The sequence below is a fragment of the Saliniradius amylolyticus genome (genome assembly GCF_003143555.1).
Classification (GTDB): domain Bacteria; phylum Pseudomonadota; class Gammaproteobacteria; order Enterobacterales; family Alteromonadaceae; genus Saliniradius; species Saliniradius amylolyticus.
The window spans coordinates 284736-395174 of sequence record NZ_CP029347.1 but is presented as its reverse complement, the minus strand read 5'-3'; the positions used below and the strand labels follow the sequence as shown (position 1 = coordinate 395174).

The window sequence follows — 110439 nt, the reverse complement described above, 5'->3', positions numbered from 1 at the left end:
TCCAATGTACCATTGGTTTCCATATCGATGATCAGCTTGTCCAAGTCGGTGCGCTGCTCAACACGAGCAGAGTCAACGGAGTAAGCGATACGCTCTACAGGGCTGAATGAGGCATCTAACAACAAGCGGCCAATCGGACGCTCGTCATCTTCAGAGGAACGACGGGTTGATGCAGGAACGTAACCGCGTCCCATTTCCACCTTGATGCGCATCTCGATAGAGGCATCACCTGTCAGAGTACAGATGTGGTGGTCAGGGTTAGCAATGGTTACGTCACCGTCATGCTGAATATCGCCAGCAACAACAGGGCCTGCACCGGACTTAACCAGTGTTAGGGTCGCTTCCTCTTTGCCTTCCAGACTTACTGCTAAGCCTTTCAGGTTCAACAGGATTTCAATAACGTCTTCCTGCACGCCTTCTTTGGCGGTGTACTCGTGCAGTACGCCGTCAATTTCTACTTCTGTGACAGCACAACCTGGCATAGAAGACAGCAGAATACGACGCAGTGCGTTACCGAGTGTGTGTCCAAAACCACGCTCCATGGGCTCAAGAGTCACCTTGGCACGGGTGTTGGATACGTTTTCTATCTCGACTAACCTTGGTTTAAGGAATTCAGTTACAGAACCCGACATTGTTTCCTCTCTTTGACCTTTAACTTTACTTACTGTAAAGCTCGACGATCAGCTGTTCGTTAATTTCGGCAGACAGATCGCTACGCTCAGGAAGACGCTTGAACGTGCCTTCCATCTTCTTGCTGTCAACCTCTATCCAAGTTGGCTTCTCACGCTGGTCAGCCAGTTCCAGTGCCGCACTGATGCGAGCCTGGTTCTTAGCTTTCTCACGTACAGACACAACGTCTTCAGCAGATACGCTAAAAGAAGGAATGTTCACAACGCGACCGTTTACCAGAATGGCCTTGTGGCTTACCAACTGACGCGCTTCAGCACGAGTGCTGGCGAAGCCCATACGATAAACCACGTTGTCCAGACGTTGTTCCAACAGTTGCAACAGGTTTTCACCGGTGTTGCCTTTCAGACGAGCTGCTTCTTTGTAGTAGTTACGGAATTGCTTTTCCAGTACGCCATAAGAGCGACGTACTTTTTGCTTTTCACGTAGCTGCACACCGTAATCAGACAAACGGCCACGACGGGCGCCGTGCTGACCAGGCGCATTATCGATTTTACATTTCGAATCGATAGCTCGAACGCCGCTTTTCAGGAACAGATCCGTTCCTTCGCGACGGCTAAGTTTGAGTTTAGGACCCAAATATCTTGCCATGTTCTTTCTCCAACTGTCCTTGAACGGCGCTTATACGCGACGTTTCTTGGGTGGACGACAACCGTTGTGAGGAATAGGGGTCACATCGGTAATATTAGTGATACGGTAACCTGTTGCATTCAGGGCACGGATCGCAGATTCACGACCTGGACCGGGACCTTTAACGAACACTTCCAGATTCTTCAGACCGTATTCCTGAGCCGCTGTACCAGCGCGCTCGGCTGCTACCTGAGCAGCGAAAGGGGTCGACTTACGAGAACCACGGAAGCCGGAGCCACCCGCAGTTGCCCATGCCAAAGCGTTACCCTGACGATCTGAAATGGTCACAATTGTATTGTTGAAAGACGCATGGATATGAGCCATACCGTCTGCAACCTGGCGTTTTACGCGTTTACGTGTACTGCGTGTTGGTGCTTTTGCCATAATAACCCCCGCTTACTTCTTAATCGGTTTACGAGGACCCTTACGGGTACGCGCATTTGTTTTCGTGCGCTGACCACGAACAGGTACACTGCGACGGTGGCGAATACCACGGTTACAGCCTAGGTCCATCAGACGTTTAATACTCATTGATACTTCGCGGCGTAGATCACCTTCAACGGTGAATTTACCTACTTGCTCACGCAGCTTATCAACTTGGTTCTCATCAAGATCTTTAATCTTGGTTGTCTCTGCAACACCAGCAGCGGCACAAATGCTCTTTGCACGCGTTGAGCCGATACCGAAAATGCTCGTCAGAGCAATGACGGCGTGCTTGTGTTCAGGGATGTTAATGCCAGCGATACGGGCCACTAACAGCACTCCTCTAAGTTAGAATTGTCGTCGACCTAAAAAGCCCGTTAGGATACTTAGGCGACGTCAAAATTGCAAATTTAGCTCAAAAACTGAGCCGCTTTCTTAACCCTGCCGTTGCTTATGCTTAGCTTCGGTACAGATCACACGCACAACACCGTTGCGCTTGATGATCTTACAGTTACGGCAGATCTTCTTTACAGATGCACGAACTTTCATTTCGTCACTCCGTTTCTGACCAACTTACCGGCCGTAGCCTTTCAGGTTGGCTTTTTTGAGAACAGAATCATATTGATGGGACATCAAATGAGTCTGCACCTGTGCCATAAAGTCCATGATAACCACTACGATAATCAGCAGTGATGTGCCGCCAAAGTAGAACTGAACGTTCCAGGCGATCATCATGAATTCGGGCACCAAACAAATAAAGGTAATGTAAAGCGCACCAGCCAGTGTCAGACGAGTCATCACTTTATCGATGTATCGCGACGTTTGCTCACCGGGACGAATACCGGGAACAAAAGCACCAGACTTCTTCAGGTTATCTGCCGTCTCGCGAGGGTTAAACACCAACGCGGTGTAGAAGAAACAGAAGAAGATAATGGTTGCTGCGTACAACATCACATAGAGTGGCTGGCCAGGGGACAACATCAGTGACACATCCTGCAACCAGGACATGGACTCATTTTGGCCGAACCAGCTTGCCAGTGTTCCGGGAAACAGAATGATGCTGGATGCGAAGATCGGTGGAATAACACCTGCCATATTAACCTTAAGCGGTAGATGGGTGCTTTGCGCGGCAAACACCTTACGGCCCTGCTGACGCTTAGCATAGTTGACCACGATTCGACGTTGGCCACGTTCCACAAATACCACAAAGTAGGTCACGGCGATGACAATGACACCGATCAACAACAAGAACAGCAGATTCAGGTCGCCCTGTCTGGCTTGTTCGAATGTCTGACCTAATGCCGTCGGCAGACCGGCGACAATACCCGCAAAAATCAGGATCGAGATACCGTTACCGATACCTCGTTCCGTAATCTGCTCACCTAACCACATCAAAAACATGGTGCCGGTGACCAGACTCACCACGGCCGTAAAGTAAAAGCCGAAACCAGGATTGATCACCAAACCTTGCATCAGATTAGGCAGATTGGTGGCAATACCAATCGATTGGAAGGTCGCCAATACCAGTGTCCCGTAACGGGTGTACTCACTGATTTTACGACGTCCTGCCTCGCCCTCTTTCTTCAGCTCCGCCATGGCCGGATGAACTACGGTCATCAACTGCATGATAATGGAGGCTGTGATGTAAGGCATGATACCTAAGGCAAGCACCGACGCCCGCTCAAGCGCACCACCGGAGAACATGTTAAACATTTCTACGATGGTGCCTTTTTGCTGTTCGAACAACTCGGCCAGCACGGCAGGGTCAATACCTGGAATAGGTACGAAAGAGCCGAGCCTGAATACGATAATCGCACCCAAGACAAACAGCAGTCTTGACTTCAGCTCAGACAGACCGCCTTTTGCGCCTGATTCCAGTCCTGGTTTAGCCATTTAGCTTATTCCTCTACTTTACCGCCAGCGGCTTCGATTGCTTCACGAGCGCCTTTGGTTACCTTTAAGCCACTTACGGTCACTGCACGAGCCGCTTCACCGCTTTTGATCACTTTCACGAACTCGACGTGCTTACGCACGATGCCAGCCGCTTTCAACGTTTCCAGTGATGCAACATCACCGTCCACTTTAGTGATCTCAGTCAGGGTTACCTGATCGGTAACGAAAGACTTACGCGAGGTGAAGCCGAACTTAGGCAGACGACGCTGGATAGGCATTTGGCCACCCTCGAAACCAGGCTTCACAGTGCCGCCAGAACGAGATTTTTGACCTTTGTGGCCACGGCCACCGGTTTTGCCTAAGCCAGAGCCGATACCACGACCGACACGCTTAGCTGTATTTTTGGCTCCTGGTGCAGGAGCAATAGTATTCAAACGCATGATTACTCCTCCACGATCTCAACCATGTAGTTTACTTTATTGATCATGCCGCGAACTGCTGGAGTATCTTCCAATTCACGAACATGACCAATGCGACGCAAGCCCAAGCCAGTCAAAGTGGCTTTGTGCTTGGGCAAACGAGCGATAGCGCTCTTGGTTTGCTTTACTTTGATCGTTTTAGCCATGTTCAATTACCCCAAAATCTCTTCGACGGACAGACCACGCTTCGCGGCAACATCCTGAGGCGCCTTCATATCCTGAAGAGCCTTGATAGTCGCACGAACCACGTTCATCGGGTTGGTGGAGCCGTAACATTTTGACAGTACGTCATGCACGCCAGCCACTTCCAGTACCGCACGCATCGCACCACCGGCGATGATACCCGTACCTTCAGAAGCAGGTTGCATATAAACTTTGGAACCAGAATGACGCCCTTTTACGGCGTGCTGCAGCGTGGTGCCTTTCAGGGTTACAGAAACCTGATTACGACGTGCACGCTCCATTGCTTTCTGGATAGCGGCAGGAACTTCCCGCGCTTTACCATAGCCAAAGCCAACGCGACCATTGCCATCACCCACTACAGTCAGTGCGGTGAAGCTAAAGATGCGACCACCTTTAACGACTTTTGATACACGATTTACGGCAATCAGCTTTTCTAACAGTTCACCGTTTTGAACTTCTACTTTAGCCATAACTCACTCCTAGAACTGAAGACCTGCTTCGCGAGCAGCATCAGCCAATGCCTTCACTCGACCGTGATATTTGAAACCGCTACGGTCAAAAGACACGTCTTTAATGCCTTTCTCGATAGCGCGCTCAGCAATCGCTTTACCTACAGCAGTTGCTGCTTCGACGTTACCCGTCGTTTTCAGCGATTTACGCAGGTCGGCTTCCACCGTTGAAGCAGCCGCCAGCACTTCTGAACCCGTAGGGGCGATCAGCTGTGCATAAATATGGCGGGGTGTACGGTGAACGACCAGACGATGCGCTGCCAATTCTCTGATTTTCATGCGACCGCGGGTAGCGCGGCGCAAACGAGATGCTTTCTTATCCATCGTATCACCCACCTACTTTTTCTTAGCTTCTTTACGACGCACAACTTCATCGGCGTAACGCACACCTTTACCTTTGTAAGGCTCTGGTGGACGGAAACCACGAATGTTAGCTGCGACCTGACCTACCAAATGCTTAGAAGCGCCTTTTACAACCACTTCAGTTTGGCTAGGAGTTTCAACGGTAATACCTTCAGGCATTTCGTAAACTACCGGGTGAGAGAAGCCCAGCGTCAGGTTCAGCTTTTTACCTTGCGCTTGCGCACGGTAACCAACACCATTCAGCTCCAGCTTTTTCTCGAATCCGTTAGCCACGCCGTGAACCATGTTGTTCACAATGGCGCGAGCCGTACCCGCCTGGGCCCAAGACTCAGGGCTTTCTTTGCGAGGTGAGGCTTTGAATTCACCTTCTTCCTGAACCAGTTCAACTTGATCGTTGAAAGTCTCGCTCAGCGTACCGTTCTTACCTTTAACTGTGACTTCTTGTCCCGCGATAGTGATTTCTACACCGTCCAGGATCTTCACAGGGGCTTTTGCGACACGTGACATCTTAATACCTCCGTTACGCTACATAGCCGATGATCTCACCGCCCATGCCGGCTTTACGCGCAGCGCGGTCAGTCATCACACCCTTGGATGTAGAAACAATCGCGACACCCAAACCGCCCAATACTTTTGGCAGCTCATCTTTTTTCTTATAGATGCGCAGACCAGGACGGCTCACACGTTCAATTGTTTCGATTACTTTTTTGCCCTCGAAGTACTTCAACGTCACTTCCAGAGTTGGCTTAACGTCGCCGGACACCTGGTAATCAGCGATGTAACCTTCATCTTTCAGCACTTTGGCTACTGCGGTACGCAGCTTAGAAGAAGGCATCGACACTGACACCATGCTGGCCAGCTGACCGTTACGGATGCGGGTAAACATATCCGCGATAGGATCTTGCATGCTCATATCTGCTACTCCTTACCAGCTGGCTTTTTTCAGGCCAGGGACTTCACCACGCATGGCTGCTTCACGCAGCTTGATCCGGCTCAGGCCGAACTTGCGCAGGTAACCATGGGGACGACCAGTTACACGACAACGGTTACGCTGGCGTGAACGAGACGAGTCACGGGGTAACTTTTGCAGTTGCATTACAGCATCCCAGCGCTCTTCGTCAGAAGAGTTTACACTGCTGATAATCGCTTTCAGATTGGCACGTTTCTCAGCGTACTTAGCGACCAGTTTGGCGCGTTTCGCTTCGCGTGCTTTCATTGATTGTTTTGCCATAACCCTACACCTTATTTTCTGAACGGGAAGTTAAAAGCAGCCAGCAGAGCGCGACCTTCCTCATTCGTCTCAGCGCTGGTAGTGATAGTAATATCCATACCACGCACTGCGTCGACTTTATCGAAGTCGATTTCAGGGAAGATAATTTGCTCACGAACACCCATGCTATAGTTTCCACGGCCGTCGAAAGATTTCGCACTGAGACCACGGAAGTCACGGATACGCGGGATAGCGATTGAAATCAAACGCTCCAGGAACTCCCACATACGCTCGCCACGTAGGGTTACTTTACAGCCAATCGGATAGCCTTCACGGATTTTAAAACCCGCTACAGACTTACGTGCAACGGTAACTACCGGCTTTTGACCAGCAATTGCCTGCATATCAGCAGTGGCGTTTTCCAACACCTTTTTATCCGCTACAGCCTCACCCAGACCCATGTTCAGGGTGATTTTCTCAATCCGAGGGACTTGCATGACGCTTTTGTAACCGAACTGCTTCGCAAGTTCTGCCACTACTGTTTCTTTATAGAAATCATGCAGTTTCGCCATCGTTCTCTCCAATTATTAAACTAAGTCACCGCTCGACTTTAAGAAGCGAACCTTCTTACCGTCTTCAACGCGGAAACCAACGCGATCCGCTTTACCCGTTTGAGGGTTAACGATCGCAACATTAGATACGTGAATGGATGCTTCTTTCTCGATGATGCCACCCGCTTCCCCCATGTGAGGGTTCGGCTTCTGGTGTTTTTTCACCACATTCACACCTTCGACGATCAGACGGTCAGTTTCAGTCAGCACCTTCAGGACTTTGCCTGTTTTGCCTTTGTCTTTACCGGCCAATACGATAACTTCATCATCACGACGAATTTTTCTAGCCATTATCGTGACTCCTTATAGTACCTCAGGGGCCAGTGAGATGATCTTCATGAATTTATCTCCACGAAGCTCACGGGTTACCGGTCCAAAGATACGCGTACCAATAGGTTGATTGTTGTTGTTCAACAATACTGCTGCGTTGTTATCAAAACGGATCAAAGAACCGTCAGGACGACGAACGCCTTTCCTAGTACGCACCACCACTGCATTCAGTACGTCACCTTTTTTAACCTTACCGCGAGGAATTGCTTCCTTAACGGTAATTTTGATGATGTCACCGATATGTGCATAACGGCGATGCGAGCCACCTAGAACCTTAATACACTGAACCCTGCGAGCGCCCGAGTTATCGGCCACATCCAGGTTAGTTTGCATTTGGATCATCTTAGTGCTCCGCTGTTGTTTCGGCCTGAAATCAGACCTTTAGCTGCTTTAATAGTCTTACCCCTATAAAAAGGGCGCGAAATCATAACAGAAAATAACCCGCAGGCATAGAAAAGAAGTAAAAAAAGATTCGTGGTCACCAGAAAGGTGCCAAAGAGGAAAAAATGAGGCCGCTTTTCGATAGCGATACCTTGGCACTATAACGCCAGAGGCGAATTTGAGCAACTCAAATTACGCCCCGGCGTGATGATTTTTTATTCAGCAAAAGCGCTTAGGCACCAACTGTCCGTTGCCGTACCACCTCGAACAGGCACACGCCGGTTGCCACCGACACATTCAGGCTGGATACGGAGCCTGCCATAGGTAGCTTAATCAGCTCATCGCAGTGTTCGCGAGTTAAGCGACGCATGCCTTTTCCTTCTGCCCCCATCACCAGCGCCATTGGACCGGTTAATTTGGCCTGATAAATATCTTGCTCTGCCTCGCCGGCAGTACCTACTACCCAGACGCCGGCTTGCTGAATGTCTTTCAGCGTGCGCGCCAGATTGGTCACCTGCACCAAAGGCACCACTTCGGCGGCACCACAAGCCACTTTGCGCACCGTGGCAGTCAGCTTGGCAGATTTGTCTTTCGGCACCACCACGGCATGAACCCCGGCCGCATCTGCGGTGCGCAAACAGGCTCCGAGGTTGTGAGGATCCGTTACTCCATCCAGTACCAGCAGAAACGGCTGGTCAGCATCCTGAATAATCTGCTGCAAGTCATGCTCATCGTACTGACGACCCGGTTTGGCCCTGGCGACCACGCCTTGATGCTGCTCGCCACCGACCTTATCGTCCAGTACCCGTCGCTGACAGAACTGACAGGCAATGCCAAAGCGCCGGGCCTGATTGACAATGTTGGTTAAGCGTTTGTCATCGCGGCCTTTTAATACAAAAAGCTCGATGAGTCGCTCCGGCTCGCGCTCCAGTACCGACTCCAACGCATGAATACCGTATAGCCATTCCTGCGCCATTACTTCTTGGCCCTCTTCTCCGCGTCCTTCTTACGGTTTCGGGCACGTTTGGCTTTTTTATCGGAGATCTTACCGATTTTAACCTTCTTGCCGCCTTTACCGCGTCCTACTGGCGCATCCAGCACAAAGTCAATCTTCTTATCGTCCAGATTCACTCCGGCAACCTTAACCCGAATCGAATCCCCCAGACGATACTTGATCCCAGAAGCCTCACCCACCAAATATTGCTTCACTTCATCATAGTGGTAATAGTCATTATCCAAGGCGGTGATATGCACCAGCCCATCAATATGAAAATCGCTCAGGCGCACGAAGAAACCAAAATTGGTCACCGAGGCAATCACGCCATCGAAGCTGTCTCCGACATGGTCTTGCATAAACTCACACTTCAACCAATCGGCTACATCCCGGGTTGCATCATCGGCTCGCCGCTCTGTCATCGAACACTGCTCGCCCAGTTGCAGGGTTTCTTCCACCGAGTAAGCCTTACCGCCGGTATGACTCTTACGCTTGGCTTTCTTGTCGTTAATGGCCTTAATCGCCCTGTGTACCACCAAATCCGGGTAACGACGTATCGGCGAGGTGAAGTGCGCATAGGCATCCAGCGCCAGACCAAAGTGACCGATGTTCTCTCGATCATAGACCGCCTGTTTCATAGAGCGCAGCAACATGGTCTGAATCAACTCTTGATCCGGACGGTGAGCAATCTTATCCACGATGGTGCTGAAATCCGACGGTGATGGATCATCGGTAATACCGTGAGGGATTCCCACCTCGGCAAGATAGCTAAGGAAAGCCACCAGACGTTCACTGTCGGGCTTGTCATGCACCCGGTAAAGGCCTTCGGCCTCGTGTTTTTCGAGATATTTAGCAGCACACACATTGGCCAGGATCATGCATTCTTCGATCATCTTATGGGCGTCGTTGCGCTCCACCGGTACGATATGATCGATCTTGCGTTCGGCGTTAAAGATAAACTTGTTTTCCTGAGTCTCAAATTCGATGGCACCACGACGCAGGCGTGCCTTGCGCAATGTGCGATACAGACCGTGTAAATCTTTTAAATGAGGGACCAAATGTTCATAGCGCTGATGCAATTCAGGATCGCCCTGAATAATGTCCCACACCTTAGTGTAAGTCAGTCGGGCCTTAGAGTTCATCACCGCTTCATAGAAGGTAAAGTCTTCCAGTTTACCCTGCTTGCTTATCTGCATCTCGCAGACCATACACAACCGATCAACCTGAGGGTTTAGCGAGCAAAGCCCGTTGGACAATACCTCGGGTAACATAGGGACAACCTGCTCGGGGAAATACACCGAGTTACCACGGTTGATGGCCTCACTGTCGAGCGGAGATTCGGGGTGCACATAATAGCTGACATCGGCAATCGCCACCCATAAGTGCCAGCCGCCCTCATCACGCGGCTCACAGAATACCGCATCGTCAAAGTCACGAGCGTCTTCGCCGTCGATGGTCACCAACGGCATTTCTCGCAGGTCCACCCTGTTTTTCTTCGCCTCTTCGGGCACCTGTTCAGTCAGGTCCTTTATGGCTTTATTGACTGAACCTGGCCATTGGTGAGGAATATCGAAGTTACGCAGTGCCGTTTGGATCTCCATGCCGGGAGCCATATGCTCGCCCAGCACTTCGGTAATTTTGCCCTGGGCGCTCATGCGCCGCAGTGGCCGCTTAGTGATCTCCACCACCACAATATTGCCCTGGCGCGCGCCTTGGATGTGCTCTGGCGGGATAATCACTTCCTGACAAATGCGGCTATCGTCTGGCACCACCAGGCCCACGCCGTTTTCGAAGAAGTACCGCCCCACCACAGGGTCCGGGCGGGTCTCGACCACCTGAACTATCTGAGCTTCGGTTTTACTACTTTTCTTGCGACTGGTGACTTCTTGCGCCAACACCTTATCGCCGTGCAATAAGCTGCGCATCTGAGGAGCAGGAATGAACATATCCGGCTTGCCGTCATCCCGTTTCAAGAAACCAAAACCATCACGATGGCCGATCACTCGTCCGGCGATCAGGTCCATGCGGTCCACTAAGGCGTATTTTTTATTACGATTGAAGAGTACCTGCCCTTCCCGCTCCATTGCGCGAAGGCGGCGCTGGATGCCGATCTTACTGTCTTCGTCGTCGGCTCCAGTTAGTTCACACAACTCCAACATGGACAGCGGTTTTCCCGCATCCTTAAGCAGTTGTAATAAGTATTCCCGGCTGGCCACCGGGTTGTCGTATTTTTGTTGTTCCCGTTTACGATAGGGATCGTTATGCATAGATGGCATATTTCCTTTAAATAGTAGCTGGCAGTATAACGGACTCGGCCCAATGACCACTAATCATTTGTCCAGATTCCTCTAGGTAAACATGCTTTCGTTGTAAGTTCAAAAAGTAATAACGCCCTCTGAAGTGCACATATAGAGCCACTAAATCATTGTTTTAAAATCACTTTCTATCTTATCGGCCAGTTACCTCTGGGTGCGATGAATGACGTTTTAACGCCAAGATGTAAATAAGCATTTCTCAACAGCTCATCAGAAACACTTACTGACATTTAGCGCCCAACTTCCTCCCATTAATGAGTTACTTAATAAGAACCGGCCAACGTTCGCCGGTACTAACCAACACAGAGGAAACCACTTATGAAAAACGTTTTAATGCTGACCGCTGGCTTGGCGCTTGCTAGCTCCGCTTTTATTACCCAGGCATCGGAGTCGGACAACGACTACATTTCCCCTTCGCTGGAGGCCAAACTGGTCAAAATCTGCGAAGCCGTGATGTCTGATAAACGCCTGAGATTGCACCTGAGCTTAAAAGCAAACCGACTGAGCGTCAGGGACATAAATCGAGGGCTAAAATGTAATGGTGAATCTCCCTATAACTTCGCGATGACCCATGAGGCCTACACCAACGCAGATTTTCTGAACCGAGGCCGGGTAGAGATCCGGGACATTGCCTATCAGCCCGTTTCTGTCACTGTGGCCGATTAGTCTGCACAAAGACCACAACGAAAGCGTCGGCCAAGGGCCGACGTTTTTATTTAACCGTCCAGTGATCGCTTCGCCTTTCTTACCGCTTTGGGGTGCATTAGCTTTTCTAAGCCGTCCAGACACTCGGCAATTTTCTCATGCTGTTGTTTATCCGCTGTGATGGCGTTATAGAGCCAATGGTAGGCATCTTCAAAATCGTAGGGGCTGCCATAGCCTTCGATAAATAACTCGGCCAGTTGGATCTGCGCCTCTAAGTGGCCCAACGAGGCAGCCTCGCGAAGGTAGATCACCGCTCGCTCTTTGTCCTGCTGAACCAGCTTACCTTGGGCATGATAGCGGCCGAGCTGCTCAAGACCGGCGGGCAACCCCTGCTGCGCGGCCTGTTCCATGTAGTGGATGCCGGACTCTGGATCGCGCTCCACACAGACACCCCAAGCCAGCATATCTCCCCATAAAAACTGATACGCTGGTACCTTCAGGGTTATGGCGCGCGCCTCAATATCCTGCACCAACTGACAATCATCCATCACTACCCGGTCCAGGTGCTCGTTGTCGTTGATCAACCTGATTAATTCATCCTGACTATAGATTTGCACCGCCTTCAGGTCTTCCTGGGCCTGAACCGAGGACGTCATAAGGAGACCGAGAAAGAGTTTTAACCACCAACGCATTGCGCACTCCAATTGAAAGCTTGACTATATATCGGCGAACGGGCTCATAGCTGAAGTCTAGCTTTTAATACGTCGTATCGCTTCTTCTAAATGACTGAGCGGACAGCCAAAGTTAATACGCACAAAGTCCTTATCACCGAAGTCGGCACCGGGCGAGGGGCCCACACCTTTATCTTCAAACCAGCCTTGAGGGTTTTCCACTCCCAGACCCGAGGCATCTATCCAGGCCAGGAATGTGGCCTGTGGGGCCAGCAGCTTCAAACCATCGATCTGATTGATTTGTTTCATCAGGTAGTCACGGTTGCGGCGTAAATAGGTCAGTTCATCCTGGTACCAGTGATCGCATCGCGTAAAGGCCGCTTCCGTGGCAATTAATCCCATCACATTGGCCCAGGGAACTATGCCTTGAGCGGCACGGTTAAAGGCGGCACGCAGTTTAGCATCGGGAATAATGGCAAATGAGGTACCAAGGCCGGCAATATTAAAGGTCTTGCTGGCCGCCATAAGCGTTACCGAACGCTCTGACAGGGCATCCAGCTTACCGGCCGGAATATGTGTTGCCTGCTCGTCCAAAACCAGATCGCAGTGCACTTCATCGGAGCAAAGCACCACATTGTTGCGTTCACAAATACTGGCGACTTGCTTGAGCTCGGACTCGGTCAGCACCGTTCCTACCGGGTTCATTGGGTTACACAGGATCAGCAGTTTGGCCTTGGGATCGGCGGCTTCCTTTTCCAGCTGCTCTAGATCGATCATCCACCGACCATCTTGCTCGACCGTGTTCACTTCCACCCGCTGCATTTGGTTAAACCCTGGCGCCGCCAACAAGGGCGGATAGTTAGGAGTCTGAACCAGAACCTTATCACCCGGCTCAGCATAGGCCTGACAAGCGACATTAAAAGCCGGGCACACACCAGGGTTCCAGACAATCCAATCCGGCTCAACCTGCCAGCCATGCTGTTTCTTCAGCCAACGTATAACGGCCTCTTTGCCGGGCTCATATTGGTTCGGCAAGGTATAACCGAGAAGACCATGGTCGACTCGCTCCCTCAGAGCCTGAAGTATCGGCTCCGCGCAACGAAACTCGGTATCCGCCACCCACATAGGCAACACATCCTGACCGCGATATTTTTCCCATTTAAAAGAATAATGGCGCGTGCGGTCGATTTCCTGGTCAAAGTGTTCTGTCATGGCGTACCTTTTTCGATTCAATGCCGATTAAAGGCCACACTATAGAGCGCTTTTCAGCCCGCGCACAACCTTGATCTGGAACAACTTATGACACAGCCGAATTTGACCAGCATCAAAGTCATTTTCCTGTTGTGAGTCAAACTATCACTATCCCAAAAAAGGAGAGTGACGATGAAAGAACGAGATAATGTTGGTGTATTAGACAGCGCTATTCGCTCCATGGTGGCTTGCGTCCTGTTAGCACTGGCCGTTGAGCAAATTTTTCCGACCGCGGTAAATCTGATTTTCGTCGCCGTTGGTGCCGCACTTTGGGTCAGTGTGTCGGTGGGTGTTTGCCCGCTGTACAAACTACTCGGGGTGGATACTTACCATAAGGTGGCGCATTAATTCTCTACCCCCTTAACAACAAAAAAAGCCGCAAAGCTCAGACTGGCCGTCAAGCCGCCCATAACAACCAGGGGCGTTCTTACATTACAGCGTCTGATACTGCGGCTTTTGTATTGCTCTATTGTAATTCAGTCAATTACAGTGCGTAGAGAAACAGCACGCAAAGCACCAGCCCGGTGACACCGAAAAAACCATATTCGACTTTGTTCTTCATCGCCGCCTGTCCCGACTCAGAGGGGCCTACACCCGCCATGATGATACTGGCCAAACCCAATGCAAACGCAACCAGCGCCACACCAAAGACGATAGCGTCAATCCAATTGCCCATAATTCACCTTAACCCACGTTCAACAAATCCAGAGCCGTATTATGCCCTAAACAAAATTAAAATCAGAGTGCGGTAGATCAAAAACCCAGCCTATTTACGGTGCATAACGCCACTGAAACTCAATTATGAAATTACTCCTCCGTAGGGCTCAAATTTGTTGTCATTTTGTGGCACTCTAGGATGAGTTAACCAACCACTTTAAGCTTATGAGCCAACAAGACGACAAGAAAGAACCTCAAATACGCTTAGACCAGGATGATCTGGACGTATTTCGCCGCCGTCCCAGCGGCTCACCACCGCCATCGGGCAATCTCGACAGCGATCAACCGTCCCCTTCCGGTGGCAGCTCAAAAGTTGCTATCATCAGCTTAATTTTGGTGCTCATCAGTCTCGGCTTTTCTGGCTGGCTGTATTCGATTAACCAGCAACAGCAACAGGCCTTGACGCAGACCCAGCAGCGACTGGACGAGTTACAGCAGCAGATCTCCGCCACCGACGAAGAGTTTGGTCAATCCGCCTATGCCATCCGTGATGAGCTTAAGCAGGTAAAAGACAAAACCGACACCTTATGGACAGAGATGGACAAACTCTGGGCCTCAGCATGGCGGCGCAACCAGTCGGAGATCAAAGAGCTTAATAGCAAGCTGATGCAGAGCTTGGCTAAGCTGGAAAAAGCCGACGATGGCATGCAGGCTAGCCTCAGCCAGTTAGACAAAGGCCAAAAACAGGTACAGCAACAGCTTAATCAACTTGCTTCACTGAAAACCAGCGTCAACGACAATGGTATATTGCTGGCTGCACTGCAGGACAGAGTCGGTGCTCAGCAAAACACGCTTAAACAGTTACAGTCCCGTTTCGAGCAGATGCAACAGGCCGGCTCCAACCAGGCACAGGAAATCACCGAACTACGTCAGCAACTGGCCGAGGCCAGTGCTCAAAACGCCCGCTTACGTCAACGCATTACCGATATGCAGAAAGCTCAGCAACCGGTCACTGTTGGCGAAAACTCCTGATTATCCGTACCAATAGTTGGTGAAATAAACCAACTATTGGTATTCCCCTTTCTGGTCAAGCACAAGAAGCTTTATTAACCTATTGTTTAATAAAGAAAATCAACCTTGGCCTGAAGCTTGCTCATTATGGGCAACATAATGACAAAAGGAAATTACTATGCGTTTAATGGCACTGACTTTCATCGCCCTAATGAGCAGCTCGGCATTGGCCCACGACTCGGACTGTGATCTTACCCTGAACGGGGATGTCACTCTTAAGCAAGGCACCCTGACCGCTTCCCTCAACAACAATCAAAGTTTGAAATTAGATGGACAACAAGCCTGGCTGGATGGCCAAGCCCTTGATCTTAATGATGACCAACAAGCCTTATTAAATCAGTATCACAGTGAGTCTCTGACGTTGGCCCCCAAGGTCGCGGACATCGCTTTGGACGCTCTCGATTTAGCGAATGACGGCGTTACCCTGGCGTTTGGCGAGTTGTTCGGTCCCGATGACGATCTGGTCATGGATCTGACCCAACAAATCGGTCAGCTACGCTCCGACGTTCACCAACAGTTTTATGCTGAAGATGGCAGTATCCGTTTTGAGTCAAAGAACTTCGATGAAAAATATCTAAACCGGGAATTCGAACAAAAGCTGGAAAACACTATTGAAGATGCGGTGTCACGCTCGGTTGGCAAGATGATGATGAAGATCGGCCAGCAGATGATCAGCGGTGAAAGTTCGCCTGAAGAGTTCGAGCATCAAATGGAAAACTTCGGTGAGCGCCTCGAAGTGCAAATGGAGCAAAAAGCCGGCTTGGTAGAACAACGAGCCAGTCAGCTGTGCAGTGACTTTCGGGCTCTGGATGATCTGGAACGCCGAATTCAAAATCAGATCCCTGAGCTAAACGGACTGGATCTCATTGAACTTCGCGGTAAACGTCTTAAGTAAGCAACATGAAAAATACTTACGCACTCATCGGCTGTGGCTGGCTGGGCCTGCCACTGGCCGAATCCTGGCTTCGGCAAGGCCACCATGTAATAGGGACAACCCGCAGTCAGGACAAGGCAGACCAACTGGCGACCCTGGGTATTCAGCCTCAGTTATTTGCCCTAGGCGAGCGCCTGCCACCTGTCGTCGCCAAAGCCGATGCAGTGGTGCTCAATATCCCACCGGGTCGCAAAAACCTTAAACCCGAGTCCTTTCGGCAAAACATAGAAGCGCTGCTTGCTCAGGTAAGCTCACAAACCAAGCTGCTGTTTATCAGCACCAGTTCGGTGTTTGGTCAGCATCAGAGCGAGGTAGACGAAGCCAGCGCCACCGAGCCGGATACCCCATCCGGTGAGTTGCATTGTCAGCTGGAAGCTCACCTACACTCTCATTTTGGCACAAGGGCCAGCGTGTTGAGGCTGGCGGGCCTTATCGGTGGTGACAGGCACCCCGTTAAAATGCTGGCAGGCCGCAAGCTCGATAACGGTCAACGCCCGGTAAACCTGATTCACCGCGACGATGTAATTAACGCCATAAACGCTATCGTTCGTCTTAATCATTGGGGGTACACATTGCATCTGGCGGCCAACGACCACCCTAGCCGCGACACATTTTATACCTGGGCGGCCAAACAGGCAGGGCTGGCTCTCCCCTCTTTTACCAGAGATGAGGGACCGGCTAAAATCATCCATAGTCAGCAAACACAAAAAAGGCTGGGGTTGACCCTTGCCTACCCCAGCCCTTTCGATATGCCGGTTCCGGTGTCTGATTAGCCGATTAACGCGACACCGAAGTACTTAATTGCCACCGTATTAATGAACACCGCAGCCAGGATAACCGGAATAAACGTGCCCAGAGAGAAGTCCACATAACGCTCCAGCCAGGTGCCTTTGTAACCCGGATCGCCCTCATGCAACTCCTGGTTAAAGTTGCGCTTTTTCCAGCGGTAGGTCACTAGCAAGCAGATCAGCAGGCCGTTGAGCGGCAGTATCGTCTCGTAAAACACATCCACAATCACATCGAAAAACGACTTACTCACCCCGGCGTACTCGGTAAATTCGGTAAACCAGGGCAACATGCCAAACGACGTAGCCGACAAAATTGCCAGAATACCGATCAATACTCCTAACGTCAGCAATGCCTTGCGGCGGCTCATGTTGCGCTCATCCATCAGCGCTGCCGTGGGCACTTCGATAATAGACACCAAAGAGGTTATGGCAGCAAAGAGTACCAGCAGGAAGAATACTGCAGCCACCGCGCTGGCACCGGTATATCCGATGGAGCTTTGCAAGGCCACAAAAATCTTGGGCAGGAAGGTAAAGATCATGCCCACTGATGAGTCGCTCAGCTCGCTGACATTCACATCAGGATTAAAAGAGAACACCGCTGGTAACAACATTAAACCAGCCACAAACGCCACGCAGGTATCCGCCAGCGCCACCAGCTTAGCCGAGCCGGGCACCGAGTTACGTTTACTCAGATAAGATCCGTAGGTCAGCAGAATACCCATGCCCAGCGACAGCGAGAAAAACGCCTGCGACAAGGCACCGCTGACCACGGAGGCATTCAGCTTGGAAAAGTCTGGCACCAGATAGTACTCCACTCCAGCCATGGCATTATCCAGAGTCAGTACGAACACCATTAACCCCACCAGCATAAAAAACAGCCCCGGCATAAGGATTTTCGAGGCCCGCTCGATACCGTTTTTAACCCCACCTTGTAGGATCAAAAACACAATGGCCGCTACCGCGATCATGTAGTAGAAAATTTCGTTGCTATTGATAAAGGCGCCGAAGGCACCAGGCTCAGCCAGAGAGGCCAGATCGCCGCTGAGCACATGAACCAGATAACCGAACAGCCACACGGTGATCACGGTATAAAAAACGCCGATCATAAACGGCGTGATAACGGCTAGTGCTCCGGCCAATCGCCAGTGGGTTTCACCTTCGGAGATAGTGTTGTAGGTCCCAAGTGGATCCTTACCAGCCCGACGCCCGGCAGACATCTCCGCCATCATCACTGGCAGGCAGACAAAAAACACAAAGATGGCGTAGGTCAACAAGAAAGCCCCGCCTCCATTTTTGGTGGCAGCCACCGGAAAGCCCACCATGTTGCCGATGCCCACGGCAGAGCCTGCCGCTGCCAGGATAAAACCAAGTCGGGAGCCAAACTGCTCGCGCTGTTCAGTCATGTCACACCTGTTATTGTTATTTTGATCAGAGCGATGTTAACAGGGCGATCACAAAATGTCTTTTACCAACACCGTAAAATCCATGGCATTCAACCTTTACCATTCTCTGGCCTTGCCCTGCCAGTCCAGCCAGGAGCCGGCGCGAGCTTGGCACTTATCCAATGCTCCTGACTAGTGGCTTCGCCGTTATCTTATATTTGAGTGTCCTGGAAACCACCATGGCCAGCGCGCAGTTTAACGTGCCGACCATGTGATCCAGTCAATGGGATGCCACTTTCCAAGACCCAGAAATTGGCTCACGGTCAGTTCGGCTTCCCAATTTGATCGGTTATCGTTTCCGTAGCTCGGTAACAGTTTCCCCCTCCACGCCCCAATTGTCGGTCGACACCTCGTCAATAACCACATGGGTAGTGGCAGGGTTCTTGTTCAACACATCGGCCAGCAGTCGGGTCGTTTCCTGAATCAACCGGCGTTTCTGTTCGGTGGTGACGTTCTCGTCGGTGACTTTAATGTTTACATAAGGCATTCATGAGTCCTCTTTTTTGGTGATTGGTTAGCCTCGGGCTTCAATTAGGTCGTGGCTGGCGCGTACATCTTGTTGACGATCTTCCAGACACCGTCCTCCTCAAGAAAACCCAGGTAGTCGGTAAAGTTGCCATGAGGGAGCGGGCATGCCACTTTCACCATCGCCTGGCTTCCGGCCAGTTCCACCGAGAGGATCTTGTATTCCTCAGGGTGTCCGATGTGCGCCGGTACAGGGCGTGTTGCGACATCGGCCAGCCATTCATCGAGTGTGCGCCTAAGCCCTGGAGCCTTGAGTACACAATCCTGATGAAACAGCGCTGCCAGACGGTCGGCCTTTCCTGTGTGGAGACCAAGGAAATACTCGTTCACCATGACCTCCAGTTGTTGCTGTACGGTATCCATTTATGCCTCGCTCCGTGCGTTGTAGTCCTGCTCACGCTGGATGGCACGTTGTATGCTTTCTCGCTCCAACACGGCATTTATCATTTCCCGGGTGTGTGGGCCCAGCACGATGTCCACGGGGAAGAACTCGCTCCAGCGTGAATACACCGCCAGAAGAATGTCGGCGGGCGATATTTCATGCCCCCCTAAGTAAGGTGTGTGCTCCAATTTCGCTTCTACCACCTGCCACAGTTTGTTGATGGCCACCGCTGCTGCGTCGAAGACCTGTTGCCTCGCCTTCGGTTCTGTCACATTCGCCTGCGCAAAAAACAGCTTCCCGTATGCGGGATGCATCGTAGCATTGGCAAACATCATGTTTTCGATCGCCTGATGTCGGCCCTCGCCTCTGTCTGGAATCAGACGATTCTTATGCTTGTTGAGCAGATACAGGATGATCGCCACGCCTTCGTTTAACACCTTGTCGCCATCCTTCAGAACGGGGACAGTCCCGGCGGGGTTGAGTGTCTCAAAGCGGTCGATTTCCAGCTTATGGACCAGATTAACGTCCTGGCCCAGCTCGTTGATAATGGCCTGCGTAGCCAATGAACAAGCGCCAGGAATGAAATAAAGGGTATACATACTAAAACCTCGTTTAATGGGTGATGCGTGATTGCAGAGAAAGTTTGGCTCTTTCTTTTCGATCAATAAATGACAATAATGCTCATACACTTTCAACATATTGGAAACAATGAGCTCGATATGGACAAATTGCGGGCAATGCGAATGTTCGTTCGCGTGGTGGATGCCGGTAGCTTTACCAGCGTGGCCAACGAAATGAATGTGACAACGTCGCTGATCAGCAAGGAGATCGGACGACTGGAAGAAGAGCTAGGGGTGAGACTGCTGCACCGTTCGACCCGGGGTCAGCAACTGACCTCTATCGGCGAGGGCTACCTGAAGCGGTGCCGCGAGTTGCTGGTTCAGATGGACGACGCAGATGCGTACGTGCAGCACATGCAGGAAAATCCGCGTGGAAAATTACGCATCAGTGTACCCATGGCGTTGGGCATTACCGATCTGTCCCAGCTGTTCTCCGCTTATATGAAGAAGTACCCGGACGTAGAATTGGATATTCAACTTGGGGACGAAAGTCTGGATCTGATCGAGCATGGATTCGATCTGGGGTTTAGAGCGTCCAGCCAGATACTCGATTCCAATTATGTGGGCAAACCGCTGGTTCGTTTTACGTACAAGGTCTGTGCGTCAGCGGATTACCTTGAAAACCACCCTCCCATCCGGTGTACCAGTGACCTAACCGCGCATAACTGCTTTGTTTACAGCTACTTTAAGTCGGGAAATTTCTGGCCACTGCAGCAGGGTGTAAGTGTGAGTGGTTCCCTCAGGGTGAACAGCACATTGTTCATGAAACAGGTAATAGAAGATGGGCTGGGGATCGGCTTTCTCCCCAGTTTTGTGGCCGGAGAGGGCATTGAGCAGGGTAAGTTAGTGGAAGTGTTACCCGAGGTGAGTCGCCCGGACCTGACACTCTATGCACTGTACCCCAACCGCCGTTTCACGCAGCCGAAGTTGCTTAATTGCATTGAATTTCTTCAGTCCTGGTTTCTGTCTCGGAGCTTGTAGTAAACCCGCACTGGCTCCGCTAAGTATACTAGCAAGGCATTACCACTCGATCGGCTTGCCCTGCCAGTCCAGATAAAACGGGCCTTGTTCTGCATCCAGTCCTTTCGCTATCTCCAGTAATTGCCGAGCCGTAAACTCGGGGGTGAAGAGCTTTTCTTGGGGAACACCAGCCTGAAAGGGCTCAGACAAGTTGGTATTCACTGTTCCCGGATGGTAGGCCAGCAGCGCCGTCCCTTTAGCGCGGCGACGGTATTCAATCTGGGCACTTTTTACCAGCATATTCAGGGCGGCTTTGGACGCCCGATAGCCATACCAACCACCCAGCCGATTGTCACCAATACTGCCCACCCGGGCGCTCAGAGCCGCCATCACTGCGCTGTCTTTGAAGGGAAACAGTCCCACTAAGTGACTGACCCACAACATGGGCGTAATAGCATTCACATTAAAATAATGGTTGAGTACCCCAGCCTTGATCTCCTCCAGCTTCTTTTCCGGAAAAACGTACTCGTCATGAAGAACGCCAACACAGCAGACTGCCAGCGTCAGTTCTGCCCCCTGGGATTTCAACTGAGCACAGTAAGCCTTTATCTGCTCTTCATCGCTGGTGTCGAAGATGCTGCTGATCACTCGTTCATCGCTCATCGCTACATCCCGGCGACTGACTGTGAAAATACGCTCGTATGATTCTGCCTTGAGCAGTCTGGCTACCAGTGCCTGCCCAATGCCTCCGCTTGCGCCAATCACTAACGCGGAACTCATTGGCGCACCTTACAACGACGACACCGAGACTGCCCGGTTAAAACAAACGAGATTAAATATCGGTGGCGGGCGAACACCGCATAAGCCCAGTCTGCCACGATACGCACCACTGGCCATCTCAGCGGAGCAATAAGCCAGCCATGCCCGACCGCCTGCCAGGCTCGGTAAGTTACATCGAGTCCCGTCAATATCTCTCCTTGCTCTGTGATGGCATGCAGACGCTCATTGGCAGCCTGATAGTCTATCTGAGGGTAACGCTGCTCAAAGTCGGGCTGCTGAATATCCACAAACCTCAGCTTTTCGTCTGTATCGAGTTGGCTGAGCTTACTCATTTCTTTCTGACACAATGGACAGAGACCATCGTAAAACAAGGTTAACAACATAGATAAACACCTGGTGCATGGGTTATGACATCTACGTCTAATCAAGAAGATCGGATTGCTTGCATCCGAACCGAACAGACACCACATTACAGTCAGAACCCTTTAAAGAGACATACCATGAGTCAACAACCTGAAACCATTACCCTTGGCGGCGGCTGCTTCTGGTGCATTGAGTCGGCGTTCAGTTCAGTTCAGGGAGTGATGAGTGCCTATTGTGGTTATGCCGGTGGCCATGTGGACAACCCAAGCTATGAGCAGGTCTGCGGCAAAGACACCGGTCACGCAGAAGTGGTACAAATCAAGTTCGATCCAGAGCAGATAAAATTCCGCGAGATACTGGAGATCTTTTTTGCGCTGCACGACCCAACCCAGCTTAACCGCCAGGGCAATGATGTTGGCCCCCAGTATCGCAGCGCCATTTTCTATCATACCCAGGCACAAAAGCAGCAGGCCGAAAACTTTATCCGTGAGATGACCGAGCAGGAGATCTGGCCGTCACCTATTGTGACCGAAATCACCGAAGTGAATAATTACTATCAGGCTGAGGACTACCATCAGGATTATTTTGCCAATAATCCACAGAATATGTATTGCAACATGGTGGTCGGTCCCAAACTGGCTAAGTTTAAGCAAACCTTTGCCAGCAAGTTAAAATCATAACGTTATTGCGGCACGCCCCATCCAAACACGACAAAGCCCGTTAACAGAGAGTTTAACGGGCTTGCGCTATCGAGCTGAACGCAGCTTTAATACATCAGACTATACATCTTACGCCGATACTGGCTGGCCAGAGGATCACCATCCGGTAACGCATTGATGGTATCCATCATCAGCTTCCTGGCCTCGCCAAAGTTCATATCCTTTTGCAGTACCTGCAGTAAAAATTCCAGCGCCTCTTCGGCACGATTGGCCTGCTGTAGTTGTACCGCCAACTGCACTTTCACCTCAAGGTCGTCGGGATTTTGCTGCAACTTTTCTTGCAGGGCTTTGATCTCGGGCGTCTCCGAGGCCTGCTCGGCCAGTTCGATGCGCCCCTTCAGACTGTGGTAGGCCGCGTCCTGATCGGCCAGTTTAATGGTCTCTAACAACTGTTTCGCCTGGGGAATATGACCCAGATTGATATAGGCCTCGATCAATACCAGCTTAATATCGGCTCTTTCGGGTGCCAGATCATGGGCTTCCTTAGCCAGCTTAAAGGCCGTCTCGTTGTCCTTCTCCGCCAGTGCTGCCCTGGCCTGCTCCAGTTTCTCTTCTTCAGCCTTGGGCAGGTGCTTATCCAGCACGGCGCGGATTTCACCCTCCGATTGTGCACCGGCGAAGCCGTCGATGGGCTGACCATCTTTAACCAAAATTACTGTTGGCAGGCTGCGCACTCCAAATTGCATAGCGATTTGTTGTTGCTCGTCGGCGTTAACCTTAGCCAATATGACCTTGTCACCATACTCGGTGGCCAGTTTTTCCATCACCGGCATCAGAGTCTTACAGGCCTCACACCAGTCGGCCCAGAAATCCACGATCACCAGCTTGGATTGTGACTGCTCCAGCAAGACCTGCTGGAAGTTTTCAATGGTTAAGTCAACGATATTGTCCATAGTGCGCTCAATATTGGTTTGTGATGCTCAAATACAGCAAATGGGGCCATGGTAAGAAATTACAAGGCAGGGAATCAAAGGAAACTGGCCTGCTCTTTGCTTTCCCTTGCCATGTTGCGGTGACATTCAAATATTTGGCACCGAATAAGCATTACAAGGAGGACGCCATGCATTCCATCAACGGCCAAAGTCACAGCCTGCTGGATTACTTAAATGACCCAGGCAAAGCTAAGCAGCAATTACAAAGCTTGGGAGTCAACCAGCAGCAGAGTCAGGACATCGGCGAGGACCTGACCGCTCTGACCCAATCACTGTCGAGCGATGACCTTGCCAGCCTGGCCGAACAGATCCAAACCGGCGAAACCAGCGTCAGCCTGAACCGCCTACAGAACATGGTGGGCTTTTACTCTCAAAGCATCAATACCGAGCTTGAGCATCAGATTTCCCGTTTTGGGCTGGAGCAACACTCGGTGTTGATTGAGCAACGGCAGGGCCAGTGGCAGGTAACAGCCGATGAAGCAGCGCCGCTTCAGCAGTTGGAGCGTCTGCAGAGTTATCTGAATAAGGATGAACGACTGGCGACCGGAATGCAGCACCTGGCTCAGTTATCGTCGCTCAGTGAGTGGACTCAATTACAACAACAGGCTTCGCAGATGCAACAGGACGGTGCCGACAAGGAGCAACTGGTGGCCATGCTGACCCAAGGCCGGGAAGCCATTATGGGCACCCGGCACTTTATCAACGGTCCGAATAAAGGGGTTGCTCTGGCCAGTTCAGGACTGGCCGAGCAGATGCTGGACGCAATGAAGGAGGATTAGCCGATTAACGCCCGGGCTTCGCTTGCCAGATGGGGAAAGTGAGTCTCTGGCAAATGTTCGGATAAGGCCAGCATACGCTGCCCAAGCTGAACATAGTCCTCGCCACGCACATTAAAATGGCCCATCTTACGCTTAGGTCGAACGTCCTTGCCGTACCAATGCAGATGCACGCCAGGGATGGACAACATATTCTGCTCGAAAGAGGCATAGCCGATAATGTTCACCATTGCGCTGGCACCAAAACTACGGGTATCGCCGATGGGCAGACCGCAGACTGCGCGCACATGGTTTTCAAACTGACAGTTCTCAGCCCCTTGCATAGTCCAATGGCCGGAGTTGTGTACCCGAGGAGCGATCTCATTAACCAATAGCTTATCGCCAATCTGGAAAAACTCTACCGCCAATACCCCCACATAATTGAGCTCTTCGGCCAGCTTGGTAAAGACATGTTGTGCCTGCTCGGTGAGTTCTGCGGTCAGGTTGGGCGCGGGTGCCACCGACACATGCAGTTGGCCATCGTGATGCAGATTTTCCGCTATCGGGTAAAAGGCAAGTTGACCGTCTTTCCCCCGAACGCCCACCAGCGACACCTCACGGTCGAAGTTGAGCATCTTCTCCACTACCAATGGCACCTTGGTCAAATCCAACGAACCCAGTTGTTTTTTTAACTTGGAGAGGTCAGTTCTATCGGTCAGTCGCCACTGTCCATAGCCGTCATACCCATCGCGACTGGCTTTTAAAATCAGCTTATCACCCAAGGCCGCGACTGCTTCATCCAGCTGCTCTGCATCATCGACAATACGATGCTCGCAGTTAGCAATACCGAGCTTCTCCAGCAGCTGTTTTTCGCGGACGCGATCGGCCCCGGCCAAAATAGCCTGACTCCCTGGATAAAACTTGCCAGTCATTTCCATCTGTTGCAGCAGGTCTTCTGGAATATGCTCAAACTCGGCCGAGATGGCACTGGCCTCCTCGGCGGCCTGAGCCAGGGTCTGTCCTGTAGGCGCCTTGGTGACCGGATTAACCACCTGATGATTTTTTACATCCACCGCGCTGACCTCGATGCCCAAGGGGCACCCAGCCAAGTACATCATCCGGGCTAGTTGCCCGGAACCGAGGATCAACACTCTCATTGAGGCAGCTCCAGCTCCTGGTTTTCCAGTACCTTAGAGGTCTGTTCGGCGCGGAAAGTTTTAATTGCCTCGGCGATATCTTCGTCCGAAGTGGCGAGGATCTGTGCCGCCATCAATCCGGCATTGGCCGCACCGGCATCGCCAATTGCCAGCGTGCCTACAGCAACGCCCTTGGGCATCTGTACGATGGAGTAAAGCGAGTCCAGTCCATTCATAGTGCGGGACTTCACAGGCACCCCGAGCACCGGCAAGTGGGTGTGAGCCGCGATCATGCCCGGTAAATGAGCCGCGCCCCCGGCTCCGGCAATAATCACGCTAAAACCATTGTCGTCAGCGCTTTTGGCGAAATCGGCCAGCAAATCCGGTGTGCGATGAGCCGAGACCACCTGAGCCTTATAGGAAACGCCCAGTTCTTCTAACATCTTGGCGGCGTTCTGCATGGTGGGCCAATCTGACTGAGACCCCATAACAATCGCGACTTTTGGCATACTCGCTCCTCGTTCGGCGACCGGATTATTCAACCGGTAAGAAAGTAAAAGCGGGATTGTAGCCTAAAACTCGCCCGGGGTTAATAATCGCTGACCGATTGCGCCTCTCGCCAGTCTCTGAGGCCGTAATGACGCAAAATATCAGCCAGTTCACCAGAACGTCGCAGGGTCTGAGTCCCCTCGGCCAGCCACCGGGCATATTGTTCAGCCTCTGGCAGTTCTGGCGAAAAAGCAATATACACCTGCTGACGTTCGGCGTTGGAAATCACCTTCCCGACGTTTGCCAATGGCGGCTGTTGCCGGGACTTAAGGAAAAAGCCCAATACATTGGCATCTTCCACCAGCACATCAATTCGTCCGGCTTGCAGCATCTTGACGGCATCAGCCAGTGGTGACGATCCAAAGAATGCCTGTAAACGAGCCTGACCGTTCGGGTTGGCGATGTACCTGTCCAACGCTGGCCCGTAACTGTACCCATCGGTATAACCCAGAACTCGATCATTCAGGGACGGCGGACCGAGATAATTAAAAGAGCGCTCCGGCAGAGTCCAGAGGGCGTTTTGCATCCAGCCCTGCTCTATGCCCGGATAAATCAGCGTCGGTGCCTCTACCCTGGCGGCACCCACTGCCGCATCAAACTGGCCCTGTTCGACACCATGCAAAGCCCGGGACCAGGGCACCAGATAATAATTCACTGCAATATCGTGCTTTGCAAAAACCCGCTGGGCGATCTCGATCATAAACCCCGGGTGTTGTTCGGTGGGCGCACAGTTGTAGGGACACCACTTATCGGCTACCAGGGATAATGTCTCGGCATTCGAAATCTGAATCCCCCACAGCAAACCAGTCAACAAAATCAGTTTTTTAACCACAGAAGGTACCTCAGGTCATTACCGTCGTCCCTGATACCTCAATCAGACAGCTTTAACGCCGTTCTCATAACTGTATGCCGGTTTGATAAGATTTGCCAAAGTCCGTAAGTTCAGCATTAAGGCTGGGAAATTACCGGTGCTTTCCGCCTGTCCAGCCTCCCCGGTTGAGCACCTTATCGCCTAACTGGGCTGGCGCCTCCTCCAGGTCGGTGGCCATCGAGTCATTCCAGCGGTTTAAGAAGCCGTACAGGCAGATCGCCGCGAGAATTTCCACAATCTGGGTATCGCTCCAGTATTGCTTTAGCCGACGCACAACCGCTTCATCCACTCCGTTGGGTACCTGGCCCGCGGCAAGCGCATAATTCAGAGCGGCGCGCTCTGCCTCGGTATACAGCTCACTGGTTTGATACTCCCACACCGCCTCAATCTTTTCTTCGCTGATACCATGTAGTCCTGCTGCGATCAGAGAGTGCGCTTCACAATACTGGCAACCGGCGGCCCTGCTGGCAAAATGGGCCAGAAGCCGTTTAAAGCCTGGGGCCACCTCACCGTCTTCGGCCATTACGGCCTTTGTCAGCACACCGAATCCCTTCACGATGTTGGGCTTACGCTGCATGGTCAACAGGCTGTTTGGGACAAAGCCCAGGATACGCTCGAAGATGGCAAAGTCATCGGCCAATTGTGGGCTGGTGTCTTTCGGAAGCGGGGTTAAATGAGCCATAAGCACCCTGTTAATAAAGTGTTAATTCCCCATCTAGCCTAACGCGATTCTTGGCTCTGGCAAAGGCAGGCTTGAAAAACCATGCGTTTGGCCCAACCATAGGGCTACTTTTTGGCGACGGAAGCAGGCATGAGTGCACTCAGCATCAAGCAATTAACCAAAACCTATAAGGGCGGCGTCGAGGCCCTCAAGGGCATCGACCTGGAGGTCAAGCAAGGCGACTTCTTTGCCTTACTCGGCCCCAATGGCGCGGGCAAGTCGACCACCATTGGCATTATTGCCAGTTTGGTGAACAAGAGTAGCGGCGAGGTGACGATCTACGGTGACAATCTGGATACCCATAAGGTGGCCGCTAAGTCTCACATTGGCCTGGTGCCACAGGAGTTTAACTTTAACCAGTTTGAAACCCTGCAACAGATCGTAGTCAATCAGGCCGGTTATTATGGCGTACCCCGCGATCTGGCCAAGCAACGCGCCGAAAAATACCTGAAACAACTGGATCTATGGGAAAAGCGTAACCAACCGGCCCGCTCCCTGTCCGGGGGCATGAAGCGCCGCCTTATGATCGCCCGGGCACTGATGCACGAACCCAAGATGCTGATCCTCGATGAGCCCACCGCCGGCGTTGATATCGAAATCCGCCGTTCCATGTGGCAGTTCTTGCGGGAGATTAACGCCCAGGGCATCACCATCATACTCACCACCCATTATCTGGAAGAGGCAGAGATGCTGTGCCGCAACATCGCCATTATCGATAAGGGGCGCATCATCGAAAATACCACCATCAAAGGCCTGCTCGCCGAGCTGAACATGGAAACCTTTATCATGGATCTTAAGCCGGACAGCCCGGAGCCCACTCTGAAGGGGTTCGAATATCGAATCCTCGATGACCACAGTATCGAAGTGGATGTGCCCAAAGATGCTGGCCTGAACAAGGTCTTCAGTCAGCTCACCGAGCAGAACATTCAGGTGCTCAGCATGAGAAACAAGGCCAACCGACTGGAAGAGCTCTTTGTGCGTCTGGTGGAAGACGGCCGTAACCAACAACAGGAGAGCGCTTAGATGAACAGCCTGAGTTTTACCGCCCTGCGCACCCTCTGGATAAAAGAGTGCACCCGTTTTCTGCGTATCTGGGTGCAAACCCTGGTGCCACCGGCTATTACCATGAGCCTGTATTTTATTATTTTCGGTAACCTGATTGGCGAGCGCATCGGCCCCATGGACGGCTTCAGCTATATGGAGTTTATCGTACCCGGGCTTATCATGATGGCGGTAATTACCAACTCCTATTCCAATGTGTCGTCATCGTTTTTCAGTGCCAAATTCCAGCGCAATGTGGAAGAGCTACTAGTGGCACCGGTTTCTAATTGGATCATCATCTTTGGCTATGTTGGCGGTGGCATGGCGCGTGCAATACTGGTTGGCATTATGGTGACGCTGGTGTCGCTGCTTTTTGTGGACCTTCAGGTACATAATCCGCTGATGTTGGTCGTGACCCTGATTCTCACCTCCAGCCTGTTTGCTGCCGCCGGCCTGGTGAACGCGGTTTTCGCCAAGACCTTCGACGACATTTCCATGGTCCCCACCTTTGTATTGACCCCGCTGACCTATCTTGGCGGGGTGTTTTACTCTTTAAGCCTGCTGCCGGAGGTATGGCAGATCGTCAGTAAGGCCAACCCCATCGTCTACATGGTCAATGGCTTTCGCTACGGGTTTCTGGGCGTATCCGATGTTGGAATATGGACCTCCATCGGCGTACTTATCGTATTTAACCTTTTGGTATTTGGCACCGCCTACCGGCTGATCCAACGTGGTGTGGGGATCCGCAGCTAATGAGTGACGGTAACTCCCGCAGCGTGCAGTCCAATCAGACGGGACTGCACGAAAACCTGGACAAGGTAGTACGTAAGCACTTACAACACCCCAGCAGAAAGCCGGTCAGCGAGCATACACAGCTGGCTTTTGAACAGGCTCAGCAGTGGCTCGGCGACTGGCAAGGGCCGCTGATTCTGGATTCCTGCTGTGGTGTGGGCGAGAGCACCGCAGTAATCGCCGCCAGTCATCCCGACGCTAAGGTGATTGGCGTGGATAAGTCGGCGCTGCGCACCGGCCGCCATAGCAAAGCCTATCAGGGGGATACCGATAACTATCTGGTGTTAAGAGCGGATCTCAATGACTTTTGGCGCCTGGCTCATCAGGCCGGTTGGCAACTGAGCCACCATTATCTGCTTTACCCGAATCCCTGGCCCAAATCCATGCATCTAAAGCGCCGCTGGCACGGCTCGGCCGCCTTCGCCGACCTGCTGAAACTGGGAGGCAAGCTGACCCTGCGCAGTAACTGGAAGCTCTATTTGGAAGAATTTTCCCGGGCGCTGGCAATCGCCGGCTATGAATCCAGGCTCTGTGAGTGCGATCACGCCAGACCGGCCATCACGCCTTTCGAGCGCAAATACCGTGGCAGCGGTCAGAGCACCTGGGAACTTAACTGTCTGATGGATTCGCCTGTGGCAGGCTGAAATAAAAACCCTGACCATAATGAAAGCCTAGTTCCTCGACGGTTTCCAGTGTCAGCGCATCTTCTATATGCTCGGCCACAGCTATCATCCCCATCCAATGGGCCTGGTCCAGCAACTTCTTGACGCGCGCTTGCCGCCCTTCATCGATCACCAGTTGACGAATCAATCGACCATCGAACTTAACCCCACTAACGGGCAATTCCAAAAGGCTCTCATGCTCATCATGGACACCAAAATGATCCAGCATTATTCCAACTTTCAACGACTGCAGTTGAGCCAATAGCTCCGTCAGTTGTGGCAAACACTCACTGGCTAAATCGGCGCTTACCTCCAGCTGTACCCGTCCGGGATTCGGATAGTCCGCCAGCACTTCTTCAAGAAAAGGCAGCAGGTGGGGCTGCTGAATATCCTCTTTGGCCAGGTTGATACTGAATGGCACACTATGACGACGGAAAAACTCGGCGCTGCGCAAGAACACATGACGCGTCAGTTCAGAGGTATTATCCTGTTGCTCCACCAGTGAGAGAAAGTCACTGGGCAGGAAGAGGTTGTCATTATCATCCAACAGACGGGCCAGGCACTCATAACTCCAAACGTTATCGGTGTTTAAATCCATAATCGGCTGAAAATAAGGCACAATCCTCTGCGTATCGAATTCTACTGCAACTGGCTGGATTGGCATGACGTCCCCCACTGTTCATCTCAGCCCCACTATAGCAGCAGATGGCCTCAAATACGCCCTCTTTGCCCTGTTATACACCTGTGAAATAAGGTAAAGTCCCTCGCGAATATGCGTGAAGGGGCATCGTAGTGACCAGAGCCGAAGCCAGTCTGGCCCATTTATATAAAGTCTTTACCAAGCCAGAGGGCAATGACTCCAGATTGTTACAGATCGAACAACATCTGTCCGATAATCTGGCCGATTTTCTGTCTCGCCATGTGGTTGCCAGCAACACCTCCCTGGAAGACATTGAGCATCACTTTGACGACGCCGCCCTTCCCGAGCACCCACAATTTGTCTCTGAACACGCCGAACACCTATTAGAAAAGCTGGTGTCCAACTCGGTCAACACCTACTCACCCCGCTTTATCGGCCATATGACCTCGGCACTGCCCTACTTTCACCTGTCGCTGGCCAAGCTTTTGGTAGGACTGAACCAGAATCTGGTCAAGATCGAAACCTCCAAGGCTTTTACCCCCCTGGAGCGCCAGGTATTAGGCATGATGCATCAGTTGGTGTATGAACAAAACGACGAGTTTTATGCTCAGTACCTGCATAGCGCCCGACATTCGCTTGGCGCTTTTTGCAGTGGCGGCACCATTGCAAATATCTCCGCACTTTGGGTAGCCCGTAATACGCTACTAAAGGCCGACACTGAGTTTAGGGGGGTACAGCGTGATGGGCTGGCCGCCGGGCTACAACACTATGGTTACAAGAAGCTAGCGGTGCTAACCTCTCAGCGCGGCCACTATTCACTGCGAAAGGCCATGGATGTGCTGGGCTTAGGCCGGGAGCAACTCATCGCCTTACCCTGCCCGGATCAAACGCTGGATGCCGAGGCAGTGCGCCAGAAGGGGAGAGAGCTCCAGGAACAGGGTATTAAGGTCATGGCCATTGTGGGCATTGCAGGTACGACTGAAACCGGCCACGTTGACCCTCTGGCCGAGCTTGCCGAGGTCGCCACCGAATTACACTGCCATTTCCATGTGGATGCCGCCTGGGGCGGGGCCACCTTATTTTCACGCAACCATGCCCACTTGCTCAACGGCATCAAGCTTGCCGACTCGGTCACGTTGGATGCCCACAAGCAAATGTACGTCCCCATGGGCGCGGGCATGGTGGTGTTTAAAGACCCTCAGGCCAGTAATGCGGTGCGCCACCACGCCCAGTATATCTTGCGAGAAGGTTCCAAAGATTTGGGGGCCACCAGCCTCGAAGGCAGCCGTAATGGCATGGCTATGATGCTGTATGCCTCACTGCATATTTTTGGTCGTGAGGGCTATCAGTTATTGATTGACCAGAGTATCGACAAGGCTCGCCGTTTCGCGGTAATGATTGAAGACCACCCGGACTTCGAGCTAACCACTTCACCCCACCTATGTCTGTTGACCTATCGTATCAGGCCCGCCGCATTCCAGTCGCCGGATAATGAAAAGCTGGATATGCTCAACAAGGCAGTACAGAAGCAGCAGCGGGAGGCAGGCAACTCCTTTGTGTCCCGTACCAGGCTGGAAACAAAGGATTACCCTGAGACGCCCATCACCGTGTTTAGGGTGGTACTCGCTAATCCACTGACCACCGACGAGGACTTGCACGCCATTCTGGATGAGCAGGCGCAGCTGGCCCGTGCTCATAAGATCTGGACAGAGCTAAGCTAGTCTTCCAGATCCACCCGGATATTGTCGATCAGTCGCGCCTTACCTAAGAAGGCCGCGATCAGAATAACCAACTGTTCGTCTTCGTGACTGGGATGCAGCAGGCTGTCGGCAGCGCGTATCTCAATGTAGTCAGGGCTGAAGCCCGCTTCCACCAACTTTTGCTTATACTCGCTGATGATTTTGCTGTAGTCCCGCCGGCCCAGGTGGATGAGGTCGGCCATTTCTCTAAGCAGCTTATACAGTCGGGGCGCCATTTCCCGTTCTTCGGTGGTGAGGTAATTATTGCGCGAGCTCATGGCCAACCCGTCCGCTTCACGCACTGTGGGCACGCCATGAACGGTCAGATTCATGGACAGGTCGGTAACCATGGCCTTGACGATCTGCAGCTGCTGGTAGTCTTTTTCGCCAAAGAAAGCATGGTTGGGCTGCACCATATTAAACAGCTTACAGACGATAGTGGTCATTCCCCTGAAATGACCCGGCCGACTCGCGCCACAAATCATGTAGGAGATGCCCGGCACCTCTACAAAGGTCTGCTGCTCCAGTCCTCTTGGGTAGATGTCATGCACCGACGGCGTAAAGACCACATCCACGCCCAATGACTCCAACGCCGCCAGATCATGTTCCAGAGTTCGGGGGTACGAAGCCAGATCTTCATCGGGACCAAACTGCAAGGGGTTAACGAAGATAGATGCCACCACAATGTCGCACTTCTGCTTGGCCTCTTTGACTAGCTTTAAGTGACCATGGTGGAGGTTACCCATGGTCGGCACAAAGCCAATCGTCTTACCCTCAACTTGCCAGCGCCGACGGGCCTCCCGTAGAGTCAGAATCTGGTCGATAACCTGCATAATAAACCTCAGTTAAAGCTTTGCTCGTCAGTGGGGAAGGCCCCGCTTTTAACTTCATCCACAAACATGGCTACGGCCTTGCGGATATCGCCGGTTTCCGCCAGGTAGTTCTTGGAAAACTTAGGAATGTAATTGGCACTGATGCCGAACATATCGTGCATCACCAAAACCTGGCCGTCAGTGTCTTTACCGGCACCAATACCGATCACAGGAATAGACAGCGCCTCTGTCACAGCCTTGGCAAGATCACTGGGAACACATTCCAGCACCAACATTTGAGCACCGGCCTCCTCGAGCGCCTTGGCATCGGCCAGCAATTGCTCGGCTTGCTCCGACTCACGGGCCTGAACTTTAAAGCCACCAAACTTGTGCACCGACTGCGGGGTTAGCCCCAGGTGGGCACAAACCGGAATGCCACGATCCACCAGACCACGGACAGACTCGACCAGCCATTGGCCGCCTTCCAGCTTGACCATCGAGGCACCTGCCGCCATTAAGCTGGCGGCACTGGCATAACTTTGTTCAGTAGTGGCGTAAGACATAAACGGCATATCGGCGACCACAAAGGCGCGTTCGGTACCTTTGCGTACCGCCCGGGTATGATAAGCAATATCTTCGACAGTCACCGGTAGGGTATCGTCATGGCCTTGCAGCACCATCCCCAATGAGTCCCCAATCAGGAAAACTTCCACACCCTGCTCATCGAACAGCTTGGCAAAACTGGCATCATAAGCAGTCAGAACGCTGATTTTCTCGCCCTGTTGCTTCATGGTATTCAGTGTTGAGACGGTGATTTTTTTCATACAGGCTCCTTCGCCCCGGCAAGAAAATGGGGCTAACTATACCGATTCAGTAACGAATTGCCACACCTCGGCCCGGGGACAAAGCACCCGTAGTCCCATCTTGGGACACCGGTGAGCCACGTCGGCTAATGCCTGCCCATCGGGCAGCTGTAATTCGGGGGCGATTTCCATCAGAGGATGAACCACAAACTCCCTGTCCTGCATGCCATAGTGAGGGACAATCAGTTCCGGACTTTTTATCACCTGCTGTCCATACAACAAAATATCCAAGTCTAGGGTCCGTGCCCCCCAGCGCTCATCTTTGCGCACCCGCCCTTGCTGCCATTCGATGTCTTGCAACGCCCTGAGAAGCATTAGCGGGTCGAGTTTGGACTGCAGACAGGCCACGGCATTCACATAGTCGGGTTGGTCTTGCGGGCCCATGGGCAAGCTGGTGTATAGGGAGGAGGTGTCCACCAGCCTCATGTCCGGGTGCTGGGCCAGGGTATTAAACGCCGTTAGTAGCTGCTGTTTGGGCGCGTCCAGATTACTGCCCAGGCCAATGTAGATGTCCATCACGAATCAGACTTGGCCTTCTTAGGGCCACGACGTCGACCGCCGCGTCGTGCCTTGCCACCTCGATTGAGCTTAGCCACCATCTTACGACGAACTTCATGGCTAACGTCCTGAAATTCGGTCCACCACTGAGCCAACTCGATCAGTTCACCGCCTTCCACTTCACTGCGCAGTAACAAAAAGTCATAAGCGGCGCGGAATTTCGGATGCTCCAGCATCTGATAAGGACGCTTACCGAATCGTTTCCCCAATCGATGCTGCATCTGCCAGATATCACGCATAGGCAGGCTAAAACGCTTGGGAATGGCGATGCGCTGCTGCTGGCGGTGCAATACATCGTTAATCGCCAGATTGAAGGCATCATGGGCGTTAAAACCACCCTCTACCTGATGCTGCTGGGAACGCTCTTCCAATGGGTACCAGAGCATGGCGGCATACAAAAACGCTGGCGTAATCCGCTTGCCGCTGTTTAACCGTTCATCGGTATTCTCCAGCATTTTGACAACAAACTGGTTCTCCTTGCTGTCTGGCTGCTTGATCAGAGGCTGCAGTTGCGGGAACAGTGGCTCAAACAAGCGATATTCTTTAAGAAGTTGGTAGGTACTTACACCATTCCCAGAAGCCAGTAGCTTGAGCACCTCGTCAAATAACCGGGCTGGCGGCACGCTGTTGATCAAAGAGGCCAACTTGGGAATAACCCGTCCGGCCTCGTCGCTGATATCCATGCTCAGCTTAGCGGCAAAACGTACCGCTCTTAACATGCGCACCGGATCTTCGCGATAACGTGTTTCAGGGTCACCAATCAGTTCGATGCGACGCTGCTGGATGGACTGCATCCCCTGCGCAAAGTCAGTCACCGAAAAATCGGCAATGTTGTAATACATGGCATTGATGGTGAAGTCACGGCGCTGAGCGTCTTCTTCGATGGAGCCAAATACATTATCTCTGAGCAACATGCCTTCATCACTCTGGCGGCTCAGGTGTTGAGTATTTTCACTGGGTTCATGGTGACCGCGGAACGTAGCCACTTCGATCACATCACGGCCGAACACGATATGCGCCAATCGGAAGCGACGCCCGATCAGCCGGCAATTACGAAACAGCTTCTTGATCTCTTCCGGTGTGGCATTGGTGACCACATCGAAGTCTTTAGGTTTGAGACCGAGTAACAAATCTCTGACACAACCGCCCACCAGATAGGCGTCGTAACCGGCGTTATGTAACCGGTACAGCACCTTTAAGGCGTTGTCACTGATATCATTGCGGCTGATATTATGCTCTTGCCGAGGAATTACCACAGGCCGTAGTTCCCCCTGTCCAATCTCGGTTTTTTCTGAGCCTAAGGCTTGTTTGACCTTGTTAAACACCCGGGTAATGATGACAGATTCTCCTGCGGTCGGTTGATGTCGAAAAATGGGCGCTAATCATATAACAGCTGGGCCTAAATGAGAATCAGGATGGCGTCCCCTCATAAGGCTTTTCCCTGAGCTTTGGCACCAGAGCCAGCTCCCACTGAGTGACCGCCCAGTCAAGCAGCGACGCTGGCTGTTCAAAGGCTCTGAGCTTATCGCCATCAAAGCCCAAAAACACCATGGCCTGACGTAAGTTTTGCAAGGCGTGTTTATTCTCTAACGCTGGTGCATGATTTTGCTTGCTGAGCTTAAAGCCGGGCTCAGTCACCGCCACGGGCAGGTGCAAATAGGCAGGGGTCTTGGCCCCCAATGCCTGATAAAGTGCCATCTGGCAACAGGTGGTTTCCAGCAAATCCGCCCCCCGAACGATTTCAGTCACGCCCTGGCGCAGATCGTCCACCACCACCGCTAAGTGATAGGCATAAAAGCCATCTTTGCGCCTTAAGATAAAATCCTCGCCACTGACGTTGCCATCGGCTATCACCTGTCCCAGGTTGATATCGTTGAACTCTGTTACCGGTTGAGTATTCATAAGCCGGAGCGAGCAGTTCTCCCCGCTTAAACCCTTGTCCCGGCACGTACCCGGGTAATGACCACCGGCAGCGCGAATCTGAGCGCGGGAGCACTGGCAAAAATAGGTACGCCCGGTTTGATCCAGCGCAGCCAGAGCCGCATCGTAATAAGGGCTGTGCTGACTCTGATAGCTTACCTCGCCGTCCCAGTTAAGCCCGTGAGCCTGAAGCGTTTCCAGTATCCCTTCTGCGGCACCGGGCATTTCGCGGGGTGGGTCGATGTCTTCGATGCGCAACAGCCACTGGCCTCGCTGCTGACGAGCACGCAAGTAACTGCCCAAAGCAGCAATCAAAGAGCCAAAGTGCAAGGGGCCGGAAGGCGATGGCGCAAAACGGCCGATATAAGGTGAGAATGATGTTGTCATGGACCAGAAAGCACAAAAGCCGCCGACGGCAGCTTTTGCGGGAAGTCGCTCGGCAGGTTAGCCTTGCATCTGCTTCTCTTTGATTTCGGCCATAGACTTACAGTCAACACACAGGTCTGCCGTTGGTCGGGCCTCAAGACGGCGCACGCCAATCTCAATGCCACAGGAATCACAGAAGCCAAAATCGTCTTCTTCAATACGTCTTAACGTCTTCTCAATCTTCTTGATCAGCTTTCGCTCACGGTCACGGGTACGCAGTTCCAGGCTGAACTCTTCTTCCTGAGCGGCACGGTCAACCGGGTCAGGGAAATTGGCCGCCTCATCTTTCATGTGGTGAACGGTGCGATCTACTTCCATGCGAAGTTGCTCACGCCAGGCCCGTAACAGCTTGCGAAAATGTTCAAGCTGCCCCTCACTCATGTACTCCTCGCCGTCTTTGGCCTCATACGGGTCCAAGCCAGCAAGCGCTAATAAACCAAGCGTTTTCGATTTTTCAGTTGGCATCAGCCACATCTCCTACACAGCTAATTTGGGGGCAAGTCGCCTAAGCGGGCTATCTATAGCAGAATCCTATTCCCCAGGCAATATTATTTCTCCAGAATAAAACCTGCCCAAACCTTAGGGGCGCAATAGTGGGGGCGGGTTAAAAAATATCAAGCGCCCAAGTGCCGATATATTGGCGTAGAAGAGTGTTTTTCGCAGCCCCTGTGCGGCCAGAAAGCCGCAGAGAAGCCCCCATGGGTGGGTTCACGGCGGGTCTGAGGAAAGCACTGGTTGCACCAGCTGATCTATACGTTCACCGGCACAGGCTGGTTCAGTACCACAGCTTCCGGGCTGAAGTCACAGCCATAGGCCAGCACCTCTACTCCCTGCTCCAAAGCCTGATAAAAAAGCCTGGCGTACGCCGGATCCAGATGTTCCGCCACTTTTACCGAGCTAATCCCACTGTGCTGAACACAGAAAAACAATACCGCGCGCTGTCCGGCCTGCACCACCGAGATCAACTCCTCCAGATGTTTCTGGCCACGGGTAGTAACGGTGTCAGGGAAATAACCCTGTGTCTCATCCAGCAACGTCACTGATTTTACTTCCACCACACAGCGGGGCCTTTGCTCAGACTCCAGAACCAGATCGGCGCGGCTGTTTTGCTCTCCGTAGCGTACCTCGCTGCGCTGACGCTCATAACCGGCCAGTTCCGGTATCCGCCCTTCGGTCACCGCTTCCGCCACCAATTTGTTGGCACTGTGAGTATTGATGCCAATCCAGTCACCCTGAGGGTTCTGTGCCAGTTGCCAACTGTAAGCCAGCTTGCGCTTGGGGTTATCAGAATAGGATAAATATACCGGGTAGTCGGGCCACAGACAGGCCGTCATGGCGCCGGTGTTTGCGCAGTGGGCGGTGACCTGCTCGCCATTCTCCAAACGCACATCGGCTAAAAATCGTTTGTAGCGCTTAATTAACTTGCCGCGTATCAGAGGGGGATCAAACTTCATAACTTGAGGGACTCACTGCAACTGCTTAGACTATGACACCATAGACGCCGCTTGTAACGCCCCTACCAGGGCTTTAAAGACGGGCGTTTCCGTTCATTCTACCTGCAATTACAGGAGCAAACCATGTCTCATATTCAGGTGCGCCTGAGCCAAGATCCAGCCCCCAAGGGCTGGTCCGAAAAAGGCCCCTTATCCTTTGATCAACAGGGTGCACACATCCATATCGGTCACCTGGATTCCAGCGATGCGCTGCGAGCCATCCGCAAGGCCGCGCGAATGCTGGATTCCACTGGCGTCGCCAAAGCCGCCTTATCCGATAGCTGGAGCTTCGAGCAGCAATGGGCGTTCGCCAGCAGCTTTAGCTCACCGAAGAAGCAAGATGCTGTTCAATGGGCCGACGACGGCAACAGTGAGCGCTTACAACAACATTTCGATGCCTTGCGGTTCACCCGCAACCTGATCAACCGCAGTCCGGAAGACATTTCCCCAGAGGTTTTGGCCGAAGAAGCCAGTAACTGGCTCCGTCAATTAGGCGGCGAGCGCGTCCAAACCCGGGTGACCAAGGGCGAGGCGCTGAAAGAAGCCGGTTGGATCGGAATTTATGAGGTAGGCCGGGGCAGCGAACGTCCGCCAGTTCTACTCGAAGTGGACTATAACCCAACCGGTGATGATAAGGCGCCCGTTGCCACCGCTTTAGTGGGCAAAGGCATTACCTTCGATAGCGGTGGCTACAGCATCAAAGGCAGCGAAGGGATGTTGTCCATGAAATGTGACATGGGCGGTGCTGCCACCGTCACCGGTGCAATGGGTCTGGCCATTATGCAGGGGCTGAATAAACGGGTGAAGCTGTTCTTGTGCTGTGCCGAAAACCTGATAAGCGGTCACGCCTACAAGCTGGGCGATATTTTGACCTATAAAAACGGTGTTACGGTGGAAGTAGTCAATACCGACGCCGAAGGCCGCCTGGTACTGGCCGATGGCTTGATGGCCGCCGGTGAGTCCGGTGCTCGGACCATCATCGACGCCGCTACCCTGACCGGCGCGGCCATGGTCGCTGTGGGCACGGAGTACAACGCCTTGTTTGGTCTGGATAAGGAATTACAACAGCAGATTCTGGGGTATGCACAGCAAGAAGCCGAGCCGACCTGGCCATTGCCGCTGGAGCGCTGGCATCAGGACAACTGCCCCTCACCCTATGCTGATACCGCTAACAGCCGACCTATGAAAGGCGGCGGTGCAGGGGGAGCTTCCAATGCAGCGGGGTTCTTGTCGCGCTTTGTGCCTAACGATGGTAAAGGCTGGGCCCATATTGACTTAGCCTCCGCCTTTAATAGCAGTGCCACTTCGCTGATGCCTGCCGGTGCCAGTGGTCAGGGCATTCGCACCATCGCCCGCGCCTTGCTGGAGAACTAATCAGAGCTCCGTAAAATTGGCGTTTTAACCTTTGCTGAGCGGACTAGATACCCCCAATGCGCTCGGCAAAGGTTTTATATTTTTCCACATCTTCTTTTTCAAACAGCGGCTTGCCGTCGGCGTCTTTATCCTTGGCAATCAGCAAGCTCTCCCGCTCCAGTCGCTCGACACGTACTTCCTGAATTCCTAAGTAATTGGCTACTTCCGCTACCGACATCAAACTCATGACTTTCTCTCAAAGTAGATAAGAAGGCTAATCATGCTACCAATAGCACTGAATTTTCAAGTTTATCTGCAAAGAATCTGCTTATTCTGTCCTTATCAAAAAAGCTTAACCTCTGCCTTACTGAAATCGGCGTTCAATATTCACCGGCAAATTGGGTTAAACTAGTCAGCACCTTGGCTAACTTAATGACATTACTATGGAAACCTGGTCCGCTGCCGTCACTCTAATCTTTATTATGGACCCATTGGGCAACCTTCCCATTTTTATGTCCACACTAAAGTCCATCGAACCAAAGCGTCGTCGACTGATCATCATCCGTGAGCTACTGTTCTCACTGGGGCTGATGATGTTGTTTCTCTTCAGCGGTCAGGCCGTGCTGGACTTTATCAGCGTTAAGCAGGAAACCGTCAGTATTGCGGGGGGCATTATTTTATTCTTGATCGCCTTACGGATGATCTTCCCTGCCCCTAAGACGAAAGCGCCTGATGAGCAAGCCAACCAACCGGAGCCCTTTCTGGTGCCTCTGGCCATTCCACTAATCGCTGGCCCCTCGCTGCTGGCGACTTTGATTCTGTTATCCAATCAGGATCCCAGCCGGATGTTCGACTGGACTATTGCGGCCTTTGTAGCCTGGGGTGTCACTGCCGTGATCCTGCTGTTCTCGGGAATGTTCCATCGCCTGTTAGGTGAGCGAGGTTTAATTGCAGTAGAGCGCCTGATGGGTATGATCCTGGTCATGATTGCCATCCAGATGCTACTGGACGGCGTAGCCAGCTATCTGGAGATAACCCCGTGAAACTGAATATTTTTCAACGCGTACGCGAACTTGAGCATTGGCAGGCTGTTGCCTTTGGCGCCACTTTGCTGGAACGCTCCCTGCCGAATTACGAGCTGTTCTGCGAGTTGACCGATAGCGGCGACCCCAAGCTGTGCCGTAATGTTCTGGACAGCATCTGGGGCTGGCTGGCGAATCCCAAGAGTAAGATCAATCTGGCCCTGCAACAGGAAAAGGTGGATGCGGTTATTCCAGAGGTGGGCGAACACGATAACTTTGGGGTATATCCCGCCATCGACGCCGGTATGTCCCTGTCGGCGCTGTTAGCGTTGATGTCAGGCGAAGACCCTCAGGGTGCGGTGGTGATAAGCAAACTTTCCCAAGGCTCTGTTGATGCTTTCATTCAGGCTACCGAACCCGAGCTCGAGGAAGTGAAAGAACACCCCCTGATGCAATGGGAGATCGAGTTTCAAAGCGAACTGCTGGATGAACTGGCCGAGGCCAAACGCGGCTCAGAATGCAACAAGCGGTTGCGTCAGTTGGCCACCGAAGAAGGCATCACCAACATCGGTATTGAGCTATAAGGTTTAACCCAACCAATTACGGCTCGACCTGACGCTGAAACAAACGGTAGACCACCTGCCCCGCCTGCTTTTGCTTTAACAACTGCCAGTGCTCGGGCCAGTCTAAGTTCAGGTCCTGTTCGCTTTCCACATAAATAAGCGCCTCGGGGCTCAACCATTGATGTTGGTCTAGAGCTTCAATAGCCGTTGGTAGTAAGTTTCGCTCAAAAGGCGGGTCTAAGAAAACTAGGTCGAAAGGCTGTTCTTTGCCTTGCAAATAACTGAGCAAGTCGGTCTGTCTCACCTGTGCCTGCTCAGGAGACAGCTTCAGCGTTTGACAATTTTTCTGTATCTGCATGGCGGCCGCCTTATGCTTTTCCACGAACACCACTTGGGCGGCATGACGGGACAAGGCTTCGAGCCCCAGGCTACCACTACCGGCGAAGCCATCCAGACAGCGGCTGTCGGCCAGATAAGGCGCCAGCCAGTTAAACAGCGTTTCCTTATTGCGGTCTGTGGTGGGTCTTAAGCCCTCATGGTCAAGTACCGGCAGCTTACGCCCCCGCCACTGCCCCGAGATAATGCGAATCTGCCCACCGGCCTTACGCCTGTTTTTATTGCCGAACTTCATTTAGCTTTTCAAGAGATGCTATGATGATGCCAGTTTACTGGGCATTGCCTGATAACCCAAAAATTTTCCAAAGGATTCGAGCCCTTATGTCTAAGTTATTCGGCTGGTTTGGCAAGAAAAAAAACGATAAAAAAGACAACACGACTCCCGTAGAGCCGGAATCGCCCTCAAAAGACGAGCCCCAGAGCGATGCCTCACAAAGCGACGCTTCATGGTCGCCAGAAACGCTGGGCGAACCATCTCCTATGCCATCCGAGTCTGAAGCTGATTCGGTCAGTCACCATTTAGACACGCCACCAAAGTCTGAACCATCAGATAACGACGACCCCGTTAATCCTCACACCATCGCCGAACCGTCTCCTATGCCATCGGAGGCCGAAGCTCACTCTGTCGATCATCAGGTCAGTGGCGATGAAGAGCAGACTCAAGCCGACGATGAACCGGCAGCTAAAGAGCAACAGCCCGAACACCATAAGGCCTTCAACCCTCACACGCTGGGAGAGCCTTCTCCGATGCCCTCCGAGTCAGAAGCGGAAGAGGCTGAACACTTGCAGCCGGAACCCGAAGAAGGCAACAAGCTGGGATTTTTTAGTCGCCTCAAGCAGCGCCTTTCCAAAACCAGTGCCAACCTGGGTGGCGGTTTAGTCAGCCTGTTTAAAGGCAAGAAGATTGACGATGAGCTTTTCGAAGAACTGGAAACACAGCTTCTGGTGGCCGATGTGGGCATTAACACCACCACCAAGATTATCGATGAGTTAACCGACAAGGCCGATCGGGCCCAATTAAAGGATGGCGAAGCCCTCTACCAACAGCTCAAACAACAGCTGACTGAGATGCTGACCGATGTTAGTCAACCGCTGAATACCGATACTCAGGAAGGCCCTTTCGTGATCCTGATGGTGGGTGTAAACGGTGTTGGCAAAACCACCACCATCGGCAAACTGGCTAAACAATTCCGACAGCAAGGTAAGAGCGTGATGCTGGCCGCCGGTGATACCTTCCGGGCCGCCGCCGTCGAACAACTGCAAACCTGGGGTGAAAGAAATGAAATCCCGGTCATTGCTCAGCACACGGGGGCAGATTCTGCCTCAGTAATCTATGACGCTCTGGAAGCGGCCAAGGCCCGCGGCACCGATATTGTGATTGCCGACACCGCCGGACGTCTGCAAAACAAAGCCAACCTGATGGCAGAGCTGGAAAAAATCGTACGAGTGATGCGTAAGCTGGATGCCAATGCGCCCCACGAAATCATGCTGGCATTGGACGCCACCACCGGCCAGAACGCACTCAGTCAAACCAAGCTGTTCAATGAGGCCGTGGGCCTGACTGGTCTCTGTGTGACTAAGCTGGATGGCACCGCCAAAGGGGGCGTACTGTTTGCGCTGGCCGACCAGTTTGGGATCCCCATTCGCTACATCGGTATTGGTGAAAGCATCGATGACTTACGCCCCTTCGATGGTGAGCAGTTTGTTGAGGCCTTATTCAGTGAGTCCTCCGAATCATGATCCGATTCGACAAGGTCAGTAAAACCTACCCCGGGGGGCAGCAAGCGCTGCGCCAGGTGAACTTTCATATCGCCCCGGGGGAAATGGCCTTTTTAACCGGACACTCCGGGGCCGGTAAAAGCACGCTGCTTAAGTTAATCAGCCTGATGGAACGGCCTACGGTCGGTCAGGTGCTGATCAACGGCCATGATCTGAATAAGATCAATAACCGCCAGATACCCTATATTCGTCGTGATATCGGCATGATTTTCCAAAGCCACCAGCTGCTGATGGACCGCAGTGTGTTCGACAACGTGGCACTGCCACTGGTGATTGAGGGCTATTCCCACAAAGAAATCAATAAGAAGGTAAAAACGGCGCTGGAGATGGTTGGACTGTCGGACAAAATTCGCAGCTATCCGGTCACGCTCTCTGGCGGCGAACAACAGCGCGTGGGCATCGCCCGGGCCGTTGTTAACAAGCCGCCATTGCTATTGGCGGACGAGCCTACGGGCAACCTGGATCCCAAACTATCCATGGAGATCATAAAATTATTTGAAGAGTTTAACCGGGCCGGTGTAGCGGTACTGATCGCCACCCACGACCTGGGCCTGATTGCTCGCATGCGCTATCGCACCCTGACACTCAAACAGGGCCAGATGATCACCGACGGACTCAGCGAAGACTGGCAGGAGGCGCCCGATGAGCCTGCTATTTAAAGGCCGCCAGCACGGCGCCAGACGCGCCAGCATTCCGTTCTATCAACGCATCGGCATGTTTTTTGTCAGCCACGTACGCCAGGCGCTTTCCAGTTTGGGCGAGCTGTATCGCAATTTGGCAGCATCACTGATGACCATTGCCGTACTGGGGCTCAGCATCACCCTGCCCAGTACTCTGTATATCATGCTGGAAAATACCGAACAGGTCAGTGCCGGCTGGGAGCAGGCTTCTGAAATCTCACTGTTTTTACAACCGCAGATGCAACAAGGCGACGTTCAGCAGCTAATGACCCGACTGAAGCTCTGGCCTGAAATCGACCAGCTCGAGCACATTGATAAGGGGCAGGCACTGGAAGAGTTTAAGCGCTTGTCCGAATTCGGTGATGCCCTGAACTATCTCGACAACAATCCTCTTCCCCATGTCATCCTGGTCACGCCCACTAGTAAACACAGCTCGCCCACTGCGGCCGGCAAACTGCTCAACAAACTCAAGAAACAGCGCGAGGTGGATGTGGGTCAGTTGGATATCCAATGGCTGGAGCGTCTGCACGGACTGGTGAATGTGGCCACCGAGTTGGTTACCCTGATTGCCGTTTTACTGTTTCTGGCGGTAGTCTTGATCATCGGCAATACCATTCGCCTGAACATTCTCAATAAGCGGGATGAAATCCTGGTCATGAAGCTGGTCGGGGCCACCGACGCCTTTATCCAGCGCCCTTTCCTGTACACCGGCTTCTGGTATGGGCTGCTGGGTGGCCTGATGGCCTGGCTGACCGTGGCACTGTTACTGTGGTGGGTCAGCGATAGTATCGATAATGTGGCCAGCCTCTATAGTACTCAGTTCACGCTTACCGGCCTGGATGGCAGCGCTTTGCTGACTATGTTGGGCTTGTCGGTGGGTTTAGGCCTGGCGGGCTCTTTTATCTCGGTAAAAAAACACATCCGTCTTATCGAACCCAGATAGCGGCAGGCCCCGGAAGAGTCAGGCCGGACGGGGCTCAGCCAGACTGATATTCATGGCATCGCCCCACTCTAAAGCCTGACGGTAAAACTGACTGATCGGCTGCTCGGTCACATCCAGCCGCTGGGCGATTTCGCCCACCTTCTGCCACTCAGCGCGCTCCATGGCCTCAATCAGCGCCAGATAGGCGTAAAGCTTGCCTTCACCACACAGGGCCTGTCGGATCTCTTCTGCCAGGGGCAGCTTATCCACCACGTATTGCATCGGCTGGTCCAGTAAGGCATCCAGTGTTGAAAACAACCCCAGTAAAAAGCCTGCCGGCGGATCACCTTTGTCACCGCGGTCACGCGCGAGCAACTCACAGAACTTAGCCCGGATCAGCGCCACATGAGTTAACTCTGCGGGCTTATCAGTGTTAATCGCCGCCATTACCATCATGCCGATAAACTTCTTAAGCTCAATCTGCCCCAGAAAATTCAGGGCATGGCGCAGGGACGTAATCGGCTGGCTTTTATAGAGCAATGGGTTGTTAATAAATCTGAGTAACCGGTATGACAGGGCCACATCGTTTTCCATCAGAGCATTAACCTTTGCCAGATTTAAATCAGCCGCGTTGGCTTCGGCGGTCAGTTCCAGCAGGGACAGTCGGGATAAGGCCAGTTGAGGGCGCTTAACCATCTGAGGTCGGGCAAAGAAAAAGCCCTGGAAATAATCAAAGCCCAAGTCTTTGCACTGCTCAAACTCCTGCTGTGTTTCGACCCGTTCGGCCAGTAATTTCACGCCGGCTTCGCGGAACGGCGTCAGGTTTTTCTGCACCTCGTCCAGACCGTGGGCCATCAGATCCACCTTCACCAGATCCACAAATGGGAGAAACTCACCCCACTGTGAATCAAAGTCATGATCGTCCAGGGCCAGTCGATAGCCCATTTTTTTAAGCTCGCGACAGACGTCCAGCAAGGCCTTACTGGGCGGCACCGTTTCGAGAATTTCAATAACGACTTGCGAGGGTTCGAGGATCTTAGGCAGCCCTTGAAGTAATGCCTGTTCGTGGAAATTGATAAAGGCGCGCTTGCCACCAATGAGCTCATCAAAACCGTGACTCAGATACTGTTCTGCTAATAGCTTGGTGGTCGCAATGTCAGGGCCGATATCGGGAAAAGCGTTATGCTCACCGTCCCGATAGAGAAGTTCATAACCGTGCAGCCGTTGCTGCCGATCCAATATCGCTTGCCTTGCCACATAACTGTGATTGTCCATGGCTCTTCCCCGCCTTTAACACAAGACGGCCAGTCTAGCATAAATTATTCGTGGGGAAGCAGTTATCGGAATGACCCCGGGTTGAGATGATGCCGCTCCAGTAACTTATAAAAATCGGTACGGTTACGCCCCGCGATGCGCGAGGCCTGAGTCACGTTGCCTCCTGTGGCCCTGAGCAAATCAGCTAAGTAACGACGCTCGAACGTGTCCCTGGCCTCAGCAAAGGAGGGCAACGCCCCGTCACTGCGCTCTCGCAAGGCTTTTTGCACCAGTTCGGCCGGGATCACTGGCGACGTCGCCAGAGCCACCGTTTGTTCGACCACATTCTGCAACTGGCGAACATTGCCCGGCCAGGGAGCCGAAATCAGGGTTTCCATGGCATCATCGGCGTACCCGGTGACCTTCTTACGGCCACGGGAAACGATATCTTGTAAGAAGTGATTCACCAGCAGCGGTATGTCCTCGCGTCGCTCGGCCAATGGCGGTAAACGTAATTCCACTACATTCAGGCGGTAGTAGAGGTCTTCACGAAACTCTCCCTGCGCCACCGCTTGCTCCAGGTCCTTATGCGTGGCACTAATCACCCGGACATCGACTGGCACCGCCTGAGTCGCACCGACCGGTCGTACTTCCCGCTCCTGTAAGGCTCGCAATAACTTAACCTGAAAGCTCAGTGGCATATCGCCGATTTCATCCAGAAACAGGGTGCCACCATCGGCGGACTGGAACAGGCCCTGATGGGCTTTATTGGCGCCGGTAAACGCCCCCTTGGCGTGACCAAACAATTCCGACTCTATGAGAGATTCAGGAATGGCAGCACAGTTGACCGGCACAAAGGGACCGTCATGACGCAGGCTGGCATTGTGAATGGCCTTGGCAAGCAGCTCTTTACCGGTACCACTTTGGCTGTTAATCAGCAAACTGACATCGGAGTCTGCCACCTGTCTGGCCTGAAGTAGCAATTCCTCCATCTTGCTGCTGTGACTGATGATCCCCTTGCGCCAGTCGTCATCGGAGGGCGAAGGCTGCTCCACGCTGTTGCTGGGGTGCAGGCGAATGGCATCATTCACCGTACTAAGCAGCGTCTGACTGTCGAAGGGTTTGGTGAGATACGAGAACACGCCTTTTTTAGTCGCCTCGATAGCATCGGGAATACTGCCATGAGCGGTCAGAATAATGACCGGTAATGCCGGAAAGCGAGCCCGGATGGCGTCGAACAGTGCCATACCATCCATACCTTCCATACGCAGATCGCTGATCACCAGATCCGGCCGGATGCCTTCCATTTGGCCCAGCGCTTGTTTGCCATTCGACGCCTGATGCACCTGAAAACCGGCACCGCTCAGACGCATACTGATTAGCTTTAAAAGAGAAGGGTCGTCATCGACCACCAAAATGTGCTGCTGAGTATTATCCGTCATCCGTCGTGTTGTCTCTGCTTTGGATATGGGTTTCAATCTCTTTAAGCTGATGCAATAACTGCTCCAGTTCGGCATTACGCTGCCACAGTTCTTGGTTGTCTGCCGCTTTTTCCATCATCTGATGATGCAAATTCATCAATAACATCATCATGCCTGTTTTGGGCGCTTCCGACTGCTTCCAGCGATACAATAAAGCCGTTAATGCTGGCTTACCAACCACCTCAATATCGGCGACCACCCGGGTCAGAATTTGTTGTTCTAGTGACAGGTCGGTGCGCTGGGCCTCCTCGGCCAGTTGCTGCGACGAAAGCCCTTTGAGATAAAGGTAATAATCGCTCGGCGCAGGGGCGTCGACCGACAGTCCGGAGCCAGCTTCTGGTGACGACTGCGGCAACAGGCTACAACCGCTTTGTAGCATTACCAACAGCATTAATCCGATTCGCCACAACATCATGTTACTCCTTCGGCAGGGACAGAATGAAACAACCGCCTTCATCGTTCGTTTCGGCGCGAATTGTACCACCGTATTTACGCATTAGCTCACGCACGATGGTCAGGCCCAGACCTGAGCTTTTTAGCTTACTGTGACCGTTGCCTTGTGCCTGTACAAAAGGCTCAAAAATACTTTCTCGTTGGGAGTCCTTAATGCCTGGCCCCTGGTCTTGAACGGTCAGTCGATAGTCTTGCTCAGTTTCCGACAACGACAGCCGAATCACACCACCTTCGGGGGAAAACTTAATGGCGTTCGATACCAGGTTGTCCAAAATCATGCGCAGGTGTTCCTGATGCACGGGCCAGTCGGCGTCTTGTTGCGGCCCCTTCAGAGAGAGCTGTCGGGCATTAAGCTCAAGGCGCCGTTCCCGTTCAACACGTTCTAATACCTTTGAAATCTGGCAGTGGCTGTCGTGCGAGAGCTGAGCGTCATCCAATAACAGGTTAAAGTTCAGCAAGTCCTCGATCAGATGCTGCAAGCGGTTAACACTGGTACGGATAATATCGGCCACTTCACTCTGGGTGTCCGTGAGAGGACCGGCAGTGCGGTCGTAAAGCAGCTCAGCCCCTTCACGAATGGCGGCCAGCGGGGTTTTCAGCTCATGGGAGATCTGTCGGATAAACTGGGTCTTCTGCTGCTCAAGCTGCAGTAACTGTCGGCGCATAGCGTCCAGGATCGCCCCCACCTCGGCGATGTCCTCAGCCCCGCTCACCGATACCGGTGCCGATAAATCGCCCTGCTCTAACCGCCCAATTTGCTGCTTTAAGCGCTTCAATGGGCGACCAATCAGCCACAAGAACAGAAAGGCCACCACCATCGTAACAGGAAACAACCAGGTGGCCTGCAACAGCGTCTGGCGCAGTTCATCGGCACGGATCTCGATGCCTGTAACCCGCTGTTCGATGGCTTCCCGGTTTAGCTCATACAGTTGCTGACTCATCTGGGTCAGCTCGGCGTAACCTTGCTGAATGGCCGCAACCGTTAATCCCATCCGTTGCTGACTGATTTGCTGATGCAAGAGCTGCTCCTTGGCCCCCAACCGGCGCAACATTTCTGCCACTGCTTGATAGGACCTGTGCTGCTGCTCCGCAAGTAAGCTTTGCCAGCGCTGCCGCAAACTTTGATAGCGGCTCAGTATCTCAGGGTCTTCCAACACCTGATACTGACTGGCAGTACGCTCCATATTCTGCAGCAACTGGGCAACCTGACGAGACGCATCCACCGAACGGGCCACTTCGCTCACCGCCGACGCGCCCTCCGAAGACAGCCGCTCCAGATGCAACAATGCCATTCCCAATGCCAGCATCAGGGGTAGACTGACAGCGATAAAACCAAGCAAGGTCAGTCGTCTGATGGACGGTGACCAGGGCTGTCGGGGCATAAGCGCTCCTTAAATGGCTAATTGGGTGTTCAGATTAGAGGCTTAAATTAGCAGGAAGTCAGGACAAAACACAGCGCAAGCGAGTTGTCGTTTTTCTGCGACAGCCCCATTACCATACCTCAAGAAAACAACCTAATTATTTGTTATTAAAAGATAAATCAATGAGTAGACTGACGGAGCCAAGATCATTTCCCAGTTATCGGCCCTGCCTCCCTGTCGCTCACAGGCGACAGTTATTGCCTCGTTAACACGGCAACCCTCTCCCGAAAGTCAGAAATACTAGATAAGACATTGATAATAAATAACTTTATAAAGATGGCACAATACTGGCTATGTCTGATTGCGTCTGGATAACAATGAACAACTCGTACAGGAGAACATTATGTTGAAACAAACTTTAATCGCCGTAGCGGCATTAACGAGTTTAGGTGCTTTCGCGGCCAATCCTCCTCAAAAAGCGGAAGAAGCCAAACAGGAAGCTCAGCAAAAAGCCGAACAAGCGAAACAAAAGGGTATGGATAAAGCCGAAGCTATGAAGCAAAAGGCTAAGGACAAAAAAGCCCAAGCGGAACAAGACGACAAGTCTTAACTGAATGCGGTGCCGTGCCCCCCAACACGGTACCTCATTCCGAGCTTCTGCGGAATGATTCAGAAGCAGGCGACGGAACCGCCAAAGCCCATCCACAGGGGTGAGTTTACTTCCCCCCTCACTCCTGCTGGTATCTTGTGGCACCCTATGCCTTGTCATTTGGGTGTCACACCCCCAACTTAACCTGCCTATACTGTGGATTAGGGAACTGTTTTAATCCAACAAGGTCAGACATGCGTAGCAACCCCCGGCAACGAGCATTTAAGGGCTAGCGATCCCGGCCCCGGTGGTGCTACACTCAGGAATTGGATTTTCACGCGAGGTAATCGATGAGCAAGAACATGCAATCAATGGCATTAAGCGTACCGCAGACAGGCAGTCTGGAGGCCTATGTTCAGGCTGTGAACGCGATTGATATGCTCTCAGCCGAAGAAGAAAAGTCACTGGCCGAACGCCTGTATCACGACGGCGATCTGGAAGCGGCTCGTAAGCTGATTATGTCGCATCTGCGCTTTGTGGTGCATATTGCCAAGTCCTACTCCGGTTACGGCCTGCCTCAGGGCGATCTGATTCAGGAAGGCAATATCGGTCTGATGAAGGCAGTCAAACGCTTTAACCCGGAAGTCGGCGTGCGTTTGGTGTCTTTCGCTGTTCACTGGATTAAGGCCGAGATTCACGAATTCGTACTGAAGAACTGGCGCATCGTTAAAGTGGCCACCACCAAGGCCCAGCGCAAATTGTTCTTTAACCTGCGTAAGGCGAAAAAGCGCCTTGGTTGGTTCACCCATGAAGAAGTGAAGCGTGTTGCCGATGAACTGGGCGTCAGCACCAAAGAAGTGATGCAGATGGAAGGTCGTATGAGCAGTCAGGATCAAGCCTTTGACCTGTCTTCCGACGACGATGAAAACGGCACATATGCACCGGTTCAGTTCCTGGAAGACAAGTCAGCCGACGTAGAGACCGAAGTCATCAACAGCGACTGGTCCGACAGCGCGACTCAGCGCCTGCACTCCGCCATCAAGACACTGGACGAGCGCAGCCAGCATATTATCCAGACCCGCTGGCTGGCCGAAGACAAGACCACTTTGCAGGACCTGGCCGATCACTACGACGTTTCCGCCGAACGCGTGCGTCAGATTGAGAAAAACGCCATTAAGAAACTGCAGTCGGCGATGATTTAATACATTGTCTTAGTTCTCGAGAAAAGGCGCCGGTTGGCGCCTTTTTTGTGTTCTGTAGTCCGCCAGCCTCTGCCCCAGTGCCAGACATCATCCACCTGCCAGTATCGCGTGACTGTTACCCTCTATAACCATTGTTAAAAAGTGCGATGAATTGAGTCCCGTTGCGGTTAAGATAGTCAATGAAGGAATAATGGAATCAGTGGAATACACTTATGCGAATTGTGATTGCTGATGATCATCAGCTCTTTCGTGAAGGACTGAAACTCATTCTGAGCAGCGAGCCCAAGTGGAGCGTTGTCGCGGAAGTCGCTAGCGCGGAGGAGCTGCTCAAGACGGTCAAGGCCGAGCAACCCGATCTGGTCATGCTCGACTACCGAATGCCGGGCGGCGGCGCCTTATCCGCTCTCGAGTACATAAAGAAGCGCTACTCCAACATTAAAGTCATTATGTTAACGGGGGTGCAGTCTCGCGCCCTATTCAGGCAAATGACAAGCTGTCACGCCGATGGCGTGCTGCTTAAAGAGATGTCGGCCGGTGACATGCTTAAGGCCGTGCATACGGTGTTAACCGGAAAAAAAGTCTATTCCCCTGCTGTTACCGATGAGCTAGGTTCTTTGCCACCTGACCTTACCGCCAGAGAGTTTCAGGTGCTGGATCTTGTATTAGCCGGGCTCAACAGCCAGACCATCGCCGAGAGACTGAACCTTGCCAGTAAAACCGTAGAAAACCATCGTTATAGCCTGATGCAAAAACTGAACGTGAAGAACACGGTTGAGCTTATGCGCTACGCCAACCAACATGGACTACTGTGACGCTCAACCTGATTACTCTTTTTGCCAATAGCTCACAGCCTGACCCCGTTATGGAGTCCAGGCTGGATGTGTTAATCCGACAGACTAACTTGTCCGGTGTCGTCAGCATCGGCGCCGCTGTCATCTTAGCGATATTAGTGCACACCCGTTTTGATATGGCGGGGTTACTGCTCTGGGTTTCAACTTTTGTCGCCATAACCCTGTTCCGATTTTTGTTTGTCTATGGGCCTATTCAAAAGCGGCGAGCGGAAGGAGAAAAACGCTACCAGCTCTACCACCTGATGATCGTGCTGTTTCTTTTGCTGTCAGGTACTAACTGGGGCGCGGGTGTCTATGCCTTTTTGCCCGCCCCCGATGCGACAGAACTCTTTGTTACCTTTTTTATTTTCATTTTTGGAATAACCACCGGCTTACTCGTAGCACTGGTGTATTCATTTTGGGGCTATATGGTGTTCCTGCTGCCAATGATGGGCGCAACGGCGCTGCGGGTCCTGGAGTTTGAGCAACCATTGTTGCTGACCGGCCTGGGTCTTTACAGCGCATACCTGACCGTGACCGCAATGCGCTTGTCCAAGGTGGTGACCAACGCCATCAGTATCGACGCGGCAAACGCCAGTCTTCTGCAGCAAGTCACCGAAGAGAAAATCAAAGCTGAACAGGCCAATGCCGAAAAATCCCGCTTTTTAGCCGCCGCCAGTCACGATCTGCGTCAGCCTTTAAACGCGATTGGATTGTTTATTCAGGCGTTGACTCAGCGACTGTCCACGACCCAACATCAGGATATTCTGTCCCCGCTGGGACAATCCTTTTCCTCACTAAAGCGCCTGTTGGATACCCTGCTCGATCTGTCCCGACTGGACTCCGGCGATCTGGAACTGGACTGGCGTCAGGTAACGCTGGACAGTGTTATGCTGCCACTGCTGGATGAATTTAGGGTCAAAGCCACAAATAAAGGTCTGAGCATCGACTACGCTTCTTGCGATGTGGTGGTGCAAACCGACCCGATGGTATTGGCCCGTATCCTGCGCAACCTGCTCGACAATGCCGTCAAATATACCCAACAGGGTGGCATCCGCATTCTGGTGTCTCGTCATAACGATCAGCTCAGGCTTTCCGTTCAGGACACTGGGATAGGCATCCCCTGTCAGGAGCTTGACAGGATTTTTAATGAGTATCATCAGATTGCCAATAAACGCCGCGACGCCAGAGAAGGCGTTGGCCTGGGGTTATCCATCGTACAAAAACTGGCTCATCTGCTGGGTAGCGAGGTGGACGTGGAATCGGAACCAGGTAAAGGGTCGGTCTTTTCACTGACCTTGCCGGTAGTTGAGTCCATTATAGCCACGCCAGAAGCTCCTCGCATTCAGGGAAGTCGGCTGTTTGGCGTCAGGGTGCTGTTAATCGATGACGACCCCAACAGCCTCACAGCCCTGAGCCTGGCGCTGGAAGGCCAGCAATGCCATGTCGTCTGCGCACAGAATGACGAACAGGCGCTGAACACCCTGGAGCAACAACGACCGGATATTATTCTGTGTGATTACCGCTTAATGGATGATAAAACCGGTGTCGAACTTATCGCACAGCTGCGTCAGGCACTCGGTGAGCCGGTAAAAGCCATCATATTAACCGGCGATACGGATCCTATGCTTCTTGAACGTATCAAAGCACAACACCTACCCCTGCTAAACAAACCTGTGGATCTCGACGCACTGGAACAGCTGATCTTCGATCTGTTATCAGAATAAGTCTCACCTCAGCCAGACAAAATGAGGGTTTTCACCCAAGCCTTAGCAGTAAGAATTTGGTCCAATCTGCCCGACACGTTTTTGCTTTTTTACCTAGTAGAGAGTAACCATGAATAAACTCGGACTCTGTCTGGCCACAGCCACAACTATTTTTACACTACTTAACTCGCAACAAGCTGCTGCCAGTGCCACAACCGATATTGGCGTTAAACTGGCCGAGAAGGTCGCGGGACTGATACTTGGGGACGCCTTCGAATCGATTTTTGGCGGCGATGATCCTGCTGCTACGCCCCAAGAAGTACAACACATCGTCGATGAAGGATTTAATCAGGCCGCCTTAGATCAAATAGAAGTCAGTATCGGGGACGTGTTCAATGGCATTAACACCTACAACCCCAAGTCAAGCTATCCAACGAACAAAAACAAAATTGATAAAATCGTCGACGACTCGGGTACAGTGCAAAACGAAGTGCGCACTCATATGAACCACAATAATTTTGTTCCTTTGCTAAAAACCTATACCACCGCAGCAACTCTGCGCCTTGGGTTCTTATCAGAACGCCGCCGTTACATCCAAGAAATGGGGCAGGACGAAATTGACAACTTGAGTGCGGCGGATGCGGCGACCAAGGGCCAGGAAATGGCCGCCAAATTGGCTGCAGAACTGCAAGAAGAGAACAATATTATCGCCACCATCGCTCTGGAAGGGGTAACCGATCTTGCGAACTTCTTTTATGAAGATTTCTATGAAAAAGGCCCAGGTACCCAGGGTTGTATTTACAAGTATCCTGAAACACCTTGGGTTGCTCCCAACTATGTTGCACCAAACAACAAAGATTTCGTGGGACAAGATCGCTCAACAGTTACCTGCCGTAAATATGGTCCAATGGGAAAAACAGGACCAATTGGGCCGATACCCGTTGATGTTGCCAGCACTACGCCTTGGCAAACCACCGATGTGATGCCGGTTCATCAAGACGACCTTTGGGCCTTCTCCTTTAAAAAATGGGAGAACAACCCAGGACCGCATAAGTATGATTACCATATGATGGTGGTTAAAGGTGAAGACCTGGCCCGCTATGTCAGAAACTTAAACTCTATTACCAAGTACCCCAACTGGTTCGGCGATGTGGAGACTCAGGCCATCACCTGGATTGATATCATCGCCTCTAACGGCAATGATGACCAGCTGCTGTCATCGTTGAAAAAAGCCACGGAACTGGGTGTGCTCCACAGCAAACTCACCGCCCGCTATCACGCCAAGCACCCGTCCGTTGTTGCAGAGTTTGAGCAATGGTTCCAGGGCAAACTGTCCTCGTGGGGCTTTTCCAGCGACCACGTACCTACCCGCATCAGCTTTGATCCAACGGAGTTTTATCCGACCGATGCGCCGGCCTGGTTAGCGGACGCCATGCAATAACAGGTTATTTGAAACACATACCGGCACTGATTAAGTGCCGGTTTTTCGTATTGAGGTTGCCATGAAATATATCGTTGTCTGCGGCACTGCGCTAACTCTTATAAGCGGCTGTACGTCCCTAGAATACCCTGTACCTAAACAAACTGACTTAAACAATAACCATGTGCTGACCACCACCTCCGGTCAGGGGCAAATCTATGTGATGCAGCGCAATAACAATCATTATCTGTGCTCACTGCCCCAGCCGGATTCGGCGTTTGATCAGAAAGACGGTGGCAACATTGATGTGTCCCTGATCAGTACTGGCGGTGATAGAGGTGCCAGCACCAATGAAGACTCCGAGGAAGTGGAATTGGCCGGCAGAACCCCTACGGTACTTATGACCCGGGAGTTATTTTTTCGCGCCTGTGAGTTTTCCTCTAACTATCAGTTGAGCAAAGACGAAGCCAAAGCGCTGTATATGAAAACCCTTGATGGTGTCATTACAAACTGGGCCATTGAAGCGGCACAAACCACGGTAAAAATCGGCGATACGGTCAGCAATCAAACCGCCATTTCAAACAACAAAAACGATCAGACATCCGTCACTCAGCCATCAACGGATACCACAGACAAGACTAAGACCGGTGTTGACAGTTATTAGCTTATCCAGCCATAACTCGCCCGGACTGGAGCTTTAACCACTAATGTCTCAATTTACAGGAAGAGGTAGAGAAGAAGGTTCACGGCAACCATTACTACAATGCCCAGAAGCATATAGTGCCCGATCAATCGCTTGCGCATTACCTGATTGCGGTAACGGACCTCTTCCGTTTCACTAGTTGCCCTGTGAAGACGAGAGGCGGTGAGCCCGTCTTGCAAAGCGTGTTTTGTATCACCTCCGGTATGCTTTTTCATAGTCTGAGTACCCGTGCATAATTCGCTTCCGCCATCGGCACGATAACCTCACCCTCACCAATTTCCAATAAAGGCCTGAAGAACGGAGAGCGTTCACCGTAATCACGGGCCTCAATGTCATAATGACAGACACTATCGGACACATAATGCTTCTTTAGGAGACTGAACCTGTTTCCCTCCCACCTGGCAACCTGAAAGCCGCTACCTTCCCCAATATAAAACCGACCTGTGCGCAACTCTGGCGCGGGAATGAGTGCGCACCCTTCGGTCAAAAGGGCTAACGAGGATAAAGCTAAAAATGGCTGAAAACAGCCATGCCCGGGGTAAAAATAAGGCTCTGATTTGCACCCGGGCTGGGTCTTTTGTGGTGTTGCGAACGAACCGTTGTACAGCAGGGTGTCAGCGATAACCGAGAAGCATCCATCCTGATAAAGACCGACATTAGCGTTTCGCCCCCGCCCTACATACCAAACGCCTTCGACGAGTTCATCAAAGGGTATCTGTAGGCGTTCACACAAGGCACTCTTCCTCGGAAGAGCCAGATTGCCGGGCATGCATTCTTGCCAGAAATGAATCCAAATTATCACTCTGAGCAATCAACAAGCTATACGGAGCCGCAGAATTGCCTGCCGTAAAAGGCATGGCCTGAACATCTCGGTGTAATTCACTCAGCCACCGCTGTTTTTCCCCCTTTAACTCTGCCGAAGCCCAGTACCGAACATTTTCTGCCCGCCAGGTATCCGCTAACAGAACCGCTTTCACTGCCTTAATCTGTCCCAATGGCTGAGAGTAAACCGGCCTGTCTAACATCCGCACAAAGGCGTCGGCCAAATGCGGCGAACTCAGTCTCTTCAGGTCTTTACACACATAATCAGAAAAGTCACTAACAGGGTAGTCCCGCTTTACTTCTATTAAATAAAGCGTGTTATCAACAAACAGATAGCCGTCAATGTGCTTATTCCACGGGCTATTACTCTTGTCGCCGTCAGTAAAAGGCACTTCCAGCCCCCATCCCGCCTGGGGACATGTTCTCAAAGCCGAGTGAATAAAGCTGAAGGTGAGATTGGCTTCGGCCATTTCGCCCTGAGGCTTGCAGGGCCTGAAACGACTCATTGCCTGCTGATGAAACTCGACGGTGTTTTTAAAGGTATAGCGAATAAAGTCATCCATCACCGGATTCCATTTAGAGTCTTAAACTAAACAGCCAGATCTATGGCTGGCTGCCGGGTGACTCTATTAATCAGAGCTCGTCCTGAGAGGGGGCTTCTCTATCGGCAATACGGCGCAGGTTTTCGTGGATCTTAAACAGCACGATCATCATCTCACACCAGATGCGGGCACCAATGGCACCTGCGACGATAATGCCTAATCCAGCCAGTATGCCGCCGTTGTACTTATCGAACATAGTGCCAATACCGCCAACTAATACCCCTACTAGCATCAGCCAGTAGACCACGGTGATGATTTTGGGCGTGAGCATTGAGTTAAATAAGAAGATATCCTTCATGGTTGTTTCCTTTTGTTGTTATCAAAATCGTCTCGCCATTAATGATTGGCGCTATTCCTTGTCCTTTGCTTTCGGCGGCAGCACCCAATACACACCTTTAAACTCCGCCACCGGGTTCTGGCCGTCATGCAACTCCACCGTCAGGGTAAAAGGGGTTTTCTTACCGCGCATAAGTGGTTCGAACTTTCCCTTCACCGACTCCACATTACACACCCCACGAGGCTGGCTGGTGACCGGCTTATGATAATGAATATCGGCATCACCGAGCACAATCTCCCCACTCAGCTCGCGCTGCTTCAGCATCAAAAAGATCATCCCCCAGCCTGTTAAGGTCGCCAGCGAAAAAATACTGCCGGCGAACATAGTGCCATGCAGGTTAATGTTCTTATTCAACGAGGCTCGCGTTTCCAGGGTTTTGCCCGTGTACTGGAACAACTTGATGCCCATCTGCTCGCTGATGGGAATGGTCTCGTACCAGGTTTTTTGCAATTCACGACACCACTTGGGGTGCAACAGCAAGGCATTGAGGTCAGTAAGTTTCTTGCACATCTGCTCACGCTTTAACTGCCCCAGTTCCGTAGTGGCCTCACCCACTACCTCAAAACCACAACTCAAAAAGAAGTCGGTGGAAGTCTCACGGCTGTTAGTCACCATGCGCTCTGCGCCCTGATTGCGGGCAATGGACTCTAGTGCCGATACGATCAGCTTACCTAAACCTTTACCCTGATAATCGGGGTGCACGGCAATATGACGCACCTGGGCCTCTTCCGGAGTATTAAAATGCAGCCGCCCCACGGCAATAATATCCCCATTGGAGTCCACCACCATGCGGTGGCTACTGACCTGCTCGTATTCGTCTTTCTCCGAACCCTCTGGGTAGTTCCAGGGTTTGCGCAACATCTGCCAGCGAAACTGAAAGTAGTGCTCCAGTTCCAGTTCGGTTTCGGGCGTTTGCACCTTAAACATAAGGCTCCTCTTGATTGCGCCAGACAATGGCGGTTTTCTCCATCGACAATGATGGCTATATTGGCACAATCCCTAATCGAATCCTATATGAGGTCGCCCCTGTTTAGTCTGAAGCAGGACCTGCATCACCGGCAGCTACTCTACTGGCAGCAGCGTGAGCAAATAGCGGTGTATGAAAATGATCACTACCGCTGGTTGACCATCGGCCAGACAGTGCAGTCGGTCATGGCACGCAACAAGCCCAGCTGTCCCGTTCTGCCCCACCTGCATGCAATGGCCATGGCGCTGTTCGCCGCCCCCAACGCAAAAATGATCATGGAGCTGGGGCTTGGCGGCGGAGCACTGGCGCGTCTGCTGCCAAAAACGCACCCTCAAGCGCGACTGACTTCCGTGGAGCTGAGCCCGACGGTGATTGACTGTTTCAGGCGCTTTTTTAACCCTGAGGCCTGTGTATCCCAGGTAATTCAAGCCGATGGCTGTAAGCAGATAGTAAAAACGACGAATCTTGAGCTGTTGTTTGTGGATATTTTTCAGTCGTCCCAGTTACCGCCTGCCATGGAACAACCCGAGTTTTATCGTCATTGCCTAAATGCCTTAAATCACAATGGTGTGCTCTGCCTTAATCTACTGCCGCAAAACGCACTGTTGGTCCGAAACCTAAAACAGTTGCTGCTCCAGTTAACCGGTCATCCACCCTGGGTTTTTCGGGTACCGGGCTATCGCAACGCCATACTGGTTGCCGGTAAAAAACCTCTGGGCACGATCACTGAGCAGGCAAAGAACTTAAAGCGGTTTGCCCAGCGCCATCATCTGGACCTCAGCCTGATAGAGCCGGTACTTTAGACCCTGAGCTCAAAGGTCACCGGACCGTCGTTGACCAGGCTCACTTGCATATCGGCGCCGAACTGACCAGTGGTACAGGCAACGTCCTGCGAACGCACCTGCTCGACAAAGTACTCATACAACCGCTCGCTCATTGCTGGCGAGCCCGCCGACGAGAAGCTGGGCCGATTGCCCTTGCGGGTATCCGCCGCCAGAGTGAACTGAGACACCACCAGCACCTGACCGCCCACCTGGCGGACATTCAGATTCATCTTGTCGTCCTCATCACTGAAAATACGGTAGTTCAACACCCGCTCGCACAAACGCTTTGCTTTGGCCTCATCATCGTCTTTTTCTATCCCCAGTAACACCAAAAGCCCCTGCTCAATGGCTCCGATGGTTTGACCCTTCACATCCACGCTGGCGTGCTTTACTCGTTGAATCAGGGCTATCACGGCAAGACTCTCCTTACACTTTGTCACAGAATAAATTTGACCAGCTCGCCATTCTGGCACAGCTTGTTTAAGCGGGCGAATTGGATTAACTTAACTCAACACCTTTAAAAACAGGAGTCATAACATGGCAGGACAAGGTTCAGGCGGCAATGTACTGGCCGCCATTTGCAGTTTTTTCTTCCCCGGACTGGGACAACTGGTTCAAGGCCGGATCCTGGCTGCACTGCTGTTTGCAGTGTTGACCTACGGCAGCTACGCCTTGGCGGCCACGGTAATCCTGATTTTCATGTGGGTACCTGGCGTTATTTTTCACCTTTGGGCCATTATTGACGCCGCTAAATTCCGCGCGCCGGGTGACCTGCCATGAAACGCCTGCTGACGCTGATGGCCACCATGCTTGTTCTGGCTGGCTGTCAGTCGGCTTATTATGCCGCTATGGAAAAGGTGGGGTTTGAAAAGCGTGACATCCTGGTGGATCGGGTAGAGGACGCCCGCGACGCTCAGGAGGATGCTCAGCAGCAATTCAGCTCAGCGCTGGAAGAGTTTAGCCACCTGATCGACTTCGACGGCGGCGAGTTGCAAACCGTCTACAACAACCTCAAGGACGAGTACGAGGCCAGTCAGGCATCGGCCGAGCGCGTTAGCGAGCGTATCGACAGTATTGAGGATGTGGCGGGGGATCTTTTTGCCGAATGGGAACAGGAGTTAGCCCAATACTCTAACGAATCGCTACGTCGCGACAGTCGGCGCAAACTGAGTGAGACCGAGCGCCGCTATCAAAACCTGATACGGTCAATGCGTCGGGCCGAGAGCCGTATGGAACCAGTTTTAACGGCGTTGAACGACAATGTGCTTTATCTGAAGCACAACCTGAACGCCAACGCCATTGGCGCCTTACAGAGTGAACTGGGCTCGATTCGCAATGACGTCGACCAGTTGATAAAAGAAATGAACAGCGCCATTGCCGAGTCCAACGACTTCATTCAGACTCTGCGCTAGTGTCACGGTTGGATGTCGCCGAATCGGCATCCCTACCCTGCCTTTCATCCTCGTGTTCCCGTTTATTGGCACGAGCCAGGGTTTCTACCTGCACGGTAAACTCCGCTCCCAACAACACCACAATCCACGACAGATAAACCCACACAAACAGCAGCGGCACCACTGCCAACGCCCCGTAGATCACCTGGTAGGAAGGGAAACTCGCGACATACAGGGCAAAACCTTTCTTAGACAGTTCAAATAGCACCGTTGCCAGCACCGCACCGGCGAGAGCATGCTTGGTGCGCACGGTTTTATTGGGCACCACCATGTAGAGAATGAAAAAGGCGCCTGCCGATGTGAGAAAGGGTACCGCCTTCAGCATAGCCGTTGTAATACCGGGGGTATACTCTTCGGCATAAGAGGCCAGCCCAACCAGATAGGAGCTGATGGCCAGCCCTGAGCCGATCAACATGGGCCCCAGAGTGAGCACCATCCAATAGATAGCAAAGGTAAAAATGGGCCGCCGATCACTGTGCACATGCCAGATGCGGTTAAGGGTTTTATCCACATTGGAAATCAGCAGCAGCGCGACCACTACCAGAAACAGGATACTGACCGCCCCCATTTCAGAGGCATTGCCGACAAATTCGGCCACATACTTTTGCACCATGTCACCGGCATGGGGCACAAAGTTATCGAAGATAAAAGATTCCAGTTTTTCCCGCGCCCCTTCAAAGGCCGGAAAAGCCGACAGCACACTGAAGAACACCATGATGAAGGGTACCAGCGACAGCAAAGACACATAGGCCAGATGCCCGGCAGAGACGGTAATCTTATCCTCCTTGCACCGTTCCACCAGCCCACTCAGCAAGGGCTTGGTCTGAGACAGCCAAAAGATGGCTTTTTGCTTTATAACATCCATTTTAGGTGCCATGAATAGGCTCGCTTATCGGCTTCAACACCCGATAAGTTTACCCCTGTTCGGCTCTTAACCCCAACATATGGCAGATAGCAAAGCTCAATTCGCTGCGATTCAGGGTGTAAAAGTGGAAGTTACGCACCCCTTCTTTGGCCAGGATCTTAACCATATCCATGGAAATACTGGCCCCCAGCAGGTTTCGGGTAGTCTGGTCGTTCTCGTCCAGGCCTTCGTACATGCGGTGCAGCCAGTTCGGTACATTCACATTGGTCATGCCGGCAAACTTAACCAGTGTCTTGTAGTTGGTTACCGGCAAGATGCCCGGGATCAGGTTCGCCTCGATGCCCGCTGCCGCGGCGCGGTCACGAAAACGCAGAAACACTTCAGCATCGAAGAAAAACTGGGTAATGGCCTGGTCAGCCCCAGCATCGACCTTGCGCTTCAGGTTTAAAAGATCAAACTGGCTGTTGGGCGCTTCTGGGTGTACTTCAGGATAGGCAGCCACAGAGATATCGAAGTCTGCCACTTCTTTAAGCAAGGCGACGAGGTCGGCGCCGTAAAGCTCGGTTTCTGTCACACCCGGCGGCAAATCGCCCCGCAGCGCGACAATGCGGCGAATTCCGGCATCCCAGTAATCTTTGGCTATCTGCACCAGCTCTTCGCGACTGGCATCCACGCAGGTTAAGTGCGGCGCGGCAGAAATACCGGTTTCGTTTTGTATGCGTTTGACCACATCATGGGTGCGATCCCGCTCGCCACTGTTGGCCCCATAGGTGACCGACATATAAGCCGGCTTGAGGGGTGCCAGACGCTCAACAGAGCTCCACAGGGTTTGTTCCATTTGCTCGGTTTTCGGCGGAAAGAATTCAAAGGACACATCAATATTTTTGATGTCGGCCAGCGATTGATTGAGCGCATCGATGCCCCGAGCGTATGAAACCATAATTAAACTCCTGATAAATAGCGTCTGCCAGTAGACGTTTAGACGTCCAAATCTATCCCGCGCTGTACACAGACGTCAAGATGTTTAGGCATCTATGATTGACTGTTGGCGCCTAACAGTTAGAATTTTCCACCATAAGATACAATTAAAACAGGCGATGCGCATGGCAAAGTGGGACGGCGAATACATTAACCCCTACGCTGAACACGGTAAAAAAAGCGAGCAGGTGAAAAAAGTCACCGTCTCAATCCCTCTGAGAGTGTTAAAGGTACTCACCGACGAGCGAACCCGTCGTCAGGTGAATAACCTGCGCCACGCCACCAACTCTGAGCTGTTGTGTGAGGCCTTTGTCCACGCGTTTACCGGCCAGCCTCTGCCGGACGATGATGACCTGCGCAAAGACAATCCCTACCGTATTCCAGCCGAAGCCCGCCGTATTATGGAACAGATGGGCATCGATGTGGAACAGGCGGAAAAAGACGAAGAGGACAAGGTGGAAGAGTAATTTCCACCTTTGAGGCGATAGCTCTTGGGCGACTGCGTTATAAGACGAGCCGGGCCATAGCAATTCACGTCATGGATCTGCTCTCACCAACCCGGTGGGGGCTGGAGCCTTTCCTATGTCTGTTGTTCCCCACCGACAAGCAGCGTTACTGAGCGGCGGCTCTCTTCTCACTTGGGTAGCAGCTTCAGCATCCTCTGGGCAACACCAGACACAAGTTTAACAACGCCGCTGAATCATCTAAAACATTAACCTTATGGGACAGGAGCTAACACCTCCGCTACAAGAAAAACAAAGGCTTTACCGGGTATTCACAAGTCGTAAAGATAAACTTGCAACGGTGGTTATTTGGCCAAGCCTGAGTTTAATGGCAAGCCTGATTGACACTTACCGAAAGCGTATAATCCGCGCCAAACTCCGCAACGATCCAGGTTATGAACTCAGCATCCCACCGCATTTATGAAGACATCTTCGCCCTGTTTTGTGCCGGGCTGTTTGTGGCCTTCGGTGTGTATCTGTTCCAGGCCCAGGACTTAATGGTCGGCGGCGCCGCCGGCCTGGCACTATTGGGCACCCACGCCACCGGGATGGATTTTGGCCTAGTGTTTTTTGTGATCAACATTCCCTTTTATGCCCTGGCGTGGACACAAATCAGCAAAAGGTTCACCCTAAACACCTTTGTGTCGGTGACCACCATCTCCGTGATGAGTGAGCAGGTGCATCATTTCGTGGATATCAGCCGTATCCACCCTCTGTTTGCCGCAGTCATGGGCGGTATTTTGATTGGGGTAGGTATTCTGATGATGTTCCGACATAAGTCGAGTCTCGGCGGATTAGGCATTCTGGCCTACTACCTTCAGGCCCGCTTCGGCATCCGCGCCGGAACTTTCCAGCTGGCCGTGGACAGCGTGATCCTGCTCTCTGCTCTGGTATTCATCAGCCCCTATCTGGTTGGCATTTCGATTCTGGCCGCGCTTTGTCTGAACCTGGTGATTTCTCTTAACCACCGGCCCGAGCGTTACCAGTTAGCAACCAAACAAAGCCGCGCACCTCAGGGCGGGCGCTTAAGCACCCAGCAGGGGTGAATGCAGGCAAAGAAAAGGCAGCTCTCGGCTGCCTTTTTGTTATCAATACGCCGGCATCAGGAAGACTTCGCGAACTGCATTGCGCGGGTCGGCATTAACCGCAAATAGCACCGCGTCGGCCACATCCTGCGGATCCAACTTATCCGGCTTGGGCTCATCGAAAAATGGCGTGTTGACCATGCCCGGTGCAATAGTGGTGCAGCGCCCCTGCCATTCTTTCATCTCTTCTGACAGGTTTTCAGCAAAGCCATGCACAAACCATTTGGTGGCGCCATAGACCGAACCTTTAATCGCACGGCGTCCGGCGGCAGAGCCGGTCATAATGAAGTGGCCGGTGGTTTTCCTCAGATGGGGCAGCGTCAGATTGGCGGTGTAGAGCAGCGCGTTGATGTTGATATCCACCATCTTCTTCCATTCTTTTGGGTCGCCGCCTTCGGTACCCGGAGTGGATACCCCCGTACCGGCGTTGGCAAAGGCCACATCCAGACGACCAAACTTCTCAACGCCCTGTTCCACTACCTTTTTCAGTTCGTCAAAATCGGTGGCATCAGCGGCGATGCCGACGGCATTGTCCTGACCGAACTCTTCTACCAGCTTCTCCAGCCGGTCAGCCCGACGGGCGGTTAATATCAGCTTTAACCCCTCACTGGCCGCCTTGCGGGCCGTAGCCTCGCCGATGCCACTCGAGGCGCCGGTAATCAACATCACTTTCGACATACATAACTCCTTGGTTGATTCACGTATACCAAGGATTACTTGGGGCGAAAGGCCCCAAGATCAAACCAAGCTGGCAATTAGAGTCTAAAGTAGCTGTGATAACTGGCGTTTATTGTGGGAACCAGTGGCGGGTGCGATTGGCAAAGCCTACCAACGACAGCATTACCGGCACTTCCACCAGCACGCCCACCACAGTGGCCAGCGCCGCACCGGATTGCAGGCCGAACAGGGAAATCGCCACAGCGACGGCCAGCTCGAAGAAGTTCGAGGTGCCTATCATACAAGCCGGGGCGGCAACCTTGTGCGGCAGCTTCATTCGCTTGGCGGCCCAGTAGGCGATAGCAAAGATGCCATAGGTCTGAATCAGCAGGGGAATGGCGATCAGTACGATGGCTTCTGGTTTGGCCAGGATGGTCTCCGACTGAAACCCAAACAGCAATACCACAGTCGCTAACAGACCGACAATGGACCAGGGCTTCATGGTCGCCAAAAAGCGATTCAGGCGGGTATGATCATTGGCCTTATCCAGCTTTTTACGGGTAAACGCCCCTGCCAGTAGCGGCACCAGTACATAGAGCACCACCGACAGCAACAGCGTATCCCAGGGCACGGTAATATCGGTGATACCCAACAGCAGCCCGGTGATAGGCGCAAAGGCGAAGATCATAATCACATCGTTGATGGAAACCTGCACCAGTGTGTAGTTGGCATCACCTTTGGTAAGCTGACTCCAGATAAACACCATGGCCGTACAGGGCGCCACGCCCAGTAAAATCATGCCGGCGATGTATTCACTGGCGGTTTGCGGGTCCACCCACTCGGCGAATAGGCCCTTAAAGAACAGCCAGCCGAGCAGCGCCATGGTAAACGGCTTCACCAGCCAGTTGATCACCAGCGTTAAGATTAGGCCCTTGGGCTTTTTGCCCACGTCTTTGATGGAGCTAAAATCCACCTGCACCATGATGGGGTAGATCATCAGCCAGATAAGCACCGCGATCACCACATTCACATGGGCGTATTCCAGCGCAGCGACCGCCTCAAACACCTGCGGCACCAGACTGCCCGCAACAATGCCCACCACGATGGCCAGCGCCACCCAAACCGATAAAAAGCGTTCAAAAATACCCATTGGTCACTCCTATTCTAAATCGCCCGCTGATTAACACGTTCACTGACCTGCTCGGCGCTTTCAACGCGCTCGGAATACCGGTCCACAAAGTAGTCTTTGTTGTCGCGCAGCATCAGCGTGAACTTCATCAGCTCTTCCATCACGTCCACAATGCGGTTATAGAAAGGCGAGGGTTTCATGCGGCCGTCTTCCTCAAACTCGAGAAACGCCTTAGGCACCGACGACTGGTTGGGAATGGTGACCATACGCATCCAGCGCCCGAGCACCCGCATCTGGTTCACCGCATTAAAGGACTGAGAGCCGCCACAAACCTGCATCACCGCCAGGGTTTTGCCCTGTGTGGGCCGCACACCGCCCAGATTCAGCGGTACCCAGTCGATCTGACTTTTCAGGATACCGGTCATGGCGCCATGGCGTTCCGGTGAGCACCAGACCTGGCCTTCTGACCACATCATCAGCTCCCGCAGCTCCTGCACCCTGGGGTGGCTGTCCTCTTCGGCATCGGGCAGCGGCAAACCGGTGGGATCGAAAATCCGCGCCTCGGCACCAAAGTGGTTCAACAGGCGAGCGCACTCTTCCACCACCAGGCGGCTGTAGGAACGCTTGCGCAGCGAGCCATACAGCAACAGAATTCGGGGCTTGTGCGAGGCGCCTTTGTTGGCAAACCTGGCTTCATCCGGTGTGTGAAACTGTTCGGTATCGATATTCGGTAGTGCCATATCCAGACTGGTCATGACTGCGCTCCTTGTTGAGTTAATGCGTCGCCCAGCTCTGCGGGCGACAAGTCTTTTCCTGCCAAGTCTGTGAGCACCTTAACCCGCCGTTCAATCTCGGCGATACAATCCCGAAACGCCTCGGCCTTTTGCTTATCACTGCCTTCAACCTTGGACGGGTCGTTTAAGCCCCAGTGCAGTTTCAGGCTGTTGCCAAAATAGAGTGGACAGGCCTCACCGGCGGCCGAGTCACAGACCGTTATAACCACATCCGGCGCAAAATCTTCAAACTCGTCCCAGGACTGACTTTGCAGCCCCTCGGTGGCATAACCGGTCTGCTTGAGATATTGAATGGATAGAGGATGCACCTCGCCAGCGGGCTGGCTGCCCGCACTTCTGGCCTGTATCACATCGCCCGCCATTTGATTGGTGATGGCCTCCGACAAGATGCTGCGGCAGCGATTGTGAGTGCAGATATATAAAACTTTCATAAAACGTCTCGGGTTAATTGGGACAAGAATTGGATGACCTGGCGGCCACAAAACGTTGGCGCTCGGCGGCAATATAATCGGGATTAGCCTGACCGGTCTGAGTGAGTACCTGTGATGCCCACTGAGCCAGCTCGGGATGCAGGCGATAATAAACCCACTTACCCCGACGCTCATCGGCCACAATGGCGCACTGACGCAACTGTGCCAGATGCCGGGAGACCTTAGGCTGGTCCAGCTCAAGCGCCGCCATTAAATCACAGACGCAGGCCTCGCCCTGCTCGGCGATCAACAACAGCGACTTAAGCCGCGTTTCATCGGCTAAGCACTTATAAAATTGAATGGGAGTCATCGCCTACACATACGAAATATCACATATATGTATATTCATATGTATAAGAACGCGCGTCAATGATTAACAACAACAGAATTTCCGGACAGGACGACCCTGGCTACCTGATAGACTTACCGCGACGCTTTGTATGATAGTGCCCAGAGGCGGACAACATTGTCCGGAACAATGTTGGACAGCTTTAGCTGGTCGGCAACGCCGACGAGCCACAGGAAGGTGGCGAGCAATCTAACCACCGACAAAAAGAGCGTTCGTTCCGCCTCTACATCCGTGGCACAATTTAGACACAAAAAAAGCCCCGCATTTCTGCGAGGCTTTCAATGATGGTGCCCGGAGACGGACAACATTGTCCGGAACAATGTTGGACAGCTTTAGCTGGTCGGCAGCGCCGACGAGCCACAGGGAAGTGGCGAGCAATCTAACCACCGACCAAAAAGCGCGTTCGTTCCGCCTCTTCACATCAGCGGCACAATTTAGACACAAAAAAAGCCCCGCATTTCTGCGAGGCTTTCAATGATGGTGCCCGGAGGCGGAATCGAACCACCGACACGAGGATTTTCAATTCTCTTTTGAAAGTCACTCTATTCGATTGATATTAAATGACTTTATATCAATCTCCTTCCAAATAAATCCCTGAATAAATCCTCTGAAAGCCGCATAGCTTCGTCTGCCTGTTATGCGTTTTTGGAACTGATTTAGAGGGGACTTCTATCGCATGAAGATTTTCTGGGGCTAGAAAAGCAAAAACCCGAGCGGCAACTCGGGTTTATAGAGTCAGTCGGCACCCGCTAGACAGCTACACGACCAAATCAAAATCAGCTTCATACTAGCTGAGGGGTAGCCCTTTGTCTAGTGAAAAGGCTCGCCGAACTCGACCGCGTTTTTGCCCCAGCGAAAACGCATCAGGCACTGCGTAATTCACGTAGCACTTCATATTGGATAGTTGTTGTTGATGAAGTGTTCCTGATGTCGAGTCGAACGGGGATTCCTTACATACGACTCAGCGTGCGACGCGCACCACGATTCTCTGCATTCGCAATGCAGAGGCGTTCACACTTGTGGGAAACGGGGCTCCAACCACGGCCACCACGATAAAAACGGCGAGGCTATCCGGCCAACAGGCGGGGGTAAAAGTGAAGGCAGCTAATCACTGGTGTGTCTCTCCGGCGCGTAAGGGGGGCAGGAACTTAGCAAGTTCTACCGAAGTGGAGAGCAAGGCGGACCATCCTAAACCTTATACGGTGCAGGAGGGTGAGCCTATCTTGGAGCGCAGCGGAAAGATAGGTTCACCAAGGTAATAGACTAATACTGTGGTTAGAAGTGATCGAGTGTTACTCCTCCAATTCCCACCATTGCAAATAACGACAGATTTTGGAGGTCTTCTTGGAGTAACCAATACCAATATCAAATATCATCCAGCCGAATAAAACAGCTGTCACCATGAAGATAACGTATAATGCAATATCTCTAGGGCTCCAACCATTGTATTTTAAGCCCTCTGGAACGAAACTAAGTGTTAAACCTATAGCACTTATAACAACTGGGCTTTTGAAGTACTCTAAAGATGTAACTTTCCTCTGCCTCACCTCGTCCCACTTTAGAAGATTTTTAACATCATTCTTACTGATAACCTTCGATGAGTTAGCCAGTTCTACAAATCTCAGATATGACAAATACGCACTACGTCTGAAAAATGGGAGGTTGTACAGACCATACTTTTCAAACTCGCATGAAAAATCTCGGCCTATGAAGCTTTCTCGCAGACAATACACAAGGCCGGCAAAAAGGACAAAACCAATGTAAGCCCAACTAGTTAGAGAAGATATCCAAGTGAAGTAGATCGCACCTAAGACGTAAGTGAGAATCAAGATATGATGCTTTATAACTAACTCTCGAGGAGAGTGGCGTAGCATACTATTAACTACTTTCGGGGTTTCTGAACTATCAAAAAGCTTGTGCGCTTCGGTCCATTTCTTCAGCATAGACATTGAACTTCGCCCTAATTCTGAGGGAGATCCTAAAACAAATATTCCTTAAAAAAAACATGCTCTTATTAGGGACGGTATGGTATTGATGATGCTCTAACTCTTTTTTTCAATGCGTGCTTCCCCTTAACACTCAGCATTCTAACTACCGATCGCATTGACAGTTCAGAGGAAGCTGTGGGCCCGAGGATAATTCGGTCAATAATTGATTCAAGTGTAAACGGTTTATTGCTTACTGGTATGTTTTTCAATTTTAACTTGAGCTTAGGTTCAACACCTTTGTCAGATATGTTGTATCCAAACATTGGGAGGTAGGCTTCATCAGTATCCCTGTCTTTAAGGTATACAAACCTCCATTCCTTCTCTTCCTCAAAACCTTTGTGTTTGGTGTACAAAGAAAACACCTTAAGCCTCTCAACCCAGTGCCAAGCGACAGCATCTAGCACTCGCTCCGTTTTATCCAGGCTATCGAGCAACTCTGCCAGATCTCGTATTCGGGCTCTTATCCAATCTATACGCTCTTCGTAAGTAACATAGTCAACTGGGGCCAGAATGATGGGTGAATCTTCGTTCGGCTCTATCTTCTCTGTATCAATGACGAAAGAGATACCTCCACCGTTGGAACCATATCCCCTCCACATAGAAAGTGAGCCATCATAGTCGTCTTTATCATGCAAAGAGAAACAAGCAATGTAAGTGTCTAGCAAATGCGCTTTATCGAAATCATTAACATGACGATCGAGCTTCTCTAATAAGCTGGCGAACACTTCCTTGCTGCCACATGCTTTGATTAGGTCTTTGTTCTTTCTGAATTCAGAAATCCCTCTCTCTATACCGAAGAGCAACTCATCTGAGTCATTCATATTTAATGGGTTCGCAAACCACAGCTCTTCACCTTCGATAATTCGGTCAAAGGTTTCGATAGACGTGTAATGAGCAAGTAGCGGAGTTTTACTTGGGAACTCAGCGTCATCATCATGATCTTTCCATAAAGACTTCTGAATTCTCTGGCCAATGTCTTCCATATCACCTTTCCCTAATGGTTACACATACCAATCACGTGAGCTTGAAACCGATTCACTCTCACCAAGCCTAACATGAACTATAACCCTAGAGTTGATTTTGGAGTATATCTTCAGGCGGATTGGCGTCGAGTCGTCCCTACTCGCTAGGTGTAGGGACGACTCGCAGAGTCGCCCGTCGAGGCCCCTGCTCATGATGCCTCGACACCCAATCCGCCTGAAAAATCGCAGGGCCAGAAGAGGGACGGAAATTTGAGCACAGCAAAAAGGCATTGCATTAACCGATCATTGTGATAATTTTAACAGCGTAATCGCTCAGCATGAGCATCAAGAAAAAGGGCGTACCTAACTGCCCGCAACACGTTCCTGAGGAGCTGCATTCGCAGCGTTATGGGTCACACGACCACCCCACGATAAACACCAAAGAAACCACAGTAGTCCGTACTGCATTTCAACAGAAATCATACGGCTCAGCTTTGTTGCTTTAGACCAGTTAGCCTTTATGTCTTTCGACAATATGCTCGGCTAAGTGCCGTTCATATGGCTTTAAAACTTACCTATTTTGGCGTTTCGCCCCCTGGTCTTCGGTTTGGTAATTTTCTCAATATTTTCAGATTCAAATTTAAACTTATGAGGAACGTGAAATGAGCCAATTAGGATATCGTCTTCATCAAATGGTGAACGACACACATAGAGAAAGCAGTTTTAGTACCCGCGCAACGCGCAGCAAAGTGTTGAACCTTGCGGCGAAGCAATTACTCAGTCATGGCTACCGGTTAAGAGACCCATCTGGCCTAAAGACCAAACACATCAACCATCTCGTTCACCGATGGCAAGATGAAGGCCTTGCGGCAAAGACGATTAAGAACAGAATGGCTGCTCTTCGCTGGATAGCAGAGAAAATCGGCAAGCCCAATATCTGTGCTCGTAGCAACGACGACTACGGTATTCCAAGAGTCCGCAACAACCCCATTGGGAAATCCAAAGCGCTCGACATGGACAAGCATGCGAAGATAAAAAGTGACTTCATAAAGTTGTCACTACGCTTACAGCAAGAGTTCGGGCTTAGGAAAGAGGAATGTATGAAGTTCAGCTTGTCCTATGCATTGAAAGACAATGATGACATGCTGCAAATTAAAGGCTCCTGGGCTAAGGGCGGTAAGTACCGCAAGATTCCCATTTGGAAAGAGTCACAACGACAGCTAATTCGAGATATTGCCAAGGTGACTAAAGGAGCGCTCATCGAACCGGAGCGGAACTACAAAGCCCAGATGAAGGAATATGACCGCGAGACGATTCGGGTTGGCCTGAATAAAAACCACGGATTACGGCATCACTTCGCCAGGCAGCGATACCTAGAACTTACTGGTTGGAAATGCCCAGCAGACGGCGGCCCTCGTAGAAGAGAACTATCACCCGTTAATTATGAACGTGATACTAAAGTTCGTGAACAGATCAGCGTTGAGTTGGGGCATGAGCGACTCAAGATTACCTATGCTTACTTGGGCAGCTAGAATTTGGCATGCCAAATCACACTGTCAGCTATGCACCATCAGCGGGCATAGATCAGGTTGGAAGTTAACGAGACTAACTCCTTTTTCTGTCTACTTGAAGTTCCTTGAGAAACATCTTGATATCTTCTAGATCAGTGGAGACTTCATCAATTGTTGGGTATGGGTCACCTACACCTGCCGCACTATCGTGTCCTGTAAAATAGGCACTGCATTTTGTCATTGCATTATCAATGCGAACTATATCCGCTTCGGTAATATCTACTAAGCGAGATAGCCGTTGGGTATAGACTCCTCGCTCGAATCGATTTACCACTTTGTTAAGTAACTTCTCTTCAATCAAGCGTTCCCAAGACTCACGGAGTAAACCATAAAAATGACGTGATGCTTTACGAAATTCATCTTCAGTTTCATTAGCTTCAATCTTACGCAGCTTCTGGAGTTCGACGTTCAGAACCTTTAGTCTTTTACCTGTAGTGAGTGCCTCCCACGGCGCTGAATCTTTCACTAGACCGGCATATTTTTTATTACGCATCAAAGCAATGCTATTGTTTTCAGCGTCCTGCAACTCTGCCTGCTCTAATAACAGCTTAAAAAATACTATGTCGTGGGTGAATACTATGACTTGACGCTTTTTCGACTCATCAACCAATCTTGCAGCTACCCTGCTACTCCACTGATGACTCAGAGAGTTTACTGGATCATCAAAAATAACCGTCGAATCACGATTATCAGCTTTCATCTCAGCTAAAAACGCAGCGATTGCGATACAGCGCTGCTCACCTTCACTCGCCACTTTGGCAACGATAGGTTCACCGGCGTCAGCTATCGCCAACTTAAATTGTTGACTCCCGCCCGTATTTCGCGTTTGCACTTGGATAGAGAACCGCGTGAAACCAAACTGATGAAGCTCGTCTGCAAATGCAGCCTCTAATGGCTTAATTACACCTTGTTTGTAGATGTTGGATGATAGAATAGAAATTTTCAGGGGATTACACTGCTTTTTTAGCCCCTCTAACTTCTTAACAACTTTATGTCTTTGAAGGTTATTTATTAACGCTTGAAAGTTATCCAGAACAAATTTTTTATCCTCCAGACGTTGTAGCTCCAGCTCTTTCTTTTCAATCAGCTTGACTAAATCTTCATCCGATTGTACCGCTTTAATTTGTTCAGAAATGCTCTGTGAGATCTGTCTGATAGATTGTACCGCCGATATATCAAGAATTTCATCCTCTGAAGGCAGTTCAGAGTCTTCGATAAGCTTCATCTTTCTCTCAGAAAGCTTTTCAAACAAAACCATAAACTTTTCTGACAAACCAGGCTCAATACTCTCTAACTCATCAAGAGCCGTTTTATGCTCATGAATTCTCAAGTCTTGAGATCGAATCAGCTCCTCTACGTTTCGCAGTGATTCATAAGCTTTATTTGCTTCGGTAGCGGCGTTATCGGACAAAAACTTATGAAGAGCAGCTAATCTGTTGCCACTCTCCTCAGAGATAACTTGCAAACACAATGGACAGTTATCCCCTGTTTCGGGGGGGAAATGATTGGAATGAGGTTCCTGTTCAACAAATTGCTTCGCCGATTTCCAAACTTCTTGCCATTGGATTCCAGTGACTGTATCCAAGGGCAGTCCATCTAAAGTTGCTTTCTTTATCGCTTCTGCTTGTTGTTTCTTTTGCTTGTAATCCTGTTGTAACTTCCTGAGCTGCTCAATTGATTTATCACCCAAGCACTTAAGTGCTGATATCGTCATATTCCCCAGTGGCTTTAGCAGTTCTCTCTGCTGCCTCAGCTTCTTTTTCAAGGTTTCTGGTGTTTGCAACTTATCATGTGCGATTTCTTGTCGTAGTGGCTCAATCCGCGCCACTTCTTTTGCGGTGGCTCGATGCTTCTCAATATCACTTTCTTTGTGTTTGTACGATAGACTGTTTACAACTTTAGCAATATCGCTTGATGAGTTGAGAGTACTGACATGCTCGAAACCGTTACCCGGCATTATCTCCTCATCAACAATGTCTTTAACGTAGTTAACCGCAGCAGTAAGTTCATCTAACAAGTTCAGCCCAGACGGCTTGAAGCCCAGCGCATCCTCTTTGTTGACATAGTGGTGTGCAGAGCTCGTGTCAAAGACCCTAATTGCTTTGAGTGCACCTGTACTCGGTTCGTCCAAAGTCCAAGAATGTTCGTTATCTTTAGAACCCACAGTGAAAGATATCTCAGCACTAGGAGGGGGATTGTTTGCTTCGAACACATTACCTAGAATTTTCGGATCGCTACCTCGCGTTAAACAAGCACTCTTTAGAATATTTGCGTAGCTGGACTTACCTGCCCCATTGTCTCCGTAGACAACGAAGAGTCCAGACTGGTTAAAGTCAATAGTCTGATTCCTAGCTAAAGCGCCAACACCCAATACATTGCCCAGTGATCTGATATTAACGACTTCTTCTTCGCTAGTGTGCCCTGAAAAATCTATCGGTTGGGTCGCATTATCGAACTCATCAGTTACATCAGCCAGCTCATGTTCAATTAGTGCCAGTTCATAAACCTCATGGAGTAACTCATCATCCAGGCCTCCATTTTCCAGTGCAAGCCGAACGCTCTGTCTCCACCAAACAGGCTTGTCCTTGATCCATTTTTCTATTTGTTCGATTGGAGTCATGCAATCTCCTTATATGTATTAAATTCCTTAGCTCGGTCATCTCTTCGCTGACTTGTCTTCTACAAGACATGCCCTAGGTACAAGTCATTTGGCAATTACGATATACAAAAGCAAGCATAGCCGTATGTGGCCAGAGTCCAGTGGATTGTAGTTTTTACTCAATAAGCAAACAATTTCCATCTTCCAAGTTCATGGTATAACGCAAAACGGCACTGCTTAGCTTGTCATCGCCCATGACTGGATATGAAACATCTTCCCACTCCGGATTTTCCAGTCCATGAGACTCAGCATGCTCAAAACCTTTACTCTTCAAGGCTTCTAAAGATTGAGACTCCCGCAATACCTCTCTTGGCTTGCTCAAATCGTCGCTTGGTCCAATCGATAAACACTTTTTAGCGGTCATAGTCCCTCCGAAAAAGATAACGCTGCATTAAGCGGCTTGTCCGCAGCTGTGACTTGTTAGCTGTCAGATTGCTGCGAACGGGATAACACATTCGTTTTTTGTAGTGATCGATACCATTTGATAGAGAAACTGCTTTGGTGCGAGACTAACAAACTCACTAACCAAAGGCCGCAACGCACCTTCGAATAGCGATTTAATTTCCGAAGGCCGGTACCTCGCAGCACTCCCTAAATAAAACATTGCAAGTAAGCTATAGGAGAGCTGAGGAAGATCCCCAGGACGCAGATCAACGTAGTACCGATAACCCTTATTCGTTAAAATGGGAACGATATCCAGTTTCTGATAATCAGCCAGAATATTTTTGTATATTCGGTGAATATTTTCTTGGCTGAAGGATTTACGTTTAGCCGCTCTAAACACAACCTTCTTATCTCGCGGGTAACCTTCCTTGAAGTATTTTTTACGTTCGCCCTTTAGAAACTTATCTACTTCTACTTTAGCTTCTTGTTCTTTTTGGTAGATCACCTCAGTAAAGAGTTTGTCTCTCGCTTTATTTACTTGAAATTCGATATCTACAGGCAGAAGCTTTCTTTTCGAGCGATGTCCTAAACTAGTATAGATGCTGTGCACTTCTGGTATGTGAGACATAGCTTGCTCTAGCCTTACCTCATGCACTAACCTGACCGGCTTGCCCAACAAACGGGTGAATTCATAAAAAATATTTACCGCTTCCCGCATTTTACCTTTGACTTCCACCGTCTGTTCTTTGGCAACCGGCAACACCAGTCCATGATGCTCATGGGTCGACTCTAAAGGGACATCATTTAGACTCAAGAAACATTTAACAAGGTCCAGCATACCGTAGTAGAGCAAAGCACCTTTCGCAGGCAGCGGACTAACTCCAGCGGCTTTATAGAAGTCCTCCGCTAGCCCCGCATAATACATAGCACGCTCGATTTTTTTCCTATTATTACCGCGAGTATTATTTAGCCGAAGCTGTAGGTCTGAGCTGAGAAACGACCAAGGATCGCTAGTTAAAATTTGCTGGTCACCAGCATCAAGCGAAACAAAGGAGTATCGAATCTTGTTGTATTTATAAAGGGCCAACTCCCCTTCTTCTATTTGCTTTGCCACTACCTCTCCTTGTGAAATTTAAAGCTCAGGACATGCACTGTTTTGGAGCCGCGCAGCGGCGGAAAATCGGTCGCTGTGCAGCCGATTGTTAAGCATTATCTTGGCGGATTGGCCCATGATGGAAAATGTCCTCAAAAAAAGTATCCGGTATTTTTGAAAACTCAGTATCTAAAAAAGATCGTAGCTTACGTCTCCGCGTAGATTCTCCGTTAGCTTTCATCACGTTATCAAAAACCTCCACTAAACCCCGCTGCTCCAACCGTGAAATGAAGCCCTGCATCGTGTGTAGCTGAGGCTCAAGTTGTTCATCTAGTGCTCGCACATAGCGGACTGTAATTGCAATGAGGGTCGTGAAGTCCTTCAGAGTTATCTGGCTAGAGTCGAAATTGTCTAAGGTTTGCTGTATGTCAATACCCGCGTGCCTTTGCTTAATAACCTGCTCGTGTTCAAGGAGAAGTTTCCTCTGACGCGGAGTCAATCCATTTTTCGCGCTATGAACGACCCGATTCCGCCATCGCACTAGCAGAACAACCATCGGCCACCAGTAAGGCTTAGCATCTGAAAGACATTTTGACACTTCAACAACTCTGTCTGCTGCTCCCTCGGTAGATAGTGCTGTATATAGAATCTCGTCCTCAGTTGAACAATCTTTGAGGAAGTCCAGGTACTTGAGAAGCGCCTCTTCAACAAAAACCAGCGACGCTCGAAGGGAAAATATTCTTGCTTTTGAGGCAGAGGTCTCAGGATTAGAACTTTTCCAGCCAATTGTCAGATCATCAGGTTTTGTGACGGTCCCTGTTCGCACAGCAGCCAAGCCAACACATATTGTGTTAACTGAATGGACAGCATCGCCAACAACTTCTAAGAATTGCTTGAGACCTTCACTTTCCATAACTTACTCATGTAATGGTGGTGCCGTGAGGGTTCGAACCTCAGTTTCCCGCTTTCACAAACCGACATAATCGGCGGGCGTCTTAGGCCACTAGACGACAGCACCAAATTTTCCGCTTAAAAGCATCTTATCCCAACCGTGCAAGGTCAGCTTCCTTAAAAGCTAGATTACCCTCTCAGGTCAGAAAGTCCAATGTCTGCTGTTTGTTGACCGTCAGTACCAAGTGTTAATCCGAGTAAGAAGTCTGTCGGGTGATGAGTGAACAGCTTCCGTCTTATACACGTTGCGACGACCAATCCAATATCTTCTCTGCCAAGTCGTCTTCGACACAGAACAAGAAGGCGGTTGGCACTTCGAGCACCTCACTGAGCGCCACTACCATTTTAAAGTCTGGGGTATGAACACCACGTTCGTACTGGTTCATGCGTGCAGACGCAACAAACTTATCCATCCCCGCCAGTATGCCTAGTCGCTTTTGGGACAGACCAAGTCTCGTTCGTGCTTGCTTTAGCCGTATGGGAAACGGCGAACCATCATTAGTTTTCAAGTGGTGTAAGACATCCGCTATTGAAAACTAAGATTTTCTTAGCTTTAATAAAGCCTAGATACTAAGGAATACTTAGCTTTCAATTTGGCATGCCAAATTGAAGCAGAGGAAATGCTGATGCTGGAAACGTTTGTGTGTGTAGTGGTGGGGGCGGTCTTCGTGTTATTGAGCTTGTTTTCCGATGATGGCCAGTCATCAGAAAAGAGTGATCAACTTGATCAGATGGATGATGGTATGGGCAATATCATTGCCGATGGTGAGCATATGAGCCGTTCTGAAGCAGAGGATGCTCAAGCCAGAGGTGAGTTGTACGACACCTACTACTAAGCCCAATTTGGCATGCCAAATTGGGATTGGCGGTTTGTGGCTAGCACTCTCCTCCCCGCGTACCGGCTATACTGCTTTTAGAGGCGTAACGATGACTCCATACGATTGGTTTCAAATGTGGGTATTGATGGTTTTAGCCATTCGATCTAGCCGCCGTTACGACAGGCTCAAACATGATCTTTTTGAAGCAATTAGAGAAGGGAGAATATGACTATGGCCCCTGTATTTGCTGGCTGCACATTGATATTGGGAACAGTGGTATTTTTTGCTGTTCTATTCCACCGAGCTCAATCAGAAGAGCAGAACGAACTTCGGTGAACGATTAGCCTACCAAAGTCTGGATCTAGCCGATTCAGAGCATCAATCGTCCAAATATATGCTTGGTTAAGTATGCCTGTTGCTAACCAAATAAAAGCGCAGGACTTCAATATCCATATAAATCAGAAACATAAACTCAACAAAGTATAAATAAAAAACCCCGACTCACTTAGGGGGGCTTTTCTGAGAATTTTATTTTGCCGTTCGTCACAATCCCTTTGTCGCTGTTTGGTGAAGAGGGTAACGGCTGTGTTCATATCAAGAGATGAGCTACAAGAGCTTACAGGCTATAAGAAGAAATCGCTGCAAGTTCAGCAGTTGCAAGACTTTGGCATTCCATTTGAAGTCAATCGACTGGGAGCGCCCATTGTACTTCGTTCAAGTGTTGAAGACGCCCTATCGATTTCTAAATCGCCAAAGCGGCGCACTCACTCCATCAACCTAAAATCTCTTCACGAAGCAAAAGCGAGGTAAATATGGGCAGAAAGCGAAAAAGTGGTGGTCACTTGCCGGAGCGCATGTATCACCACAAAGGAACCTACTACCTAGTAGACAAAGACAACAAATGGACCAACTTAGGCAAATCACTCCCCAAGGCGATGGCCAAATATCACAAGCTTGTGCCATCACAACGAGCGATTCGCACTATGGGAGAGCTGATCGACCGATACATGGTCGAGGTGTCACCCAATAATGCACCGACAACATACAAGAGTGAAATAGCGGCCGCGAAGCTACTTAGAGCGGCATTCAATGAAATGGACCCACGAGATGTTACACCCGTGACCATTTACGAATACATCGACTATCGGAGCCAGACAGCGCCTGTGAGAGTAAACCGCGAGATATCACTGCTCAGCTCCATCTTCACAAAAGGTATTCGCTGGGGCGCTCTAGAGGCCAATCCTTGTCGTGACGTGAAGAAGAACCCTGAGCGTCCACGGCAACGGTACGTGTCAGACGAGGAGTTGGCCGCCTTTAAGAGCTTCATTCCCCAGTGGCTGTCACTGTATATCGATTTAAAATGCCTGACGGGGCTGAGACAGACTGACATGCTCGCGCTTCGCTTTGATTCATTTATCGAGGAAGGTCTGCTGACAGGCATGAGCAAGACAGAAAAAAGAACGGGTAAAAAATTCCTGTTTGAATGGTCAGATCAATTTAAGGCCACCGTGGATAAAATTCGTGGGCAATCTGGCAAAGTCAAAAGTCTTTATCTGTTCTCAACTCGTCAAGGTCAACCTTACACGGCGGATGGCTTTCGTAGTATCTGGCATCGATGGATGGTCAAAGCACTGGAAGAAGGTGTGCTTGAAGAGCGCTTTCAAGAAAGAGACATTCGCAAGAAGACCGCCAGCGAGATAGACCTGGAACACGCCAAATTGCTCTTAGGGCATGAAAGTGTTAAAACAACTTTGCGAAACTACAGGCTGCTGCCCACGAGAGTGAAGCCGTCAAAGTAGTTTTTTGGAAAAACTGGATTTATTTGGAAAGTCGGGACCGGCGACCAGATACAAAAAACCCCGCAAATGCTTGCAGGGCTTGATGTAAGAATGGTGCCCGGAGGCGGAATCGAACCACCGACACGAGGATTTTCAATCCTCTGCTCTACCGACTGAGCTATCCGGGCGAAATTTTGTGAGCGCGTTGCGCTGTGGGTGCGTATTAAACGGTTTCTGGCCCTCGGAGTCAACCCATTTTTAAGACTTTGTGACTCTTTGCGCAAGCTTTAGCCAATTTGGTGCGTTTTACTGCCAATTGGTCACCAAATTCAGCTCTCCGGCGGCACATAACCGTCGATTTGTACCTCTTTGCCTTCGAACAGAAAGGCTTCCATCTCTTTCTCTAAAAACGCCCTGTCCTGCGGGTCCATCATATTGAGCTTCTTCTCATTAATCAGCATGGTCTGCTTCTTCTGCCACTCGGCCCAGGCTTCCTTGGAGATATTGTCGAAAATCCGTTTGCCCAGGTCACCGGGGTAGAGTTGAAAGTCGAGCCCTTCGGCGTCTTTTTTCAGGTACTGACAATAAATCATTCGGCTCATAATGGCTCCTTTAGGCGAGATTGCCCTTGAGTGTACTAAAAAGTGTCTTGGTTGGCGCGGCCAGCCCCAAGTTCTCCGGTGCGTTTAGATCATACCAGCACTGTCCCTCTTCGCGCACCGCAAGTTGTGGGGGCTGGTTGAGCTTTAACAACACCGGGGTAATATCCAGATGAAAATGACTGAAGGTATGACGAAAGCCTGCCAGCGTTTCAGTCTGGTAGTCCTTTAACCCTAAAAGGTGCGCCTGTTCCTTCATATCGTTATCAGAGGTTGCCTCATAAAAGCCCCAGAGCCCGCCCCAAATGCCGGACGGGGGGCGCTTGTATAACAGCACCTGTTGCTGCCAAACGGGCAGCAGCATAATGGTTTGCTTAACCGGCTTGGCCGTCTTGGGCTTTTTACCGGGAAATTCAGCCTGTCGCCCCTCGGCATAGGCGATGCAGTCCTGATTAACCGGGCAATCTTCGCAGCCCGGTCTGGTGCGGCTGCACAAGCTGGCGCCCAGATCCATCATGGCCTGATTATAATCGGCCACCCGCTCGGTCGGGGTGCGCTGCTCGGCCAGTTGCCACAGGCGATTTTCCACCGCCTTCTTACCCGGCCAGCCTTCCACCGCCTGGTGCCTTGCCAGCACCCGCTTCACATTGCCATCCAGGATCGCATGATGCTGGCCACAGGCCAGCGACAGGATGGCGCCCGCAGTAGAACGGCCAATGCCGGGCAGACTTTGTACCTCTTCCAGCGTCTTGGGAAACTGACCGTCAAACTCCGCCACAATCACCTTGGCCGCCTTGTGCAGATTGCGCGCCCGGGCATAATAGCCAAGGCCGGTCCAGTGGTGCAGCACATCATCCTGCGGTGCTTCAGCCAGTGCCTGCACGGTGGGGAAGCGCGCCATAAAGGCCTGATAATAGGGAATGACCGTGGTCACCTGGGTTTGCTGCAGCATAATCTCGGAGATCCACACCGAGTACGGCGTTTTACTCTGCTGCCAGGGCAGAGTCTTGCGACCATGGTCATCAAACCAGCTCAGGATACGGTTGGCGAAGCTAAGATTGGCGTTCACATCGAGGTTCCGCTAACAAAACTGTGGCTATGATAACAAAGCCAGCTAGCGCTTGTATTGTGCCGCGGGGTGGGCATAATACGCGCTCACCGGCGGATGGTGATATTTTCCACAGTGGCCCGGCCGCTCAATATGGTGTCACCATCGCAACCAATCCGCTGACAGCAATGGGTAAGTAAAGCATGAGTCAATCCGAAACCAGTAACGAGCAGCCAATTTACAAACGCAAAATTCGCAGCTTTGTCACCCGCGAAGGCCGCCTGACTAAAGGCCAGGCCAAGGCGCTTGAAACCTACTGGCCCACCATGGGCCTGGAATACGCTCAGGGGATGCAGGATCTGACTCAGGCCTTTGACCAGGAAGGCCCTGTGGTACTGGAAATCGGGTTTGGTATGGGGCATTCGCTGGTGCAGATGGCCGCCGATGCGCCAGATACCAACTTTATTGGTATCGAAGTACACCGCCCCGGTGTCGGTGCCTGCCTGATGGAGGCCGAGCGCCAGGACGTCTCCAATTTGCGAATCTATCAACACGATGCGGTGGAAGTGCTGGAAAACTGCATTCCCGATGCGAGCCTGAGTCGGGTACAGATTTATTTCCCCGATCCCTGGCACAAGAAGCGCCACCATAAACGCCGTATCGTTCAGCCTGCCTTCGTCCAAACCTTGCGCAAGAAGCTGAAAGTAGGCGGTCACTTACATCTGGCAACGGACTGGGAAAACTATGCCGAGCATATGCTGGAGGTGATGCAGGATGCCGAGGGCTATCAAAACCTGTCCGACAGCAGTGATTATGTGCCTAAGCCTGACTACCGCCCCGAAACCAAATTCGAACGCCGCGGCCAGAGATTAGGCCACGGTGTGTGGGATTTGCTGTTCGAGCGAGTTAACTAATGTTATCCAACCCCAGTCAGTTATTGTTGCGCCATGCCGACCTGTATGAAGAAGGTCGCTGGTTAATCGCCAATCCGGAAGATGCCGCCATCTTTTCCGAGGTTAAAGCCGATGGCTTCCATCTGGACTACCGCCTGTATCAGCAGGCAAAAGGCCCCGGGCAGCATCATTTTGGTGTCAGCCTTGAGGTAGCGCCGGACAAGTTGTACGACGGCGCCGTGCTCTATATGCCTAAGGCCAAGGCGCTGGCTCAGATGCTGCTGGCCAATCTCAGCCGCTGTATCAAACCCGGCGGCACTCTGGTGTTGATCGGCGATAACAAGGGCGGTGTTAAAAGTGCGCCTAAGCTGCTCGCGCCTTACAGCGATATTTGCAACAAGCTGGATTCGGCGCGCCGCTGCTCACTGTACGCGGCACCTTTGCAGACGCCCGCGCAAGACTTTACCCCTGAACAATGGCTTAAGACTCTGGATGTGTCGGTGGCGGGACAGAAGTTTCAGGTGGCCTATTTACCCGGTGTCTTCAGTGCGGGCGAGCTGGATCCCGGCACCAAACTGCTACTGGAAAACGCCGATGTTCCGGCCAGGGGCAAGGTACTGGATTTTGCCTGCGGCTGTGGTGTGGTGGCCTGTTATCTGGGCAAAACCAATCCCAGACTCGAGTTAACACTGAGTGACGTCAGCGCACTGGCGCTGTATAGTTCCGAGCACTCGCTAGCGCTCAATGGCCTGGAAGGCGAAGTGTTGGCCTCCGACGGGTTGAGCAGTATCAGCGGTCAGTTCGATGCCGTGCTCACCAACCCGCCCTTTCATACCGGCCTTAAGACCGACTATGACATCACCGAGCAGTTTCTTGCCCGAATTCCAACACTAATGACACCAAGAGCCAAATTACAACTGGTGGCCAATAGCTTTTTAAAGTATGCCCCCACTATGCAGGCGCATTTAAGTCGCCTCAGCATCGTCGCCGAGACGAGCAAGTTCCGAGTCTATGTCGCCGAGAAGCGGGCTTAGAGCGTGTTTATCGCTCTCAACAGAAAGCGAATATCGAAGAAAACACTAAGCCCTGTTTTGGTGCTTTAGCTGCACCAGAACAGAGCTTCACCAAAGTGTCACCCTAGCGTCACCCAGTTGTCATAGCCGCTCTGTACCTTGGTTTCCCAATTGTCAGAGTCTTCCTTCAGCCAGATAAATAAATTGGCACTAATCTTGATTTCTTTACCAATATATCTGGTTGAGAAAGGGTATCGTTATGTCTCAGTTGAACGTTTCAGTTATTCAGTTTGGTTACCATCAGACCCAAAAAACACTTCAACAACGAATTCAGGAACTTCAACCGCTGCTTACACAATACGAGCAGTTGATGAAGGATGAACCCGAGTTTCGTTATCAATACGAATTAGAACGCGATAGTCTCACTCATCAGATCCGGGAGATTCAGTGGCAACTAGAGAACTTGAGCCTGGCTGCTTCGCAGGTCGCGTGACTGGGATCAAGCCAGCTCCATTTGTGATTGCGCAACGATCCATTTGGGCACTACACTGACTGTCTACACTGAGTTGTACCAGCCAAATGATGGACCAACAACGGGAGCCGCCTATATGTCCAGAACCCTTGCGATGATCATGGCCGGAGGGGCAGGAACACGCCTCTATCCGCTCACCCAGACCCGCACCAAACCCGCCGTGCCCTTTGCTGGCGGCCTTCGATTGATCGACTTTGTGCTGAACAACTTCGTCAATTCCGACCTGCTCAAGATCTATGTGCTCACCCAGTTTAAATCTCAGTCGTTGAACATTCATCTACGGCAAGCCTGGTACCTGTCAGGACTGACCGGCAATTTCATCGACGCCATTCCAGCACAGATGCGCATGGGTAAGCGCTGGTACGAGGGAACAGCCGACGCCATTTACCAGAACCTGCGTTTGATCGAAATCCATGAGCCAGACAATGTGTGTATCTTCGGCTCAGACCATATCTATAAGATGGAAGTACGCCAGGCAGTACGCTACCACGAAAAGAAACAGGCTGACCTGACCGTCTGTGCCACACGGGTTCCTCTGGCTGAGGCCAGCCGCTTCGGGGTCATTGAGGTGGATGAGAACTTTCGCATGATCGGCTTTGAAGAGAAGCCAGCCAACCCCAAGCCACTGCCGGATGATCCCAATTCGGCGCTGGTCTCCATGGGCAATTATATTTTCGACACCCAGGTACTGTTCGACACCCTGCATAAAGATGCCGAAGATAAATTATCCAGCCATGACTTTGGCAACGACATCATCCCCAAGCTTTACCCCAAGGGTTCGGTCTATGTGTATGACTTTACCCTGAACCAGATCCCCGGCGAGGAAGGTCGCAGCCATTACTGGCGTGATGTAGGTACTCTGTATTCGTTCTGGGAAGCCCATATGGATTTGTTGAGCTGCAGCCCACCGCTGGATTTGACCAATCCCAAATGGCCGCTGCGTTCTTACCACCCTCCCGTCGCCCCGGCACGAATTTTAGGGGATAATGACGGCACCCAGTCGGCCATCAGCGATTCTATGATCGCCGCCGGCTGTACCATCGTCGGCGCCAATGTGGAGCGCTCCGTACTGGGTTATAAGATCGATGTGGGTGCGGGAGCCAGTCTTAAAGAAAGCATATTTTTGGGCACCAGCACTATTGGCGCTGGCTGTGAGCTCAATCGGGTAGTCGCCGATAAAGGCGTTACCATTGCACCGGGCACCCGTATCGGTATCGACAATGCCGAGGACCGGGATCGCGGCTTAACGGTCACCGACGAAGGCTTAGTCGTGCTGTCCAAAGGGGCTTACGTAGGTAATTAGATGAATATTCTGTTTGTAATTTCAGAAGTTGAGGATCTGGCCAAAACCGGCGGTCTGGCCGATGTGGGCAAAGCTCTGCCTCTGGCCTTAAAAGCGATGGGCCACGATGTCCGTATCGTCAAACCCTACTATCGCGATATGGCCCACAAATATCAGCTCGTTAATGAGACGGAAGAGCAGTGTCTCAATGCCGGTGGCCGGCAGTACCGCTTTCATATTAAACGTCTGGAGCTAGAGAGAGTGCCCGTGTATTGCGTTGACTACCCGGACTATTTTCACCGGGCCGGTCTGTACTCGGACGGGTATCAACCCTTCGATGATAATGGCGAGCGCTTTGCGTTTTTCTCGATGGCGGCGCTTGAAACCGCTAAGGCGATAGACTTTCACCCTGATATTATTCAGTGCAACGACTGGCACACGGCACTATGCCCTTATTTCGCCGAGCGTGACAACAGCGGCTTTTTCAAAGACACTCGCACGCTGTTGACCATTCATAATGGTGCCTTTCAGGGGGCCTACCCCTTAAGAGAGATCCCCTGCCTACAACACGATCCCAAGCTTATCAGCCAGACCAACGAATACGGCGAAATTAACTTCCTGCGTTTGGGGGTTCAGTACGCCAGTAAGATCAATGCGGTCAGCCCCAATTACGCCAGTGAGCTGTTAACCCCGCTCGGATCCCATCACCTCTACCAGTCATTTTTCCAGCGTCGCCAGGATGTCTCCGGAATCCTTAACGGCTGTGATTACAGCCAGTGGGACCCGGCCACCGACCCTCTCCTGCCAGCCCATTTTGGCCCCGAGGAAATCAGCGGTAAAACCGACTGTAAGCGGGCCTTACAACAGCAGTTTGGTCTGGAGCCAGCTCCAGACATTCCACTGATTGGCATGTTGTGTCGGCTGACAGAACAGAAGGGCTTTGGCTTTCTGCTGCCCATTCTGGAGCAGGTATTACAACACCGGGTACAGCTGATTATTGTCGGCACCGGAGACCCTGGCATCAGTGATGAACTGACCCGGGTCCAACACCGAAATCCGGCACAATTTGTCTACTGCAACGACTTCAGTAATACGCTGGCGCATAATGTAGAAGCCGCCAGTGACTTTTTCCTGATGCCCTCTTTGTTCGAACCCTGTGGTCTTAATCAAATGTACAGTCTGGCCTATGGCACGCTGCCTATCGTTCGGGCTGTGGGCGGCTTGGCCGATACCGTTATCGACGTCAGCGCGGCTCCGGAATCGGCCACCGGCTTTGTGTTCCAGTCTCCTGACAGTTCAGCACTGCTGCACTGTATTCGGCGGGCTCTGTTGTTTTATTATGAGTACCCCGATCGATTCAGGCAGGTGCAAAAACGCGCCATGCAGACCCGTTTTACCTGGCAGGAGGCAGCCGAACATTATGTTGCGTTATATCAGCAGGCTCTTGAGGCCCCAAAGCATTGCCCTGATCGCAAGTATTAACCTGTTAGCCAGCACAACGGCAAGCGCACTGCCCGACCAGTGCATTGAGGGGCCCTCACGGTCAGAGCCTTGCCCGAACCTCATTTATAAGCGCGTCGATGAGATCAGCACCGGGCTCGCCGATGATAAGGGCATTATCTGTCTGTGTCTGACCGACTTTAAGCCGCTCCTGAAGCAACCCGAATCGGAGCAGGAGCGCATCAATCAGGAGATGCAGTTGCAACAGATGGAAGCCCTGTACAACATTGAAGCCGATAGGCTACTCGAGCTGGCTCGTTACTAATCGTTGCCGTAGAGAGCCCATCGCTACTTTTGGGCCGGGGTGTAACGCAGGCACTAGCCACAACTGCCCCTTTGATAACCAGAAGTAGGCGTTCTGACGGTATTGCTGACACAGTTTAAGCGCCTGATCTCTATTGCATTCAATGAGCAAGCTGGGCTCCTGGTGCTGTTGGTCGGGACTCATACCCACCAACGACTGGTAGGTAAGATCCCGTTCCCTGAGCTGCTGTTTAAGTTCAGCCATGCGTTGCTGATTGGCGCCCTGGCTGAGGATATGGCCCTCGGGATTACAGGCCGTAATAACGGCGCCAGACGAGGGTATATAAAACTCCGGGCTAATCTCAAACAGGGTTTGCCGGTAGAGCGCCCATAGTTGCGTATCATATTGTTGAAGGTAATCGCTCATCGAACCAGATAAACTATTGGAAATTTCAGACATTTGCTTCAATATGAAACTAGGCTTACAAAGACTCAATAGCGAACAGGAATAAAAATCGCCCATGGGTGAAAACAATCGGGCCCTTTCACTGAAAAGCTTGTTGATCACAGTGGTGATGTGTATCACTACTGTGGCGCTGTTGCTGTCGACCGGCATCACCCTGTATTCCCAGATCACTACCTACAAAGAGAACATCGTCAGCGAAGTAAAAACGCTCGCCGAATTGGTGGGCAATAGCTCAGGTGAAATGCTGCTTCAGGACGACAATATACGCGAGGAACAGGCGCTAAGTACGCTGGAAGCGGCCAGTTTTGTACAAAACCTACACATCTATAAGCAGAATCTGGACGGAGAGCTGGCCTTTTTTGCCAGTTATAATAAAACGGGGCAGGCCCCTATCCCCTCTATGACCCATCGTCTGGAAGAATTGTCTAAGCCAAAATTTTCTGAAGACATCCTGGAAATCATCACCCCGATTTATCGCCAGCAGGATCTTATCGGCTACACCTATGTGCGGGCCTCCACCGAGTCACTAAACTCTCTGATCATCAACACCGTTCTGATTGCCGTGAGCGTGCTGTTGGTAGCACTGTTACTCAGTCTCGCCCTCACCTTACGGATGCAGCGCTCGGTGACTGACCCCATTCAGGATCTGGTCAGTATCGTTCAGCACGTCGCCGGTCAGAAGGATTACCGGCTAAGAGCGGACCATTCGTCACTGAAAGAGCTGGACATACTCGCCAAGGCGTTTAACCAGATGCTGGAGCGCATTCAACAGCATATTAAGGCACAGGAAGAAGCCGAAGACGAATACCGCCGTCTGAACCTGTCTCTGGAAGAAAAAGTCAGCAGCAGGACTACCGCCTTAAAAGAAGCCAACAAAGAGCTCATTGAGACTCTGGAAAAACTGCATCAGTTTCAGCGACAGATCGTACAAAACGAAAAAATGGCGTCTCTGGGCGATATGGTGGCCGGCGTTGCCCATGAGGTAAACACCCCCATCGGCTTGGGCGTTACCGCGTCAACCATGATGCTGGACAGACTGAGTCAGCTAGAGAAAGACTTTAACGCCAAACAACTGAAAGCCAGCAGCCTTGCCAAATTTATCCAGGAAGGCGAAGAGAACCTGAACATCATCTATCGGAACCTGAATCGCGCTGCCGAACTGATCTCCAGCTTCAAGCAGGTTGCAGTGGATCAAACCAGTGAAAATACTCGTGTGTTCCGCTTTACCCAGCTGATGGATGAGATCCTCATGTCCATGCGGCCTAAGCTTAAAAAGGTTAAGCACGACATCAACCTGCATTGCGATGACAACCTGACCATCGAATCCAAGGCGGGTCCCATTAATCAGGTGATGATTAATCTGATTATGAACTCATTGATACACGGATTTGAGTTTATCGACCATGGTCAGATCGACATCGACGTCAGCCTCGACAAAGGCAATCAACTGACTATCGTCTACAAAGATAACGGCAAGGGCATTCCCGAAGAAATGTGTAAACGCATCTTCGATCCCTTTGTCACCACCAAACGCGGACAGGGCGGCAGCGGGCTAGGATTACATTTGGTGTACAACCTGATCACCCAGGCGTTGAACGGCTCTATCTCAGTTAGTAGCGAAGAAGGGGAAGGCGTCGAGTTTGTAATCCGCTTCCCGGTTACCCCCAAAACCGACATGTAACACAGGTTTTCTGGTTCAGATCCCTGATATTAAATTACTGCTACACCTTGTTTTTTCATTATAAAGACATACTTATGCCTTCTATCACAGATTCTGATAAAATAACAAAAAGCTAACAACTGACGGTTCGGACAAGATGCAGACCCCAAATATTCTGATTGTTGAAGATGAAGTCGTAACCAGAACGACGCTGAAGAGTTTATTCGAAGCCGAAGGCTACCAGGTGCTGGAAGCCGAGAACGGCGAAGAGATGCACGACCTGTTTGAGAACAACACCATTAACTTAGTCGTTATGGATATTAACCTTCCGGGTCGTAATGGTCTGATTCTGGCGCGTGAAGTGCGTGACCGTAAAAACGTGGGCCTGATTTTCCTCACCGGTCGGGACAACGATGTGGATCGTATCCTGGGTCTGGAAATTGGTGCCGACGACTATCTGACCAAGCCGTTTAACCCCAGAGAACTGACCATCCGAGCCCGTAACCTGCTTTCCCGCACCATGAATAGCAGCGATGATGATGATTTGCCGAATAAAGTCAGCTTTAATGGTTGGACCCTGGATGGCGACAGTCGTAGTCTGATTTCACCATCTGGCAACGAGTTCCGCCTGCCTCGCAGCGAATTCCGCGCTCTGCACCTGTTCCTGCGCCACCCCGGTAAAATCCTGACCCGTGAGCAGCTGATTATGGAGATGACGGGTCGTGAGCTGCGTCCCAATGACCGCACCGTGGATGTGACCATCCGCCGTATCCGTAAGCACTTCGAATCGGAAGCCAACGGTGATGATCTGATCACCACTATCCATGGGGAAGGCTACCGGTTCAGTGGCGAAGTGGACAGTTAAACGCTGCGCACAACCAAACAATAAAAAAGGCCGGTTTTTACCGGCCTTTTTTAGTTCAGCTCTGAAAAGCTGCCATCATAAACGCACCTAGAATCTCATGGATTAATCAGAGCGAAGCAACAACAGCAATTAATTCCCTGCTACCTGCATTTGATCAATCAACACCGAGCCCGTGGCAATGCTACCGCGGGTCTCTGTATCCGTGCCGATGGCCTGGATACCCATCAGCATCTGCTTTAAGTTTCCGGCGATGGTCACCTCGTGAACGGGATATTGAATCTCGCCGTTTTCCACCCAGAAACCGGCCGCACCACGGGAATAATCGCCATTAACGATATTCACGCCCTGCCCCATCAATTCGGTTACCAATAAACCGCGCCCCATTTTCTTCACCAAAGCATCCAGCGAGTCTCCGGTATCCGTTACCAACCAGTTGTGTATGCCACCGGCATGCCCATTAGTTTGCAATCCTAATTTACGAGCCGAATAGCTGGTCAGCAGATAATCTTGCAGGATCCCGTCGGTAACGATTTCCATATCCCGGGTACGCACCCCTTCATAATCGAAAGGACTGCTGGCAAGGCCTGCCGTGAGGTGAGGTCGTTCACTGATATTCAGCCAGGAGGGCAGTACCTGTTTACCCTTGTGATCCAGCAAGAACGACGAGTTCCGATACAGGCTGCCACCGCTGATGGCGGCCACGAAATGGCCAAACAAGGCGGGTGCCAGATCATGGTGGAAGATCACCGGTACCTTATCGGTCTTAGCCTTACGTGAGCCCAGACGAGACAAAGTGTGTCTGGCGGCCTCCTGACCAATCTGTTCCGGCGTCAGCAGTTCACCGGCTTTGCGACTGAGTGTGTAGCTGTAGTCACGCTGCATATCATCGCCATCTTTGCCGATCACCACACAGCTTAAACTGTAGCGACTGCTGGGATAGCCCGCATTAATGCCATGGGTGTTGCCATATACCTTAACCCCGAGATTGGCGTTAAAGGCGGCACCATCTGAATTGACAATACGGTCATCGGCGGCAAAAGCCGCTTCCTCGGCGGCAATAGCCTGGGCGATTGCCTGTTCGGCATCCAGCTCCTGCGGATGATAGAGGTTCAGATCGGGAATATCGGTGGCGATCATGGCCTTATCGGCCAGCCCTGTGCAGGGGTCTTCACTGGTATAGCGGGCAATTTCCACCGCTTTAGCTACGGTCTGCTGCAAGGCTTCAGGACGCAAGTCGGCAGTTGAGGCACTGCCTTTGCGCTGCCCTACATACACGGTAATCCCCAAACCGCCATCGTTAGTAAACTCCAGGGTTTCAATCTGACGCAGTCTGGAGCCCACTGAGATGCCCTGAACCTTGCTCATACTGGCTTCTGCGGCGGTGGCCCCCTTCTGTTTGGCGAGACTTAATACATCGCTGACCACGTTCTGAATTTCGCTTAGAGTCTGCTGTGCTTGCATAATGATAGAATTGCCATCCGACTGTACCCATCAATATCCATGCTTGCCATCGCATTCGCCAAGCATTTATTTCATCGAATGGGTATTAAGGTTAAACTCAACCCACAGTGTAACATTAAAGCCAGCCAATGACGGATAGCGATTACCCAATCGACGATCAAGACGTTGAATTTAAAAGCAAGACCCAGATCAAACGGGAAGCCGAAGCTCTGCAAAAGCTTGGTACCCGCTTGGTGGAACTGACACCCGCCAATCTGGAGAAAATCCCCATGGACGATGAACTGGCCAACGCCATTCATCAGGCCAGAAAAATCAATCGTAAAAAAGACGGTTTTCGCCGTCAGCTGCAGTTTATTGGCAAGCTGATGCGCAGCCGCGACCCAGAGCCCATTCAACAGGCCCTGGCCTTGATCGAGAACCAACACAATCAAGCCACGGCCATTCTGCATAAATTAGAGAAGTGGCGCGATGACATCATCTCCAAAGGGGATGACGCCATTAACCGAGTGCTTGAGGAATACCCTGAACTGGACCGTCAGCGACTTCGCCAGCTCTATCGCCAGGCGCACAAGGAACAGCAGAATAACAAGCCGCCTAAGGCAGCGCGGGAAATCTTCCAGATGTTAAAGGAGCAGACGGCGTTATAGTCTGTCCGAGTCATGTTCCAAATCGGAAGAAATAGGGTAGATGACGGTGACTGCGTTAAATTAATAAGAAGGCCCTGTTCGTGCACAGGGCCTTCTGGATGGGTTTATAGCCTGTCTGCGTTTAACACAAACAGATAGCGTTTCCTTAGGCCGTGCCGCCCACCGTCAGCTCATCCACCTTCAGGGTCGGCTGACCAACGCCCACAGGCACGCTCTGACCGTCTTTACCGCAGACGCCGACGCCCTTATCCAAATCCATGTCATTGCCAATCATGGACACTTTCTGCATCACTTCAGGGCCATTACCGATGAGGGTTGCACCTTTAACCGGTGCAGTGATTTTGCCCTTTTCTATCAGATAGGCTTCGGAGGTGGAGAACACAAACTTGCCGGAGGTGATATCCACCTGCCCACCGCCGAAATTAGGCGCGTAGATCCCCTTATCGATGGAAGCGATGATCTCTTCGGCGTCATAGTCACCATTTAGCATATAGGTGTTGGTCATCCGCGGCATGGGTAGGTGAGCGTAGGATTCACGACGGCCATTGCCCGTAGGGTCTACTCCCATCAGGCGGGCATTGAGTTTGTCCTGCATATAGCCTTTTAACACACCATCTTCGATCAACACGTTACGGGCTGTTTGCGTGCCCTCGTCATCCATGCTCAGCGAGCCGCGACGATTGGGCATGGTGCCATCATCCACAACAGTGACGCCCTTCGCCGCCACCTGCTCACCAATACGACCGCTAAAGGTAGAAGAGCCTTTTCGATTAAAGTCCCCTTCCAGTCCATGACCAACCGCCTCGTGCAACAGAACACCCGGCCAGCCGCTGCCCAGTACCACAGGCATGATGCCCGCCGGTGCATCGACGGCCTGCATATTAACGTCGGCCATGTGCAACGCCTCGTCGGCCAGTTGTTCATAAACCGGCTGCCCCTGAGCGTTATTTTGTAAGAATCTCTGATAGCCATAGCGCCCGCCCATTCCGGACGCGCCCCGTTCACGACGGCCGTCTTTTTCCATCAACACCGAGCAGTTAAGCCGGACCAATGGCCGGATGTCGGTGTTATAGGTACCGTCGGTGGCGACTACCAGAACTTCTTCATAGGTGGAGGTCAGCGACACGATCACCTGATTGATATCAGGCTTCTGCTTACGTACATAGGCATCCATCCGACGCAGCAGATCCACTTTTTCCTGTTCAGTAAGTTCCTGCACCGGATTCTTATGGCCATACAATGGCTGGTGTTGCTGACGGCTAAAGGCTTTAACCGAGTGATTGCCACCACTGCGGCTGATGCTACGCGCTGCCTTAGCAGCCTGAGTCAGGGCCTCGGGAGAGATGTCATCGGAATAGGCGAAGCCGGTTTTCTCTCCGCTGACCGCACGTACGCCCACACCACGCTCAATGTTATAGCTGCCGTCTTTAATAATACCGTCTTCCAACACCCAGCTTTCATGCTGGCTGGACTGAAAATAGAGGTCGGCAAAGTCGTTATCGTGCTGATAGATCAGCCCCAGACACTGGGCCAGATCGTTCTGGCTCAGTCCGGCGCTGTCGAGTAAATTGGCTTCAACTTGCTTCAATCAATTGACTCCTGAATCGGTTATGTTTGCCCACTGGCATTTTGGCCCGCAGCTTATCGATGTTCTTAGTATCCACCGAGGTAAATACGCTACCCTCGCCCTCGGACAGTGACTTGAGCACATCTCCCCAGGGCGAGACGATCATCGAATGACCGTAGGTTTCACGACCATTGTCATGCACCCCACCCTGACCCGGCGCCACCAGATAACATTGTTTTTCGATGGCCCGAGCGCGTATTAAAGACTCCCAGTGGGCCTCACCGGTCACTTTGGTAAAGGCCGCCGGCAAGACCAGAATATCGATCTCGCCCATGGCCTGAAACAGGCCCGGGAACCGGACATCATAACATACCGACAAGCCAATCCGACCAATCTCAGTCTCTACCACAACCACCTCATCACCAGGATGGGTATAGCGAGACTCCTGATAGCTGCGAGTACTGTCTTCTACCTCCACATCGAACAGGTGGATCTTACGATAGGCCGCCACCCGCTCACCGTTTGGATTAAACAGTAAACTGGTGGCGTAAAAGTGCGAATCATCCTCCGACTGGATCGGCATGGTCCCCGCCACCAGCCAAATACCGTACTCTTTAGCAAGTTGCTGCAGACGATGCTGGATGGGCCCGTCTCCCAGTGGCTCAGCATGCTCAAGCTGAGTACGGTCACTGGCGCCAAAACAGGCAAAACACTCGGGCAATACCACCAGCGCCGGAGGCTGAGGTCGTAATTGGGCCAACTGTTGTGACACATGTTCCAGATTGGTCTCCGGATCCGGGCCGGACACCATTTGCAAGGCAATTAAATTAACCATTCTCGGCTTCCTGATCGTTCGTTTCTGGGTTTTGAGTTGGTGGTGATTTGGGCCGGTTCTGCGCCGGAATTTCCACCTCCCGACTGTCCCGTTTCATCTCCTTAAGGATGGGATCATCAAGGGAGCCGGTCAATGAGTATTTGATATTGGAAATAACTTTGGCCGAGGTCAGTACCTCATCAATAGCAAAGGCGGCAATGGCGGTGGCCGGATTCGCCATCCACGCCAGAATCACCGGCAGGCTTGAGGTAATCTTAGGCGTAAACTCGATATCATAATTAAGTTCTTCTGTATTCAGGTTGGTGAAGCCTGCCAATTGCATCTTACCCGCAGCCCCATCGATAACCGTATCGTCGGTATTCACCTGCCCCTGTTCTATCTGGAAGCTGCCTTCCATTTCATCGTAGAAAAAGCCTTTTGCGAACACATCTCGAAAATCCAGAGTCAGCTTACGCACCAGCGAGTCGAGACTCAGGATACTGAACAGTCGGGCCCCTTTGTCGCTGACCTCTGCCAGGTAACCATCGGACAATCGCCACTGCACTTCCCCGCCCAGACTCGCCACATTGAATTGGTGCGGTGCCTGCTGCCAGTTGAGATCGAAGCGAATATCGGCGCCCGAGTCCCGAATTCCGGAATGCACATTCAGATCCTTCAGTAAACGACCAATATCATCACTGGTCAGGCGGCCATTAAGCTGAGTGCTGGCTGTATCCTCTGCGGTGAGCCACTGACCGCTGGCATCGAGTGTCGAGCCATTACGGCTAATGGATAGCTCTTCAATCCCGACTCCCGCTGCATTGGGGGTCAGCGTCAACTCAACCCGCCCTAACTCCCAGTCCTGATATTGGCAATTGCCACAACGAAAGCGTATCGGGGGCAGTTCAGTCTGCTCTGCGCCTAATGCATCACGCCAGCCACCTTCGGCCAGTCTGGGAATTCGCAGATAGTCGGCTTCAATCTCTACTCCCTGCTGTTGCCAGTCATGAAACAGTCTTACCTGAGCCCGACTTTGCTTGGCACTTACATCGGCTAACCAGGCCAGATCGCTGTATTTAACGTTCACATCGGCGTTGTTCAGCACCAATCCGGCCATATCCAGACGCTCGGCGAACAGAAATATCCGCTCAGGCTGCGCTAATAAACGGCTATTTGGCTGACTGTCCTGGTCACCAATAAGATCGGCCACGGCCTGCTGCCAGGCCAGCAAATTTACTCTGGGCAGGTTAGCGGAAATACTAAATCCCGAGCCCATGCCGACAAAATCGGTTTTGCCCATGGCAAGGTGAGCTCTTGAGAAACGCATCTCTTTATGAGGCAACAAGCCGTTGAAGGTGACCTCGTCATTCAGGTTCATATTCACTTCCGACACCAAGGCATCGCCGCTCACTTTGGCAGTCAGTTGCCCAGCTTGCCCGGACTGTTTCGCAAATGGAGCAGGCAGTCCCACCTCCATTCCCAATAAATCCGCCTCCACAGAAGCTTCATACTGGTAGCCTTGTTCAGGAAGAAGCAAGCTGACCTGACCCTGCCACTGGGTTTTCCCCTCAAATCGTCGGCTAAAATCCTCGGCGACAGGCTGCAGAAGTTGAGATAAGTCCCAGTTTCCCTCTAACTGGATCTGAGTTTGGTAACCGGCGTCAAGCTGCTGGCCATCCAGTGACAGAGTCATTGGCTGCTGCCACAACTTAGCATTCAGGTTATCGGCAGTGATCACCTCATTAGTAAAACGGAGCTGCCCGTTAAGCTCGGTAAATGACTGCTCCAGACTGCGGATAAAAACCTGGTTGTTATCAAAGCTTACCACGCCTTCTGCCACCACATTATCAGTGGTCAATGGCACATTGATGGCCACATTCGCCGACAAAGTGCCGTCGATCCTAAGCTCTTGTAATGCAACACCCACCGAGTTTCTCAGGCTGCTGCTGTCCATCAATTCGCCTATTGCCTCACCGCTGGCCTTGGCGGCCAGATCCAGACTGAGTTCCGCGTTCTCGGTCAAATCTGCTATCTCGCCATTTAAGCGAGTGGCCTGAATGCTGGCGATACGGCCCTGCCGACCGGTGACGGTCATAGCTTTATTTTCAAACAACACATCGGCGTCGAGTCCGGTCACTGCTGGCCAGTCCGGGGCAAACTTAAACTCAGCGTTATCTACTGCCAACCCAGCCTGAAATACACCTTCCTGCTCATCAAACGGAAAGCCGCTTAGAGGCCCCTGCCATATCACCTGGGCCTGACTCACCTCTCCATCGATCAATGCCCGGGTAAGGTACTGACTGGTCTTCTGCCCCATCAGGTTGCCGGGAAATAAACGCTTGGCCGTAGCAATATCCATATCCTGAATATTGGCAACCAATGCCAGATGCCGGTCATCGCCACGGTAATACAGGCTATGCTCGAGCGTCACCAGTTCACTGGCCAGACTGAGCCTGGGGATATACATTGAAAATCCGGATGAGGTATCCAGATAAGCCCGGGCATGCAGGCTTTGATACTCAAGATCGAAGCCAAGTAACTGCTGCCCGTTTAACACGCTGGCCCCGCCAGACAGCGTTACCAAACCCGAGTGGTTATGCCAGTCCAGCTGCGCCGAGAGGGGGCCAATACCGGGGTAATCAGTACTTTCCGGCAATTCCAACCCCTCGATATCCGCTCGCAACAAATGGTTCTCGCCATCGGAGCTAAACTGTAACAGACTGAGCTGACCCTTTGGCGCTAACTCGGCAAGTTGAGGGCGAAAGACACTCAGAGTATCAATCACGCCGGTCAGCTCTAATTGGCTGGACTGCAACTGCAGCCGCCCACCGCCAGACCATTGCCCATTAAGCGACATCGGCACGGGTTTGGTGAAACCATGACCATCCAGCACCAATTCCGATATTTCAAAGCGCCAGCCATCTCCATCGGGAACCGCATCCAGTCGGCCACCCGACACTTCTATATTACGGCCGTCTTCCCAGTTCAGCATACTGGTTCCGAACACCGCCTGAGTTTCGCTTATCCCCTCAGGCTCAATATCTGCCCACAAGGTAACGTTAACCCTCGCATCGGTCAGATTTCTGGAGCTGGGGTTCCACTGAGTCAACCAGGGTGAGATATCCAGTTCGCTGGCGTTGGCGTAGAAGGTACCACTCAGCGCGCTGCTATCTCCGGTCAGATCTAGGATAAAGCTGGCTGAGTTACGAGTCAGGTCAGACACTCGCATCAGGCCTACGCCTTGGTGTCGCTGCCCCTGGTTCAACCAACTGAGCTTTTGCAGGTTCACCACCTGCTGCTTACCTCTGTTAGTGAGCAGCAAACGGCTGTCGGTGACCGAGAAACGCTGTAGCTGTTCGAGAAACAGACTTTGCAGTGCATCCACTACCGGGTAATTATCATCCTCACCGGCTTCCAGTCGATCCACATCCAGCAGCAAGGCCAATTCACTTAGGTGGAAGCGCTTGGATTGTATATTGCCATTTAACACGCTAGCCCAGAAATCCAGTTCCACCTGGGTTTCTTCGATAGTCAAACGGATAGGGGCATCCTGCTCGCTGTTTAAACGCACGTCCTTTAGCACCATGGCAGGCCCAGTGCCCGTCCATGAGGCAGAGATGGCGCCGATACTCAGTTCAGCACCATAAGTATCAGAGATATAGTCTTCCAGTAATTGCTTATTACTGTCCAGGTGGGGAAGGGCCAGGCGCAAAGCACTGAGTAACACAGCCAGTGTTACCAACAGGACAGCGCTTAACTCCCATAGCTTGCGTAACCCCCAGGACAGATAAAAGCGCGGTGATCTCACATCATCACCACGTCATACTTATCCTGGCTGTAGAGCAGCTCGGTCTGAACTTTAATCTGCTTAGAGACAAACACTTCTAATTCGGCCAGCATATGTGACTCTTCTCCCATCAGCGCTTCCGCTACCGCCGGTGCGGCATAAACCACGAACATATCGGCGTCATAGGCACGGCTGACCCGGACAATTTCACGCATGATCTCGAAACAGATGGTTTCTACCGTCTTAATCGAACCACGCCCCTTACATACTGGACACTCGCCGCAGAGGATATGTTCCAGACTTTCCCGGGTTCGTTTGCGAGTCATCTCCACCAATCCCAGCGCGGTAAAGCCATGAATATTGATCTTGGCTCTGTCTTTACCGGTGGCCGTTTCCAGACTGTGCAATACCCGCCGCTGGTGATTGGCGTCGGTCATGTCGATAAAATCGATGATGATAATACCGCCGAGATTACGCAACCTCAGCTGGCGTGCGATAGCCTGGGTCGCCTCGATATTGGTGTTGAAGATGGTTTCTTCTAAGTTTCGGTGCCCCACAAAGGCACCGGTATTAATGTCGATGGTGGTCATCGCTTCGGTCTGGTCGATGATCAGATAGCCGCCAGACTTTAGGTCCACGCGCCGATTGAGGGCTCGCTGGATCTCGTTTTCTGCATCATAGACATCGAAAATAGGGCGATCGCCCAGATAATGTTCCAGCAGGTCATTAAACTCCGGCGCGTATTCCTTGGTAAAGCTTTTGAGCTCCTGAAACGCCAGCTTAGAATCAATGCGGATACGATCCAGCTCGGTGCCCACAAAATCCCGCAATACCCGGCGCGCCAGCGGCAAGTCTTCATAAAGCACATGGGATTTTTTGCGCTTCATGCGCGACTGGATCTTGTTCCAGAGGCGGCGCAAAAAGTCGGCGTCCTGACGCAGCTCTCGCTCGCCCACGCCTTCAGCGGCCGTGCGCAGAATAAAGCCCCCCTGATCGTCACAGAAGCCGCCCACCAACTCTTTTAATCGCTCCCGCTCCTGCTCATCTTCGATCCGCTGGGACACCCCCACATGAGACACGCTCGGCATAAATACCAGATAACGGGAAGGGATGGTAATATCTGTGGTCAGCCGAGCCCCCTTGGTACCGATGGGATCTTTAACCACCTGTACCACAATGTCCTGCCCGTCACGCACCAGATCACGAATGTCCTGCTTGGACAGGTGACTTTCTGACACGTCATCGACCACCTCATTATGAATCACAATGTCCGATGCATGCAGGAAAGCGGCCTTTTCCAGGCCAATATCCACGAAAGCAGCCTGCATCCCGGGCAGCACCCGACTGACCTTGCCACGATAGATATTGCCCACCAAACCACGTTTGGTATGGCGTTCCACGTGCACCTCTTGCAGGATGCCGTTTTCAATCAACGCAACTCTGGATTCGGAAGGGGTAACATTGATCAATAACTCAGCGCTCATAAATGTCCAGCTCCCTTAACAATTCATTGGTTTCATACAACGGCAATCCCACCACGGCACTGTAGCTACCATCAATCTTGGGAATAAAGCGTCCCGCCAACCCCTGAATGCCGTAACCACCCGCCTTATCCTGTGGCTCTCCTGTGTCCCAATACCAGTTAATCTCTTGCTCAGTGAGCGGCTTTACCCAGACGCTCGTGGTCACAAGGCGACTATGGCATTGTCCGTGAACACAAATACTGACCGCCGTCATCACCTGATGACAGCGCCCGGATAAGCGTTCCATCATAGACTGAAAGTGGGCTTTATTCTCAGGCTTGCCCAAGGGGTCATTGTCGATGACTACCGCCGTATCCGAACCCAGTACCGGATGCTCCGTGTGCGCTGCGATAGTCGTAGCCTTAAGCTCCGCCACGCGTATCACATAGTCTGCGGGCAGTTCATTCGGCAACGGCGTTTCATCCACATCCGCTGCCTGCTGCTGAAAAGCCACCCCCAGCTGAGTCAGAAAGTCAGCACGTCGGGGGGAGCGGGAAGCCAGTATCAACATGATTTAACGTACTCTAAACTGTCGTCGTAATTTGCGCAGAATCAAGAAAGACCAGGGCCAGAACAGCATTGTGGTAACCACTGGCCACAGATAGTCGATGATAAAATAAATATCGGTAAGCAAATGCTGCAGCCAGAACACCACCAAGTGGTAAAGCGCGGCTAACAAGCCGACCAAGGCTGCCTGCTGCCAGACCGAGTAATTCCGCAGACGTTGGTAATTGGCTGCCAGCGAGAACACCACGACACTGAGAGCCAGGGCATGAATGCCCAACACGGTGCCCAACAGAATATCCAGTACCAGGCCAGTGAAAAACGCAACGCCCACATTAACTCGCTCCGGCAGGGCCAGGGTCCAGTATCCCAGCACCAGGATGACCCAGTCGGGTCGCAGAACATCGGCCCACAAGGGCATAGGCATAATCTGTAGCATCAACGCCACCAGAATACTCAGCCATATCACATAGCGGGACGCCGGACTTCTAACCATTGGCGGCCTCCTCTTCATCGGTGGACCGCTCTGGCGCATCGGCGGGCCAGAGAAGCAATAAATATTTTAGTCGGTCCAATTCCGCTACTGGCTGGGCTTCAATATGGGCAAAAGGACGGGACTCGTCACGGATTACCTGCTTGACCCTCGCCACCGGGTAGCCTTCCGGGAACACCTCTCCCAACCCTGAAGAGACCAGTAGGTCACCTTCCCGGATATCAGTGCTGTGGGGCACATGGTTTAGAATTAACGAATGTATTTGGCCCGACCCGGACACCACCGCGCGCACACCATTTCGCATCACCTGCACCGGCACGCCGTGGGTCACATCGGCGATCAACAGTACCCGACTATTGGTGCTGCCCACCTGCATCACTTGCCCGACTACGCCTTTATCGTCCAATACTGGCTGGCCTTCGTAGACGCCTTGCAGCGCGCCCTTGTTGATAACTATCTGGTGGCTATACGGGTTGTTATCCACCGCCATCAGTTCGGCCACCACCTTGCGCACATCCTGACGTACCGGAGATCCCAAAAGACGACGCAGCTTGTCGTTTTCTTTTTTCAGCATGTTAAGCCGCTGAAGCTGCTCGCTCATTAAAATATTGGCCTGAGTCAATCTGGCATTTTCATCCAGTAGCTGCTGGCGAGTGGTCAGTGCCTTGGAAGCCTCGGAGAGCATCTCCCCCGGCATATTGGCCATATACTGCAACGGACTGACTAAGGAGTTCAGAAACACGCGGGCGCTACTGAAGCTGTCGAGCTTATGATCCAGCACCATCAGGGTGACCGAGAGCACGGACGCCAGGATCAGGCGACTGAGTAGAGAGGGTCCACGAGCGAAAATGGTATTCATAAAGGTAATAGTGGCAAAAAAGGCGGCTTACGCCGCCCTTTTTTTATTCGTAGCTAAACAGGTCGCCGCCGTGCATATCGATCATCTCTAGTGCCTTACCACCACCGCGGGCGACACAGGTGAGCGGATCATCGGCGATCACTACGGGGATACCGGTTTCTTCCATTAACAGCCGATCCAGGTCTTTTAATAAGGCACCACCACCGGTCAGCACCATACCTCGTTCAGAAATGTCTGAGGCCAGCTCCGGCGGCGATTGCTCGAGCGCCACCATTACCGCAGAAACAATCCCGGTCAGCGGCTCTTGCAATGCCTCTAAGATTTCATTGGAGTTCAGGGTAAAGCTACGGGGTACACCTTCCGCCAGATTACGGCCTCGTACTTCAATCTCGCGGACTTCCTCACCTGGGTAGGCCGCGCCAATCTCATGTTTAATGCGCTCGGCGGTGGCTTCCCCGATCAGTGAACCGAAGTTACGACGAATATAGTTGATAATAGCTTCGTCGAACTTATCGCCGCCGATGCGTACGGACGAGGAATACACCACGCCGTTAAGGGAGATGATCGCCACCTCGGTGGTCCCTCCACCGATATCGACGACCATGGAGCCGGTAGCCTCAGACACCGGCAGACCGGAACCGATGGCCGCCGCCATGGGCTCGTCAATCAAAAACACTTCACGGGCGCCGGCGCCTAGGGCAGACTCCCGGATAGCCCGCCGCTCTACCTGTGTCGAACCACAGGGCACGCATACCAGTACCCGAGGACTGGGACGCAGAACGTTATTGTCATGTACCTGCTTAATAAAGTGCTGCAGCATTTTTTCGGTCACATAAAAGTCGGCAATCACACCGTCTTTCATAGGACGGATGGCTCGGATATTACCCGGCGTCCGACCCAACATGCGCTTGGCTTCAGAGCCCACAGCTGCCACGCTCTTGGGCCCCCCTGCCCGCTCCTGACGAATAGCAACCACAGAGGGTTCGTTCAGCACGATGCCCTGATCTTTAACATAAATCAGCGTGTTGGCCGTCCCCAGGTCAATAGATAAGTCATTGGAAAACATTCCGCGCAATTTTTTGAACATGAAAAGACCCGGTCCTTAAAACAGTTGGTTTTCAGAATTTTCTGAAAGAAAAGCGTTCTTGGCTAAATGGGGTAACTTTACCAACGGGCCGGGGTGACAGCAAGCTAGCAGTACATCCCTGAGTATAGAAAGTTAATAAAAACGGCGCCTTGGTGAACCTGGGTTTAAAAATCCACCAAAAGCGCCGTTTTGTCAGGGTTAACGATCTACATCACTAATTGGTTTCGCCCTGCTCGTCTTCCTGAACTTCCCGCCAGTTGATGATGCGGTCATTACTGCGATAAAGCCCAAAGCGAACATCAGCCTGGGGATCATTATCATGACTGCCATCGCCATCCCAGTCATACTCCAGGTATTGCGGCACATCCCACTCGGCCTGGGACTCATGACTATTGGCGTAGGCCTGTATCACAAATCCGTGGGCCGATGGGGCGCGGCCCGCTTCGACAATACCAGAGTGAGACTCAAGACCCAGCTCATCATCCACGGTAACCTCATCACTGTCGTAATCGGTGACATAGTCATCCCGATTTACTACCCAACGACTGCCGTTGTAGTACTCAATCTGCAAGGGGACATCTAACGGTTCACCGGCGGGACCATACGCGTTTTGTAATACTGCCCGCCCATGGCGCAATTCAGTCAGCTGTCCGGAAGTCACCAGCACGCCATCACAATCGTTATCGTCTGCATTCTCGCGAATACACAGAAGATGATCGCCGTATGCCAACTGGAAGACCTCTGGTGGGGCAGACAGGGTAAGCTCATTAGATCCGGGGGGAACATTGGTTAGTGTACTGGCTGCAGGACGCTGATAGGTTACGGACCCATCAATGGTATAATTCCCCACCCCTGCCGATTCACTAAAACTAACCCCAAGGTTATGGGATAGCTCTCCGCCGGGCATCAACTGAGCTCGCTGCTGGTAGGCCTCATCGGTCACTGCCCATTGTTGAATCTCAGGCGTCGTCAGTTGCCACAATTCGCCACTGTAATTCGCAGTCACTTCACCGGCTTTATTGCGAGCTGTCAGCACCACTTCAGCAGCTTGTCCAAGTTCGGTGGTTTGTTGGAGATAGATAAAACCACTGGTGGCGTTTAAAGTATGTGCTGTTATCTCCAGCGTCATATGGTGTGGCACACTGAGCCAACTCACAGCATTAGAATTAATACTCACGCCGTAGTAATTATTATCCTGAAGTGTCAGCGAATACTCACCAGTTTCATTCAAGCTCCCTATCCAGCTTGCCTCGCCCTGAGTAAAGGTACCGATAAGCTCGTCGTCATAATTGCTAAAACCGGAGTCCGTTGTCGGCTGGCTACTCAGATTTCCGGGAGCAAATACAGCTGTAACGGCATTCGATTGAGGCATACTCTGTTGTAATCTCAACCTAAGATCACCGGGCTGATAATTGGGGGTTACAGCGCCTTGAGCTCCGACGGCCCGGACACTTAAAGGCAAGTCCTCTGCAGCAACAAAGGCATCTGTCTCCCCTGTAGTCGCACTTGTCCCCAGACCCAAAGACAATAATGGAGCTACCGCGAAGGCATTAGAGCTGCCAGAGACCTGTGTACCTGCAACCTGAACATTGAGTTTTATCTGACCGGCGTCATCATACCTCAGGAAACCGGCCGGAACTTCGGCAATACCATTTTCGTCAAATGTTACGCCCGCATCGGCATAGTTTTCCGTATCTCCTGTGGTGCTCCCATCAATGGCAAACATGTTGTTATTACAGCTTCCCGGGCTGACACACTGCACTGCCAACTGTAATTGCCCACCGGCGATGTCCGCCTGGCAGCTTTGTGCCTCTCCCAAAGAGACATATAAGGTTTCAGGCCAGGCTGACTGTGCTTGCTGTGAAGGAATATTGACCACAGAAGCGGCGCTCCCCCATGACACATTCAAACCCACATCGCTGAACGACACTCGACAGTCGCCACCACTGTCGCTTTCACATAATACCGGCGCACTGGGGGTAGCGCTTGCTACAGACAATGTCGTTTCGCCGGCAGTCGACTTAGTCAGCTCGACGGTAGCATTACCATTAAATGTCTGGCTAGAAGGGCTGAAGCTGGCACCATCGGAGGCCGATAATGTCATGCTCACCGCATCGGTCACCTGGCTGGTACAGGCCTGGTCGGCACAAGCGCGAATAGTAACTGTAGAAGCGCCGCAGGTATATGCAGTGGCATCATGCAGCAAGCGATAATGATGAACCTCATCCTCGCTTCCTCCGGGGCCACACTGCTCTGCCACGTCACCAAAATAACGCACGGTGGAGTTACCATGCACCCAGACCTCAGACTCACTCTGGAAGGCGCCGTAGTAATCGACATTCCCCCCAAGTTCAAGCTGTCCCTGGCTGTAGATGAAAGCATGGGTATCACCGTTACCAGTGTGGCTAAAGTCACCTTGGGTCACAATACGCAGCTGATCGGGGGAGCCTCCCGTGTTCAGTTCCGCAGGGCCAGTTACCTGCGCATCTCCGGTTAGATAGAGCGTCGCCGTGCCGGTGCCATTAACCCGAATATCGCGTTGTCCGGATAGCTTCAGGTCCCCGTAACAGTAAGATTGACCGGCTTCGAGCACCAGGTCACTCTTCGGTTTAAGTTCTTCGTCTGACGCGCACCACTCAGGAAAGTCGAGTGCCGCAGCAGCCGTTCCGGTGGCACTACAGGCACCACCATCACAGTTTGGATTGCCATTTCTCACCATTGTCGGCGTCACCACTGCACCATTGATAGTGCCGTAGATATCGGTTGCCGACCCGGACAGTCGCACCTGGCCGGAAGCGGTGGTCGATATTACCGTCGGGAAACTGACTTCGCAGGCCTGAACATCATCGTCCCCTTGGTCTTGAGACTCACAGCGGCTCGCACCCTGGATGGCCCCACCATCATAATTCACCTTTGAAGAGTTGCGCATATACAGCTCGTTCGAGGACAGCGCTCCCGTCACTTCGGATGTGTTGTTGAGCTCGGTAGAACCATCGACATAAAACAGCCCCTGCAGATGTGATGTGCCGGTAACGAGCAAATCGTAGCCAGATAAGCCACCGGTTACATAAACCTCCAGATTGGCATTGCCATTTAAACCATTAACCTGGACAGAATTGGTTTCCAGCCTTTGGGTATAAATAGTGACGGTACCGTTCCCCTCAACACTCACCTCACTGCCCTGCTGGATTGTCAACCTGTTGATATAATAGGTACCGGGACGAAGCAGAAGCTCAGAATTATTACCTACGTTGAAGGTATCAATATAATAGGTTCCCCCGCCGAACTCTGCTCGGTTACCACCGTTTAAAGTAAAGGTGTCAATATAGTAAGTCCCTTGAGAAAAACTAACCGAGGCATTGTTGGCAGGTTGTAAAGACCCCACAGAGAAGGTGTCATAGTCATCGGTTTCGAAGGTAATATTGGCACCGCCCCAGGTGGAAAGTCCTGAGAATTCATTAGCGTTCAGTTGGCCGCTGGAGGGGATGGTGATGTCCTGCCCTCTGGAAACCCACTGCCCATTGATACTCGGCAAGTCCACAGGCATGGCCGGCAGCTCCAATGCCAGTGCGGTCCCTGTCAGTTCACACGCGGCATTATCACAACGCCCGTCGTGCCAGTAACCGTCACTGCCGGTGTTATAGGGTGAAGGTGTATCAAAAGAAAGCTGATTATTGCCTCCCAGGTTGGTGATCTGAGAACTGTTGTTCATGATCAGCTGCGAACCTGCCCCATTTCCGGACACCGCATTGGTAAATACCACCTCACATTGCGGCAGTTCCTGCGCCATTGCGCCAGCGCTCGCCAGGGCTCCCAAAACCAAGACCCGAAGTTTTAACCAAACACGATTATGTTGCATAGCCCTTACCTCTACCTCTGTCACACCGGCTTCAGCCGTTTAATTGTTTAGTTCCTGCGCATCTACTCTCAGAGTGCGCGAAATCACTACATTATTAGCGGCCACACATAAACCCTCTGACTTAAACCTAAAGTAGGTGCTGTCTGAATATGTTTCTTCCGCACACTGGACGTTAAAACGACATCCTGCCAGCCCCTGAGCATTTATCGTTTGCTGATCATCATTGTCATCGTCACTTTCACATTGCCTTGTGCCACCATTAAGAGGAAACACTTCCGCCAGCTTATGCTCTAGCCCCGCCCTGGCCACATATAACGCCCGCACCCCATAGACCTCATAAACAATAGCGTTATTTGAGGCCGATAGCATCTTAGTGAGGGCCAGCCCCAACAAAGCAATGACGACCATCACAAACACACTCATCATCAGCATACTACCTCGCTGCCCCTTCTTAAGGGGAATTACTGACATGGATTTCATTGTGAAACACCACTACCTGATCGTTGCGCTCAAACAAAAGCCGAAGCTGCACCACCGCGTTACTCTGTAGCGTAGTGGTAGCTACCCGGAAGGGCGTATCTGTCGGCTCGGATAAATCATTGACGAGGTTTTCAGCCATTAATACACCCGTCCCCATCAGACCTTTATTCAGACTACTCATATAACCATAGCTCGTGTAACGGCGTATTTCGCCGTTTTCCAGACAAAAAGCCACCGGATTATCTGCCACGTAAAGCCTTTTGGCTGGCGAGTCGTCGCTAAAATGCGTCTCATCCGGGATGCCGGAGGTATTCACCAATTCGACCATGTTCTTAGCGGGATCGTCCGTCGACGGCTGTGTGTTTGCATCACTGCCTAAAAAGGCCACCTTGTTGTCATCATCCGGTACATTGCCGCTATCAATATACACCTCTGACGAATCCAGGGGATATACATATATTCGGTACTGGTTACTATCATGACTAAGACCTAATGGCACTAACTCAATCTGGTCAGCCTTCGCCTCCGGAGCCACTGGAATATCACCATATTGAGTACTGGTCATAATGGGCACATATTCCATACAGGCGAAGCCGCTGCTTTCGGTAATTCTCACGCTGCCCGGCATAGCCCCCCGAAGTTCACGGTTAAACCGCTTGAGAACATAGCGCGCATCACTTAATAACTGATCTCGCTCATAGGCATTCACATACACCTGAGTACTGCTGCCGATAAAACCAAACACCCCTACAGACACAATCCCGAGAAGAGCGATGACCGCAACCAGCTCCACCAAGGTAAACCCCCGCTGATGACTCCTATCCATCAGTAGTTCCCCCGGTAGCCAATAAATTGCAGTGTCTGCCCGCCGGGCGTGGTAATCTGCACGCGAATGGCCTTCACAAGGCCGATATCTCCATCGGGCTGGCCATCATAATTGTCGTCATAGAAAACGTTAAAATCGGCCTGGTACCCCGAATAAAGTGGCTCTCCGTCCGAATCCAGCAAGGCATTGCCCAGAGAGTCAGTCAAGCCAGCACCCGACTGACTGAAGTTATGATAATCATCCACATCATCAAACTCTCCTCGCCCCTCACCATCCGGTCCTATGGTATTGGCTGAACCACAGCCGGAATCATCAGCCGGACAGGCACACATATCATCACCGTCACCATCGGCACCAGTAACACCATCACCATCGATATCTTCTCCGCAACGCAACTCCCCCCCGCTGCGATCAGAATTCTCGTCAAAGGACTTCGAAACAATCTCACTGAGTAACGATTGAGCGAACTCGGCAGCTCGAACCTGAAAGATAGGATCAACAGACCGGCCAGCCTGAGGAGCCATCAGGCTGGTAATCAGGGTCATTACGATAGCAAATACGGTGATACCCAATACTAACTCGATCAGAGTAAAGCCCCGGATAAAACGCGACCTCCTAGCAGGCATGGATGTAGCCTTCTGATTCGATACAAACCGCACGGTCATTAAGGTCGATACGACACCCGCTGCTGCAAACACGGGACTGACTGGCTCCCACAACAGGCTGACCTCTTGTGTTAAAGCCGACATGAGTCGTCAGGCCAGTGAGGCTTATGGTGACGCCATCTTCGACCAGTTCGTTAACCGAGGTGCGTAAATATTCCGGGCCCGAATAATCGATGTTGGTATCACAGGTGCCTGCGGGTGGCGTCGTTCCAACCGAGTAATCCAGGCTGGGAGGCCCAAACGCCGGAGTCGAACCGGTATCAAACACCACCTGATGACAAAAGTCCGGACGGGTGTCCTGCATAGCACGCTGCTGCATATTGCGCAGGCTACTGATTAAACGGTTCTGGTAAGAGGATATTGAGAAATTATTTTTATTGGCAAACCGAGGAATCGCGGTCACCGCAATCACACCCAGAATGGTTATTACAATGACCAGTTCTATCAGTGTGAAACCGGACTTTCCTCTCATACAACTTCCACGGCGAAGGCTGCAGAAGCGACCAACGCCGCTCCTGCTCTGGGGTTAGCACCCAGAGGTATCGCTTGTAACTGTTGGCGGAGTATCAGAGCTGTCGGTCTCTACATACTTAACATAACAGTTAGTTGCTTCAATCGCTGCCTGGTCACCCTGAGCCAGAACACTGGATAGCGTCAACGCTATTTCACCATCACCCGCCTCATCCGCAGACTCCGCAGTAATAGCGTGAAGGAATTCCGAGGTGACGTTTGCAGACTCATTAGCCGCAGAGTCCAATTGCGAGGCCAGGATAATGCCTGCTGCCGTCGCGGTTGGATAGCCATTCACGGTGTTAATTCCGTTAACTGTTGCATCTCCTGATAAGCTACTGTCCACGGCAGCTTGTGAATAAATAATGTTGGCAGCACTCTGAATGCTTCCTTTTACGCCCGTCACCGAAGACACTCTGGCCTCGTCCGTTAAATCAATAAATCTCGGCGCGGCTGTCACCGCCAGAATCCCTAAAATAACAATTACAATGACCAGTTCAATCAGTGTAAAACCACGTTGTTGTTGCATATTTAATACCTTTATATAGAGATTGATACTTTTTCGTGTATTGTGCTTTTTTTATCCAGAAAAGCAACTGTTTTCTATTTTCGGGCAGACCTTTTCACTGCCCGTCAACCCAGAAAAGATCGGGGTTTCATAGCAACTGCGACTCAAGTCAGCGAGTCACTTTGCCGGTATTCATATCGTAAGTGAAACTGGGCCCCATAGACACAGCATAACGGCAACCGCCCAGGTCGCTTTGATCGGGATCATCCGG

General features: G+C 51.7%; 126 protein-coding genes and 2 tRNA genes (2 of these 128 running past the window's edge). 42 read left to right on the top strand and 86 right to left on the bottom strand.

Going from position 1 to position 110439, the window contains the following annotated elements; all coding sequences use genetic code 11:
- From HMF8227_RS02030 to rnr, 18 genes are all read right to left on the bottom strand, one after another.
- Positions 1-632 carry the 5' portion of a DNA-directed RNA polymerase subunit alpha gene (locus HMF8227_RS02030; protein WP_109338596.1) on the bottom strand. Its footprint begins 358 nt before the window's first position, so 632 of the gene's 990 nt are visible here — the first part of the coding sequence; its start codon is at positions 630-632; the stop codon falls past the left edge of the window.
- A gap of 25 nt (positions 633-657) precedes the next feature.
- Complete coding sequence (gene rpsD, locus HMF8227_RS02025) at positions 658-1278, bottom strand: 30S ribosomal protein S4 (RefSeq protein ID WP_109338595.1); 621 nt, start codon at positions 1276-1278, stop codon at positions 658-660.
- Positions 1279-1308: 30 nt separating this feature from the next.
- Complete coding sequence (rpsK, locus tag HMF8227_RS02020; protein WP_109338594.1) at positions 1309-1701, bottom strand: 30S ribosomal protein S11; 393 nt, start codon at positions 1699-1701, stop codon at positions 1309-1311.
- Between the two features lie 12 nt (positions 1702-1713).
- Positions 1714-2070, bottom strand: coding sequence for a 30S ribosomal protein S13 (rpsM, locus tag HMF8227_RS02015; protein ID WP_109338593.1), 357 nt, complete (start codon positions 2068-2070; stop codon positions 1714-1716).
- A 105-nt stretch (positions 2071-2175) separates the two neighbouring features.
- Entirely contained in the window at positions 2176-2289 is a 114-nt protein-coding gene (gene rpmJ, locus HMF8227_RS02010; protein WP_109338592.1) for a 50S ribosomal protein L36, read from the bottom strand.
- A 24-nt stretch (positions 2290-2313) separates the two neighbouring features.
- The gene (secY, locus tag HMF8227_RS02005; RefSeq protein WP_109338591.1) at positions 2314-3633 is read right to left on the bottom strand and encodes a preprotein translocase subunit SecY; all 1320 of its coding nucleotides are present in this window, start codon (positions 3631-3633) and stop codon (positions 2314-2316) included.
- 5 nt (positions 3634-3638) lie between these two features.
- Positions 3639-4073: a 50S ribosomal protein L15 gene (gene rplO / locus HMF8227_RS02000; RefSeq protein WP_109338590.1), complete on the bottom strand. Its 435-nt coding sequence runs from the start codon at positions 4071-4073 to the stop codon at positions 3639-3641.
- A gap of 2 nt (positions 4074-4075) precedes the next feature.
- Positions 4076-4258 carry a 50S ribosomal protein L30 gene (rpmD, locus tag HMF8227_RS01995; RefSeq protein WP_109340981.1) on the bottom strand — a complete coding sequence of 61 codons (183 nt, stop codon included), beginning with the start codon at positions 4256-4258 and terminating at the stop codon, positions 4076-4078.
- A 6-nt stretch (positions 4259-4264) separates the two neighbouring features.
- Positions 4265-4765 (bottom strand): 30S ribosomal protein S5, encoded by a 501-nt coding sequence (rpsE, locus tag HMF8227_RS01990; RefSeq protein ID WP_109338589.1) that lies wholly within the window; start codon positions 4763-4765, stop codon positions 4265-4267.
- Between the two features lie 9 nt (positions 4766-4774).
- On the bottom strand, positions 4775-5128 hold the full coding sequence (gene rplR / locus HMF8227_RS01985; RefSeq protein WP_109340980.1) for a 50S ribosomal protein L18: 354 nt from the start codon (positions 5126-5128) through the stop codon (positions 4775-4777).
- Between the two features lie 12 nt (positions 5129-5140).
- Positions 5141-5674 carry a 50S ribosomal protein L6 gene (rplF, locus tag HMF8227_RS01980; RefSeq protein WP_109338588.1) on the bottom strand — a complete coding sequence of 178 codons (534 nt, stop codon included), beginning with the start codon at positions 5672-5674 and terminating at the stop codon, positions 5141-5143.
- Positions 5675-5687: 13 nt separating this feature from the next.
- Entirely contained in the window at positions 5688-6080 is a 393-nt protein-coding gene (gene rpsH, locus HMF8227_RS01975) for a 30S ribosomal protein S8 (protein WP_109338587.1), read from the bottom strand.
- Positions 6081-6092: 12 nt separating this feature from the next.
- A complete protein-coding gene (gene rpsN / locus HMF8227_RS01970; RefSeq protein ID WP_109338586.1) occupies positions 6093-6398 on the bottom strand; it encodes a 30S ribosomal protein S14 in 306 nt (101 codons plus the stop codon).
- An 11-nt stretch (positions 6399-6409) separates the two neighbouring features.
- The gene (gene rplE, locus HMF8227_RS01965; protein WP_109338585.1) at positions 6410-6949 is read right to left on the bottom strand and encodes a 50S ribosomal protein L5; all 540 of its coding nucleotides are present in this window, start codon (positions 6947-6949) and stop codon (positions 6410-6412) included.
- A gap of 15 nt (positions 6950-6964) precedes the next feature.
- Entirely contained in the window at positions 6965-7279 is a 315-nt protein-coding gene (gene rplX, locus HMF8227_RS01960; RefSeq protein ID WP_109338584.1) for a 50S ribosomal protein L24, read from the bottom strand.
- Positions 7280-7291: 12 nt separating this feature from the next.
- Positions 7292-7660: a 50S ribosomal protein L14 gene (rplN, locus tag HMF8227_RS01955; protein ID WP_109338583.1), complete on the bottom strand. Its 369-nt coding sequence runs from the start codon at positions 7658-7660 to the stop codon at positions 7292-7294.
- 271 nt (positions 7661-7931) lie between these two features.
- Positions 7932-8675, bottom strand: coding sequence for a 23S rRNA (guanosine(2251)-2'-O)-methyltransferase RlmB (rlmB, locus tag HMF8227_RS01950; RefSeq protein WP_109338582.1), 744 nt, complete (start codon positions 8673-8675; stop codon positions 7932-7934).
- Positions 8675-10960 carry a ribonuclease R gene (gene rnr / locus HMF8227_RS01945; protein WP_109338581.1) on the bottom strand — a complete coding sequence of 762 codons (2286 nt, stop codon included), beginning with the start codon at positions 10958-10960 and terminating at the stop codon, positions 8675-8677. The genes rlmB and rnr overlap by 1 nt, the downstream gene beginning before the upstream one ends.
- Before the next feature lie 366 nt (positions 10961-11326).
- On the opposite strand from rnr, the gene HMF8227_RS01940 reads away from it, so the two are divergent.
- Positions 11327-11674, top strand: coding sequence for a DUF3718 domain-containing protein (locus tag HMF8227_RS01940; protein ID WP_109338580.1), 348 nt, complete (start codon positions 11327-11329; stop codon positions 11672-11674).
- Positions 11675-11724: 50 nt separating this feature from the next.
- Here the strand turns inward: HMF8227_RS01940 and HMF8227_RS01935 are convergent, their stop codons facing one another.
- Positions 11725-12345 carry a tetratricopeptide repeat protein gene (locus HMF8227_RS01935; protein ID WP_109338579.1) on the bottom strand — a complete coding sequence of 207 codons (621 nt, stop codon included), beginning with the start codon at positions 12343-12345 and terminating at the stop codon, positions 11725-11727.
- Positions 12346-12402: 57 nt separating this feature from the next.
- Positions 12403-13536, bottom strand: a complete 1134-nt coding sequence (locus tag HMF8227_RS01930) for a MalY/PatB family protein (RefSeq protein ID WP_109338578.1) — start codon at positions 13534-13536, stop codon at positions 12403-12405.
- A 171-nt stretch (positions 13537-13707) separates the two neighbouring features.
- Here HMF8227_RS01930 and HMF8227_RS01925 point away from each other — a divergent pair, with 171 nt between their 5' ends.
- Positions 13708-13923 carry a YgaP family membrane protein gene (locus HMF8227_RS01925; RefSeq protein WP_109338577.1) on the top strand — a complete coding sequence of 72 codons (216 nt, stop codon included), beginning with the start codon at positions 13708-13710 and terminating at the stop codon, positions 13921-13923.
- A 136-nt stretch (positions 13924-14059) separates the two neighbouring features.
- Here the strand turns inward: HMF8227_RS01925 and HMF8227_RS01920 are convergent, their stop codons facing one another.
- A complete protein-coding gene (locus HMF8227_RS01920; protein ID WP_109338576.1) occupies positions 14060-14251 on the bottom strand; it encodes a hypothetical protein in 192 nt (63 codons plus the stop codon).
- Positions 14252-14457: 206 nt separating this feature from the next.
- Here HMF8227_RS01920 and HMF8227_RS01915 point away from each other — a divergent pair, with 206 nt between their 5' ends.
- The 3 genes from HMF8227_RS01915 to HMF8227_RS01905 all read left to right on the top strand — a co-directional run bounded on the left by HMF8227_RS01915 (position 14458) and on the right by HMF8227_RS01905 (position 17010).
- Entirely contained in the window at positions 14458-15264 is an 807-nt protein-coding gene (locus HMF8227_RS01915) for a hypothetical protein (RefSeq protein WP_109338575.1), read from the top strand.
- A gap of 157 nt (positions 15265-15421) precedes the next feature.
- Complete coding sequence (locus HMF8227_RS01910; RefSeq protein WP_109338574.1) at positions 15422-16198, top strand: DUF2884 family protein; 777 nt, start codon at positions 15422-15424, stop codon at positions 16196-16198.
- 5 nt (positions 16199-16203) lie between these two features.
- The gene (locus tag HMF8227_RS01905) at positions 16204-17010 is read left to right on the top strand and encodes an SDR family oxidoreductase (RefSeq protein WP_109338573.1); all 807 of its coding nucleotides are present in this window, start codon (positions 16204-16206) and stop codon (positions 17008-17010) included.
- Here the strand turns inward: HMF8227_RS01905 and HMF8227_RS01900 are convergent.
- The 4 genes from HMF8227_RS01900 to HMF8227_RS01885 form a co-directional block, all read right to left on the bottom strand.
- Complete coding sequence (locus HMF8227_RS01900) at positions 17007-18428, bottom strand: sodium-dependent transporter (protein WP_109338572.1); 1422 nt, start codon at positions 18426-18428, stop codon at positions 17007-17009. The genes HMF8227_RS01905 and HMF8227_RS01900 overlap by 4 nt on opposite strands.
- 328 nt (positions 18429-18756) lie before the next feature.
- Positions 18757-18954 carry a tautomerase family protein gene (locus tag HMF8227_RS01895; RefSeq protein ID WP_109338571.1) on the bottom strand — a complete coding sequence of 66 codons (198 nt, stop codon included), beginning with the start codon at positions 18952-18954 and terminating at the stop codon, positions 18757-18759.
- Positions 18955-18998: 44 nt separating this feature from the next.
- Positions 18999-19355, bottom strand: a complete 357-nt coding sequence (locus HMF8227_RS01890; protein WP_109338570.1) for a nuclear transport factor 2 family protein — start codon at positions 19353-19355, stop codon at positions 18999-19001.
- A complete protein-coding gene (locus tag HMF8227_RS01885; RefSeq protein WP_239421174.1) occupies positions 19356-20072 on the bottom strand; it encodes a glutathione S-transferase family protein in 717 nt (238 codons plus the stop codon).
- 21 nt (positions 20073-20093) lie between these two features.
- Between HMF8227_RS01885 and HMF8227_RS01880 the strand changes: the two genes are divergently transcribed.
- Positions 20094-20975, top strand: a complete 882-nt coding sequence (locus HMF8227_RS01880; protein WP_109338568.1) for a LysR family transcriptional regulator — start codon at positions 20094-20096, stop codon at positions 20973-20975.
- A 39-nt stretch (positions 20976-21014) separates the two neighbouring features.
- Here the strand turns inward: HMF8227_RS01880 and HMF8227_RS01875 are convergent, their stop codons facing one another.
- Both HMF8227_RS01875 and HMF8227_RS01870 read right to left on the bottom strand, forming a co-directional pair.
- Complete coding sequence (locus HMF8227_RS01875; RefSeq protein ID WP_109338567.1) at positions 21015-21734, bottom strand: SDR family NAD(P)-dependent oxidoreductase; 720 nt, start codon at positions 21732-21734, stop codon at positions 21015-21017.
- Entirely contained in the window at positions 21731-22117 is a 387-nt protein-coding gene (locus HMF8227_RS01870; protein ID WP_109338566.1) for a thiol-disulfide oxidoreductase DCC family protein, read from the bottom strand. The genes HMF8227_RS01875 and HMF8227_RS01870 overlap by 4 nt, the downstream gene beginning before the upstream one ends.
- Positions 22118-22234: 117 nt before the next feature.
- Between HMF8227_RS01870 and msrA the strand changes: the two genes are divergently transcribed.
- Positions 22235-22777, top strand: coding sequence for a peptide-methionine (S)-S-oxide reductase MsrA (msrA, locus tag HMF8227_RS01865; RefSeq protein WP_109338565.1), 543 nt, complete (start codon positions 22235-22237; stop codon positions 22775-22777).
- An 86-nt stretch (positions 22778-22863) separates the two neighbouring features.
- On the opposite strand, the gene trxA is transcribed toward msrA, so the two are convergent.
- A complete protein-coding gene (gene trxA / locus HMF8227_RS01860) occupies positions 22864-23709 on the bottom strand; it encodes a thioredoxin (protein ID WP_109338564.1) in 846 nt (281 codons plus the stop codon).
- 167 nt (positions 23710-23876) lie between these two features.
- On the opposite strand from trxA, the gene HMF8227_RS01855 reads away from it, so the two are divergent.
- Complete coding sequence (locus tag HMF8227_RS01855) at positions 23877-24527, top strand: hypothetical protein (RefSeq protein WP_109338563.1); 651 nt, start codon at positions 23877-23879, stop codon at positions 24525-24527.
- Here HMF8227_RS01855 and HMF8227_RS01850 read toward each other — a convergent pair.
- The 4 genes from HMF8227_RS01850 to HMF8227_RS01835 all read right to left on the bottom strand — a co-directional run bounded on the left by HMF8227_RS01850 (position 24524) and on the right by HMF8227_RS01835 (position 27741).
- Complete coding sequence (locus tag HMF8227_RS01850; RefSeq protein ID WP_109338562.1) at positions 24524-25660, bottom strand: 5-(carboxyamino)imidazole ribonucleotide synthase; 1137 nt, start codon at positions 25658-25660, stop codon at positions 24524-24526. The genes HMF8227_RS01855 and HMF8227_RS01850 overlap by 4 nt on opposite strands.
- The gene (gene purE / locus HMF8227_RS01845; RefSeq protein ID WP_109338561.1) at positions 25657-26148 is read right to left on the bottom strand and encodes a 5-(carboxyamino)imidazole ribonucleotide mutase; all 492 of its coding nucleotides are present in this window, start codon (positions 26146-26148) and stop codon (positions 25657-25659) included. The genes HMF8227_RS01850 and purE overlap by 4 nt, the downstream gene beginning before the upstream one ends.
- Positions 26149-26228: 80 nt before the next feature.
- A complete protein-coding gene (locus tag HMF8227_RS01840) occupies positions 26229-27020 on the bottom strand; it encodes a substrate-binding periplasmic protein (RefSeq protein ID WP_109338560.1) in 792 nt (263 codons plus the stop codon).
- A gap of 130 nt (positions 27021-27150) precedes the next feature.
- A complete protein-coding gene (locus HMF8227_RS01835; RefSeq protein WP_109338559.1) occupies positions 27151-27741 on the bottom strand; it encodes a carboxymuconolactone decarboxylase family protein in 591 nt (196 codons plus the stop codon).
- Positions 27742-27870: 129 nt separating this feature from the next.
- Between HMF8227_RS01835 and HMF8227_RS01830 the strand changes: the two genes are divergently transcribed.
- Genes HMF8227_RS01830 through trmB (HMF8227_RS01820) form a run of 3 tightly spaced genes read left to right on the top strand, consistent with a single transcriptional unit; the run spans position 27871 to position 30257 of the window.
- Positions 27871-28803, top strand: coding sequence for an ABC transporter ATP-binding protein (locus HMF8227_RS01830; protein WP_109338558.1), 933 nt, complete (start codon positions 27871-27873; stop codon positions 28801-28803).
- A complete protein-coding gene (locus HMF8227_RS01825; protein WP_109338557.1) occupies positions 28804-29574 on the top strand; it encodes an ABC transporter permease in 771 nt (256 codons plus the stop codon).
- On the top strand, positions 29574-30257 hold the full coding sequence (gene trmB / locus HMF8227_RS01820) for a tRNA (guanine(46)-N(7))-methyltransferase TrmB (protein ID WP_109338556.1): 684 nt from the start codon (positions 29574-29576) through the stop codon (positions 30255-30257). The genes HMF8227_RS01825 and trmB (HMF8227_RS01820) overlap by 1 nt, the downstream gene beginning before the upstream one ends.
- On the opposite strand, the gene HMF8227_RS01815 is transcribed toward trmB (HMF8227_RS01820), so the two are convergent.
- Positions 30223-30939 (bottom strand): EAL domain-containing protein, encoded by a 717-nt coding sequence (locus HMF8227_RS01815; RefSeq protein WP_109338555.1) that lies wholly within the window; start codon positions 30937-30939, stop codon positions 30223-30225. The two genes, trmB (HMF8227_RS01820) and HMF8227_RS01815, sit on opposite strands and share 35 nt — an antisense overlap.
- A 128-nt stretch (positions 30940-31067) precedes the next feature.
- Here HMF8227_RS01815 and panP point away from each other — a divergent pair, with 128 nt between their 5' ends.
- Positions 31068-32636, top strand: a complete 1569-nt coding sequence (gene panP / locus HMF8227_RS01810; protein WP_109338554.1) for a pyridoxal-dependent aspartate 1-decarboxylase PanP — start codon at positions 31068-31070, stop codon at positions 32634-32636.
- Here the strand turns inward: panP and panC are convergent.
- The 7 genes from panC to sfsA form a co-directional block, all read right to left on the bottom strand.
- The gene (panC, locus tag HMF8227_RS01805; RefSeq protein WP_109338553.1) at positions 32633-33487 is read right to left on the bottom strand and encodes a pantoate--beta-alanine ligase; all 855 of its coding nucleotides are present in this window, start codon (positions 33485-33487) and stop codon (positions 32633-32635) included. The two genes, panP and panC, sit on opposite strands and share 4 nt — an antisense overlap.
- Before the next feature lie 8 nt (positions 33488-33495).
- Positions 33496-34290: a 3-methyl-2-oxobutanoate hydroxymethyltransferase gene (panB, locus tag HMF8227_RS01800; RefSeq protein WP_109338552.1), complete on the bottom strand. Its 795-nt coding sequence runs from the start codon at positions 34288-34290 to the stop codon at positions 33496-33498.
- Positions 34291-34326: 36 nt separating this feature from the next.
- Positions 34327-34845, bottom strand: a complete 519-nt coding sequence (gene folK / locus HMF8227_RS01795) for a 2-amino-4-hydroxy-6-hydroxymethyldihydropteridine diphosphokinase (protein WP_109338551.1) — start codon at positions 34843-34845, stop codon at positions 34327-34329.
- Positions 34845-36137, bottom strand: coding sequence for a polynucleotide adenylyltransferase PcnB (pcnB, locus tag HMF8227_RS01790; protein WP_109340979.1), 1293 nt, complete (start codon positions 36135-36137; stop codon positions 34845-34847). Before pcnB ends, folK begins: the two co-directional genes overlap by 1 nt.
- 160 nt (positions 36138-36297) lie before the next feature.
- Complete coding sequence (gluQRS, locus tag HMF8227_RS01785) at positions 36298-37194, bottom strand: tRNA glutamyl-Q(34) synthetase GluQRS (RefSeq protein WP_109338550.1); 897 nt, start codon at positions 37192-37194, stop codon at positions 36298-36300.
- A gap of 57 nt (positions 37195-37251) precedes the next feature.
- On the bottom strand, positions 37252-37698 hold the full coding sequence (gene dksA, locus HMF8227_RS01780; RefSeq protein WP_109340978.1) for an RNA polymerase-binding protein DksA: 447 nt from the start codon (positions 37696-37698) through the stop codon (positions 37252-37254).
- A gap of 284 nt (positions 37699-37982) precedes the next feature.
- Complete coding sequence (sfsA, locus tag HMF8227_RS01775) at positions 37983-38687, bottom strand: DNA/RNA nuclease SfsA (RefSeq protein ID WP_109338549.1); 705 nt, start codon at positions 38685-38687, stop codon at positions 37983-37985.
- 123 nt (positions 38688-38810) lie between these two features.
- On the opposite strand from sfsA, the gene pepB reads away from it, so the two are divergent.
- Complete coding sequence (pepB, locus tag HMF8227_RS01770) at positions 38811-40100, top strand: aminopeptidase PepB (protein ID WP_109338548.1); 1290 nt, start codon at positions 38811-38813, stop codon at positions 40098-40100.
- Positions 40101-40143: 43 nt separating this feature from the next.
- On the opposite strand, the gene HMF8227_RS01765 is transcribed toward pepB, so the two are convergent.
- Positions 40144-40326: a helix-turn-helix domain-containing protein gene (locus HMF8227_RS01765; protein ID WP_109338547.1), complete on the bottom strand. Its 183-nt coding sequence runs from the start codon at positions 40324-40326 to the stop codon at positions 40144-40146.
- A 196-nt stretch (positions 40327-40522) separates the two neighbouring features.
- On the opposite strand from HMF8227_RS01765, the gene HMF8227_RS01760 reads away from it, so the two are divergent.
- A complete protein-coding gene (locus HMF8227_RS01760; protein WP_109338546.1) occupies positions 40523-41122 on the top strand; it encodes a YhgN family NAAT transporter in 600 nt (199 codons plus the stop codon).
- Positions 41119-41685 carry a YjaG family protein gene (locus HMF8227_RS01755; RefSeq protein WP_109338545.1) on the top strand — a complete coding sequence of 189 codons (567 nt, stop codon included), beginning with the start codon at positions 41119-41121 and terminating at the stop codon, positions 41683-41685. Before HMF8227_RS01760 ends, HMF8227_RS01755 begins: the two co-directional genes overlap by 4 nt.
- Before the next feature lie 16 nt (positions 41686-41701).
- Here HMF8227_RS01755 and rsmD read toward each other — a convergent pair whose 3' ends face one another.
- The gene (rsmD, locus tag HMF8227_RS01750; protein WP_109338544.1) at positions 41702-42295 is read right to left on the bottom strand and encodes a 16S rRNA (guanine(966)-N(2))-methyltransferase RsmD; all 594 of its coding nucleotides are present in this window, start codon (positions 42293-42295) and stop codon (positions 41702-41704) included.
- Between the two features lie 86 nt (positions 42296-42381).
- On the opposite strand from rsmD, the gene ftsY reads away from it, so the two are divergent.
- From ftsY to ftsX, 3 genes are read left to right on the top strand one after another with little or no spacing between them, the layout of a single operon-like run.
- The gene (gene ftsY, locus HMF8227_RS01745; RefSeq protein ID WP_109338543.1) at positions 42382-43800 is read left to right on the top strand and encodes a signal recognition particle-docking protein FtsY; all 1419 of its coding nucleotides are present in this window, start codon (positions 42382-42384) and stop codon (positions 43798-43800) included.
- The gene (gene ftsE, locus HMF8227_RS01740; protein WP_109338542.1) at positions 43797-44498 is read left to right on the top strand and encodes a cell division ATP-binding protein FtsE; all 702 of its coding nucleotides are present in this window, start codon (positions 43797-43799) and stop codon (positions 44496-44498) included. Before ftsY ends, ftsE begins: the two co-directional genes overlap by 4 nt.
- Complete coding sequence (gene ftsX / locus HMF8227_RS01735; RefSeq protein WP_109338541.1) at positions 44482-45462, top strand: permease-like cell division protein FtsX; 981 nt, start codon at positions 44482-44484, stop codon at positions 45460-45462. Before ftsE ends, ftsX begins: the two co-directional genes overlap by 17 nt.
- An 18-nt stretch (positions 45463-45480) precedes the next feature.
- On the opposite strand, the gene HMF8227_RS01730 is transcribed toward ftsX, so the two are convergent.
- The 4 genes from HMF8227_RS01730 to HMF8227_RS01715 form a co-directional block, all read right to left on the bottom strand.
- Positions 45481-46716: an EAL and HDOD domain-containing protein gene (locus HMF8227_RS01730; RefSeq protein WP_109338540.1), complete on the bottom strand. Its 1236-nt coding sequence runs from the start codon at positions 46714-46716 to the stop codon at positions 45481-45483.
- A gap of 62 nt (positions 46717-46778) precedes the next feature.
- Positions 46779-48137 carry a sigma 54-interacting transcriptional regulator gene (locus HMF8227_RS01725; protein ID WP_109338539.1) on the bottom strand — a complete coding sequence of 453 codons (1359 nt, stop codon included), beginning with the start codon at positions 48135-48137 and terminating at the stop codon, positions 46779-46781.
- Positions 48127-48591, bottom strand: a complete 465-nt coding sequence (locus HMF8227_RS01720) for a hypothetical protein (protein WP_109338538.1) — start codon at positions 48589-48591, stop codon at positions 48127-48129. Before HMF8227_RS01720 ends, HMF8227_RS01725 begins: the two co-directional genes overlap by 11 nt.
- 1 nt (position 48592) lies before the next feature.
- Positions 48593-50011 carry a HAMP domain-containing sensor histidine kinase gene (locus HMF8227_RS01715; RefSeq protein WP_109338537.1) on the bottom strand — a complete coding sequence of 473 codons (1419 nt, stop codon included), beginning with the start codon at positions 50009-50011 and terminating at the stop codon, positions 48593-48595.
- A gap of 382 nt (positions 50012-50393) precedes the next feature.
- On the opposite strand from HMF8227_RS01715, the gene HMF8227_RS01710 reads away from it, so the two are divergent.
- The 6 genes from HMF8227_RS01710 to HMF8227_RS01685 all read left to right on the top strand — a co-directional run bounded on the left by HMF8227_RS01710 (position 50394) and on the right by HMF8227_RS01685 (position 56401).
- Complete coding sequence (locus HMF8227_RS01710; RefSeq protein ID WP_109338536.1) at positions 50394-50600, top strand: hypothetical protein; 207 nt, start codon at positions 50394-50396, stop codon at positions 50598-50600.
- Positions 50601-50929: 329 nt separating this feature from the next.
- Positions 50930-51781, top strand: a complete 852-nt coding sequence (gene rpoH, locus HMF8227_RS01705; protein ID WP_109338535.1) for an RNA polymerase sigma factor RpoH — start codon at positions 50930-50932, stop codon at positions 51779-51781.
- 212 nt (positions 51782-51993) lie between these two features.
- Positions 51994-52593 (top strand): response regulator transcription factor, encoded by a 600-nt coding sequence (locus HMF8227_RS01700; RefSeq protein ID WP_109338534.1) that lies wholly within the window; start codon positions 51994-51996, stop codon positions 52591-52593.
- Entirely contained in the window at positions 52590-54338 is a 1749-nt protein-coding gene (locus HMF8227_RS01695) for an ATP-binding response regulator (RefSeq protein WP_109338533.1), read from the top strand. Before HMF8227_RS01700 ends, HMF8227_RS01695 begins: the two co-directional genes overlap by 4 nt.
- A 109-nt stretch (positions 54339-54447) precedes the next feature.
- Complete coding sequence (locus HMF8227_RS01690) at positions 54448-55758, top strand: hypothetical protein (protein WP_109338532.1); 1311 nt, start codon at positions 54448-54450, stop codon at positions 55756-55758.
- A gap of 61 nt (positions 55759-55819) precedes the next feature.
- A complete protein-coding gene (locus HMF8227_RS01685; protein ID WP_162558457.1) occupies positions 55820-56401 on the top strand; it encodes a hypothetical protein in 582 nt (193 codons plus the stop codon).
- 250 nt (positions 56402-56651) lie between these two features.
- Here the strand turns inward: HMF8227_RS01685 and HMF8227_RS15000 are convergent, their stop codons facing one another.
- The 4 genes from HMF8227_RS15000 to HMF8227_RS01660 form a co-directional block, all read right to left on the bottom strand.
- On the bottom strand, positions 56652-56798 hold the full coding sequence (locus HMF8227_RS15000) for a hypothetical protein (protein ID WP_162558456.1): 147 nt from the start codon (positions 56796-56798) through the stop codon (positions 56652-56654).
- Positions 56799-57165: 367 nt separating this feature from the next.
- Complete coding sequence (locus HMF8227_RS01670; protein WP_109338528.1) at positions 57166-57825, bottom strand: hypothetical protein; 660 nt, start codon at positions 57823-57825, stop codon at positions 57166-57168.
- 70 nt (positions 57826-57895) lie between these two features.
- Positions 57896-58162 (bottom strand): DUF4282 domain-containing protein, encoded by a 267-nt coding sequence (locus HMF8227_RS01665; RefSeq protein ID WP_109338527.1) that lies wholly within the window; start codon positions 58160-58162, stop codon positions 57896-57898.
- A gap of 51 nt (positions 58163-58213) precedes the next feature.
- Positions 58214-59128 (bottom strand): bifunctional GNAT family N-acetyltransferase/hotdog fold thioesterase, encoded by a 915-nt coding sequence (locus HMF8227_RS01660; protein ID WP_109338526.1) that lies wholly within the window; start codon positions 59126-59128, stop codon positions 58214-58216.
- An 87-nt stretch (positions 59129-59215) separates the two neighbouring features.
- Between HMF8227_RS01660 and HMF8227_RS01655 the strand changes: the two genes are divergently transcribed.
- Positions 59216-59971, top strand: coding sequence for a spermidine synthase (locus HMF8227_RS01655; protein WP_162558455.1), 756 nt, complete (start codon positions 59216-59218; stop codon positions 59969-59971).
- Here the strand turns inward: HMF8227_RS01655 and dtd are convergent.
- The gene (dtd, locus tag HMF8227_RS01650) at positions 59968-60405 is read right to left on the bottom strand and encodes a D-aminoacyl-tRNA deacylase (protein WP_109338524.1); all 438 of its coding nucleotides are present in this window, start codon (positions 60403-60405) and stop codon (positions 59968-59970) included. The genes HMF8227_RS01655 and dtd overlap by 4 nt on opposite strands.
- Before the next feature lie 124 nt (positions 60406-60529).
- Between dtd and HMF8227_RS01645 the strand changes: the two genes are divergently transcribed.
- Positions 60530-60772: a hypothetical protein gene (locus HMF8227_RS01645; RefSeq protein ID WP_109338523.1), complete on the top strand. Its 243-nt coding sequence runs from the start codon at positions 60530-60532 to the stop codon at positions 60770-60772.
- On the top strand, positions 60769-61404 hold the full coding sequence (locus HMF8227_RS01640; protein WP_109338522.1) for a DUF2959 domain-containing protein: 636 nt from the start codon (positions 60769-60771) through the stop codon (positions 61402-61404). The genes HMF8227_RS01645 and HMF8227_RS01640 overlap by 4 nt, the downstream gene beginning before the upstream one ends.
- Here the strand turns inward: HMF8227_RS01640 and HMF8227_RS01635 are convergent.
- Both HMF8227_RS01635 and metF read right to left on the bottom strand, forming a co-directional pair.
- Positions 61385-62308 (bottom strand): virulence factor BrkB family protein, encoded by a 924-nt coding sequence (locus HMF8227_RS01635; RefSeq protein WP_420820546.1) that lies wholly within the window; start codon positions 62306-62308, stop codon positions 61385-61387. The two genes, HMF8227_RS01640 and HMF8227_RS01635, sit on opposite strands and share 20 nt — an antisense overlap.
- A 49-nt stretch (positions 62309-62357) precedes the next feature.
- Positions 62358-63248, bottom strand: a complete 891-nt coding sequence (metF, locus tag HMF8227_RS01630; RefSeq protein WP_109338520.1) for a methylenetetrahydrofolate reductase — start codon at positions 63246-63248, stop codon at positions 62358-62360.
- A gap of 163 nt (positions 63249-63411) precedes the next feature.
- Here metF and metJ point away from each other — a divergent pair, with 163 nt between their 5' ends.
- Both metJ and HMF8227_RS01620 read left to right on the top strand, forming a co-directional pair.
- On the top strand, positions 63412-63753 hold the full coding sequence (metJ, locus tag HMF8227_RS01625) for a met regulon transcriptional regulator MetJ (RefSeq protein ID WP_109338519.1): 342 nt from the start codon (positions 63412-63414) through the stop codon (positions 63751-63753).
- A gap of 431 nt (positions 63754-64184) precedes the next feature.
- Positions 64185-64835 (top strand): DUF6198 family protein, encoded by a 651-nt coding sequence (locus tag HMF8227_RS01620; protein ID WP_109338518.1) that lies wholly within the window; start codon positions 64185-64187, stop codon positions 64833-64835.
- Between the two features lie 42 nt (positions 64836-64877).
- Here HMF8227_RS01620 and HMF8227_RS01615 read toward each other — a convergent pair whose 3' ends face one another.
- From HMF8227_RS01615 to HMF8227_RS01580, 7 genes are all read right to left on the bottom strand, one after another.
- The gene (locus tag HMF8227_RS01615; protein WP_109338517.1) at positions 64878-65552 is read right to left on the bottom strand and encodes an SDR family oxidoreductase; all 675 of its coding nucleotides are present in this window, start codon (positions 65550-65552) and stop codon (positions 64878-64880) included.
- Positions 65553-65661: 109 nt separating this feature from the next.
- Positions 65662-66681, bottom strand: a complete 1020-nt coding sequence (gene arsB / locus HMF8227_RS01610; protein WP_109338516.1) for an ACR3 family arsenite efflux transporter — start codon at positions 66679-66681, stop codon at positions 65662-65664.
- 14 nt (positions 66682-66695) lie between these two features.
- A complete protein-coding gene (gene arsH, locus HMF8227_RS01605) occupies positions 66696-67415 on the bottom strand; it encodes an arsenical resistance protein ArsH (protein WP_109338515.1) in 720 nt (239 codons plus the stop codon).
- A complete protein-coding gene (locus HMF8227_RS01600; protein WP_109338514.1) occupies positions 67412-67885 on the bottom strand; it encodes an arsenate reductase ArsC in 474 nt (157 codons plus the stop codon). Before HMF8227_RS01600 ends, arsH begins: the two co-directional genes overlap by 4 nt.
- 13 nt (positions 67886-67898) lie before the next feature.
- Positions 67899-68234, bottom strand: coding sequence for a metalloregulator ArsR/SmtB family transcription factor (locus HMF8227_RS01595; RefSeq protein ID WP_109338513.1), 336 nt, complete (start codon positions 68232-68234; stop codon positions 67899-67901).
- 1331 nt (positions 68235-69565) lie between these two features.
- Positions 69566-70222 carry a hypothetical protein gene (locus HMF8227_RS01585; RefSeq protein ID WP_109338511.1) on the bottom strand — a complete coding sequence of 219 codons (657 nt, stop codon included), beginning with the start codon at positions 70220-70222 and terminating at the stop codon, positions 69566-69568.
- Positions 70223-70287: 65 nt separating this feature from the next.
- Complete coding sequence (locus HMF8227_RS01580; RefSeq protein ID WP_109338510.1) at positions 70288-71244, bottom strand: DUF2971 domain-containing protein; 957 nt, start codon at positions 71242-71244, stop codon at positions 70288-70290.
- Positions 71245-71885: 641 nt separating this feature from the next.
- Here HMF8227_RS01580 and HMF8227_RS01570 point away from each other — a divergent pair.
- Complete coding sequence (locus HMF8227_RS01570) at positions 71886-72755, top strand: phage integrase N-terminal domain-containing protein (RefSeq protein WP_109338509.1); 870 nt, start codon at positions 71886-71888, stop codon at positions 72753-72755.
- A 73-nt stretch (positions 72756-72828) separates the two neighbouring features.
- On the opposite strand, the gene HMF8227_RS01565 is transcribed toward HMF8227_RS01570, so the two are convergent.
- The 6 genes from HMF8227_RS01565 to HMF8227_RS01540 all read right to left on the bottom strand — a co-directional run bounded on the left by HMF8227_RS01565 (position 72829) and on the right by HMF8227_RS01540 (position 78390).
- On the bottom strand, positions 72829-75414 hold the full coding sequence (locus tag HMF8227_RS01565; protein WP_109338508.1) for an AAA family ATPase: 2586 nt from the start codon (positions 75412-75414) through the stop codon (positions 72829-72831).
- Between the two features lie 154 nt (positions 75415-75568).
- Positions 75569-75817 (bottom strand): hypothetical protein, encoded by a 249-nt coding sequence (locus HMF8227_RS01560; protein WP_109338507.1) that lies wholly within the window; start codon positions 75815-75817, stop codon positions 75569-75571.
- A gap of 63 nt (positions 75818-75880) precedes the next feature.
- Positions 75881-76951, bottom strand: a complete 1071-nt coding sequence (locus tag HMF8227_RS01555) for a YaaC family protein (RefSeq protein ID WP_162558454.1) — start codon at positions 76949-76951, stop codon at positions 75881-75883.
- A gap of 88 nt (positions 76952-77039) precedes the next feature.
- Entirely contained in the window at positions 77040-77843 is an 804-nt protein-coding gene (locus HMF8227_RS01550; RefSeq protein ID WP_109338506.1) for a hypothetical protein, read from the bottom strand.
- 15 nt (positions 77844-77858) lie between these two features.
- Positions 77859-77948, bottom strand: a tRNA-OTHER gene (locus tag HMF8227_RS01545).
- A gap of 169 nt (positions 77949-78117) precedes the next feature.
- Positions 78118-78390 carry a helix-turn-helix domain-containing protein gene (locus tag HMF8227_RS01540; protein ID WP_109338505.1) on the bottom strand — a complete coding sequence of 91 codons (273 nt, stop codon included), beginning with the start codon at positions 78388-78390 and terminating at the stop codon, positions 78118-78120.
- Between the two features lie 117 nt (positions 78391-78507).
- Here HMF8227_RS01540 and HMF8227_RS01535 point away from each other — a divergent pair, with 117 nt between their 5' ends.
- The 3 genes from HMF8227_RS01535 (at position 78508) to HMF8227_RS01525 (ending at position 80498) form a co-directional block, all read left to right on the top strand.
- On the top strand, positions 78508-78717 hold the full coding sequence (locus HMF8227_RS01535; RefSeq protein ID WP_109340976.1) for a hypothetical protein: 210 nt from the start codon (positions 78508-78510) through the stop codon (positions 78715-78717).
- Between the two features lie 549 nt (positions 78718-79266).
- Positions 79267-79509, top strand: a complete 243-nt coding sequence (locus HMF8227_RS01530) for a DUF4224 domain-containing protein (protein ID WP_109338504.1) — start codon at positions 79267-79269, stop codon at positions 79507-79509.
- A 2-nt stretch (positions 79510-79511) separates the two neighbouring features.
- Entirely contained in the window at positions 79512-80498 is a 987-nt protein-coding gene (locus tag HMF8227_RS01525) for a tyrosine-type recombinase/integrase (RefSeq protein WP_109338503.1), read from the top strand.
- Between the two features lie 91 nt (positions 80499-80589).
- Here the strand turns inward: HMF8227_RS01525 and HMF8227_RS01520 are convergent.
- The 3 genes from HMF8227_RS01520 to mutY form a co-directional block, all read right to left on the bottom strand.
- Positions 80590-80665, bottom strand: a tRNA-Phe gene (locus HMF8227_RS01520).
- Positions 80666-80806: 141 nt separating this feature from the next.
- Positions 80807-81079, bottom strand: coding sequence for an oxidative damage protection protein (locus HMF8227_RS01515; protein ID WP_109338502.1), 273 nt, complete (start codon positions 81077-81079; stop codon positions 80807-80809).
- Between the two features lie 10 nt (positions 81080-81089).
- Positions 81090-82145 carry an A/G-specific adenine glycosylase gene (gene mutY, locus HMF8227_RS01510; protein ID WP_109338501.1) on the bottom strand — a complete coding sequence of 352 codons (1056 nt, stop codon included), beginning with the start codon at positions 82143-82145 and terminating at the stop codon, positions 81090-81092.
- A 182-nt stretch (positions 82146-82327) separates the two neighbouring features.
- On the opposite strand from mutY, the gene trmB (HMF8227_RS01505) reads away from it, so the two are divergent.
- The 6 genes from trmB (HMF8227_RS01505) (at position 82328) to HMF8227_RS01480 (ending at position 87609) form a co-directional block, all read left to right on the top strand.
- Positions 82328-83038 (top strand): tRNA (guanosine(46)-N7)-methyltransferase TrmB, encoded by a 711-nt coding sequence (gene trmB / locus HMF8227_RS01505; protein WP_109338500.1) that lies wholly within the window; start codon positions 82328-82330, stop codon positions 83036-83038.
- The gene (locus HMF8227_RS01500; RefSeq protein WP_109338499.1) at positions 83038-84051 is read left to right on the top strand and encodes a methyltransferase; all 1014 of its coding nucleotides are present in this window, start codon (positions 83038-83040) and stop codon (positions 84049-84051) included. The genes trmB (HMF8227_RS01505) and HMF8227_RS01500 overlap by 1 nt, the downstream gene beginning before the upstream one ends.
- A gap of 238 nt (positions 84052-84289) precedes the next feature.
- Positions 84290-84523, top strand: a complete 234-nt coding sequence (locus tag HMF8227_RS01495) for a hypothetical protein (protein ID WP_109338498.1) — start codon at positions 84290-84292, stop codon at positions 84521-84523.
- Positions 84524-84638: 115 nt separating this feature from the next.
- Positions 84639-85865, top strand: coding sequence for a glucose-1-phosphate adenylyltransferase (gene glgC, locus HMF8227_RS01490; RefSeq protein ID WP_109338497.1), 1227 nt, complete (start codon positions 84639-84641; stop codon positions 85863-85865).
- Positions 85866-87326, top strand: coding sequence for a glycogen synthase GlgA (gene glgA, locus HMF8227_RS01485; protein ID WP_109338496.1), 1461 nt, complete (start codon positions 85866-85868; stop codon positions 87324-87326). It abuts the gene before it with no gap.
- On the top strand, positions 87289-87609 hold the full coding sequence (locus HMF8227_RS01480) for a hypothetical protein (RefSeq protein WP_109338495.1): 321 nt from the start codon (positions 87289-87291) through the stop codon (positions 87607-87609). Before glgA ends, HMF8227_RS01480 begins: the two co-directional genes overlap by 38 nt.
- Here the strand turns inward: HMF8227_RS01480 and HMF8227_RS01475 are convergent.
- The gene (locus HMF8227_RS01475; protein WP_162558453.1) at positions 87586-88047 is read right to left on the bottom strand and encodes a DUF3293 domain-containing protein; all 462 of its coding nucleotides are present in this window, start codon (positions 88045-88047) and stop codon (positions 87586-87588) included. The genes HMF8227_RS01480 and HMF8227_RS01475 overlap by 24 nt on opposite strands.
- Before the next feature lie 61 nt (positions 88048-88108).
- Here HMF8227_RS01475 and HMF8227_RS01470 point away from each other — a divergent pair, with 61 nt between their 5' ends.
- Positions 88109-89734 (top strand): sensor histidine kinase, encoded by a 1626-nt coding sequence (locus HMF8227_RS01470; RefSeq protein ID WP_239421172.1) that lies wholly within the window; start codon positions 88109-88111, stop codon positions 89732-89734.
- A 136-nt stretch (positions 89735-89870) separates the two neighbouring features.
- On the top strand, positions 89871-90578 hold the full coding sequence (gene arcA / locus HMF8227_RS01465) for a two-component system response regulator ArcA (protein WP_109338494.1): 708 nt from the start codon (positions 89871-89873) through the stop codon (positions 90576-90578).
- Positions 90579-90707: 129 nt separating this feature from the next.
- Here the strand turns inward: arcA and pmbA are convergent, their stop codons facing one another.
- Complete coding sequence (pmbA, locus tag HMF8227_RS01460; RefSeq protein WP_109338493.1) at positions 90708-92039, bottom strand: metalloprotease PmbA; 1332 nt, start codon at positions 92037-92039, stop codon at positions 90708-90710.
- A gap of 128 nt (positions 92040-92167) precedes the next feature.
- Between pmbA and yjgA the strand changes: the two genes are divergently transcribed.
- Positions 92168-92686, top strand: coding sequence for a ribosome biogenesis factor YjgA (gene yjgA, locus HMF8227_RS01455; RefSeq protein WP_109338492.1), 519 nt, complete (start codon positions 92168-92170; stop codon positions 92684-92686).
- 145 nt (positions 92687-92831) lie between these two features.
- Here yjgA and tldD read toward each other — a convergent pair whose 3' ends face one another.
- The 15 genes from tldD to HMF8227_RS01380 all read right to left on the bottom strand — a co-directional run.
- The gene (gene tldD, locus HMF8227_RS01450) at positions 92832-94274 is read right to left on the bottom strand and encodes a metalloprotease TldD (protein ID WP_109338491.1); all 1443 of its coding nucleotides are present in this window, start codon (positions 94272-94274) and stop codon (positions 92832-92834) included.
- Positions 94261-95088, bottom strand: a complete 828-nt coding sequence (locus HMF8227_RS01445; protein WP_109338490.1) for a carbon-nitrogen hydrolase family protein — start codon at positions 95086-95088, stop codon at positions 94261-94263. Before HMF8227_RS01445 ends, tldD begins: the two co-directional genes overlap by 14 nt.
- A complete protein-coding gene (locus HMF8227_RS01440) occupies positions 95081-98875 on the bottom strand; it encodes a YhdP family protein (RefSeq protein ID WP_109338489.1) in 3795 nt (1264 codons plus the stop codon). Before HMF8227_RS01440 ends, HMF8227_RS01445 begins: the two co-directional genes overlap by 8 nt.
- On the bottom strand, positions 98872-100338 hold the full coding sequence (gene rng / locus HMF8227_RS01435) for a ribonuclease G (protein WP_109338488.1): 1467 nt from the start codon (positions 100336-100338) through the stop codon (positions 98872-98874). The genes HMF8227_RS01440 and rng overlap by 4 nt, the downstream gene beginning before the upstream one ends.
- The gene (locus HMF8227_RS01430) at positions 100328-100888 is read right to left on the bottom strand and encodes a Maf family protein (RefSeq protein ID WP_109338487.1); all 561 of its coding nucleotides are present in this window, start codon (positions 100886-100888) and stop codon (positions 100328-100330) included. The genes rng and HMF8227_RS01430 overlap by 11 nt, the downstream gene beginning before the upstream one ends.
- 3 nt (positions 100889-100891) lie before the next feature.
- The gene (mreD, locus tag HMF8227_RS01425) at positions 100892-101377 is read right to left on the bottom strand and encodes a rod shape-determining protein MreD (protein WP_109338486.1); all 486 of its coding nucleotides are present in this window, start codon (positions 101375-101377) and stop codon (positions 100892-100894) included.
- Positions 101370-102233 carry a rod shape-determining protein MreC gene (mreC, locus tag HMF8227_RS01420; protein ID WP_109338485.1) on the bottom strand — a complete coding sequence of 288 codons (864 nt, stop codon included), beginning with the start codon at positions 102231-102233 and terminating at the stop codon, positions 101370-101372. Before mreC ends, mreD begins: the two co-directional genes overlap by 8 nt.
- A 43-nt stretch (positions 102234-102276) precedes the next feature.
- Positions 102277-103320: a rod shape-determining protein gene (locus tag HMF8227_RS01415; RefSeq protein WP_109338484.1), complete on the bottom strand. Its 1044-nt coding sequence runs from the start codon at positions 103318-103320 to the stop codon at positions 102277-102279.
- A 214-nt stretch (positions 103321-103534) separates the two neighbouring features.
- Entirely contained in the window at positions 103535-107179 is a 3645-nt protein-coding gene (locus tag HMF8227_RS01410) for a DUF6701 domain-containing protein (RefSeq protein ID WP_109338483.1), read from the bottom strand.
- A 39-nt stretch (positions 107180-107218) separates the two neighbouring features.
- The gene (locus HMF8227_RS01405) at positions 107219-107650 is read right to left on the bottom strand and encodes a type II secretory pathway protein (protein ID WP_162558452.1); all 432 of its coding nucleotides are present in this window, start codon (positions 107648-107650) and stop codon (positions 107219-107221) included.
- Positions 107631-108485 (bottom strand): PulJ/GspJ family protein, encoded by an 855-nt coding sequence (locus tag HMF8227_RS01400; protein WP_109338481.1) that lies wholly within the window; start codon positions 108483-108485, stop codon positions 107631-107633. Before HMF8227_RS01400 ends, HMF8227_RS01405 begins: the two co-directional genes overlap by 20 nt.
- The gene (locus HMF8227_RS01395) at positions 108485-109111 is read right to left on the bottom strand and encodes a type IV pilus modification PilV family protein (protein ID WP_109338480.1); all 627 of its coding nucleotides are present in this window, start codon (positions 109109-109111) and stop codon (positions 108485-108487) included. Before HMF8227_RS01395 ends, HMF8227_RS01400 begins: the two co-directional genes overlap by 1 nt.
- Positions 109101-109622 (bottom strand): type II secretion system protein, encoded by a 522-nt coding sequence (locus tag HMF8227_RS15220; protein WP_109338479.1) that lies wholly within the window; start codon positions 109620-109622, stop codon positions 109101-109103. Before HMF8227_RS15220 ends, HMF8227_RS01395 begins: the two co-directional genes overlap by 11 nt.
- 54 nt (positions 109623-109676) lie before the next feature.
- Entirely contained in the window at positions 109677-110189 is a 513-nt protein-coding gene (locus tag HMF8227_RS15215) for a type II secretion system protein (protein ID WP_109338478.1), read from the bottom strand.
- 148 nt (positions 110190-110337) lie between these two features.
- Positions 110338-110439, bottom strand: partial view of a hypothetical protein gene (locus HMF8227_RS01380; protein WP_109338477.1) — the 3' portion only. 372 nt of this gene lie beyond the right edge of the window; only the last 102 of its 474 coding nucleotides appear in the window; its start codon lies off the right edge, out of view — the gene reads right to left on this strand; it ends in the stop codon at positions 110338-110340.

What these genes read in the sequence shown, in the direction of transcription:
- HMF8227_RS01830 (WP_109338558.1), top strand. Translation starts at nt 27,871, where the DNA reads ATGAGTGCACTCAGCATCAAGCAATTAACCAAAACCTATAAGGGCGGC.
- HMF8227_RS01525 (WP_109338503.1), top strand. Translation starts at nt 79,512, where the DNA reads ATGGGCAGAAAGCGAAAAAGTGGTGGTCACTTGCCGGAGCGCATGTAT.
- HMF8227_RS01445 (WP_109338490.1), bottom strand. Translation starts at nt 95,088, where the DNA reads ATGGTTAATTTAATTGCCTTGCAAATGGTGTCCGGCCCGGATCCGGAG.
- HMF8227_RS01730 (WP_109338540.1), bottom strand. Translation starts at nt 46,716, where the DNA reads ATGGACAATCACAGTTATGTGGCAAGGCAAGCGATATTGGATCGGCAG.
- HMF8227_RS01570 (WP_109338509.1), top strand. Translation starts at nt 71,886, where the DNA reads ATGAGCCAATTAGGATATCGTCTTCATCAAATGGTGAACGACACACAT.
- HMF8227_RS01890 (WP_109338570.1), bottom strand. Translation starts at nt 19,355, where the DNA reads ATGGATACCGTACAGCAACAACTGGAGGTCATGGTGAACGAGTATTTC.
- HMF8227_RS01430 (WP_109338487.1), bottom strand. Translation starts at nt 100,888, where the DNA reads ATGTTGATACTGGCTTCCCGCTCCCCCCGACGTGCTGACTTTCTGACT.
- HMF8227_RS01870 (WP_109338566.1), bottom strand. Translation starts at nt 22,117, where the DNA reads ATGTTGTTAACCTTGTTTTACGATGGTCTCTGTCCATTGTGTCAGAAA.
- rpoH (WP_109338535.1), top strand. Translation starts at nt 50,930, where the DNA reads ATGAGCAAGAACATGCAATCAATGGCATTAAGCGTACCGCAGACAGGC.
- HMF8227_RS01925 (WP_109338577.1), top strand. Translation starts at nt 13,708, where the DNA reads ATGAAAGAACGAGATAATGTTGGTGTATTAGACAGCGCTATTCGCTCC.
- HMF8227_RS01715 (WP_109338537.1), bottom strand. Translation starts at nt 50,011, where the DNA reads ATGCCCCGACAGCCCTGGTCACCGTCCATCAGACGACTGACCTTGCTT.
- HMF8227_RS01895 (WP_109338571.1), bottom strand. Translation starts at nt 18,954, where the DNA reads ATGCCTTATGTAAACATTAAAGTCACCGACGAGAACGTCACCACCGAA.
- HMF8227_RS01685 (WP_162558457.1), top strand. Translation starts at nt 55,820, where the DNA reads ATGAAATATATCGTTGTCTGCGGCACTGCGCTAACTCTTATAAGCGGC.
- rplO (WP_109338590.1), bottom strand. Translation starts at nt 4,073, where the DNA reads ATGCGTTTGAATACTATTGCTCCTGCACCAGGAGCCAAAAATACAGCT.
- rpmJ (WP_109338592.1), bottom strand. Translation starts at nt 2,289, where the DNA reads ATGAAAGTTCGTGCATCTGTAAAGAAGATCTGCCGTAACTGTAAGATC.
- glgA (WP_109338496.1), top strand. Translation starts at nt 85,866, where the DNA reads ATGAATATTCTGTTTGTAATTTCAGAAGTTGAGGATCTGGCCAAAACC.
- HMF8227_RS01400 (WP_109338481.1), bottom strand. Translation starts at nt 108,485, where the DNA reads ATGGATAGGAGTCATCAGCGGGGGTTTACCTTGGTGGAGCTGGTTGCG.
- HMF8227_RS01710 (WP_109338536.1), top strand. Translation starts at nt 50,394, where the DNA reads ATGTTGAAACAAACTTTAATCGCCGTAGCGGCATTAACGAGTTTAGGT.
- HMF8227_RS01595 (WP_109338513.1), bottom strand. Translation starts at nt 68,234, where the DNA reads ATGACTCCCATTCAATTTTATAAGTGCTTAGCCGATGAAACGCGGCTT.
- HMF8227_RS01920 (WP_109338576.1), bottom strand. Translation starts at nt 14,251, where the DNA reads ATGGGCAATTGGATTGACGCTATCGTCTTTGGTGTGGCGCTGGTTGCG.
- HMF8227_RS01660 (WP_109338526.1), bottom strand. Translation starts at nt 59,128, where the DNA reads ATGTTTAAGGTGCAAACGCCCGAAACCGAACTGGAACTGGAGCACTAC.
- rnr (WP_109338581.1), bottom strand. Translation starts at nt 10,960, where the DNA reads ATGCATAACGATCCCTATCGTAAACGGGAACAACAAAAATACGACAAC.
- rpsD (WP_109338595.1), bottom strand. Translation starts at nt 1,278, where the DNA reads ATGGCAAGATATTTGGGTCCTAAACTCAAACTTAGCCGTCGCGAAGGA.
- rplN (WP_109338583.1), bottom strand. Translation starts at nt 7,660, where the DNA reads ATGATCCAAATGCAAACTAACCTGGATGTGGCCGATAACTCGGGCGCT.
- HMF8227_RS01760 (WP_109338546.1), top strand. Translation starts at nt 40,523, where the DNA reads ATGGAAACCTGGTCCGCTGCCGTCACTCTAATCTTTATTATGGACCCA.
- HMF8227_RS01395 (WP_109338480.1), bottom strand. Translation starts at nt 109,111, where the DNA reads ATGCCTGCTAGGAGGTCGCGTTTTATCCGGGGCTTTACTCTGATCGAG.
- HMF8227_RS01700 (WP_109338534.1), top strand. Translation starts at nt 51,994, where the DNA reads ATGCGAATTGTGATTGCTGATGATCATCAGCTCTTTCGTGAAGGACTG.
- HMF8227_RS01825 (WP_109338557.1), top strand. Translation starts at nt 28,804, where the DNA reads ATGAACAGCCTGAGTTTTACCGCCCTGCGCACCCTCTGGATAAAAGAG.
- rpsN (WP_109338586.1), bottom strand. Translation starts at nt 6,398, where the DNA reads ATGGCAAAACAATCAATGAAAGCACGCGAAGCGAAACGCGCCAAACTG.
- msrA (WP_109338565.1), top strand. Translation starts at nt 22,235, where the DNA reads ATGAGTCAACAACCTGAAACCATTACCCTTGGCGGCGGCTGCTTCTGG.
- rpsE (WP_109338589.1), bottom strand. Translation starts at nt 4,765, where the DNA reads ATGGCTAAAGTAGAAGTTCAAAACGGTGAACTGTTAGAAAAGCTGATT.
- pmbA (WP_109338493.1), bottom strand. Translation starts at nt 92,039, where the DNA reads ATGCAAGCACAGCAGACTCTAAGCGAAATTCAGAACGTGGTCAGCGAT.
- HMF8227_RS01600 (WP_109338514.1), bottom strand. Translation starts at nt 67,885, where the DNA reads ATGAAAGTTTTATATATCTGCACTCACAATCGCTGCCGCAGCATCTTG.
- rplR (WP_109340980.1), bottom strand. Translation starts at nt 5,128, where the DNA reads ATGGATAAGAAAGCATCTCGTTTGCGCCGCGCTACCCGCGGTCGCATG.
- HMF8227_RS01905 (WP_109338573.1), top strand. Translation starts at nt 16,204, where the DNA reads ATGAAAAATACTTACGCACTCATCGGCTGTGGCTGGCTGGGCCTGCCA.
- pepB (WP_109338548.1), top strand. Translation starts at nt 38,811, where the DNA reads ATGTCTCATATTCAGGTGCGCCTGAGCCAAGATCCAGCCCCCAAGGGC.
- rng (WP_109338488.1), bottom strand. Translation starts at nt 100,338, where the DNA reads ATGAGCGCTGAGTTATTGATCAATGTTACCCCTTCCGAATCCAGAGTT.
- HMF8227_RS01725 (WP_109338539.1), bottom strand. Translation starts at nt 48,137, where the DNA reads ATGACGGATAATACTCAGCAGCACATTTTGGTGGTCGATGACGACCCT.
- HMF8227_RS01815 (WP_109338555.1), bottom strand. Translation starts at nt 30,939, where the DNA reads ATGCCAATCCAGCCAGTTGCAGTAGAATTCGATACGCAGAGGATTGTG.
- secY (WP_109338591.1), bottom strand. Translation starts at nt 3,633, where the DNA reads ATGGCTAAACCAGGACTGGAATCAGGCGCAAAAGGCGGTCTGTCTGAG.
- metF (WP_109338520.1), bottom strand. Translation starts at nt 63,248, where the DNA reads ATGGTTTCATACGCTCGGGGCATCGATGCGCTCAATCAATCGCTGGCC.
- HMF8227_RS01835 (WP_109338559.1), bottom strand. Translation starts at nt 27,741, where the DNA reads ATGGCTCATTTAACCCCGCTTCCGAAAGACACCAGCCCACAATTGGCC.
- HMF8227_RS01580 (WP_109338510.1), bottom strand. Translation starts at nt 71,244, where the DNA reads ATGGAAGACATTGGCCAGAGAATTCAGAAGTCTTTATGGAAAGATCAT.
- HMF8227_RS01565 (WP_109338508.1), bottom strand. Translation starts at nt 75,414, where the DNA reads ATGACTCCAATCGAACAAATAGAAAAATGGATCAAGGACAAGCCTGTT.
- HMF8227_RS01915 (WP_109338575.1), top strand. Translation starts at nt 14,458, where the DNA reads ATGAGCCAACAAGACGACAAGAAAGAACCTCAAATACGCTTAGACCAG.
- HMF8227_RS01495 (WP_109338498.1), top strand. Translation starts at nt 84,290, where the DNA reads ATGTCTCAGTTGAACGTTTCAGTTATTCAGTTTGGTTACCATCAGACC.
- HMF8227_RS01410 (WP_109338483.1), bottom strand. Translation starts at nt 107,179, where the DNA reads ATGCAACATAATCGTGTTTGGTTAAAACTTCGGGTCTTGGTTTTGGGA.
- folK (WP_109338551.1), bottom strand. Translation starts at nt 34,845, where the DNA reads ATGGACATCTACATTGGCCTGGGCAGTAATCTGGACGCGCCCAAACAG.
- rpsH (WP_109338587.1), bottom strand. Translation starts at nt 6,080, where the DNA reads ATGAGCATGCAAGATCCTATCGCGGATATGTTTACCCGCATCCGTAAC.
- sfsA (WP_109338549.1), bottom strand. Translation starts at nt 38,687, where the DNA reads ATGAAGTTTGATCCCCCTCTGATACGCGGCAAGTTAATTAAGCGCTAC.
- HMF8227_RS01475 (WP_162558453.1), bottom strand. Translation starts at nt 88,047, where the DNA reads ATGTCTGAAATTTCCAATAGTTTATCTGGTTCGATGAGCGATTACCTT.
- HMF8227_RS01635 (WP_420820546.1), bottom strand. Translation starts at nt 62,308, where the DNA reads ATGGATGTTATAAAGCAAAAAGCCATCTTTTGGCTGTCTCAGACCAAG.
- HMF8227_RS15215 (WP_109338478.1), bottom strand. Translation starts at nt 110,189, where the DNA reads ATGCAACAACAACGTGGTTTTACACTGATTGAACTGGTCATTGTAATT.
- arcA (WP_109338494.1), top strand. Translation starts at nt 89,871, where the DNA reads ATGCAGACCCCAAATATTCTGATTGTTGAAGATGAAGTCGTAACCAGA.
- HMF8227_RS01850 (WP_109338562.1), bottom strand. Translation starts at nt 25,660, where the DNA reads ATGAGAGTGTTGATCCTCGGTTCCGGGCAACTAGCCCGGATGATGTAC.
- yjgA (WP_109338492.1), top strand. Translation starts at nt 92,168, where the DNA reads ATGACGGATAGCGATTACCCAATCGACGATCAAGACGTTGAATTTAAA.
- metJ (WP_109338519.1), top strand. Translation starts at nt 63,412, where the DNA reads ATGGCAAAGTGGGACGGCGAATACATTAACCCCTACGCTGAACACGGT.
- glgC (WP_109338497.1), top strand. Translation starts at nt 84,639, where the DNA reads ATGTCCAGAACCCTTGCGATGATCATGGCCGGAGGGGCAGGAACACGC.
- HMF8227_RS01535 (WP_109340976.1), top strand. Translation starts at nt 78,508, where the DNA reads ATGCTGGAAACGTTTGTGTGTGTAGTGGTGGGGGCGGTCTTCGTGTTA.
- HMF8227_RS01940 (WP_109338580.1), top strand. Translation starts at nt 11,327, where the DNA reads ATGAAAAACGTTTTAATGCTGACCGCTGGCTTGGCGCTTGCTAGCTCC.
- HMF8227_RS01615 (WP_109338517.1), bottom strand. Translation starts at nt 65,552, where the DNA reads ATGTCGAAAGTGATGTTGATTACCGGCGCCTCGAGTGGCATCGGCGAG.
- arsB (WP_109338516.1), bottom strand. Translation starts at nt 66,681, where the DNA reads ATGGGTATTTTTGAACGCTTTTTATCGGTTTGGGTGGCGCTGGCCATC.
- panB (WP_109338552.1), bottom strand. Translation starts at nt 34,290, where the DNA reads ATGAAAAAAATCACCGTCTCAACACTGAATACCATGAAGCAACAGGGC.
- HMF8227_RS01620 (WP_109338518.1), top strand. Translation starts at nt 64,185, where the DNA reads ATGAACTCAGCATCCCACCGCATTTATGAAGACATCTTCGCCCTGTTT.
- HMF8227_RS01655 (WP_162558455.1), top strand. Translation starts at nt 59,216, where the DNA reads ATGAGGTCGCCCCTGTTTAGTCTGAAGCAGGACCTGCATCACCGGCAG.
- HMF8227_RS01645 (WP_109338523.1), top strand. Translation starts at nt 60,530, where the DNA reads ATGGCAGGACAAGGTTCAGGCGGCAATGTACTGGCCGCCATTTGCAGT.
- dksA (WP_109340978.1), bottom strand. Translation starts at nt 37,698, where the DNA reads ATGCCAACTGAAAAATCGAAAACGCTTGGTTTATTAGCGCTTGCTGGC.
- rplX (WP_109338584.1), bottom strand. Translation starts at nt 7,279, where the DNA reads ATGGCTAGAAAAATTCGTCGTGATGATGAAGTTATCGTATTGGCCGGT.
- gluQRS (WP_109338550.1), bottom strand. Translation starts at nt 37,194, where the DNA reads ATGACAACATCATTCTCACCTTATATCGGCCGTTTTGCGCCATCGCCT.
- HMF8227_RS01585 (WP_109338511.1), bottom strand. Translation starts at nt 70,222, where the DNA reads ATGTCTATGCTGAAGAAATGGACCGAAGCGCACAAGCTTTTTGATAGT.
- HMF8227_RS01550 (WP_109338506.1), bottom strand. Translation starts at nt 77,843, where the DNA reads ATGGAAAGTGAAGGTCTCAAGCAATTCTTAGAAGTTGTTGGCGATGCT.
- rsmD (WP_109338544.1), bottom strand. Translation starts at nt 42,295, where the DNA reads ATGAAGTTCGGCAATAAAAACAGGCGTAAGGCCGGTGGGCAGATTCGC.
- trxA (WP_109338564.1), bottom strand. Translation starts at nt 23,709, where the DNA reads ATGGACAATATCGTTGACTTAACCATTGAAAACTTCCAGCAGGTCTTG.
- mreC (WP_109338485.1), bottom strand. Translation starts at nt 102,233, where the DNA reads ATGAATACCATTTTCGCTCGTGGACCCTCTCTACTCAGTCGCCTGATC.
- HMF8227_RS01855 (WP_109338563.1), top strand. Translation starts at nt 23,877, where the DNA reads ATGCATTCCATCAACGGCCAAAGTCACAGCCTGCTGGATTACTTAAAT.
- ftsE (WP_109338542.1), top strand. Translation starts at nt 43,797, where the DNA reads ATGATCCGATTCGACAAGGTCAGTAAAACCTACCCCGGGGGGCAGCAA.
- HMF8227_RS01670 (WP_109338528.1), bottom strand. Translation starts at nt 57,825, where the DNA reads ATGGATGACTTTATTCGCTATACCTTTAAAAACACCGTCGAGTTTCAT.
- HMF8227_RS01500 (WP_109338499.1), top strand. Translation starts at nt 83,038, where the DNA reads ATGTTATCCAACCCCAGTCAGTTATTGTTGCGCCATGCCGACCTGTAT.
- HMF8227_RS01720 (WP_109338538.1), bottom strand. Translation starts at nt 48,591, where the DNA reads ATGATGTTGTGGCGAATCGGATTAATGCTGTTGGTAATGCTACAAAGC.
- HMF8227_RS01930 (WP_109338578.1), bottom strand. Translation starts at nt 13,536, where the DNA reads ATGACAGAACACTTTGACCAGGAAATCGACCGCACGCGCCATTATTCT.
- purE (WP_109338561.1), bottom strand. Translation starts at nt 26,148, where the DNA reads ATGCCAAAAGTCGCGATTGTTATGGGGTCTCAGTCAGATTGGCCCACC.
- HMF8227_RS01910 (WP_109338574.1), top strand. Translation starts at nt 15,422, where the DNA reads ATGCGTTTAATGGCACTGACTTTCATCGCCCTAATGAGCAGCTCGGCA.
- HMF8227_RS01690 (WP_109338532.1), top strand. Translation starts at nt 54,448, where the DNA reads ATGAATAAACTCGGACTCTGTCTGGCCACAGCCACAACTATTTTTACA.
- trmB (WP_109338556.1), top strand. Translation starts at nt 29,574, where the DNA reads ATGAGTGACGGTAACTCCCGCAGCGTGCAGTCCAATCAGACGGGACTG.
- HMF8227_RS01405 (WP_162558452.1), bottom strand. Translation starts at nt 107,650, where the DNA reads ATGTCAGTAATTCCCCTTAAGAAGGGGCAGCGAGGTAGTATGCTGATG.
- rplF (WP_109338588.1), bottom strand. Translation starts at nt 5,674, where the DNA reads ATGTCACGTGTCGCAAAAGCCCCTGTGAAGATCCTGGACGGTGTAGAA.
- HMF8227_RS01665 (WP_109338527.1), bottom strand. Translation starts at nt 58,162, where the DNA reads ATGAAGGATATCTTCTTATTTAACTCAATGCTCACGCCCAAAATCATC.
- HMF8227_RS01885 (WP_239421174.1), bottom strand. Translation starts at nt 20,072, where the DNA reads ATGTTGAAAGTGTATGAGCATTATTGTCATTTATTGATCGAAAAGAAA.
- HMF8227_RS01515 (WP_109338502.1), bottom strand. Translation starts at nt 81,079, where the DNA reads ATGAGCCGAATGATTTATTGTCAGTACCTGAAAAAAGACGCCGAAGGG.
- HMF8227_RS01560 (WP_109338507.1), bottom strand. Translation starts at nt 75,817, where the DNA reads ATGACCGCTAAAAAGTGTTTATCGATTGGACCAAGCGACGATTTGAGC.
- arsH (WP_109338515.1), bottom strand. Translation starts at nt 67,415, where the DNA reads ATGACCAGTCTGGATATGGCACTACCGAATATCGATACCGAACAGTTT.
- trmB (WP_109338500.1), top strand. Translation starts at nt 82,328, where the DNA reads ATGAGTCAATCCGAAACCAGTAACGAGCAGCCAATTTACAAACGCAAA.
- rpsK (WP_109338594.1), bottom strand. Translation starts at nt 1,701, where the DNA reads ATGGCAAAAGCACCAACACGCAGTACACGTAAACGCGTAAAACGCCAG.
- rlmB (WP_109338582.1), bottom strand. Translation starts at nt 8,675, where the DNA reads ATGGCGCAGGAATGGCTATACGGTATTCATGCGTTGGAGTCGGTACTG.
- HMF8227_RS01415 (WP_109338484.1), bottom strand. Translation starts at nt 103,320, where the DNA reads ATGTTCAAAAAATTGCGCGGAATGTTTTCCAATGACTTATCTATTGAC.
- panC (WP_109338553.1), bottom strand. Translation starts at nt 33,487, where the DNA reads ATGCAGGTTATCGACCAGATTCTGACTCTACGGGAGGCCCGTCGGCGC.
- rpmD (WP_109340981.1), bottom strand. Translation starts at nt 4,258, where the DNA reads ATGGCTAAAACGATCAAAGTAAAGCAAACCAAGAGCGCTATCGCTCGT.
- mreD (WP_109338486.1), bottom strand. Translation starts at nt 101,377, where the DNA reads ATGGTTAGAAGTCCGGCGTCCCGCTATGTGATATGGCTGAGTATTCTG.
- HMF8227_RS15220 (WP_109338479.1), bottom strand. Translation starts at nt 109,622, where the DNA reads ATGAGAGGAAAGTCCGGTTTCACACTGATAGAACTGGTCATTGTAATA.
- HMF8227_RS01935 (WP_109338579.1), bottom strand. Translation starts at nt 12,345, where the DNA reads ATGCGTTGGTGGTTAAAACTCTTTCTCGGTCTCCTTATGACGTCCTCG.
- HMF8227_RS01640 (WP_109338522.1), top strand. Translation starts at nt 60,769, where the DNA reads ATGAAACGCCTGCTGACGCTGATGGCCACCATGCTTGTTCTGGCTGGC.
- HMF8227_RS01880 (WP_109338568.1), top strand. Translation starts at nt 20,094, where the DNA reads ATGGACAAATTGCGGGCAATGCGAATGTTCGTTCGCGTGGTGGATGCC.
- HMF8227_RS01900 (WP_109338572.1), bottom strand. Translation starts at nt 18,428, where the DNA reads ATGACTGAACAGCGCGAGCAGTTTGGCTCCCGACTTGGTTTTATCCTG.
- ftsX (WP_109338541.1), top strand. Translation starts at nt 44,482, where the DNA reads ATGAGCCTGCTATTTAAAGGCCGCCAGCACGGCGCCAGACGCGCCAGC.
- rplE (WP_109338585.1), bottom strand. Translation starts at nt 6,949, where the DNA reads ATGGCGAAACTGCATGATTTCTATAAAGAAACAGTAGTGGCAGAACTT.
- HMF8227_RS01765 (WP_109338547.1), bottom strand. Translation starts at nt 40,326, where the DNA reads ATGAGTTTGATGTCGGTAGCGGAAGTAGCCAATTACTTAGGAATTCAG.
- HMF8227_RS01470 (WP_239421172.1), top strand. Translation starts at nt 88,109, where the DNA reads ATGGGTGAAAACAATCGGGCCCTTTCACTGAAAAGCTTGTTGATCACA.
- HMF8227_RS01875 (WP_109338567.1), bottom strand. Translation starts at nt 21,734, where the DNA reads ATGAGTTCCGCGTTAGTGATTGGCGCAAGCGGAGGCATTGGGCAGGCA.
- ftsY (WP_109338543.1), top strand. Translation starts at nt 42,382, where the DNA reads ATGTCTAAGTTATTCGGCTGGTTTGGCAAGAAAAAAAACGATAAAAAA.